This is a genomic window from Limosilactobacillus balticus, from assembly GCF_014145615.1.
GTDB lineage: Bacteria > Bacillota > Bacilli > Lactobacillales > Lactobacillaceae > Limosilactobacillus > Limosilactobacillus balticus.
On sequence record NZ_JACIVH010000069.1, the window covers coordinates 1 to 115,343 of the forward strand.

The 115,343-nt window shown below is 38.0% G+C and carries 100 protein-coding genes, 1 other RNA gene, 1 pseudogene and 1 other annotated feature (1 of these 103 running past the window's edge); of the genes and pseudogenes, 17 read left to right on the forward strand and 85 right to left on the reverse strand.

Going from position 1 to position 115,343, the window contains the following annotated elements; genetic code table 11:
* Nucleotides 1–402: 402 nt before the first annotated feature.
* Together arcC and argF are read right to left on the reverse strand one after the other, a co-directional pair.
* Entirely contained in the window at nucleotides 403–1,335 is a 933-nt protein-coding gene (arcC, locus tag H5S10_RS07035; RefSeq protein WP_153702677.1) for a carbamate kinase, read from the reverse strand.
* Between the two features lie 16 nt (nucleotides 1,336–1,351).
* Nucleotides 1,352–2,359, reverse strand: coding sequence for an ornithine carbamoyltransferase (gene argF, locus H5S10_RS07040; RefSeq protein ID WP_003670402.1), 1,008 nt, complete (start codon nucleotides 2,357–2,359; stop codon nucleotides 1,352–1,354).
* A 254-nt stretch (nucleotides 2,360–2,613) separates the two neighbouring features.
* Here argF and H5S10_RS07045 point away from each other — a divergent pair, with 254 nt between their 5' ends.
* Complete coding sequence (locus H5S10_RS07045) at nucleotides 2,614–3,453, forward strand: DNA-binding domain-containing protein (protein WP_182585978.1); 840 nt, start codon at nucleotides 2,614–2,616, stop codon at nucleotides 3,451–3,453.
* 55 nt (nucleotides 3,454–3,508) lie between these two features.
* Here H5S10_RS07045 and H5S10_RS07050 read toward each other — a convergent pair whose 3' ends face one another.
* From H5S10_RS07050 to H5S10_RS07065, 4 genes are all read right to left on the reverse strand, one after another.
* Nucleotides 3,509–5,716, reverse strand: a complete 2,208-nt coding sequence (locus tag H5S10_RS07050) for a glycoside hydrolase family 3 C-terminal domain-containing protein (protein WP_182589157.1) — start codon at nucleotides 5,714–5,716, stop codon at nucleotides 3,509–3,511.
* A 160-nt stretch (nucleotides 5,717–5,876) separates the two neighbouring features.
* On the reverse strand, nucleotides 5,877–7,043 hold the full coding sequence (locus tag H5S10_RS07055) for a glycoside hydrolase family 5 protein (RefSeq protein ID WP_182589158.1): 1,167 nt from the start codon (nucleotides 7,041–7,043) through the stop codon (nucleotides 5,877–5,879).
* A 12-nt stretch (nucleotides 7,044–7,055) separates the two neighbouring features.
* Nucleotides 7,056–8,315 (reverse strand): MFS transporter, encoded by a 1,260-nt coding sequence (locus H5S10_RS07060; RefSeq protein WP_182589159.1) that lies wholly within the window; start codon nucleotides 8,313–8,315, stop codon nucleotides 7,056–7,058.
* A gap of 45 nt (nucleotides 8,316–8,360) precedes the next feature.
* Nucleotides 8,361–10,367: a beta-galactosidase gene (locus H5S10_RS07065; protein WP_182589160.1), complete on the reverse strand. Its 2,007-nt coding sequence runs from the start codon at nucleotides 10,365–10,367 to the stop codon at nucleotides 8,361–8,363.
* 127 nt (nucleotides 10,368–10,494) lie between these two features.
* Between H5S10_RS07065 and H5S10_RS07070 the strand changes: the two genes are divergently transcribed.
* Nucleotides 10,495–11,388 carry a helix-turn-helix transcriptional regulator gene (locus H5S10_RS07070; protein WP_182589161.1) on the forward strand — a complete coding sequence of 298 codons (894 nt, stop codon included), beginning with the start codon at nucleotides 10,495–10,497 and terminating at the stop codon, nucleotides 11,386–11,388.
* Here H5S10_RS07070 and H5S10_RS07075 read toward each other — a convergent pair.
* The gene (locus H5S10_RS07075; RefSeq protein WP_182589162.1) at nucleotides 11,385–13,034 is read right to left on the reverse strand and encodes a family 43 glycosylhydrolase; all 1,650 of its coding nucleotides are present in this window, start codon (nucleotides 13,032–13,034) and stop codon (nucleotides 11,385–11,387) included. The two genes, H5S10_RS07070 and H5S10_RS07075, sit on opposite strands and share 4 nt — an antisense overlap.
* A gap of 172 nt (nucleotides 13,035–13,206) precedes the next feature.
* On the opposite strand from H5S10_RS07075, the gene H5S10_RS07080 reads away from it, so the two are divergent.
* Entirely contained in the window at nucleotides 13,207–14,034 is an 828-nt protein-coding gene (locus H5S10_RS07080) for an AraC family transcriptional regulator (RefSeq protein ID WP_182589163.1), read from the forward strand.
* Nucleotides 14,035–14,071: 37 nt separating this feature from the next.
* Here H5S10_RS07080 and xylB read toward each other — a convergent pair whose 3' ends face one another.
* The 5 genes from xylB to H5S10_RS07105 all read right to left on the reverse strand — a co-directional run bounded on the left by xylB (nucleotide 14,072) and on the right by H5S10_RS07105 (nucleotide 22,014).
* On the reverse strand, nucleotides 14,072–15,580 hold the full coding sequence (gene xylB, locus H5S10_RS07085; RefSeq protein ID WP_182589164.1) for a xylulokinase: 1,509 nt from the start codon (nucleotides 15,578–15,580) through the stop codon (nucleotides 14,072–14,074).
* Nucleotides 15,581–15,713: 133 nt separating this feature from the next.
* Nucleotides 15,714–17,063, reverse strand: coding sequence for a xylose isomerase (gene xylA, locus H5S10_RS07090; protein ID WP_086120626.1), 1,350 nt, complete (start codon nucleotides 17,061–17,063; stop codon nucleotides 15,714–15,716).
* Between the two features lie 307 nt (nucleotides 17,064–17,370).
* On the reverse strand, nucleotides 17,371–19,410 hold the full coding sequence (locus H5S10_RS07095; RefSeq protein WP_182589165.1) for a right-handed parallel beta-helix repeat-containing protein: 2,040 nt from the start codon (nucleotides 19,408–19,410) through the stop codon (nucleotides 17,371–17,373).
* Between the two features lie 19 nt (nucleotides 19,411–19,429).
* Complete coding sequence (locus tag H5S10_RS07100) at nucleotides 19,430–20,929, reverse strand: MFS transporter (RefSeq protein ID WP_182589166.1); 1,500 nt, start codon at nucleotides 20,927–20,929, stop codon at nucleotides 19,430–19,432.
* Nucleotides 20,930–21,078: 149 nt separating this feature from the next.
* Nucleotides 21,079–22,014, reverse strand: a complete 936-nt coding sequence (locus H5S10_RS07105) for an AraC family transcriptional regulator (protein ID WP_182589167.1) — start codon at nucleotides 22,012–22,014, stop codon at nucleotides 21,079–21,081.
* A gap of 260 nt (nucleotides 22,015–22,274) precedes the next feature.
* Here H5S10_RS07105 and H5S10_RS07110 point away from each other — a divergent pair, with 260 nt between their 5' ends.
* Together H5S10_RS07110 and H5S10_RS07115 are read left to right on the forward strand one after the other, a co-directional pair.
* The gene (locus H5S10_RS07110; RefSeq protein WP_182589168.1) at nucleotides 22,275–23,672 is read left to right on the forward strand and encodes a sugar porter family MFS transporter; all 1,398 of its coding nucleotides are present in this window, start codon (nucleotides 22,275–22,277) and stop codon (nucleotides 23,670–23,672) included.
* Nucleotides 23,673–23,771: 99 nt separating this feature from the next.
* Nucleotides 23,772–24,071 (forward strand): hypothetical protein, encoded by a 300-nt coding sequence (locus H5S10_RS07115; RefSeq protein WP_182589169.1) that lies wholly within the window; start codon nucleotides 23,772–23,774, stop codon nucleotides 24,069–24,071.
* A 62-nt stretch (nucleotides 24,072–24,133) separates the two neighbouring features.
* On the opposite strand, the gene H5S10_RS07120 is transcribed toward H5S10_RS07115, so the two are convergent.
* The 3 genes from H5S10_RS07120 to H5S10_RS07130 all read right to left on the reverse strand — a co-directional run bounded on the left by H5S10_RS07120 (nucleotide 24,134) and on the right by H5S10_RS07130 (nucleotide 27,059).
* Nucleotides 24,134–25,315 (reverse strand): ROK family transcriptional regulator, encoded by a 1,182-nt coding sequence (locus tag H5S10_RS07120; RefSeq protein ID WP_182589170.1) that lies wholly within the window; start codon nucleotides 25,313–25,315, stop codon nucleotides 24,134–24,136.
* A 99-nt stretch (nucleotides 25,316–25,414) separates the two neighbouring features.
* Complete coding sequence (locus H5S10_RS07125; protein ID WP_182585966.1) at nucleotides 25,415–25,624, reverse strand: hypothetical protein; 210 nt, start codon at nucleotides 25,622–25,624, stop codon at nucleotides 25,415–25,417.
* A gap of 76 nt (nucleotides 25,625–25,700) precedes the next feature.
* Complete coding sequence (locus tag H5S10_RS07130; RefSeq protein WP_065868983.1) at nucleotides 25,701–27,059, reverse strand: glucose-6-phosphate isomerase; 1,359 nt, start codon at nucleotides 27,057–27,059, stop codon at nucleotides 25,701–25,703.
* A gap of 179 nt (nucleotides 27,060–27,238) precedes the next feature.
* Here H5S10_RS07130 and H5S10_RS07135 point away from each other — a divergent pair, with 179 nt between their 5' ends.
* Nucleotides 27,239–27,853, forward strand: a complete 615-nt coding sequence (locus tag H5S10_RS07135; protein WP_182589171.1) for a sugar O-acetyltransferase — start codon at nucleotides 27,239–27,241, stop codon at nucleotides 27,851–27,853.
* Nucleotides 27,854–27,927: 74 nt separating this feature from the next.
* On the opposite strand, the gene H5S10_RS07140 is transcribed toward H5S10_RS07135, so the two are convergent.
* The 17 genes from H5S10_RS07140 to murB form a co-directional block, all read right to left on the reverse strand.
* A complete protein-coding gene (locus tag H5S10_RS07140; RefSeq protein ID WP_102816611.1) occupies nucleotides 27,928–28,788 on the reverse strand; it encodes a GRP family sugar transporter in 861 nt (286 codons plus the stop codon).
* 167 nt (nucleotides 28,789–28,955) lie between these two features.
* Nucleotides 28,956–30,443, reverse strand: a complete 1,488-nt coding sequence (locus H5S10_RS07145; protein WP_182589172.1) for a sensor histidine kinase — start codon at nucleotides 30,441–30,443, stop codon at nucleotides 28,956–28,958.
* A complete protein-coding gene (locus tag H5S10_RS07150; protein ID WP_182589173.1) occupies nucleotides 30,443–31,162 on the reverse strand; it encodes a response regulator transcription factor in 720 nt (239 codons plus the stop codon). Before H5S10_RS07150 ends, H5S10_RS07145 begins: the two co-directional genes overlap by 1 nt.
* Nucleotides 31,163–31,300: 138 nt before the next feature.
* Nucleotides 31,301–31,674, reverse strand: a transfer-messenger RNA (tmRNA) gene (gene ssrA / locus H5S10_RS07155).
* A 103-nt stretch (nucleotides 31,675–31,777) separates the two neighbouring features.
* The gene (apf, locus tag H5S10_RS07160; protein ID WP_182585961.1) at nucleotides 31,778–32,395 is read right to left on the reverse strand and encodes an aggregation-promoting factor; all 618 of its coding nucleotides are present in this window, start codon (nucleotides 32,393–32,395) and stop codon (nucleotides 31,778–31,780) included.
* A gap of 322 nt (nucleotides 32,396–32,717) precedes the next feature.
* Nucleotides 32,718–33,524, reverse strand: coding sequence for a Cof-type HAD-IIB family hydrolase (locus H5S10_RS07165; protein ID WP_182585960.1), 807 nt, complete (start codon nucleotides 33,522–33,524; stop codon nucleotides 32,718–32,720).
* A 4-nt stretch (nucleotides 33,525–33,528) separates the two neighbouring features.
* Nucleotides 33,529–33,984, reverse strand: coding sequence for a MarR family winged helix-turn-helix transcriptional regulator (locus H5S10_RS07170; protein ID WP_182585959.1), 456 nt, complete (start codon nucleotides 33,982–33,984; stop codon nucleotides 33,529–33,531).
* Between the two features lie 10 nt (nucleotides 33,985–33,994).
* Nucleotides 33,995–35,860 carry an acyltransferase family protein gene (locus H5S10_RS07175; protein ID WP_182589174.1) on the reverse strand — a complete coding sequence of 622 codons (1,866 nt, stop codon included), beginning with the start codon at nucleotides 35,858–35,860 and terminating at the stop codon, nucleotides 33,995–33,997.
* A 61-nt stretch (nucleotides 35,861–35,921) separates the two neighbouring features.
* Nucleotides 35,922–36,233 (reverse strand): hypothetical protein, encoded by a 312-nt coding sequence (locus tag H5S10_RS07180; protein WP_182589175.1) that lies wholly within the window; start codon nucleotides 36,231–36,233, stop codon nucleotides 35,922–35,924.
* 261 nt (nucleotides 36,234–36,494) lie between these two features.
* Nucleotides 36,495–38,315: a glutamine--fructose-6-phosphate transaminase (isomerizing) gene (gene glmS / locus H5S10_RS07185; protein ID WP_182585956.1), complete on the reverse strand. Its 1,821-nt coding sequence runs from the start codon at nucleotides 38,313–38,315 to the stop codon at nucleotides 36,495–36,497.
* A gap of 208 nt (nucleotides 38,316–38,523) precedes the next feature.
* Entirely contained in the window at nucleotides 38,524–39,879 is a 1,356-nt protein-coding gene (gene glmM, locus H5S10_RS07190) for a phosphoglucosamine mutase (protein WP_182589176.1), read from the reverse strand.
* Nucleotides 39,880–39,903: 24 nt separating this feature from the next.
* Nucleotides 39,904–40,800 carry a CdaR family protein gene (locus tag H5S10_RS07195; RefSeq protein WP_182585954.1) on the reverse strand — a complete coding sequence of 299 codons (897 nt, stop codon included), beginning with the start codon at nucleotides 40,798–40,800 and terminating at the stop codon, nucleotides 39,904–39,906.
* Nucleotides 40,784–41,635 carry a diadenylate cyclase CdaA gene (gene cdaA, locus H5S10_RS07200; RefSeq protein WP_085650284.1) on the reverse strand — a complete coding sequence of 284 codons (852 nt, stop codon included), beginning with the start codon at nucleotides 41,633–41,635 and terminating at the stop codon, nucleotides 40,784–40,786. Before cdaA ends, H5S10_RS07195 begins: the two co-directional genes overlap by 17 nt.
* Nucleotides 41,636–41,795: 160 nt before the next feature.
* The gene (gene fucP / locus H5S10_RS07205; protein ID WP_003667493.1) at nucleotides 41,796–43,151 is read right to left on the reverse strand and encodes an L-fucose:H+ symporter permease; all 1,356 of its coding nucleotides are present in this window, start codon (nucleotides 43,149–43,151) and stop codon (nucleotides 41,796–41,798) included.
* Nucleotides 43,152–43,170: 19 nt separating this feature from the next.
* Nucleotides 43,171–43,566 carry a D-ribose pyranase gene (rbsD, locus tag H5S10_RS07210; protein WP_182589177.1) on the reverse strand — a complete coding sequence of 132 codons (396 nt, stop codon included), beginning with the start codon at nucleotides 43,564–43,566 and terminating at the stop codon, nucleotides 43,171–43,173.
* A gap of 11 nt (nucleotides 43,567–43,577) precedes the next feature.
* Nucleotides 43,578–44,501, reverse strand: coding sequence for a ribokinase (rbsK, locus tag H5S10_RS07215; protein WP_182585951.1), 924 nt, complete (start codon nucleotides 44,499–44,501; stop codon nucleotides 43,578–43,580).
* Nucleotides 44,502–44,833: 332 nt separating this feature from the next.
* The gene (gene murB, locus H5S10_RS07220) at nucleotides 44,834–45,730 is read right to left on the reverse strand and encodes a UDP-N-acetylmuramate dehydrogenase (RefSeq protein ID WP_182589178.1); all 897 of its coding nucleotides are present in this window, start codon (nucleotides 45,728–45,730) and stop codon (nucleotides 44,834–44,836) included.
* Between the two features lie 124 nt (nucleotides 45,731–45,854).
* Here murB and H5S10_RS07225 point away from each other — a divergent pair, with 124 nt between their 5' ends.
* Together H5S10_RS07225 and H5S10_RS07230 are read left to right on the forward strand one after the other, a co-directional pair.
* Nucleotides 45,855–46,394, forward strand: coding sequence for a 3'-5' exonuclease (locus H5S10_RS07225; RefSeq protein WP_003667489.1), 540 nt, complete (start codon nucleotides 45,855–45,857; stop codon nucleotides 46,392–46,394).
* A gap of 11 nt (nucleotides 46,395–46,405) precedes the next feature.
* Nucleotides 46,406–46,828: a PAS domain-containing protein gene (locus H5S10_RS07230; RefSeq protein WP_182589179.1), complete on the forward strand. Its 423-nt coding sequence runs from the start codon at nucleotides 46,406–46,408 to the stop codon at nucleotides 46,826–46,828.
* 31 nt (nucleotides 46,829–46,859) lie between these two features.
* On the opposite strand, the gene H5S10_RS07235 is transcribed toward H5S10_RS07230, so the two are convergent.
* The 4 genes from H5S10_RS07235 to H5S10_RS07250 all read right to left on the reverse strand — a co-directional run bounded on the left by H5S10_RS07235 (nucleotide 46,860) and on the right by H5S10_RS07250 (nucleotide 49,865).
* The gene (locus H5S10_RS07235; RefSeq protein ID WP_182589180.1) at nucleotides 46,860–47,369 is read right to left on the reverse strand and encodes a GNAT family N-acetyltransferase; all 510 of its coding nucleotides are present in this window, start codon (nucleotides 47,367–47,369) and stop codon (nucleotides 46,860–46,862) included.
* Nucleotides 47,369–47,827 (reverse strand): tRNA (adenosine(37)-N6)-threonylcarbamoyltransferase complex ATPase subunit type 1 TsaE, encoded by a 459-nt coding sequence (gene tsaE / locus H5S10_RS07240; RefSeq protein ID WP_182589181.1) that lies wholly within the window; start codon nucleotides 47,825–47,827, stop codon nucleotides 47,369–47,371. The genes H5S10_RS07235 and tsaE overlap by 1 nt, the downstream gene beginning before the upstream one ends.
* Nucleotides 47,828–48,140: 313 nt before the next feature.
* Entirely contained in the window at nucleotides 48,141–49,115 is a 975-nt protein-coding gene (pta, locus tag H5S10_RS07245; RefSeq protein ID WP_182585901.1) for a phosphate acetyltransferase, read from the reverse strand.
* Between the two features lie 60 nt (nucleotides 49,116–49,175).
* Nucleotides 49,176–49,865: a uracil-DNA glycosylase gene (locus tag H5S10_RS07250; RefSeq protein ID WP_182589182.1), complete on the reverse strand. Its 690-nt coding sequence runs from the start codon at nucleotides 49,863–49,865 to the stop codon at nucleotides 49,176–49,178.
* Between the two features lie 150 nt (nucleotides 49,866–50,015).
* Between H5S10_RS07250 and H5S10_RS07255 the strand changes: the two genes are divergently transcribed.
* Nucleotides 50,016–50,600, forward strand: coding sequence for an LURP-one-related/scramblase family protein (locus tag H5S10_RS07255; RefSeq protein ID WP_182585903.1), 585 nt, complete (start codon nucleotides 50,016–50,018; stop codon nucleotides 50,598–50,600).
* 55 nt (nucleotides 50,601–50,655) lie between these two features.
* Here the strand turns inward: H5S10_RS07255 and smpB are convergent, their stop codons facing one another.
* The 25 genes and pseudogenes from smpB to trxB form a co-directional block, all read right to left on the reverse strand.
* Nucleotides 50,656–51,129: an SsrA-binding protein SmpB gene (smpB, locus tag H5S10_RS07260; RefSeq protein WP_003666449.1), complete on the reverse strand. Its 474-nt coding sequence runs from the start codon at nucleotides 51,127–51,129 to the stop codon at nucleotides 50,656–50,658.
* A 17-nt stretch (nucleotides 51,130–51,146) separates the two neighbouring features.
* The gene (gene rnr / locus H5S10_RS07265) at nucleotides 51,147–53,552 is read right to left on the reverse strand and encodes a ribonuclease R (RefSeq protein ID WP_182585904.1); all 2,406 of its coding nucleotides are present in this window, start codon (nucleotides 53,550–53,552) and stop codon (nucleotides 51,147–51,149) included.
* On the reverse strand, nucleotides 53,539–54,315 hold the full coding sequence (locus tag H5S10_RS07270; RefSeq protein WP_182585905.1) for an alpha/beta hydrolase: 777 nt from the start codon (nucleotides 54,313–54,315) through the stop codon (nucleotides 53,539–53,541). Before H5S10_RS07270 ends, rnr begins: the two co-directional genes overlap by 14 nt.
* A gap of 78 nt (nucleotides 54,316–54,393) precedes the next feature.
* On the reverse strand, nucleotides 54,394–54,633 hold the full coding sequence (gene secG, locus H5S10_RS07275; RefSeq protein WP_003667480.1) for a preprotein translocase subunit SecG: 240 nt from the start codon (nucleotides 54,631–54,633) through the stop codon (nucleotides 54,394–54,396).
* Nucleotides 54,634–54,699: 66 nt separating this feature from the next.
* Nucleotides 54,700–56,250: a ClC family H(+)/Cl(-) exchange transporter gene (locus H5S10_RS07280; RefSeq protein ID WP_182589183.1), complete on the reverse strand. Its 1,551-nt coding sequence runs from the start codon at nucleotides 56,248–56,250 to the stop codon at nucleotides 54,700–54,702.
* Between the two features lie 261 nt (nucleotides 56,251–56,511).
* Nucleotides 56,512–57,894, reverse strand: coding sequence for an amino acid permease (locus H5S10_RS07285; RefSeq protein ID WP_182585907.1), 1,383 nt, complete (start codon nucleotides 57,892–57,894; stop codon nucleotides 56,512–56,514).
* A gap of 195 nt (nucleotides 57,895–58,089) precedes the next feature.
* Nucleotides 58,090–59,412, reverse strand: coding sequence for a phosphopyruvate hydratase (gene eno / locus H5S10_RS07290; RefSeq protein ID WP_003666443.1), 1,323 nt, complete (start codon nucleotides 59,410–59,412; stop codon nucleotides 58,090–58,092).
* Between the two features lie 90 nt (nucleotides 59,413–59,502).
* On the reverse strand, nucleotides 59,503–60,252 hold the full coding sequence (gene tpiA / locus H5S10_RS07295) for a triose-phosphate isomerase (RefSeq protein WP_182589184.1): 750 nt from the start codon (nucleotides 60,250–60,252) through the stop codon (nucleotides 59,503–59,505).
* A 118-nt stretch (nucleotides 60,253–60,370) separates the two neighbouring features.
* Nucleotides 60,371–61,576, reverse strand: coding sequence for a phosphoglycerate kinase (locus H5S10_RS07300; RefSeq protein WP_003666439.1), 1,206 nt, complete (start codon nucleotides 61,574–61,576; stop codon nucleotides 60,371–60,373).
* A gap of 90 nt (nucleotides 61,577–61,666) precedes the next feature.
* Nucleotides 61,667–62,674: a type I glyceraldehyde-3-phosphate dehydrogenase gene (gene gap, locus H5S10_RS07305; RefSeq protein WP_003666436.1), complete on the reverse strand. Its 1,008-nt coding sequence runs from the start codon at nucleotides 62,672–62,674 to the stop codon at nucleotides 61,667–61,669.
* A gap of 502 nt (nucleotides 62,675–63,176) precedes the next feature.
* On the reverse strand, nucleotides 63,177–63,770 hold the full coding sequence (clpP, locus tag H5S10_RS07310; RefSeq protein WP_003666435.1) for an ATP-dependent Clp endopeptidase proteolytic subunit ClpP: 594 nt from the start codon (nucleotides 63,768–63,770) through the stop codon (nucleotides 63,177–63,179).
* A gap of 195 nt (nucleotides 63,771–63,965) precedes the next feature.
* Complete coding sequence (locus tag H5S10_RS07315) at nucleotides 63,966–65,321, reverse strand: MFS transporter (protein WP_182589185.1); 1,356 nt, start codon at nucleotides 65,319–65,321, stop codon at nucleotides 63,966–63,968.
* 297 nt (nucleotides 65,322–65,618) lie between these two features.
* Nucleotides 65,619–65,750: a hypothetical protein gene (locus H5S10_RS10440; protein WP_003666430.1), complete on the reverse strand. Its 132-nt coding sequence runs from the start codon at nucleotides 65,748–65,750 to the stop codon at nucleotides 65,619–65,621.
* A gap of 665 nt (nucleotides 65,751–66,415) precedes the next feature.
* Complete coding sequence (gene whiA / locus H5S10_RS07320; protein ID WP_182587633.1) at nucleotides 66,416–67,354, reverse strand: DNA-binding protein WhiA; 939 nt, start codon at nucleotides 67,352–67,354, stop codon at nucleotides 66,416–66,418.
* 18 nt (nucleotides 67,355–67,372) lie between these two features.
* A complete protein-coding gene (locus H5S10_RS07325) occupies nucleotides 67,373–68,359 on the reverse strand; it encodes a gluconeogenesis factor YvcK family protein (RefSeq protein WP_182587635.1) in 987 nt (328 codons plus the stop codon).
* 15 nt (nucleotides 68,360–68,374) lie between these two features.
* A complete protein-coding gene (gene rapZ / locus H5S10_RS07330) occupies nucleotides 68,375–69,247 on the reverse strand; it encodes an RNase adapter RapZ (RefSeq protein WP_288134649.1) in 873 nt (290 codons plus the stop codon).
* Nucleotides 69,248–69,354: 107 nt separating this feature from the next.
* Complete coding sequence (locus tag H5S10_RS07335) at nucleotides 69,355–70,686, reverse strand: APC family permease (protein WP_182589186.1); 1,332 nt, start codon at nucleotides 70,684–70,686, stop codon at nucleotides 69,355–69,357.
* A gap of 267 nt (nucleotides 70,687–70,953) precedes the next feature.
* Entirely contained in the window at nucleotides 70,954–73,818 is a 2,865-nt protein-coding gene (uvrA, locus tag H5S10_RS07340) for an excinuclease ABC subunit UvrA (protein WP_182589187.1), read from the reverse strand.
* 15 nt (nucleotides 73,819–73,833) lie between these two features.
* Entirely contained in the window at nucleotides 73,834–75,849 is a 2,016-nt protein-coding gene (gene uvrB, locus H5S10_RS07345) for an excinuclease ABC subunit UvrB (protein ID WP_182589188.1), read from the reverse strand.
* 221 nt (nucleotides 75,850–76,070) lie between these two features.
* Nucleotides 76,071–76,343: a hypothetical protein gene (locus H5S10_RS07350; RefSeq protein WP_003666419.1), complete on the reverse strand. Its 273-nt coding sequence runs from the start codon at nucleotides 76,341–76,343 to the stop codon at nucleotides 76,071–76,073.
* Between the two features lie 104 nt (nucleotides 76,344–76,447).
* The gene (locus H5S10_RS07355) at nucleotides 76,448–77,086 is read right to left on the reverse strand and encodes a YfbR-like 5'-deoxynucleotidase (protein ID WP_182589189.1); all 639 of its coding nucleotides are present in this window, start codon (nucleotides 77,084–77,086) and stop codon (nucleotides 76,448–76,450) included.
* Nucleotides 77,087–77,256: 170 nt separating this feature from the next.
* Entirely contained in the window at nucleotides 77,257–78,984 is a 1,728-nt protein-coding gene (locus H5S10_RS07360; protein WP_094501983.1) for a phospho-sugar mutase, read from the reverse strand.
* A gap of 89 nt (nucleotides 78,985–79,073) precedes the next feature.
* The gene (locus H5S10_RS07365) at nucleotides 79,074–79,580 is read right to left on the reverse strand and encodes an acyl-CoA thioesterase (protein WP_182589190.1); all 507 of its coding nucleotides are present in this window, start codon (nucleotides 79,578–79,580) and stop codon (nucleotides 79,074–79,076) included.
* Between the two features lie 45 nt (nucleotides 79,581–79,625).
* A pseudogene (locus tag H5S10_RS10505) lies at nucleotides 79,626–79,748 on the reverse strand (amino acid ABC transporter substrate-binding protein); the annotation flags it as partial.
* Between the two features lie 175 nt (nucleotides 79,749–79,923).
* Entirely contained in the window at nucleotides 79,924–80,856 is a 933-nt protein-coding gene (gene trxB / locus H5S10_RS07370; protein ID WP_182586190.1) for a thioredoxin-disulfide reductase, read from the reverse strand.
* A gap of 261 nt (nucleotides 80,857–81,117) precedes the next feature.
* On the opposite strand from trxB, the gene H5S10_RS07375 reads away from it, so the two are divergent.
* From H5S10_RS07375 to H5S10_RS07385, 3 genes are read left to right on the forward strand one after another with little or no spacing between them, the layout of a single operon-like run.
* The gene (locus H5S10_RS07375; RefSeq protein WP_182586191.1) at nucleotides 81,118–81,921 is read left to right on the forward strand and encodes a (Fe-S)-binding protein; all 804 of its coding nucleotides are present in this window, start codon (nucleotides 81,118–81,120) and stop codon (nucleotides 81,919–81,921) included.
* Nucleotides 81,922–83,409: a LutB/LldF family L-lactate oxidation iron-sulfur protein gene (locus H5S10_RS07380; protein WP_182589191.1), complete on the forward strand. Its 1,488-nt coding sequence runs from the start codon at nucleotides 81,922–81,924 to the stop codon at nucleotides 83,407–83,409. It begins immediately after the preceding gene.
* A complete protein-coding gene (locus tag H5S10_RS07385; protein ID WP_153705223.1) occupies nucleotides 83,402–84,136 on the forward strand; it encodes a LutC/YkgG family protein in 735 nt (244 codons plus the stop codon). Before H5S10_RS07380 ends, H5S10_RS07385 begins: the two co-directional genes overlap by 8 nt.
* Before the next feature lie 68 nt (nucleotides 84,137–84,204).
* Here H5S10_RS07385 and galU read toward each other — a convergent pair whose 3' ends face one another.
* From galU to H5S10_RS07440, 11 genes are all read right to left on the reverse strand, one after another.
* Nucleotides 84,205–85,119 carry a UTP--glucose-1-phosphate uridylyltransferase GalU gene (gene galU / locus H5S10_RS07390; protein WP_182589217.1) on the reverse strand — a complete coding sequence of 305 codons (915 nt, stop codon included), beginning with the start codon at nucleotides 85,117–85,119 and terminating at the stop codon, nucleotides 84,205–84,207.
* Nucleotides 85,120–85,183: 64 nt separating this feature from the next.
* On the reverse strand, nucleotides 85,184–86,200 hold the full coding sequence (locus H5S10_RS07395; protein WP_182589192.1) for an NAD(P)H-dependent glycerol-3-phosphate dehydrogenase: 1,017 nt from the start codon (nucleotides 86,198–86,200) through the stop codon (nucleotides 85,184–85,186).
* A gap of 25 nt (nucleotides 86,201–86,225) precedes the next feature.
* Nucleotides 86,226–87,053: a prolipoprotein diacylglyceryl transferase gene (gene lgt / locus H5S10_RS07400; RefSeq protein WP_182589193.1), complete on the reverse strand. Its 828-nt coding sequence runs from the start codon at nucleotides 87,051–87,053 to the stop codon at nucleotides 86,226–86,228.
* Complete coding sequence (hprK, locus tag H5S10_RS07405; protein WP_182586196.1) at nucleotides 87,054–88,016, reverse strand: HPr(Ser) kinase/phosphatase; 963 nt, start codon at nucleotides 88,014–88,016, stop codon at nucleotides 87,054–87,056.
* A 13-nt stretch (nucleotides 88,017–88,029) separates the two neighbouring features.
* Nucleotides 88,030–88,386, reverse strand: a complete 357-nt coding sequence (locus H5S10_RS07410; RefSeq protein WP_003670462.1) for a phage holin family protein — start codon at nucleotides 88,384–88,386, stop codon at nucleotides 88,030–88,032.
* Nucleotides 88,386–88,721 (reverse strand): PspC domain-containing protein, encoded by a 336-nt coding sequence (locus H5S10_RS07415; protein ID WP_019252145.1) that lies wholly within the window; start codon nucleotides 88,719–88,721, stop codon nucleotides 88,386–88,388. The genes H5S10_RS07410 and H5S10_RS07415 overlap by 1 nt, the downstream gene beginning before the upstream one ends.
* A 29-nt stretch (nucleotides 88,722–88,750) precedes the next feature.
* A protein-coding gene (gene prfB, locus H5S10_RS07420; protein WP_407657692.1) for a peptide chain release factor 2 occupies nucleotides 88,751–89,867 on the reverse strand; the annotation gives its coding sequence in 2 pieces (ribosomal slippage) (nucleotides 88,751–89,794 and nucleotides 89,796–89,867; 1,116 coding nt in all).
* 81 nt (nucleotides 89,868–89,948) lie between these two features.
* Nucleotides 89,949–92,312, reverse strand: coding sequence for a preprotein translocase subunit SecA (secA, locus tag H5S10_RS07425; protein WP_003666386.1), 2,364 nt, complete (start codon nucleotides 92,310–92,312; stop codon nucleotides 89,949–89,951).
* A 210-nt stretch (nucleotides 92,313–92,522) separates the two neighbouring features.
* Nucleotides 92,523–93,071, reverse strand: a complete 549-nt coding sequence (gene hpf, locus H5S10_RS07430; protein ID WP_003666382.1) for a ribosome hibernation-promoting factor, HPF/YfiA family — start codon at nucleotides 93,069–93,071, stop codon at nucleotides 92,523–92,525.
* Nucleotides 93,072–93,202: 131 nt separating this feature from the next.
* The gene (locus H5S10_RS10315; RefSeq protein ID WP_225359844.1) at nucleotides 93,203–93,613 is read right to left on the reverse strand and encodes a ComF family protein; all 411 of its coding nucleotides are present in this window, start codon (nucleotides 93,611–93,613) and stop codon (nucleotides 93,203–93,205) included.
* 247 nt (nucleotides 93,614–93,860) lie between these two features.
* Nucleotides 93,861–95,195 carry a DEAD/DEAH box helicase gene (locus H5S10_RS07440; protein ID WP_182589195.1) on the reverse strand — a complete coding sequence of 445 codons (1,335 nt, stop codon included), beginning with the start codon at nucleotides 95,193–95,195 and terminating at the stop codon, nucleotides 93,861–93,863.
* 61 nt (nucleotides 95,196–95,256) lie between these two features.
* On the opposite strand from H5S10_RS07440, the gene H5S10_RS07445 reads away from it, so the two are divergent.
* Entirely contained in the window at nucleotides 95,257–95,889 is a 633-nt protein-coding gene (locus H5S10_RS07445; protein WP_182586199.1) for a YigZ family protein, read from the forward strand.
* Between the two features lie 54 nt (nucleotides 95,890–95,943).
* On the opposite strand, the gene H5S10_RS07450 is transcribed toward H5S10_RS07445, so the two are convergent.
* The 8 genes from H5S10_RS07450 to H5S10_RS07485 all read right to left on the reverse strand — a co-directional run bounded on the left by H5S10_RS07450 (nucleotide 95,944) and on the right by H5S10_RS07485 (nucleotide 105,119).
* Complete coding sequence (locus H5S10_RS07450) at nucleotides 95,944–97,329, reverse strand: MFS transporter (protein ID WP_182589196.1); 1,386 nt, start codon at nucleotides 97,327–97,329, stop codon at nucleotides 95,944–95,946.
* A complete protein-coding gene (locus H5S10_RS07455) occupies nucleotides 97,329–97,739 on the reverse strand; it encodes a MarR family winged helix-turn-helix transcriptional regulator (protein ID WP_182589197.1) in 411 nt (136 codons plus the stop codon). Before H5S10_RS07455 ends, H5S10_RS07450 begins: the two co-directional genes overlap by 1 nt.
* Before the next feature lie 120 nt (nucleotides 97,740–97,859).
* Complete coding sequence (locus tag H5S10_RS07460) at nucleotides 97,860–98,120, reverse strand: hypothetical protein (RefSeq protein ID WP_003670480.1); 261 nt, start codon at nucleotides 98,118–98,120, stop codon at nucleotides 97,860–97,862.
* A gap of 26 nt (nucleotides 98,121–98,146) precedes the next feature.
* Entirely contained in the window at nucleotides 98,147–99,985 is a 1,839-nt protein-coding gene (locus tag H5S10_RS07465; RefSeq protein ID WP_182586201.1) for an APC family permease, read from the reverse strand.
* A gap of 84 nt (nucleotides 99,986–100,069) precedes the next feature.
* Nucleotides 100,070–101,680, reverse strand: a complete 1,611-nt coding sequence (locus tag H5S10_RS07470; RefSeq protein ID WP_182589198.1) for an APC family permease — start codon at nucleotides 101,678–101,680, stop codon at nucleotides 100,070–100,072.
* Between the two features lie 555 nt (nucleotides 101,681–102,235).
* Nucleotides 102,236–103,864, reverse strand: a complete 1,629-nt coding sequence (gene groL / locus H5S10_RS07475; protein WP_003666369.1) for a chaperonin GroEL — start codon at nucleotides 103,862–103,864, stop codon at nucleotides 102,236–102,238.
* 91 nt (nucleotides 103,865–103,955) lie between these two features.
* Nucleotides 103,956–104,240, reverse strand: coding sequence for a co-chaperone GroES (gene groES, locus H5S10_RS07480; protein ID WP_003666368.1), 285 nt, complete (start codon nucleotides 104,238–104,240; stop codon nucleotides 103,956–103,958).
* Between the two features lie 234 nt (nucleotides 104,241–104,474).
* Nucleotides 104,475–105,119: a redox-sensing transcriptional repressor Rex gene (locus H5S10_RS07485; protein ID WP_003666366.1), complete on the reverse strand. Its 645-nt coding sequence runs from the start codon at nucleotides 105,117–105,119 to the stop codon at nucleotides 104,475–104,477.
* Nucleotides 105,120–105,359: 240 nt separating this feature from the next.
* Between H5S10_RS07485 and H5S10_RS07490 the strand changes: the two genes are divergently transcribed.
* Nucleotides 105,360–107,297: an ABC-F family ATP-binding cassette domain-containing protein gene (locus tag H5S10_RS07490; protein ID WP_182589200.1), complete on the forward strand. Its 1,938-nt coding sequence runs from the start codon at nucleotides 105,360–105,362 to the stop codon at nucleotides 107,295–107,297.
* A gap of 30 nt (nucleotides 107,298–107,327) precedes the next feature.
* On the opposite strand, the gene H5S10_RS07495 is transcribed toward H5S10_RS07490, so the two are convergent.
* The 3 genes from H5S10_RS07495 to H5S10_RS07505 are packed head-to-tail and all read right to left on the reverse strand — an operon-like array spanning nucleotide 107,328 to nucleotide 110,287.
* A complete protein-coding gene (locus H5S10_RS07495; protein WP_182589201.1) occupies nucleotides 107,328–108,293 on the reverse strand; it encodes a ketopantoate reductase family protein in 966 nt (321 codons plus the stop codon).
* A gap of 13 nt (nucleotides 108,294–108,306) precedes the next feature.
* Nucleotides 108,307–109,485 (reverse strand): pyridoxal phosphate-dependent aminotransferase, encoded by a 1,179-nt coding sequence (locus tag H5S10_RS07500; RefSeq protein WP_182589202.1) that lies wholly within the window; start codon nucleotides 109,483–109,485, stop codon nucleotides 108,307–108,309.
* A gap of 16 nt (nucleotides 109,486–109,501) precedes the next feature.
* Entirely contained in the window at nucleotides 109,502–110,287 is a 786-nt protein-coding gene (locus H5S10_RS07505) for a carbon-nitrogen family hydrolase (protein WP_231795497.1), read from the reverse strand.
* Between the two features lie 38 nt (nucleotides 110,288–110,325).
* Nucleotides 110,326–110,568 (reverse strand) — a binding site (T-box leader).
* A gap of 309 nt (nucleotides 110,569–110,877) precedes the next feature.
* On the opposite strand from H5S10_RS07505, the gene proB reads away from it, so the two are divergent.
* From proB to proC, 3 genes are read left to right on the forward strand one after another with little or no spacing between them, the layout of a single operon-like run.
* The gene (proB, locus tag H5S10_RS07510; protein ID WP_182589203.1) at nucleotides 110,878–111,666 is read left to right on the forward strand and encodes a glutamate 5-kinase; all 789 of its coding nucleotides are present in this window, start codon (nucleotides 110,878–110,880) and stop codon (nucleotides 111,664–111,666) included.
* A gap of 11 nt (nucleotides 111,667–111,677) precedes the next feature.
* Nucleotides 111,678–112,922 (forward strand): glutamate-5-semialdehyde dehydrogenase, encoded by a 1,245-nt coding sequence (locus tag H5S10_RS07515; RefSeq protein ID WP_182589205.1) that lies wholly within the window; start codon nucleotides 111,678–111,680, stop codon nucleotides 112,920–112,922.
* A 17-nt stretch (nucleotides 112,923–112,939) separates the two neighbouring features.
* Nucleotides 112,940–113,713, forward strand: coding sequence for a pyrroline-5-carboxylate reductase (proC, locus tag H5S10_RS07520; protein ID WP_182589206.1), 774 nt, complete (start codon nucleotides 112,940–112,942; stop codon nucleotides 113,711–113,713).
* Nucleotides 113,714–113,825: 112 nt separating this feature from the next.
* Here proC and tsaD read toward each other — a convergent pair whose 3' ends face one another.
* Nucleotides 113,826–114,857: a tRNA (adenosine(37)-N6)-threonylcarbamoyltransferase complex transferase subunit TsaD gene (gene tsaD / locus H5S10_RS07525; RefSeq protein WP_153701272.1), complete on the reverse strand. Its 1,032-nt coding sequence runs from the start codon at nucleotides 114,855–114,857 to the stop codon at nucleotides 113,826–113,828.
* A gap of 18 nt (nucleotides 114,858–114,875) precedes the next feature.
* Nucleotides 114,876–115,343: the 3' portion of a ribosomal protein S18-alanine N-acetyltransferase gene (gene rimI / locus H5S10_RS07530; protein WP_153701273.1), read on the reverse strand. The gene runs 87 nt beyond the window's last position; 468 of the gene's 555 nt are visible here — the last part of the coding sequence; its start codon lies off the right edge, out of view; the stop codon is at nucleotides 114,876–114,878.

Below are 115,343 nucleotides of genomic sequence, written 5' to 3' on the forward strand. Positions count from 1 at the left end.
TATGAATAAAACTCTGAAATGTCTCTTATCCATGATTAAGCACCATGAAAAATACCACTATCGGTATACGGACTCTATGGTCCCTGTGAGGGCATAATCGTCTCACAAATTTAATATATCACTAATTCTCGATTTTTGAAGAAGAACCGGGTTGGTTTAGTATACTCTTCTTTTCTAAATATTTTTCTTGACTAATCGTAGGAAAGCGAGGCTGGGAGAAAACTTTTGTTTTCTCTCAGCCTCAACTACTTTTATGAACAATAGAAAGATAACGTGGAACTAGCTTCGCGTCGCCACAAGGCTCGAGTCTAAGTATGAACGATAATCAGCCCGTGCCGTGCTAATCATCGTCCTAGCTTAGCCCACCGCCTTGTCGAGGAGGTTATTTCCCACTCTCTCTTTTTAGTTATCACGAATAACTGTCCCGACTTTACCGGCAAGAGCATCATCAAGGCCATCTAATGAAGTAATTAATGCTTCTCGTTCTGGATGACCTTCAACAAATGAAAGACATGCTTCAATCTTAGGTAGCATGCTACCAGCAGCAAACTGTCCTTCTTTCATGTATTTCTGAGCTTCTGCAACGTTTAATGTCTTAAGGGCTTTTTCATCCGGCTTTCCATAGTTAACATAAACATGATCAACGGCAGTTAAAATAATCAACTTATCAGCATCAATCTTATCGGCTAACAATGCACTTGAACGATCCTTATCAATAACCGCTGGAACTCCTTCAAGTCCTTTATCAGTGATGATTACAGGTACACCACCACCACCACCAGCAATAACAAGCTTATCAGCATCAATCAATGTTTTAATGCTATCAAGTTCCATAATCTTCATTGGTAGTGGAGAAGGAACGACTTGACGATATCCACGTCCCGCATCTTCTTTAAAAGTGTAGCCCTTTTCTTTGGCAATTTCATCAGCTTGTTCTTTAGTGTAAAAGTCACCAACAGGCTTTGATGGATTTTCAAAAGCAGGATCATTAGGGTCAACTGCAATTTGCGTTACAATTGTTGCCACACTCTTATTCATCCAACGGTGGTGTAATTCATTTTCTAAACTTTGTTGCAAATGGTAGCCAATATAACCTTGACTCATTGCACCACACTCTGGGAAAGGAAAAGCAGCAGTTTTGCCGTGTTCAGCAGCAAAATTCATCCCTAAATTAATGGCACCCACTTGGGGACCATTACCGTGACTAATAACTACTTGGTTTCCTGCAGCAATTAACCCGATTAATGAGGAAGCAGTATTTTTTACTAACTTTAATTGTTCTTCAGGTGATTTGCCTAATGCATTTCCCCCTAAAGCAACGACTACTTTAGCCATGGCAAATGCCTCCTAATTAGTTTTGTTCACCTAAAGTTGCAACCATTACAGCTTTAATAGTGTGCATCCGGTTTTCAGCTTCACGGAAGACAACTGAATGTTCACTTTCGAATACTTCGTCAGTAACTTCCATTTCCTTTAAGCCAAACTTCTTTTCAATTTCCTTACCAACTTCAGTGTCGAGGTTGTGGAATGCAGGAAGACAGTGTTCAAAGAGAACATTAGGATTTTCAGTAGCCTTCATAACATCCATTGTTACTTGGTAAGGCTTAAGAAGGTTAATCCGCTTTTCCCACATGTCATCAGATTCACCCATTGATACCCAAACATCAGCATAGATTACGTCCATACCTTTGACACCTTCCTTGATGTCATTAGTAACAACAATCTTAGCACCAGTCTTGGCAGCAATTTCGTTAGCCTTATCTAACGTTTCCTTAGTTGGTTCCAATTCCTTAGGAGTAACAACGTGATATTCCATACCCATTACGGCGGCACCAAGCATCAATGCATTTGAAACATTATCTTGACCGTCACCGACAAAGGCAAACTTGATGTCCTTGTAAGGCTTCTTCAATACTTCGTGAGCGGTTAAGAAGTCAGCAAGTACTTGTGTTGGGTGATCTTCGTCAGTTAAACCATTCCAAACTGGTACACCAGAGTACTTAGCTAAAATTTCAACATTACGTTGTGAGAATCCACGATATTCGATACCATCGAACATCCCGCCAAGAACTCGTGCAGTATCCTTAACAGATTCCTTGTGACCAATATGTGAGCCTGATGGGCCAAGGTAAGTTACATGAGCACCTTCATCCTTAGCACCAACTTCAAAAGAACAACGAGTACGGGTAGAACTCTTTTCAAAAATCAAAGCAATGTTCTTACCCTCAAGATTCTTGCCTTCATAACCAGCATATTTTGCCTTCTTTAAATCTTCAGCAAGATCAAGCATGTATTCCATTTCCCGAGTGTTAAAATCTGCAAGAGTTAAGAAACTACGATTACGTAAATTAAAAGCCATTTTTTATTTCCTCCTAAGGTCTTAATACAAGTACTATAATAGGATTAAGTTTCATAATACTTCAAAAAGATTCCATAAATAACAGAAAAAATTTAGCGACTTTTTTACAACAATCTCCTTATTCACAATGATGTAAGCGGAAACACCTACACATTTGTAAAATATCAACTCTATTGTCTATTATCTTCACAAATAGTAAAATAAAATAGTGTTTCATAATACTTCAAAGAACATCAAGAAATCGGTGAAAATACATGAATTTTTATATTTTAGATAATGATAGTAAAATTATTCATTTATTATCCAATATTATTGAAAATGATTTCAACAATACTGTTGTCGGAACAACCTCTAATCCGCAACAGGCCTATGATGATGCAATGCGTCTAGGAATTGATATTATGTTTATTGATTATGCAATGCCAGCGATGGATGGAGTTCAACTCATTCAAAAAATCCAGGATAGTCATCATTATCCACACTTCATTATGACTGCTCAAGCAATTTTGCCCTCTGTAAAAACGAGTGCATATCAACATGGGATTGACTTTTTTATTGAAAAACCACTAAACATTGCAGAAGTTAAATCTGTTATTAAACTAGCAGCACAAAATATTAATATGTCTAATCGCCTTCTTCAAGTTTTAGATCTTGTGAGCGGTGCTGCTACGAACAACAATACGGTTACGATTAGTGGAAAAAACAAGAAAAAAGAAAACGCTCAATCTATCTTACGTTTCCTTGGTATTACAGCTGGAAATGGTGCTCCTGCAATTAACAAGCTTATTAATACAATGATTGAACGAGAAATTAGTTTTGACGAGGTTAATTTTGAAGAATTTTTCCAATGTGATGAGCATGGTAAAAAGATAATTTTCCAACGGATTCGGCGCGATATAAAAACCGGCCTTAATAATCTCGCCCATATGTGTATGGATTATCCAGAAAACGACATTATTCTGGAATATGCGAATAATTTATATGAATACAAAAACGTTCATAATGAAATTTCATTTCTCAAAGGAGAACGTACTAGCGGTGGCCAAGTATCGCTAAAACACTTCTTTAATGGATTAATTCAAGAAATAAATTAACAATAAAATAACGGAGAAAATAACCTTAAGACAGTTGTTTTCTCCGTTATTTACATTATCTAAGTTCTTTTAAAAAGGCTTCACGCTTCTCTTCATCTACTCCTGCAGCAGTAAGCGAGCGCAATGGCATATTCGCAGAAATCGCTACCCATGCGTCATCAGCCATCATCGGTTTTAAAGCATCATATAAGCCAGATTTTTCAAGCGCTTCTTGAATTTTAGGATTATTACTATTCCAAACTTCTCCAATGTAGGTATCTTCTGTAACTTCACCTAGTGGGTCAACCCCGATTGTCAGTTTAAAATCAGCTGTTAAGCGAACATCACGTGAAGAAGAGCCAAGCATGATCTCATATCTTCCATTATCAGCTTCCCACTGCTCATTGTTAATGTTATACCAACTAAAGGCACGGCGCGATAGTCTCATCTCAACAGTCTTGGTTTCTCCTGGCTGAAGATCAACCTTCGCAAAATTGCATAATTCTTTAACGGGCATTTCCACACGACTAACATGGTTTGCTACGTAAAGTTGAACAACTTCTTTTCCGGCAACCTCCCCTGTATTTGTTACTTGTAAGCTTACATTAACCTCGTCTGTTCCTTCTTGAACAACCAAATCGTGATATTCAAAGCTTGTGTAACTCAATCCATGACCGAATGGAAAGAGAACTGGCATCTCATGCAAGTCATAGTATCGATAACCGACAAAGATCCCTTCATGATAATCCTCTTGATCATGATCTTTGCCAAAGGTTCCATAGGTTGGATTATCCTGTAACCGAAGTGGAAATGTTTCTGATAACTTTCCAGATGGATTGACTTTCCCTGTTAAAATATCCCACGTTGCTTCACCGACTGCTTCCCCAGCTAAGTAAGTTTCAACAATCGCACCTACTTTACCTGCCCATGGCATCTCAAGGGCTGAACCATTTTGTAATACAACTGTGATATTAGGATTAACTTGAGCAACTTGTTCGATAAGGCGATTTTGATTTAATGGTAATGAGATTGATGTTTTATCAAAGCCCTCTGTCTCCATTTCTTCAGGAAAACCAGCAAATATAATAACTTTGTCGCTACTTTTAGCTAGTTGCAACGCCTCATTGAGTAAACCTTCATCTTCCTGCTCGCTATCTAATGAGTATCCTTGTGCATATTGAGCATTAGTAGGAGCTGCTTGAAGCGGAGTAACAAGATAGTGGGCATTGACATGCGAACTTCCCCCACCTTCAAACCGTGGCTTAGCTGCTAATTCACCAATAATTGCGACGGATTCACTCTTTTTTAAGGGAAGCTGTTGATTTTTATTTTGAAGTAAAATAATACTCTCATCAGCAACTTGACGGGCAAAATTATGTTGTTCTTCTTTATCATAATCTTCAGCCGTAGCGGCATCTTTCCCCCATTTTTCAACCATTCGTAATATCCGGAGTGCTGAACGGTTTAGGGTTGATTCTTGTAATCGGCCTTCTTTTACTGCTGTCACAATTTCATCAACAGAGACTTGACCTTTACCTGGCATTTCTAAATCTAAGCCTGCTTTTATGGCTGCAACATGATCGCCAACAGCGCCCCAGTCAGACATTACTAATCCTTCAAATCCCCATTCGTTACGCAAAATTTCCGTTAACAAGCGCTGATTTTGGGAATTAAGAACCCCATTCAGTCTATTATAAGAACACATTAAGGTAGCAGGCTGGGCTTCTTTAACAATCCGTTCAAATTGAGCTAAATAAATTTCCCGTAAAGCTCGCTCATCAATATTAGATGAAGATGTAAAACGCTGATCTTCACGGTTATTCGCAGCAAAATGTTTGACGCTAACACCAACATCCTTTTCTTGAACTCCCTTTACATATGCTGTCCCCATTCGACCAGCTAATAGTGGATCTTCAGAAAAATACTCAAAGTTACGTCCAGCTAAGGGACTACGCTTGATATTAACTCCAGGGCCGAGTAAAACGCCAAGATGTTCGGCATTTGCTGCTACTCCAAGATGACTTCCTAAGTTAAATAGCAAACTATCATCAAACGAACTAGCTGTTAAAGCGGATGAAGGAAAACAAACTGCATCAACAGAATCATTAATATCAGTTGGCGAAACAGATAAATCTTGTTTGCGTAATCCAGAGGGTCCATCTGACACCATCATTCGATCTACTCCAGGTACTTTAGCGGTAAACCAAAAATCTTTTCCTGAAACTAAGGCAGCTCTTTCCTCAAGCGTTAATCCCTTAACAAAATTTAAATCAATTTTTACCATTATCCTTATCCCTTCTAAGTTGTTCTTATTGTAAGCAAAAGCATAGATATGAATAATACATAACTAGCTCAATCGATTCTTTTTGTTCCTATAAGCATAAAAAGAATCAAGAACTTAACATTCCCATAGTCTGTTATCAGTTTATACTATCATAATATAACTAAATATCGCTTAATTTAACCCAGTCCTTATCAACTACTCGTTGTAATGCCCAACAATCCCAACCGTACCAGGCTGGCTCATTAACCGTGTCAATATTTAATTTATAAGTCCAGTAGATATAACCAATTCCTTGATTCCACGCATCAACTTGTGTTTTCCAAAGAATTTGATAAATTTTTTGAAGTTTTTCTTTATCCATATGGACTGCACCATCAAATTCTTGTTGAGTTGGGTTTATTCCTCCATTAGTATCAATCCCTGCTGTATAGGAGTTAAAGAGTGACCATTCACCAGTTACTACAGGTACATACTTATTAACTTCAGCAATTTTTTTACCAAAGTCAGTCATTGTCTTTTGATAAGCAGTTATCGAAAGATCATGATTGCGAATTTCGGCCATCATTAAATATTGATGAGTATCAAGAACAACATTTTCAAAATCATGCTGTTTAAAGAAGTCTTCCCACTTGTCAATATTAAAGCCGTCGTGGAACATAATTACCTTGTCTGCTGGTAAAATCGGTCGTAATAGCCGATAGCAATCTAAGTAATACTGGTACAAAAACTCAAAGGTAATAGGTGCACTACCTTTTGCCATCGCAGAATCGCGGGGTTGGTAACGACGTTGCATATCAGCAAATATTTCATTTGTTGCCGGCTCATTTAAGACTTCAATCCCATATAGACCTTCCCGGTTACCATAACGCTGAGCCAAACGTTTGATAACGTTTTTCTCAAACTTTATTTCTTCTGGCTCACTAGCCCATTTGCAAACACCAGAAATTCCACCATTATCAAAACCATTTTGACTGTCTGGTGCAGTATGGAGATCTAATAGTATCTTAATTCCATAAGCCTCAGCCCAGTTAAAGGCACGATCAACATATTCAATTTCTCCAATAAATGGTTTCCGGTCTCCGAAGATAAAATAAGGCAACGGTAAGCGAACTAGGTTAAAACCCAACTTAGCAATCCGCAGAAAATCTTCTTCTGTAATAAAGTTAGCTCGGTGCTGTTCAATTCTTGCTTGATACACATCTGCTGATAAATCATGGGCCAAATAATATTCATCATCCGCATTAGTTCCATCAAATAAATGTGGTGACATCCATTTTTCCAAGACAAGCCATCCACCTAAGTTAACTCCTTTAATCTTTTTATTCATGACTACCACTCCTCACTTTGTGCACCGAATCATTTGAATAAATACACAGGCGATAATAGCAAAGGCAATTGCAACAGGAAATACCAGTCGATAACCAGCAGCAGCAACTAAAGCACTAGTAACAATTGGCCCGGCAGTTTGTCCTAACGTTGTTGCCATGTTGATAATACCTAAATCCTTTCCGGCTTCCTTCTTCGAAGGCAAAACGTCAACATTTAAAGCTTGATCGACTGCACCATAAACAGCGTAGCCTAAACCAGCAAACCCAGCAAACATCATCATTGAACTTGGTGACTTCAAAATCCATGGTAGAAGATAACCGATTGCTAATAGAACTGAGGCCACTATAACTGGTAACTTTCGCCGACCAATTTTATCGGAAATAGCTCCAGAAGTCAGTGAACCAACTAACCCCACAACCATTGTAATAACTGACATAACAGAAATAGTCGTAGCTGCTGCTTGCTTGTCTTGACCAATGTACATTTCTAAAATGTAAAGTTGGTAGTTTAAAATCATATAATAACTAAAGATTAGCAGCGTTCGACCGACAAAGGCCAACCAAAAGTCCCTAGCACCTTTCATCGGTGGACGAAAAGATAGCATAAATTCCTTAAAACCACCTTTTACGGGTGTCATATTCTTAGAAGACTTTTCACTTGGCCATACCAAGACAGTCGCAATTCCAGAAATACCCATTAAAATACCAGCAGAAACAAAGCCAGGGATTTGAATAGTTATAAAGAAGGCACCAACCAAGGTACCAATTGAAGTACCAACAGTCGTCCCAGCAGAATAGAAAGCCGACATCGTTGCCCGTAAATCATCTGGAACTCTATCTGATAAAGTGGCAATAACTGGGGCAATAATGGCATTCAAGCCAAACATACAGATACAATACATTAGTCCCATTAACCAAACATTATCAAAAACTCCCGTTAGAAATAAGGTAATACCTCCGACGATTCCACCTCCGACAATCCATGGTGTCCGTCGACCATAGCGTGAACGTGTTCGGTCTGATAAATTACCAAATAATAAATTTGAAACTAATGAAGCAATTGCTGTAACAGCATTAATAATTCCAAATATCGTTGTCGCTTGCGCTCCACCAACAACATTCTTTAAGTGTTGTGGTAAAAGAACTGCTGAAACAATTCCTAAACCACTCATCCAAAGTAGTGAGCAGACAAAGAAAGATAGTGAGAAACGAATCCGACTAGTTTTTGAAGCGGTCGTGGTCATCGCTTGTTCGTTATTTACATTTTGCATTATACACCCTCCTGATAAAGCGCTTTCAATTAGTGTTAAAAAAATTTATTCTTGTCTTTCAATAATTTTTACATCCCAAGGGGATAATTTAATTTGATCATTCTCTTTAACTGGCTGATTAGCTCGAAGTTCAGTTCCATTCACTGGTAATTTAACTATGGTAACCTGATCACTATAGTTAAAAATAAAGTCAATTTGGTGACCAAATTCATTGATTCCCGACTTTACGATAATTGGAAAATGCACGCCATAATTTGACTGTAGATCAATTCGGTGACAAATATGTTCTACTAATCTCTCAATCACTTCAACGTTAGCCCAACAACCAAGGTACCAGGTCATCCCCTGACCAAATCGATTTTCCGTAATCGCAGCGTAATCTTTCCAGTGATTATCGTAACCAGCGAGTACCTTTGCACTATCGCTAACCAGTAGTTCGGCCCACTGATCAATTGTTGTATCAACCCTCTTAAAAATTCCTGACCGATCAGCTAACTTTTCGCCATTTGGGTCAACAAACATCTCATAATGAGCGCCAATAGCTTCACTAATGATTCCAGGCTGCTGACAAGTCCGCACCTTGACATGTTGATCAGTAACACCATTCTTAAACGTATAAAGCACATGACCACCATTTTGAACATAGGTGTTTAGCTTCCACAGGAAGGCATCATCACTAACATAGAGCATTGGGACTACGATTAGGTCATAGTGATCAAGATCAATCGTTGATGGATTTAAGATATCTGTGCGAATGTTATGACGATAAAATGCATCATAGAGTCGTCGAAAGACGTCATTATACTTATCCTTGCCAATACCAAATTCCATCCAATTACTACTAGTTGCAGTTAAGCTTTCATTGTCAACTACAAATGCTACTCGTGAATTGATCTTAAGGTTAATTAGTTTAGGTGAAAGACGTTGGAAGTCTTGGCCAACTTTTTTGGCCTCATTGTAAACTGGATTTGGAGCAAAATCATGACTTAAAAGTCCCTTCCAGTAAGTCTCAAATGAGTTATGAATTGAGTGCCAGTGCCAGTATTCAACCATGTTGGCACCAGTAGCTACATGACTAAAAGTCATTTGATACAATTGTCCTGGATATGGCGTCCAATTCTTAAAAGCCTGAGCTTGGGTTTCCATTACTAAGTAGTTTTGCATTTTAATGCTTCGAGCTTCGTCACCGGCAAATGATAACTCAGCACCAGTTAACTGGCGCTGTGCTGGGTGGTAAACATCGATTCCTACGACATCCAAGCACTTTGCTGCTGCAAAATGGTTAACATTTGGTTGAATACCATATGAAAACCCACGCCATTCAAAGTCAAAGTTGTGGGTAATAAATTGGTTTCGATGCTTATATTCATTTACGATTCGTGCTTGCCAAATAAGGTAATCCGTCACCAGTTGACGTTGGTACTTAGAAAATTCCCCAGCTAAACTACCATTAATCGTCCCGCTAACAGAAGGAAAATCTTCCCATGCATTAATCCGATTTGACCAGTAATCTAGGCCAAAATCATAGTTAAATTGGTCCAAGTCACCATTGTACTTGTTCTTAATATATTCAACAAAGCCACGTTGAACGTTTTCGCTGGAAGTGCCATAATGTTTGGTTTCATTATCAATCTGGTAGCCAATTACATTATCATACTTTGCAGTAATCGCCATCATATGGCGGATAATCCGTTCAGCATAGTAACGATAGATTGGGCTAGTGATATCCATAATCTGCCGTGCACCATATGGCTTGCGCTGTCCATCGTTTTCAACCAGTACCTCTGGATATTTCTTTGCTAACCAAGTGGGAAAAGCATAAGTTGGTGTTCCCACAATCACATTCATTCCCGCCGCCTGCATTTTATCCAAAACATAGGTAAGCTTTGAAAAATTAAACTGACCATCCTGAGGCTCATAAGTACTCCAAGTACTTTCACCGATCCGGACGACGTTTATCCCAGCTATCTGCATCATCTCAATATCCTTATTAATTCGGTCATATGGAAGATATTCAAAGTAATAAGCAACCCCATATAATAACTGTTTCATTGGTCATTTTCCTTTCAATCATTGTTTGAAATCGATTTCATTTGACTACTATTTTATTATCGTGATAATGTAAGCATATTCATAGATCATAACCTAGGTAAATTTGTCCCTTTTTGAGGTATTAATTATGAAACCATATCAATCCACGATTCTTTGTAACGCAATTCGCTTACCTGCCCTTAATTGGCAACTAAGTTTTTTTGGTGGTCATTGCCAACAGGTTAAGGCGGGATGGCACATCGGTACTGAACGTCATCTAGCCTTTGAACTGATTCAGGTTTTATCTGGTGCCGAACGGGTGAATCTAGCACAGCATGTATTTATCCTTAACGCCGGTGATATTCTCATAATTCCGCCAAATTTGGAACACGATATTACCTGTCTTAAAGAGATGGATTATTTTAACTTCCACTTTTCTTTAGATGACCAACTGTTAAGTACCCAACTGATTGAGCACGGCTTAATCTACTACCCACAATCCACCCCACAAAATAAGGAACTATTGCCAAGTCTCACCACCCTTTACCAATTAATTAGGCCTGACATGAAATATACATTCGCAACCAAACTTAATATTCAAAAGTTCTTTACTGATTTTCTTATTGTTTTGAACCAACAAACTGCTCATCATGAGAAAAATACTAGGCTTACTAAACTTAAGTATGCAGGAATGATTGCTAGTAACCTTCAACAACAGTTAAAAAATCAGATTTACAATTTCACGCAACAAGGAATTGACCCACAGACTACTAATACAATCACTATTAAGAACGTAATTGGTAAGGCCCAAATTAGTCTTAGCTATGGTACAGAAGTTTTTCGCGATGTCTATGGGATATCACCGCGAGCTTATCTATCAGAGTTAAAGCTATCAGAGGCTAAGCATCTGCTTATGATTCCAAATTTTAGTATTTCAGATATTAGTACGGTCCTTGGCTATACTGAACAATCTCACTTTACTCGGCAATTTAAGCGGTGGATGGGAATGACTCCTAATCAATTTCGGAATCATAATCTTTAAAGATGGTTAGTCACTTGATAATATTCAAATTCTCCAAAAGACTGATGTTCATAAGCATCCACTGCCCCAATAAAATTGAAAAGACCTGTAAAGCCACCAATTTCTCCTGGTTCACCATTAACTCCTTCATCTGAAAGATAAGAAAGATCAAATTGTTTAGCAAGCTGTTGCCAATTTTCAGTTTCGGCTAAGCGGTAAAAAACTGTCGCCAGCCCTAACTCATAATGCAATTTAAGTTCAACCTTCTCATTTGAAATAACTACCTCATCGTTGTAGTAATCAATTCGTTTGCCTTGTTTAGCTTGTAAAATTCTTAAAACTGTCTGCTTTTCATTATCAGATTGACAAAGACGCACATAGAACCAGTTATTCGCGTCGTAGTAAAAGCCAGCACCCGCTGTTTCAGAATAATGCTTAGGATGAAAAGTTACTTTAGTTTGAAGATCATAGTTTAATGAAGTGGCACGAGTCCCCATAATTGACGGCGATACTTGTGAAAAGAAGGAGTTTCGACCACTAATTAGTAATTTTTCATCAGTAACTTGTACCCATTCATTACTCTGCCCATGATAAGGGGTCATAAATCGTTGATCGTAGTGACCGTTGGTAAAATGGTCATCAATGTTAAAGAATTGCCAGTCTTGTTTAACTTCTGCTGGGACTTCAACTATTGACTTAGCTAAGTTGCTCCCATCAGCCATTTCTAACCATCCTTCTTCATTCCATCGCATCTTTTGTAATGATGTTTCTCGCCCTAGAGGATTTAATTTTTTTCCTGGTAACGGTCGTGACATTAGGTGAGCAAGATACCATTGACGGTCTGGAGTTTCCACTAGGGAGCCATGTCCAGACTTCTGCAATTTAGACTGTGGATTATACATTTCAAAGTGTCCAGCATCCGGATTACCAAGAGAGAACAAGTGACGTGGTGATGAAGTTACAATCGGTTCACCAGTTGGATCTGGTTCATATGGCCCAAAGATTTCTTTAGCACGCCCTACTTCAACTCCGTGAGCATAGCCAGTTCCTCCCGATGCCAATAACAGATAATAATAACCATCATGTTTATAAATTTGCGGTGCTTCAACACATCCCCGAGTAGTAAAACCTGTTGTAACTCGATGCCAATCGCCAACCTTCCCTGTTATTAAATTAACCTCAGCGATTACTATGTGACCAGGAGCTTGATAGCCCACTCGAGTTTCCCATTCCAAAACTGCGGCATAGTGTTTACCGTCACTATCATGAAATAGCGATGGATCAAAACCAATTGAAGTTAGATATTGCGGTTTTGACCACGGACCAGTAATCTGATCGGCTGACATAATATAACTTTCTGCATTGAACTCTCGGCCAGCCATGTTTTGAACATGACAATATGCTAGCCAGAACTTTTTCTGATTTGCATCATACGAAAGATGAGGTGCCCAGATTCCAGCCGGTGTATTTGTTCCTTGGAGATCCACATCTTTATCGCTTAAAGCATATGTTAATAGTCGCCAATTCACTAAATTCTTTGAGTGAAAAATTTGAATAGCCGGCTTCCAATGAAAAGTTGATGTTGCAATGTAATAATCTTCACCTACTCTCAAAATTGAGGGATCGGGTGCCATTCCAGGAATTATCGGATTCTTGATTTCATTCAATTTCTTCTCCTCCTAATTATTCTTATGGTATAGGTTCAGTAAGTTAGTTTGTTTATTGAATTAATTTACAGTAGTATAATATTATGTAAGCGAATTCATATCAATGTAATTAAATTTACAACACTAAATTTTCATCTATATAAGTAAGAAATGTAACTTTAGGAGAAAAATTATGAATAGTAGTCATCATGAAAATGTTATTGTCAATACTAAGCTCGGCATTCGTTTTTGGAAATCAGCAGTTGATTCAAATGGATATGTACCTTTTCACTGGCATAGTAGTATTGAAATCGTATGTGTTATTGATGGAAAGCTTTTGTTCACTATTAATGGAAAAACTTATAAAGTTGGGGCAAATGAGTTCATAATTGTTCCTTCTGGGGTAGTTCATGATGTTACAAATTCGCCGAACATTGCTTATGTACTTCAAATTCCACTTTCTGCTTTAGCACAATATATAGATCATCCAGAACAAGTTGATTTTCAAAATGGCGTAACCACGACGATCACTTATAAAACAATTGTTAGTCTAATTAAAGAATTAGGTAATTTGATTTGTTCTCAACCTCTTGGATTTCGTTTTGATAGTGAGATAGTTTTTTTACAACTTCTAAAACTAATTTTTACAAAACTGGTTTCTAAAACCCCACTGCAAACAAGCAATAATCGCTTAAAAGATATTATTATTTTCATTAATAAACATTATTATCAGAAACTATCCGTTAATGGTTTAGCTAAAAAATTTGGATATAATCCAAGCTATCTATCCCGACTTTTTAAGGAACAAACTGGTATATCATTAATAAATTACATTTATGAAGTAAAAATTAACCAGTTTTATCAAGATATCATTAATACAAATATCCCAATTAAAGAACTATTATTAAAGAATGGTTTAACGAATATGCGAACTGCCAGAAAAGACTTTAAAAACATGTTTGGTGTATTGCCAAATGATATTCGCCGAAAAAATATTCTTAATATACAAAAAAAGGATTAAACATCAGCATTTTCAACATAATGTTTAATCCTTTTTATTAATCCCAACTATTTCGTAATTTCATAATATCGTGACTAAGATCTTTAGTTTGGTCATAAACACGATGATATATCTTATAGAGCTCATTATATTTTACTACTATTTCTGGTTGCGGATCATAGGTCTTGCCAAAATGAACGAACTTCTTCGCACAATCTTGAAGTGAATCAAACCATCCCAGACCTACTGCAGCTAACATCGCAGCACCGAGACCTGGCCCCTGTTCATTTGTTAATGAAACTACTTTTTTATTAAAGATATTAGCTTGTAGTTGCAGCCAAAATTCACTCTTAGCTCCACCACCAATAGCGACAACCGTATCAAAATCTTGACCATGTTGATCATAAATATTTAGAATATCGCGGAAACTAAAAGTAATACCTTCAATTACTGAACGAACAAAATCATACTTGTTTTGCATACTGTCAACACCGATAAAGCTCCCCCGAACATCAGCATCAGCGTATGGCGTTCGCTCACCGACAAGGTATGGCGTAAAAATCAAACCGTTAGCTCCCAATGGCCGTTCAGATGCCCTATTAACCATTGCTGTGAAATCTTCATCTTTTGCAAAAGTATGTTTGAACCAATTTAACGAATGCCCCGCAGCTAGCGTAACCCCCATTGAATAGTAAGTATCAGGAATTGCATGACACTCATACTGTAAGGCACCGTGATAATTTACATTTGCATCGGGCTCATATTTCAAAACCACGCCTGATGTTCCAATACTGCTCATTACCATATTTGGCTTTAGAATACCTGCTCCAACGGCTCCACAAGCATTATCACCGCCACCGCCAAAAACTTTAGTGGTCGTCTTTAATCCTGAGAACATCGAATAAGAATCAGTAACCGTCCCCGCTTCATCAATTGAACGAATTAATGGGGGACACATCGACATAGAGATGCCAAATTCATCGCAGATTTCTTTACTCCAAGTATTCTTCTTGATATCAAATAGGACTGTTCCGGTGGCATCGGAATAATCTATTGCCTGTTTATCAGTCATTACATAACGAACATAATCTTTAGGCAATAAGAAACTTTTTGCTTTTGCCCAAATCTCTGGTTCATTTTCTTTAACCCACAAAAGCTTAGGTAAAGTGAATCCTTCCAAGGCACGGTTACCAGTAATCTCAATAAATTTATCGCCCAGCTTTTCTTTAATTTCTTCACATTGCTTAGTCGTCCGTGTATCATTCCATAGCATCGCTGGTCGCAATACTTGTCCATTAGCATCCAGCAAAACCAGCCCGTGCATTTGTCCTGAGAATGAGATTCCATCAATTTCTTCAGCCTTTAATCCGTCTCTTAAAATTAATCGATCAATTGCAATCGTTGTTCCATAAAGCCAATCTCGCGGGTCTTGTTCGCTGTAGCCAGGATGAGGCTGATGGAGATCATAGCCATAGCTTTGTTGCGCAACAATTTTGCCATCACGGTCCATCGCTGAAACCTTGACTGCACTTGTACCTAGGTCGACCCCAATTACATATTCGTTCATTATAATTTCATTCCCTTCTTAACCAAAAAGGGTCGGGGCAAAGTTGATTGCCTCGGCCCTTTTATTATATGACTTTTTTCCGTACTGAGTGAATGCTTGTCATGTTGTAGTTTTTTGGATTGATAGGAGATGTTTACTTAGCAAGCGTTTCAATCATGTAGTGGTTAATTGTGTCTTTAATTTCTTCAAGATGGTCTGAATGTGTGGCTGCTAACAATTCGCTTTGTGGAGTATCAATTACTTTTTCTTCAAGACTAGCAAAGTTTTCATTACCGTCTTCAATACTCTTACCTAAGCCTTCATCCCATGTGGAGTAACGTTCTTTAATAATATCATCTAAGAAACCGTCTTCCTTCATAGCAGCAGCAACCCGTAAACCAGCAGCAAAGCTATCCATACCAACAATGTGACCATAGAAGAGATCTACAGGCTTAAACGATGTCCGACGTGGTTTTGCATCAAAGTTTAATCCACCACGAGGTCCAATGCTACCGTTTTGAATAACTTCCCACATAGCAGCAGTAGTTTCATAAAGGTTAGATGGATATTCATCGATATCCCAACCAATTAACTTATCACCTTGGTTGGCATCAAGAGAACCAAGCAATCCTGCTTCACGAGCAACCCGAATTTCGTGTTGGTACGTGTGACCAGCTAAGTTAGCATGGTTACCTTCAAGGTTAAGCTTAAAGTCCTTATCAAGACCATATTCACGCATGAAGTTGATTGTTGTTGCAGCATCAAAGTCATATTGGTGAGTAGTTGGTTCCTTTGGCTTTGGTTCAAGAAGCATTTGAGCGTCAAAACCAATTTCATTAGCGTAATCTTTAGCCATGTGGAAGAACTTAGCAATATGAGATTGTTCACGCTTCATATCTGTGTTCCAAAGTGATTCATATCCTTCACGTCCACCCCAGAATACATAGTTCTCTGAACCAACGCGCTTACCAACTTCAAGACTGTGCTTTAATTGAGCAGCAGCATAAGCGTAAATTTCTGCTGAAGGAGCAGTACCAGCACCTTCTAAGAACCGTGGATTTGTAAAGAGGTTTGAAGTATTCCAAAGAACTTTCATGCCGGTAGCTTTTTGATATTCAACAATCTTATCAACTACTCGATCCAAATTCTTGTTTGTTTCGCGAAGTGTGTCACCTTCTGGAGCTAAATCACGATCGTGGAAGCAAAGGAAATCAACACCTAATTTGTTATAAAATTCGAATGCATAATCAACCTTTGCTAAAGCGCAATCCATTGGGTCACTGTATTTGTCATATGGACGTTGAGCAGTTCCATCACCGAATGGGTCAACTAACCGTTGATCGAATGTGTGCCAATATGCGACTGAGAAACGAAGCCAATCCTTCATTTTCTTACCTAAAATTACTTCATCTGGGTTGTAGTATTGGTAGAACAAACCAGACTTAATACTTTTATGTGGTCCCTCGTATTCAATTTTATCAATATCATTCCATAAATCAGCCATATTTACGGCCTCCCATCCATTTAGTTTGTATAAACAACTAACTTACAATTATTAATATATACCCTTAAAGCAATTTTGTAAACCCTTTCTTTGTGATTTTACGTATAAAATCACAAAGAAAGGGTTACATATCAATACCAAACGTCTATAGCCCATTAATTTATTCAATTAAAAAATACCCCCTACATTTTCATAGGAAGTATTTTTAGTCAACCATACCAGTTGACAGATATCCGAAAAACCGAACCACAATTAAAGAAATTATAGTTCGCTTTTTTCTTATTAGGTAAATTTTTTAATTTATTATTTAAAACAAGCTTTTTTGAATTTCTTCTGCGCCAGCAAATGGCCCTGCTGTCACTTTAATTCCTTCTCGATGAGTACCAAAGAAATCAGTGTTAAATGTAATTGGAGTACCATCAGGGTTTTCATATTTTTCTTCCGGTTCAAATGCCATCATGATTGTATCAGTAGAGATAACGCCATCTGTTTTTGCAGGCACAGCATTAAAAAGATTGGTTTTAAGAAATAGTCCCTCATCTCGTTGTTCAAGTTTTAATTGAATTTTTTTATCAGAAATAATGGCATCTTTTTCCATATTACATGGTTCTGCACCATTAAAGTAGATATTACCTGCGCTCCAAATTGGCAAATGGTTATAATAATGATCACTATTTGGTGCATAAATTCCACAATACCCATCAAATTGTTTCTTCCATTCTTCAAATGTTGGATAGTTATCAAATGGTTTTGTACCAACCGTAAAGTTATAATCATCCCAATCATCTGGTTCATCTTTCTTCATATCCGCTAGTTTTTGCATTTCTGGGCGTAACTTTTGTTGAACAAAAATATTATTGTAAAATTTGTTATCTCCATGTTGAATGGTCATAAAGCCCATTACCTTAGTACCGTGAATTTCATGATATGGTGTAAATCGATTAGACGGTAAATTAACTGAATTGTTATCAGTACCACGTCCAATTGCTGTAAAACTTCCTGCAATTAAATTATGAACAAATGCTACCCCTTGAGCTGCTAAACGAACAGATCGATCAGAAAGCAAGAGATTATTATCAATCAACGTTGGCCCATGAGAAACTTCAATCCACATATCTTCACCGAGGCCAGATAAAACATCATCTAAATTATCTTTTGTAACCTTAAAGTCATTTGGTAGACTATTATGATCAAATACATTTTGAGTTACTCGTGTTCCTTGGGCTTGCCAATCTAACCATAAACCACGAGTACAATGATGAATATGATTATGACGATATGTTACGTCAATTGCAGCGTGCATCTTAATACCACCTATTTCAGCACCTGCAAGATTCTGACGAACGTTAATGTCATGAATATCATTATCTTCAATCAAAGAAAATACCCCGCCTAAATGGCCAACGATACCGGTTTGACCACAGTCATGAATATGATTTTGATGAACAATATGAGACCCAACATGCTCTTTATCCCATCCCTCATAAGAAGCTTGACAAATGGCATCACGTTCTGTTTGTGTACCATCTTTATACTTCCATTTTGACCATTTATTATCATTATTGGGCTGAAGATACTTTCCTAATGAAATTCCTGAACACTTTGAATGGGAAATATCACATTTTTCAATAATCCATCCTTTTGACCAGTGGGGCCCAATCATCCCCTCTTGATAAGCTGTTGGTGGTGCCCATTGAGTTGCAGCTTTGGTTACACCGAATCCCGATAGTGTAATATACCCTATCCCTTCTGTTTGAGGATAGAAACAATTCTCGCGAACATTAATTTCTACATTTTCTTTATTGGGATTGTTTCCCTGGAAATTAGCATAAATAATTGTTTCGTTATTACGATCATCTTGCTCAGTAAACCATGTGTATAAAGTATCATCGGGATACCACGATTTCTCATTACGGACTGGTTTTTTCACTTCATCTAATGAATTAACTTCATATAATGCTTTATCATTCAGATACACTTCACCTGTATGAGCAATAATACGGGCATCAAACCAATCACCATAAACTTTAGTTGTGTAAGGATTATAATCTGCAAAAACACCATTAGGAATATTAACTTTCCAAACGTTGTCATCAATCTTTTCCCAACTCGTTACTCGTTCTGCTCCGGTAATCACAGCACCCAAGTTTTCTGATGACTTATACGTAATTCGTTTACTTGAAGTTCCACTATTTTGGGGATTAACATTTTCCCGATAAATTCCAGGACCTACTAAAACAGTGTCGCCAGGCTGAGCAATGTTGGCCGCTGCTTGAATTGTTTTGAATGGATGATTTTTCTGTCCATTACCATCAATAGGTACGTTTTTATCTACATAAATATTCATAGTTAGATGTCTCCTTTAATTAGTTCTTAGCAGCATTTCTCTTGGCTTCAATTTCATGATTGATTTTGTCAACTTCTGGATCACTTAAAGGATATTTACTCATAACCCACATACCAATAACTGCTAAAATAATTGGAATCCAGATCATCGAAATAGAAATACCAGTTAACGCCGAAGTAGGCTGAGTAGTCTTTGTTCCATTAAAGTGACAAAAGGCATTAATATATCCTGGAATAATTCCCCCTAAGGCTAGTCCGATCTTAAAAAATAGCCCCATAATTGAATTGATAATCCCAGCTACCCGTTTCTTAGAATGCCATTCACCGTAAGATATAACTTCAGGAACAAGTGACCACATATAACCCGTAGCAGCAGTAATTCCCCATTGCATGATAAAACGCCCAATATATCCTAAAGTAATATTGTTTTTAAATGCTGGGAAAGACCAAATCCATAAAATTAATTGTCCAATAATAAAGAATGTTAAAAATAAGTAGAAAAAGCCTTTTTTACCAATGCTTCGGCGAATAAGCGGCCAAAGGAAGACAAGGAAAATTCCTGGAATCGAACCAATTAAATTAATTGATGCCATCCATTCTGAATGACCAATATTATATTGCAAGAAAAATGGCCATACCGTATTACCAAAAAACATAAACGTAAAACTGATTAAGAAGAACCAACCCAAGACTTGAAGTGGTTTATTTTCAATTAATTCGTTCCATAAATCAGAAAACTTAACTGATTTAGTTTCTTCTTCTGTTGGTAAAACCCGTTCTTTAATTCCAAAATAAGTACATAACAACATGATAAATCCAATTATCATATAAACTATCATTACTTTGAAATAAGCATTAGCAGCATGAGGAGAAGCATAATTCCCTAAATCTAATCTGATACCAAACAAGCCAATACTTTGTAATTTCTTATCTGGAGATGCTAATTGAACAAATAGTGGTAAGAAAGTATACACTAATAGGTTCCCAATATTCGCTTCTGTCATTCGAACTGTTGTTAAAGTTGAAACTTCATCATTATCGCGTGTTAATGATGCATTTAATGATCCATATGGAATATTAACAAATGAATAAATTAATGCAGTAGCTAAATACATAAAGAATGCATAAAATATATTTCCACGAACAGCAGGAATTGGTAAGAAAAGCAGTGCACAACAAATTGTCAGTGGAATTCCAAAGTAAATTAAAAATGGCCGATACTTTCCACCATGTTTAAAGTGACTCTTGTCAACAACTGTTCCAACCCATGGGTCCCAAAAAACATTTACCCAACGTACGATTAAAAAGATTGTTGCCCCAGCGGCTGCGGAAATTCCAAATACAGTAGTGAGATAGAACAATAACATTGAACCAATTGTTCCAAAAATTAAGTTCTGTGCTAAATCCCCTGCTCCATAGCAAATTCGTTCACGCCATGAAAGTTTTGCAAATTCATTTACTTTTTCTTGGGAGATTGTTTTCTCTGTCTCACCAATTTTTCCCGTTGGTACATTCTCCATTTGATTTCACCCTTTCAGTTTATCTCATGTAAGTTAGTTGTATAAACTGACAGATATTTCCATCTGAACCAATTGTATTCGCTTTCACAAAAAGAAAATAGACCATATACTGACAAGTATTTGTCAATTTATGATCTATTTTTACTCACTTATTCAAAATATCCCGTTTGATTTTTTGACCTTACTGAGCGTTTCTTTATAACTTGTTTACGATATTCACTGGGCGAATATCCAGACCATTTCCTAAACTGTTTACTAAAGATTGAAACGTTCGCTGCTCCTACCATATAAGCTACTTCTTCAATTGAATTTCCAGAATATTCTAAGAGACGTTGAGCCTTTTTATACTTTTCACGATCAATAAAATGCAAAGGGGTTGTACCATAAACCTTCTTAAAAACTCGATGTCCATACCCACTACTAATTCCTAACTCTTTACATAAATCGCTAAAGTTAAAGGATGGCTTTTCATCATCGTTATTAACTCGGTTTTCAATCGCAATTACTAAGTCACGACTAATCTGTGCTTCCTTATTAGAAAAAGGAAGCGAGCTGTTGTGACTATATTTATCTTTAATTAATGAATTAACCTGCTTCAAATATTTTAGCAAAAGTATTTCAATTTCGACTTGAATACTAAAATCACTAGAAAGGCTTTTATTACGGCAAAGCTTAACAATTCCATTTAACATTTTTTGAGACGCTTTTGCTAACTGTGAGCTTGCTGGAATCAACTGGTTACTAATTAAACTAATAATTCGTGATCGTAGCTGAATATCTTCAAAGTCAAAATGTAAACACATATATGTCATCGGGGCAGTTTTACTTGCATTCCGATTAGTATGAAAGGTTCCCGGTGCAATAATAATGGCGTCTCCTGGGCCTAAATCCATTGGCGACTGGTCACGGATTTCAGTGAGCTGATAACCATCAACTACTACCATTACTTCAAATACCTGATGGCGCTGCTCAAAGAAAGACCATCCGCCATTAACAGTGCGTTGATGCCCTCCAAACATATATAGGCCTGACTCAATTGTTGGAATAGATATAAACTTTTGCAAAATTACTACTCCTTTCTTCATCCGTATCTCCTATATATGTATATTATCACTTATCTTCATTTTGATTGTTAGCGTTTTTTTATAACTTATTTTTGTCATTTTATGATCGATACACAATGTATAATTCAACAAATTTAAGAGGTAAATAAAAAAGCGCTTTCAAAAAATAACAATAAATGTTATACTCTTTTACGAAGGTTAGTTCTTTATTTAAACTAACCAAATACAAACAACCAACTTACACTAATTATTGCTGTCTGTATATAGTTAGGAGATTCAATATGAAACATAAATTATCAGCAAGTTGGATTTACTTCTTTGCTGCTTTAGGTGGTTTGCTTTTTGGATATGATACTGGTTCAATTTCAGGTGCTATTCTATTCATCGAAAAGCAATTATCACTGAACTCTTGGCAACAAGGATGGGTTGTTTCAGCAGTTCTTGTCGGTGCTATTATTGGGGCGATTACAATTGGCCCCTTCTCAGATCGATTTGGACGTCGTAAGTTGCTATTATTAACATCTATTCTCTTTTTCATCGGAGCTTTGGGTTCAGGATTAGCTCCAGAATTTTGGACTTTAATTTTTACACGAATTATCCTTGGTTTAGCCGTTGGAGCTGCTTCTTCGTTAATTCCTACTTATTTAGCTGAATTAGCTCCAGTTTCTAAACGTGGGATGATGTCAGGAATGTTCCAATTTATGATTATGTCTGGTTTACTTCTGGCATACATTCTTAACTATTCTCTTCAAGGAATTTATACCGGTTGGCGTTGGATGCTTGGTTTTGCGGCTCTTCCTGCAGCAATTCTATTTATCGGGGCAATTATCCTTCCTGAATCGCCACGTTACTTGGTCCGTAATGATAAAGAAAACGTTGCGCGCGGAGTTCTTATGACAATGAACAATAATGATGAAGATGTTGTTAATGGGGATATTGCAAAAATTAAGAAGCAAGCGGAAATCGTTTCTGGTGGATGGAAAGAACTATTTGGTTTGATGGTTCGTCCTGCTTTAATTGCGGCCGTTGGTTTAGCTATTTTTCAACAAGTAATGGGCTGTAATACAGTTCTTTACTATGCACCAACTATTTTTACTGATGCCGGTTTTGGTGTTCATTTTGCCTTACTTTCACATATTTGGATCAGTATCTTTAATGTTATTGTAACCTTTATCGGAATCTACCTTATGAATAAAGTTAGTCGCCGTAAAATGTTAATCGTTGGTGGATGGCTAATGGGTATTACTCTCTTTATTATGTGCTGGGGATTAATGTATTCTAGTGATTCAAAATTTGCTGCCGATATCGCTGTTATTTCAATGGTTATTTACATTGCCTCTTTCTCCGGTACTTGGGGTCCTATTATGTGGACAATGATTGGTGAGATGTTCCCACTTAACATTCGTGGTCTTGGAAATTCTTTTGCTGCTGGTGTTAATTGGACTGCTAATGCCATTGTTTCGTTAACATTCCCTCCTCTACTAAGTCTCTTCGGTAAAGGTACTCTCTTTATCGGTTATGGAATCTTTTGTCTTCTTGCTATTTGGTTCGTCCATTCCAAAGTCTTTGAAACACAAGGCAAGTCTCTGGAAGAAATTGAACAGTGGCTACGAACTCAAGCATCAAAGAAGCAAAAAGATACAGCACCAGAAGCTACTTCAATTCAAAAAGAAAATTAATAAATTTAGTCAGACTGGATAGCTGGTCTGACTTTTTATATTTATAAATAAAATTATGGTATACTGAAATTAAAATCAGCGATGGAAAGGAGAAAGTTAATGATAGCATATAAAAATTGTAGTCCAAGTGAGCTCAATTATGCTTTAGGAAAAGGCGGAAACGTCACAATCAAGGTTAATGGAAAAACCATTACTCTTACATTTAAAGATGTTCTGGCAGAAAATCCTAAATATATGAATGTTAAGATTTTTTCTGATCCTAAACATATAATGGCATCAATGGTAGTCGACGCATATCTAAAAGATGATAAGAATGATGCCGACGTTAATCAAAAAGTCAAAGAAAAATTAGCAAACTGCATTAATACAGCAGTAAGAAATCGTTTCGGCCTTATTTAAAAATTAAGAGTGTAAGTAAAAACTTCTATGGTTTAGATAATAAGTCTTTACTTACACTCTATTTAATTAATATTTTTTACTTCTTTTGGCCATCGAAAATGCAGTAGATAATCATCTAATCCTAAGGCACGATGAATTGCTAATGAACTTGCTCCCAGTAAAGAAGTCATTCGTGAACCTTTTATCATTTGAATTGGAGAAAAGATTCCTAATTCTACAAGTCGATCTCGTACCATTTCATACATTACGGGCAAATCTTCGAATAATGTTGAATTAAAATATATTTTTTCTGGTCCATAAGAAACAATCGCATTATAAGAAACTTCAGCAATCAACTGCGCCGCATGATTTAAGATCTGTTTTACTTGATCGTCTTCGCGGTAGAGTTTAACTAAGTCTTCACTAGTGATCTCTGTTAGATTTTTAGCATTCATTACTTGTCGGATAATAGAATCTTCTGAACATAGCGATTCTACCTTAACAAGTTGTCGTGACCCACTGTCTAAATCATTTGTCATTAAACTGCGGCCGATTTCGCCAGCCATCCCGCGATAACCTCGATACAGATTATGACCAGCAATAATGCCTACACCAATCCCCCGATGAATGCTAATTGTAATTAAATCATGTGTCGCTTGGTTAGTTCCAAAATCTTGTTCAAATACCGCCGATAAATTAGCTTCGTTTTCTAACACAACCGGAACATTAAACTCTTTACTAAAATACTCTTCCAAGTCTATTCCTTGTAGTGCTAAGAAAGGTGAATCTATTATTTTATTATTAAACACTATTCCATGAATTGAAAAAGCAATAGCTAATAGCCCATGTTGAGTTGAATCAACTTGCTGAAGTTTTTTTATCTCTTCTTTTATTATTTGCATAATGTTTAATATATCAAATTTTTCTATTGGTTTACGATTATATTGAATAATCTCACCATTAAGATAATTAAACATCGAGGCCATATATGATGTCCCAATATTAAAACTTGCAACATATCCATAATTACGATTTAAACAAACAAGGTGGGGCTTTCGACCACCACTACTTGTTGATTCTCCTTGCCGCACCCCTTCAATAAATCCATCTTCGTTTAATTCATCGTATATTGACGAGACAGTTGATTTATTTAAATTTAATTGGCGTGCTATTTCTGCCCGTGATGTTTCGGCATTATTAAATAACTGTTGTAATACAAGTTTTTTATTTTGTATTCGTGAAAGATTACGATGGTCATTTATCATTTTTATCCTCTGCGCATTTTATAATTTCATTTATACTAATAGTGTACATATTACAATATCTTATGAGTATATTATAACATAAAACAATTTATTGACTAATTAGCTATTAATGTGCAAAATCTTAAATTCTAAATAACACCACAAGATAATTAGTAAAATACTATAAGCCGCAGAAAGCCACACTACATATTTTAAGAACGCCAAAATATGAAAGACCGTTAATATTTGCAAACAAATTGTTAAAACAATCCATACTACTAAATGATCTTTTACCCGATCACGATGTTCAATTAATTCTTCTTTTTTCATAAAAATACTCCAGATAAAAGGAGAGAATAGCTATATCGTAACAGCTATTCCCCTTCTTGATTATATTTAATTTATCCTAATCGTTCTTATCCATCTTAGCTCGTAATTCTTTACCAATTTCTTCATATCCTGGCTTACCAAGCAATCCAAACATGTTAGTCTTATAAGCTTCAACACCCGGTTGGTTAAATGGATTAATACCGTTTAAGTAACCTGAAATTCCCATCGCAACCTCAAAAAAGTAAATAAGGTAACCTAAAGTATATTCGTCTTCTTGTGGGATATGAACAGTCATCACTGGTACTCCACCATCAGTATGCGCAGCAACTACCGCTTCATAAGCCTTGGTGTTAACGTAATCCATTGTCTTACCTTCCAAGTAGCCTAAACCATCAAGATTATCTGGTTCTGTTGGAATTTCCATGTCATAATTTGGCTTATCAAGCTTAACAACGGTTTCCATTAAGAAACGGCGACCTTCTTGGATGTATTGACCAAGGGAATGAAGGTCGGTTGTGAAGTTAGCTGAAGAAGGATATATTCCCTTTTGATCTTTTCCTTCTGATTCCCCAGCTAATTGTTTCCACCATTCAGCAAACATCCGCATGTTAGGCTCGTAGTTTTCGAGTAATTCTGTTTCATAGCCCTTACGATAAAGAATGTTCCGGTAAGCAGCGTATTGGTAGGCTTCGTTCTTGGTTAGATCAGGATCAACATAATCCTTTTCCGCTTGGGCAGCCCCTTCCATCAGCTTATCAATGTCCGCACCAGAAGCAGCAATTGGTAAAAGACCTACTGCAGAAAGAACTGAATAACGTCCTCCAACCCCATCAGGAATAACAAAGGTTTCATAGCCATGAGCATCTGCTTCAGTCTTTAAGGCACCCTTAGCCTTATCAGTAGTAGCGTAAATCCGCTTATTAGCTTCATTTTCCCCATACTTCTTAATTAAAAGGTCCTTAAAGATTCGGAAGGCAATTGATGGTTCAGTAGTTGTTCCTGACTTTGAAACAACATTAATTGAAAAGTCTTTATCACCAATTAATTGGATCAAGTCGTGAACATAGGTTGAACTCAAGGAGTTACCAGCAAAAACTACCAATGGAGCTTTCCGGTCTTTTGCCTTTTGAGCTTGATAGAAAGTATTGTGTAAGAAGTCGATCGCCATTTGGGCACCAAGGTAAGAACCACCAATTCCAATAACAACTAAGACATCTGAATCACGCTGAATCTTATCAGCGGCCTTCTTAATCCGAGCAAATTCTTCTTTATCATATTCAGTCGGTAAATGGAGCCAATCACGGAAGTCGGCGCCAGCACCGGTTCCATTCCGTAATTCATCATTAGCGGCGTTAACCATTGCTTGCATTTCGCCAAGTTCGTTTTCATGAACAAATTGCTTTAATGCGCTACTGTCAAATTTAATGTGTGTCATTCCAATAGCTTCTTTCTTTTTTATTTTTTAGACATTTAAATGATAGCGGATAATGAAGTCGGTTTCAATCAGAACTAGCAATTTTTTCGCATTAATGAAAATTGACAATTTAAGGTTAATTAGGCATACTGGAAACACACAGCGTATCCGCTTACATAAATTGAAGGGAATAATTATTCATGGATAAAAATACTGAAAATATGTTAGCTGGGAAGCCTTATCGTCCTGGAACACCGGAATTAAATAAGTTTTCTCACCTTGCTCATCGTCTTTGTCGTGACTATAATTTAACAACTGATGAAGATACTGTTGAACGAGGAATGATTATTGATCGCCTATTTCCTCAACATGCTGACGGAATATATCTTCAAGGACCTATTCATATTGATTACGGTCGTTTTACCAAAATAGGTAAGAATTTCTATGCTAATTTTAGCTTTACCATTTTAGATACATGTCCTGTTACTATTGGAGATAACGTAATGTGCGGTCCAAACGTCTCGATCATTACAGCTATGCACCCTCTTATGTATCAGCAGCGTAACATTCGTCAACAAGCAGATGGTCAGTTCGATGACGTTGAATATGGCAAACCAGTTACAATTGGTGATAACTGTTGGCTTGCAAGTAATGTAACAGTTTGTCCTGGCGTAGCAATTGGGAATGGTTGCGTTATCGGGGCAGGTACTGTCGTCACTAAAGATATTCCTGATAACTCCCTTGTTCTTGGTGTGCCAGGCAAAGTGATTCGTCTTATTACTGAAAAAGATCGCTTGGAAAATTTCCCTTATTAAATAATAATTTCGATATTAAAAGACCTTCATCAAAAATCCGATGAAGGTCTTTTTTAGTTTATTTTTAATATAATTTAAGCAAAAATAGTTAAAATACTTCCAGCAACAATAAAGATGATTCCGGCAATTGTAAATGACATTTCCCGCCGAGTCTTATGTTCATGAAGAACTAAGATACCACCAATTGTTGCAATGATAACATTCATTTGCGTGAAGACAAAGGCTGTATTAATTCCTAATGCCCGTCCAGCAAAGATATAAGCTAAGGCAGCAATTCCCCAAGAAATACCACCCCAGATATTGAGGTATTGTTCCTTTTGCTTAAAGGAGTCAATATTACCTGAACAAATAGCATAAATAACAGATCCAAGTAAAATACCAAGCATTTCTGGAAGGAAAATTCCTAAAGAACTATCATTAGCAACCATTGGCATCTTTGGGAATGCTGAGTAAACCCAGTAACCAATTGTTGTAATAAGTAAGAAGAAGAAGTTTTGAACAGTGATCTTCTTCCCAGTACTTTCATCAGAGACAGAGGTCATCAAAGCACCAACAATAACGATTGCTAAGGCGATGAAACCAACAGTAAGGGCACGTGCTCCACGCCATTCTCCAAAGATAATAACCCCGATTAAAGAGTTACCAACTAATTGAAATACTGTCGATAGTGGAATAGTGTTTGAAACACCCATCCGCTTAAATGAAACGAATTGTCCAATCTGACCAATTGTCCACAAAGCACCACACAGTACTGAGAACCAGAATCCAGTCGTTGTAACTGTTGGATGACCAATAATGAATGCAACCAACCCAACAATCGTAGCACCAGCACCAATACCAAACATTTGGTTAATCGTTGAACCACCGATTTTACCAGTGATCAGTGGCATAATCCCCCACCCAATCGCAGGGATTAAAGCAAGTAAGTAGTTCATAAAAAATTCTCTCCTATCAATCCGTAATATTATTACGAGATATAAGTGTATCATACGGTAAACGCTTCCACAAGCGCTTTCTTTAAATTTATTTAGATTACAAAAATTGGTCTAAAAAAAGAAACGCTTCATGATCACAGTTAAAGCGTTTCACTTGAATTGTTGGCTTACTTTTTATCTTTATTATTTGTAGGTTGAATATTATGAGGAGCATATTCACGATCAGGGAAAAAGATCGTAAATGTCGTCCCCTTACCATACTGACTTTTTACGTCAATTTTTCCTCCATGAAGGAGAACTAACTGCCGCACAATCGCAAGTCCTAAGCCGGATTCTCCATACTTAGTATTCATCCGTGAACGATCAGCCTTATAGTATCGTTCCCAGATATTTTCAAGCTGTTCAGCGGTCATTCCAATTCCATTATCTTGAACTTCAAATTGACTTCCTTTTTCCACACGTTTTCCCCGAATATCAATAATTCCGTCATCAGTAAATTGGATTGCGTTTTGAATAATATTAAACATAATCTGCACAAACCGGTCATAATCTGCATATACTCGTAAATTCTTTTCCACATCTAAATGCAGAGTATCTTTCTTCTCTTTTGCCTTTTTTGATAACTGCTCTCGTAAATTTTCGAGGACTGCTGATGCATCAAACATTTTCCGTTCCATCGCAATTTGATTAGTGCGAATCTTTTCATAATCTAAATTATCATTAACCAAGCGAATTAACCGCCGTGTATCGTTTTGCATTAACTGGATACTATGCTTTTTATCCTCTTCCGGAATTGCATCATATTGCAACCCTTCAAGAATTCCATTAATAGTTGTTAATGGCGTCCGCATTTCATGGGCTGCATTCGCCATAAATTGTCGTCTTCGCTCTTCCTGACGGCGAATTTCTTGCTGTGATTCACGTAATGAAGCAGTCATCTGATTAAAACTGCGTCCCAAATCGGCCACTTCATCTCGCCCATTATCATCCACTTCAACGTTATAATTTCCACGCGCAATTTGGTGAGTAGCCATCCGTAATCGGTCAATTCGTTTGGTAATTGACCGTGCCAAGAAGTAACTAACTGCAAGCGTTACAAGACTGGCCGTTAATAATGCCATTACTAAGTTAATCTTTATTTGATGCATATTTTGTTCAATTGTCGAGACAAAGGTTGCAATTGAAACTACCGCAATCATCTTTCCCTTATAGAAATATGGGCGTGAAACTTCTGTCATTCGTGGAGAAACACCTTGTGATACCCGTGAATTAATTTTAGGGGTAATTAGTTTGGTGCAAACAGTTTCGCCTTTTTTTAACCTTTTCCAATCATTTTTGCTCATACTAGGAGCAAAACCGTTACTAGCAAAGATTTTCCGTTGTGTTGTATCGTAAATAGCAAAGTGAACATTTTGACGTGTCAAAAGATTAGCATTGCTATTTAATGATTCTGTAGCAAACCCTTCAAAGCTTTGGGTTGCCATATTGTAACGAATAGAATCCTGAATTAAACTATCAGAATAACTTTTCAATTGTTGCCACGTATTGTGATACATGGTGTTGTTAGTCACATTTATAAACGAAATACTAACAATCACCATTAATGTCAAAATAATCGCAAAAAATGAAAGCATCAACCGATACATTAATTTCATTAGTCGTTACCCTCGTCATCAAATTTATAACCGACACCCCAAACAGTCTTAATTACTTGTGGTCCAATGTTTTCTAGTTTTTGCCGTAACTTTTTAATATGAGCATCAACGGTTCGTTCGTCTCCATAATATTCATAATCCCATACTAATTGTAAAAGTTGTGAACGGGTAAATACCTGACGTGGCTTCGAGGCCAGCGTCTTTAATAGGTCAAATTCCTTAGGTGTTAAGTCGGCAACAGGCTTTCCGTATAAGAACACTTCTCTTGTCTTAGTATTCATCTTAAAGTTCTTTGTTTGAATATCGAATGTATCATCACTATCAGAATCTTGAACATCCTCAAGCTTGTTTAGATGCGTTCGCCGATAGAGAGCCTTGATCCGCGCAATCAAAGTAATTGTACTAAATGGTTTAGTTACGTAATCATCTGCACCGATTTCTAATCCTAATACCTGATCACTTTCGGTATCACGAGCTGTCAGCATAATTAAAGGAACTGTTGGTGATACCCGCCGAATATCTGCCGCAACCTGCATCCCATCCTTTTTAGGAAGATTAAGGTCTAACAAAATAATGTCCCATTTATGAGGGTCAGCATTAAACTTTTCTTCTGCTTCAACACCATCATAAGCAAATTCATATTGCCATTTTTCTTTTTTGAAAAACATTGCCATCATTTCACAGACAGAATGGTTATCCTCAATCATTAATATTTCCATTTACTTCATTCCTTTATATTTTTCTGAACTCTATTTACTAATTTTCATATGAGGGATTACCCTCTTACGAAGCTCCAACAATTATGCCCAACTATTAAAAAAGACTGCCACAAACTAATGGCAGTCCTTATAGGCATATAGTGGAGATGACGGGAGTCGAACCCGTGTCCAAGCATATCGCCATTTCAATCTCTACGTTCATATCTCAACTATTTAGATTTCACTAATCAAAACGCCGTTGATCAGGGCAACCATGATTAGCTAGCTTGATTAATCTCTTCCTATTACTTCAAACGGGAGTAATAAGCGTAGTCCACTCATTATAAAACCCATTACCGCATCATGGACGAACCCGGAATGGATCTACGCGCGCTACTTGTTAGGCAGCGTATGCGTAAGAGTTTGAATTATTGTTTGCAGTTATAATTTAAAACTGAGCGTTTTTACGAAGACGCAACCTTCGAAACGCAATTGAAACTCGACCTATACCTGTCGAATCCATAAACATCCCCATAAGAGGTACATTTATTATACCACATTTATACAAAAAAGCGAGACTATGAAGATTACCTTCTTAGTCTCGTTTTGCTTTGTCTTAATAATTCAGGTTAAATTTTAGTACCAGCCGTTAGCTTGCCAGTGAGCCTGAGCATTTTGCCATGAACCGTAACGACTTGCAACGTATTGGTCAGCAACCCGTTCTTGGTTAGCTGCTGAGTAGTCACCGTTAAGGTATGATGCTGATAATTGGTACTTACCAATGTATTGACCGTTAGTAGCACCGTAGTTACCACCAGATTCACGAGCGGCAATCCAGGCTTTAGCAGCAGCTTCTGAACCTGAAGCATTTGAAGTATAGCTTTGGCTAGCTTGACTTTGAGCTTGTTGAGGTTGTGCTTGTGCAGCTTGTTGTTGAGTAGCTTGAGTATTATTGTTAGCTACATTTGCATTAGCTGCGTTTTGAGCGTTGTATTCTTGAATTTCACCATCGCTCTTGATGATTAACTTTTGACCAACGTAAATCTTGTTAATATCTTGAATATTGTTCTTCTTAGCAAGATCATTGACCATACTGTTGTCTTTTGCGAATTTGTAAGAAATACCTGAAAGTGTGTCACCACTTTGTACGGTGTAGATAGTGTCGGCATTAGCAGCAGTAGCCGTTGCACTAACACCTAAGGCCACTGCACCAAGAGTAGCAGATACTTTAGCAAAGTTTTTCTTAGAAATCATAAATTAAACAACCATCCTTTATTATTTAGCAAATTATCTTTTCCGTTTCAACACCCTATATATTACACTCTTAATATTACTAAGCTGTAACAGCACCATTTCTATTTACTACTCTCCGTTGGCTTTTTGTAATATTTTGTAATATAAGCTGTCAATTAATATGATTATAAAATTTGTAATCCCTTGTGCTAGTTAACTTTTAGGGAGTCATAACTTTTCTCAAAAAGTCATTAAATAATACATAAAAAAGAGTGTTTTTTTAGCAAAAAATTCATATTTGCGCCAAAAACACCCTTTATTTTACTTTTTATAACACTCTTTATTACAAAAGTGTTGCAAAATAACGTTCACAATACTTTGCAACCCCATCATTGTCATTTGTATCTGTGATTGCTGTTGCCACTGCTTTAACATTAGGAAGCCCGTTTTCCATCACGATTCCCTGAGCAGCCGCTTCAATCATTTCAAGATCATTATCAGCATCCCCAAATGTCATCAAATTACTAAAATCTTCCCCGAAATGATCTAGTAATGCCTTCAATCCCACCGCTTTATTTAATTTTTTAGGCAAAAATTCCATTATCATTGCCTGAGATTGGACTGCGTGATAATGTGCCTTAAGCTCAGCCGGCAGTTCTTTTATAATAGGGGATAATTTTTCAGGGGTGATTGCCATTACAGCTTTACTATAAGTTATTTCCGGCACATCACTCATTGGCAAAGATTGGAATTCAATATTCTTTAACACTGTCCGATAAACGGATCCTGGATAATCATTTAATTCGTATACTCGTTCAAAGTCTAGAATATTGAGAGGAATCTTTTTGCTCTTAGCATAAGAAAATAGAGGAAGTAAATCACTCTTTTTCATTCCTAATTCAAAAAGATGTTCGCGTGATTCATTATTAATAACTAATCCACCATTAAATGTAATTGTATAATCATCTGGATTAGTTAAACCAAGCTGTTCAATATATGGCCAAATTGCATTGATAGGACGGCCAGTACAAAGCACTACCTTAATCCCCAGTTGATGTAATTGTTTTAAGACTCGTTCATTACGTTGACTTATTTCTTTATTACTATTCAAAAGTGTATTATCCAGGTCTAAAGCAACCATTTTAATCATTTTCTTATTCCTTCTTTCGAATTTTACCCTGAATTATTTGTTGATTAAAGTCTTCAAAAAGTGTTAAAAACTGATCAGCACGATCTTCACCATAAATTTGAACCCAATTGGCAAACCGGTGATTAATCCTTTGCCAAATCTCACTTTCAGCCTCTTTACCTTTTTTTGTTGCGACCAAAAACATCCGGCGTCGATCAGCTGGGTCAGCTTTTTGTTCAACATATTCCTGCTGAAAAAGGACTCTTAATTGGCGAGAGACAGCACTTCTGGTTACTTGCCGCTGTTCAGCGATATCCATTAGTTTGATATTAGGATGGTTGATGATTTTTCGTAAAATCAAAAATTGTTCAAAAGATAAATTATATTCACTCGCCGGTTCAGAAATAAAGCTTTCGATTCCCTTTAGTCCTGTTAAGTAAATATTAATAGCTTTGTCTAATAATTGATCTTCGTGTGTCATTACTAACCTCCTATTTTTTTGTCAAGATCGCTTTGGCAATTAACCGTGCAAAATGATCATTTCCGCTTGGTCCCATATGCACATTGTCACTTGCAAACCAATCAGAATGTCCTTGGCTCGCTTTATTCCAATCAACTACATGAATATTCTTATGCTTCTTTGCTAAATCTTTAATTTCGTTATTAACTGTTTGCTGCCATGGCTTTGTTGGAACATGGGCAGTTATCCAATAAATTTGGTGCCCAGAGCCAATTGAACTTAAAATATCATCTAACGTATCCTGAGTCATCGGGCCGTTTGTTCCCAGATTTAAGACAACAATCTTACTTAAATGTCCCTCTGCCTTTAATTGTTTAATAACATCAGGCGCTGCGGATCCTTGGCGCCCAACCTGTGCATCAACATAAGCATTTGGCATTAATTTCTGAATACTATCTGCAGCATCTGCCATCACTGAATCCCCAATGGCCGTTATCTTTAACTTTTGCGCTGCCTTTATTTGTGCCGGAGTTAAATCATACTGCTTCTGAAGTTTGGAAGTATTGCCACTAGCTTCCGCAACATTATCTCCCTTTGCAATCTTCTTATTATGTTCTTCAGTAGCTTGGTGATTTTGCTCTATCCGTTGTTGAACCGCTGTCTTCTTTGGTGCACGGTTTGGCTGGCAAAAACCGATAAATGCAATAACAACAACTAAGGCACTTACCAATATTTTAGCCCCGCTTTGCCAACTAAAATGATGCGTTTCTAACACATGCTGAAGATCAGCCGGCAATTTTGACCACTGATACTGAGTAAATGGACGCTCGATTAATCGATAAGAAACTTCACTTACCACTAAAATAATAATAATTTCTACTAACGCATTGAGGAGCGGATGATTACCAACTTTAATCAATCGTTCATAAAAGACCATAACAGGATATTGATAAACATAAATCCCATAAGAACGCTGACCAACCCAATGAAAGACAGGATTTGTAAACCATTTATTCATCCCTGCACCTGGGTGGATAATAGTAGCCATTAATATCATTCCAATAAAACTATAGAGAAACATTCCTCCGCGGTAGGTAAAGGAGGACTGGCCATTCAATGAGAAAAAGCCAACAATGGTCAATACTGTTGCAATAACTCCTATAATATTAAGTAAACGGCGACTATTTACCTGTAAATTAGGGCGAAGGCGATTTAATGGCCATGCAAGCCCCAACCATGATCCAAGTAAAAGTGAAAAGGCCCGTGTATCAGTTCCATAATAAACACGGTTAATGTTTGCTGGATCATAAAGAACAGCCATTTCAATTGCTGACAATACAGCCAATAGAAAAACTACTCGTCGTACATTCCGCAGCTTTTTAAAAACTACAAACAATAACGTAATAATCAAGGGCCACAAAAGGTAAAATTGCGCTTCAACACCTAATGTCCAAAGATGGGTAAAAGGTGAAATTCCACCAAACTGATCAAAGTAGGATTGACCATGACTGATTTCCCACCAGTTATATATCCAAGTTAAATTAGTAATAATTACCGCACGGATATTGTGAAGTAACTCTCGCGCAAATAATGTAATATACGCTGTCGTTAAAATTAACATCGCAATTAATGTTGGATATAATTTCCGAAATCTCTTTAGATAAAAATGCCCTAAATTAATATGACCGCCATATTTAAGTTGTCGACTAAACTGATAAGTTACAAAATACCCAGAGACTAATAGAAAAAGCGGCACTCCTAAATAACCACCCATTAAAATATTGGGCAATAGGTGATAAATAATAACTCCTAAGACAGCTAATGTTCGTAAGCCGTCTATTCCTGTAACAAAATAGTGCGACTTCATCCCCTGTGATGGATTAAAATTTGGCTTCATTGCCTAACCTCCACATTTTTATATCCAATTTTAGTACTACCAAATAGCTCAGGTTTCTTACTTATCCAATATGATTTTCTTTTAAGATTGCTTGAACAACCTCTTCAATCTCTGGAGGACGCTTCCATTCTTCCCAATGATCCATTGCTTCAGTTTGCATCTTATAGTGAGTATTTATAAAGTGCTCATATTTAATAACATTTTTAGAATGAGGAATATTTAATTCTAAAATACGAACCTCTTTAATAAAATTCCGTTCAGCTGCTAATTCCGCACGACCATTTTGAACCATATTCCCAATTTCATAATATTTTGTGCCATCATTACGGGTAATTTCTTCAATTAATGTTAACGTTTCGTGTTGTTCTTCCACGTTGTTCTTCCCCTTTCAATCCTTATCATTATAGCGAGTTTAAATAAAAAAATCACCGTCTAAAAGACGATGATCGGCATAAGAGAGAAAGAGAATTGATTAGAAGGTAATTACTTTATACCTTGCAACTATTATGATAGCGTTTCCATAAATATAAGTCAACCCTTTTATTAAACAAATTCAAAGAAAATATCAAATTACTTTTAAAAATAAAAAGAAGTTGAAAAAGCAACTAGAGCATTTCTAACTTCTTTTATAATTTTATTGAACTGTAACAGACTTTGCGAGGTTCCGTGGCTTATCAACATCGAGTCCCTTACCAAGACTAGTGTAATAAGCCAACAATTGTGCTGGAATTACGCTAAGAAGTGGTGTCAACACTTCATCTACATCAGGAAGAATGAATGTATCATCTTCTTTTGCAAGATGCCGTGAAACAATTGTAATTGCATTGGCCCCACGAGCCTGCGTTTCTTCAAGATTGCTCCGTGTTAAACCAGCGGTCCGATCTTGAGTAATGATCCCAATCACTGGAGTCTGATTTTCAATTAAGGCAATTGTTCCATGCTTTAATTCACCAGATGCAAAACCTTCCGCTTGAACATATGAAATTTCCTTTAACTTCAAAGCAGCTTCAAGTGAAACTGACCAATCCATTCCCCGGCCAATGTAGAAAGCATTCTGCGATTTAGAGAGGTAGCGAGAAGCAATTTCTTCTACTTTCTTCTTACTGTCAGTGATTGATTGCATCCCATTAGCAACTAATCCTAATTGGTGCTTAACATCAAAGTCTTTAGCTGCTTGCTTATCCATGTAGACACCTAATGCTTGTGCAAGGATAGCTTCAACAGCAATTTGGGCAGTGTAAGCCTTTGTTGAAGCTACGGCAATTTCTGGACCAGCGTAAAGTAATTCAGTGTAAGTTGCTTCACGAGAAAGCGTTGACTTATCAACATTCGTAATTGTTAAACTTGGCCAATTATGCTTATTAACATTAACAAGCACTTCACGACTATCAGCAGTTTCCCCACTTTGACTTAAGAAGATAAAGAATGGCTTCTTAGAAAGAAGTGGTTGTTCATAAGCAAATTCTGATGAAATATGAACAGATGTAGGAATTCCACAAAGTTTTTCGAAAATGCGCGCACCTACTAAACCGGCATGATAACTTGTACCGGCACCAACGATGTAAAGGTGGTCGGCATTTGCCATATCTTTTAACATCTCTTCATTAATTTGTGCTACATCATTGTCGCCAAAGTATTCTTGAACTAACTTCCGCATAACAGCTGGTTGTTCATCAATTTCCTTTAACATGTAGTATGGGTAGGCACCTTTATCTGCGGCATTAGCATCCATATCAACCTTAAATGTTGGCCGGTCAATTTCATTACCATCAAAGTCTTTAACAGTAACGTGGTCTGGCTTAACGATTACCAATTCGTGGTCACCGATTTCCATAAAGGTATTAGTTTCTTTAATCATTGACATTGCATCTGAACCAACCATGTTGTAACCATCAGCAATCCCAACTAATAATGGACTCTTATTTTTAGCAACAAATAATGTATCTGGTTGTTCCTTATCCATCAATACAAATGCATATGAAGAATCCGGGCTGATTAAACGAAGAACCTTAAGGAGGGCTGCTTCTGTTGACATTCCAGATTCAACTACAAATTTATCAACTAATTGAACAATTACTTCTGTATCAGTTTGACTAACAAATTTAATGTCAGATAAGTATTCTTTCTTTAAATCAGCATAATTTTCAATTACACCGTTATGAACTAAGTAGAACCGTTCGTCTTGAGAGTATTGAGGGTGAGCATTGGCTTCATTGGGTTCACCGTGAGTAGCCCACCGGGTATGACCAATTCCTGCTAAACCGTGAACTTCTTCTCCAAGGGCCGCTTCTAGATTAGCAATCCGACCCGGCCGCTTTACAAGGTAATCATGTCCTTGTTGATCATTCACATAAACTCCTGCAGAGTCATATCCACGATATTCAAGACGCTTTAATCCATCAATTAGAATTGACAAACTCTTGTCAGTTCCTGTAACTCCAACAATTCCACACATAATTAAATTCCATCCTTTAAATAAAATTGGTATAGATAACTAGCGGATATCACTAAATCTAATCAACTGTATTGTATAGTACAGTTTTTAGACTATCTTGTCAATCATTTTATTCGATTGGTCTATATGCTTTAAAATTTACTAAAAGATTAAAAAGCGAGGCTGGAAGGATCCATTTTCTTCCAACCCCGTTTTTCATTCAAGCAAGTTATTCCACTTCTAGTTCCGCGCGGGCAACATCACCGATCCGTTCAACATATTCATGAACTAATTCTGGCGTAGCTGCTTCAGCCATAATTCGCAAAAGAGGTTCTGTTCCACTAGGACGAACAAGAACTCGTCCATCCCCATTCATTTCTTTTTCGACTTGTGCAATAATTTCCTTTAATTTTTGATTTTCCATTGCAGTAGTTTTATCTGCTACTTTAATATTTAATAACTCTTGTGGATAAGTTGTTACATCACTTGCTAATTCAGCAAGTGCCTTCCCAGAATCTTTAACTACAGACAAGAGTTGGAGCGCGGTTAACATTCCATCACCAGTTGTATTGTGATCTAAGAAAATAATATGTCCTGATTGTTCTCCACCAAGGTTATAACCATTTTTCAGCATTTCTTCAACAACATACCGGTCTCCAACCTTAGTCTTAACACTCTTTAAGTTATGTGCTTCTAAAGCTTTATACATTCCCAGGTTACTCATCACAGTTGTAACCACTGTATCTTTCTTAAGCAACCCTTTCTTATCCATGTACTTACCACAGATATACATGATCTTATCACCGTCAACAATATTTCCCTCATTATCAACAGCAATACAACGGTCACCATCACCATCAAATGCTACTCCAAGATCAGCATTGTTTTCTACAACCGCTTTTTGGAGACTCTCTGGGTGGGTTGATCCACAATTTAGGTTAGTATTTAAGCCATCTGGTTGATCATTAATTGGAATAAAATCAACGTTCATATCAGCAAAAAGATTAGAGATAAAGCCACTTGTTGCACCATTAGCAGCATCAACTACTACCTTTAATCCTTCAAGATCATTTGAAACAGTCTGTTCTAAGAAAGAAGTATATTTTAATGCTCCCTCATGATAATCAGCAACTGTTCCTAAGCCAGCATCAGATGGACGTGGTAATGTATCTTCTTCAGCATCAAGTAATTGTTCAATCTCATATTCTAGTTCGTCAGATAATTTAAATCCATTACCCCCAAAATATTTAATCCCGTTGTATTTAATTGGGTTATGACTAGCAGTAATCATTACTCCAGCATCAGCTTCTTGTGCACGAACAAGGTAAGCAACCCCGGGAGTAGTTACCACTCCTAATCGTAAAACTTCGATACCAACAGATAATAACCCCGCAATCAATGCATTTTCTAACATTTCACCTGAAATCCGAGTATCACGAGCAACTAATACTTGAGGCTGCTTCCGTTCTGAATGCCGAGTAAGAACATATCCTCCCGCACGACCAACACGGAATGCTAATTCTGGACTTAAATCTTGATTTGCAACACCACGAACTCCATCGGTTCCAAAATACTTTAACTTCATTTCACTTCTCCTCTATGTGTATCTTTATTGTTGACTTCTACTACTTGAACTTGAATCTTCATTACTTATGCTGCTTGAAGATTGGGATGTTTCAGATGAAGAATCTGAAGAGTCATTTTGCGTCATCGCTCTCGAACTACTCTTTGTATCTTCACTCTCTTCACTACTACTTGATGAACTATCACTCGAACTACTGCTCTGTGAACCTGCAGAAACGGGAATTGACACATTAGTAGTAGTTGGTGAAATCACAACATTAAGCGTTTGACCATTTCGATCAATTGCTTGTAGAGTTACTTGTCGTGCAATATTCTCTTTGGCATCATGAGGAATTGCTACAAACGCAACAATTCGATTTACCTTATTAACTTCATCTCGTGAACCAGTAACCTGAACAGTTTGAATATCACTATGTGGTCGTCCAAGCTTATAGCCATTATCCAAATCCTTGTTACTTAAACGAACAGTTACTTTCATTGTAATTGTCTTACGTGGTTGAATATTAACATTAATGTACTGTGGCTCAATTTTAGAAGTTAATTCTGAATTTAACCCGCTTGTTTTTAACTTTACTCGATGTTTACCAGGAGTCAAGTCAGACAAATCCGCATATACCTTAAAATTCTGAGTATTAGAGGTGGTTGTAACCAATGCAGAAGGACCGGTTACCTTAACCTTAACGTATTGAGGATACCCACTAACAATATATTTATTATTATCAATTGTTACATCAAGGGGCATTCTAAGGGTAACTGATTTATTTGACATCAATGCACTACTCTGGTTATTATTCCGAGTATTTTGACGAAGGAAGCCGCTTTTGCTTCCATTTACATACATGAATAAAAAAAGTGCCAGGATTAATGAAATAATTCTTAAAAACCATTTCCGACGAAAAAAGCCTTTAGTGTCCTTGCCCATGCCGGCCACCTCCTTTACGTTGAAACTTAGCATAAAGTTCTGTTACCAAGTTTTCGTGTTGAGGCTCATGCGTATACAACTGAGCACGCAAGAACTTTAGGTATTCATCTCGCGACATGTTTCGAATCAATTCATTATCCTTCGTAATTGAAACTTCGCCGGTTTCTTCTGAAATAACAATTGTCAATGCATCTGTCACTTCACTAATTCCAACTGCTGCCCGATGACGTGTCCCTAATTCTTTAGGAATCAATTTACTATCAGACAAAGGAAGATAGGCAGCCGCTACAGCAATTCGATTATCTTTTATGATCACTGCCCCATCATGTAAGGGCGTATTAGGAATAAAAGTATTAATAAGCAATGCACCCGAAATATCAGCATCGAGTGGAATACCAGTTTCAATATACTCTTCTAGACCAGTTTTCATTTGAATACTCATTAAAGCACCAATTCTTCGCTTTGACATGTACTGAATCGCTTGGTCTAATTGCTTAATCATATCTTCTTCTTTCTCATTTGCGGTTTGATTATGAGTAAAGAAAGTTCCTCGACCAAGGTGCTCTAATCCGCGCCGAATCTCTGGCTGGAAAATAATAACAATTGCAATAACACCCCAGTTGATAATCTGGTCCATTACCCACGAAACAGTACTTAAACCAACATACCAACTAACAATCTTGACCAAAATAATGATCAAAATTCCACGAAATAGTTGGACAGCTCTTGTACCACGAATCAACATTAATAACTCGTAGATTAAAAACCAAATTACTAAGATATCAATTAAGTGAATCAGATTCTGCCATGTTAGAAGCGAAATTATAAATTGCATCGCATTCACCATCCTCTAAATCACGTTCATATTATATCATTTCATTTCGTATTTAGCTTAATCTAGAAAAAAATTACTTTAAAGTTTTGAAAATAAATAAAGGCTCAGCTGATTAAATAAACCGCTGGGCCTTTAATATTAGATTATTTCCTGGGAAATTTTAGTGTTCTTGAACTTCATTTGGATGAGCCTTTTCCCAACGGTGCTCTGTCCAGAAGTAAATAGTGATAAGTGCGAAACAGATTGCTGGGACAATAAATGATAGTTGCATTGAACCAGTTAAGTCTGATACCCGTCCCTGAATCGTTGGAACAATTGCACCACCAATTAAGGACATAACGATAAATGCTCCACCAGTTTCGGTATACTTCTTTTCATGAATTTGATCAAGGGTATGAGCATAGATCGTTGGCCATTCTGGTCCAAAGAAGAAACTAGTTGCGATTGCTGCAATTACTGCTGTGATGTTAGGAACAGTAAAGGTAATTACCAATGAAATTGTTCCAAGTAATGAGAACCAAGTTAATACCTTAGTAATTGAGTAACGGTCAAGGAACCAGTTTGCAACTAACTTACCAAAGAACCAAGCAATGTAACTGTAAATCATGAAAGTTGAAGCAGCTGCATCAGAAATATGAGAATCAAGACGCAATGCTAACCGAATAGTGAATGACCATACAGTCGTTTGCATACCAGCATAAATAAACTGACAGAGAACCCCTTTCATATACCGCTTATTGTGGAATAAGTAGTTGAAAGTTTCGCCAAGTGATGGTTGATCTTCTTTAGTTTCAGAACCAGTTGAGAAGGCTTTAGCACGAGGCATCTTAGTAACTGCCAACACGATAAAGATAATGATTAAAACAATCAAAATATACTTATAAGGCTGCAAAGTCAATTGAAGCAAGTGTTCATTGTAAGCTTCTGCCTCAGATTTTGACATTTTAGCAACCTTATCGGCGATATTTCCACCTTCACCAAAAATAAGGTACTTACCAAGAACGATTCCCATGATATCACCAAGAGGAATCAAAACATTAGCAACGTTTAATCGCTTGTTAGCAGTTTCTTTTGGTCCAAACATCGTTGCATATGTATCACAACTAGTTTCAAGAAAACTCAAACCAATAGCAATAGCAAAAATAGCAACTAAAAACATACTATAAGTAGCAACATGTGAAGCTGGGAAAAACATTCCACAACCAATAATATAAAATAATAGCCCAATAAGAATTGCTAACTTATAAGATGTCTTCTTAATAAGAATTGATGCTGGAATCGCCATTAAGAAATAACCACCGTAAAAGGCACTTTGAACAAAGGCAGTTGCAGTATCATTTAAGGTAAAAACAGTCTTAAACTGTGTAATCAAAATATCATTAAGGCTGGCCGCTGCTCCCCATAATGGGAAGATTAAACATAAAATAACAAATTGGAACATTGGTGTCCGGCTTAAATAACCATCTGAAAGCTGAACCCAACTTTGTCCATTTTCTTTTTTTACTTCATTTTCCATAAAAAACTAACCCCTAATATTAAAATGTTACGCCTGATTCAAGAATAATGTTTGAGTATGGCGTCATTTCCCCTGTCCGAATAAAGGCATGCGTTTTGGCGAGACTCTTTTTAAGCTCGCTGTGAGGCATAAATGCAATCTCAACATCTGGCAATGCGTTTTTAATGTTTTCAAGCTGTTCTGGATTTTGGTCCTTGATTTCTTCAGCTAAATAAATTTTTTGAACCTTCATTTCCTTAAGAACATTATTCAATACATCCATAAAGCTTGGTAATTCTTTATCTACAGCCAAATCAATCTTCTTCGTACCAAATGGAACTGGCATTCCTGCATCACCAATTGATAACCAATCCATGTGTCCCATATTAGCTACGACAGCTGAAACTTCTGAATTAATAATCCCTGTTTTCTTCATAATAATGCTCCTTAATTTTCTGCTAACGCCTTTATAACTGCATCATGGTTTGGAATAGAAGGCATTGCTCCCATTTGTTGGACAGTTAAACTAGATGCTCGTTGTGCGTAGACAAGGGCCTTATCAACATTTGACAAGTCCTTTTCTAGTTGTGAACTCAATGCCCCCAGGAATGTGTCACCAGCTGCGGTAGTATCAACTGCCTTAACCTTAAATGCTGGAACAAGCCCATGTGCTGTAGGCGTAGAGTAAAACACTCCCTTTGAACCTAAAGTAACTAAAAGGTGTTTAACTCCCCGTTCACGGAAATAGTCAGCACTCTTTAACATTGATTCTTCATCTGTAATTTCAATACCTGTTAATAAGGCGCATTCACTTTCATTGGGAGTGATAACATCAGTATATTTTAATAATTCAGGTAAAATCTCATGAGCTGGTGCTGGGTTTAAAAGAGTAGTAACCCCATGTTTTTTAGCTTGCTTAAATGCAACTAAAGCAACTTCTTGTGGTGTTTCAAATTGACTAATTAAAAAGTCAGCATCTTCTAAAACATCATCAATACCTGCAAGAACATCAGTGGTCATTGCTTGATTAGCACCACCGTATACCATAATGTCATTTTGACCATTAGCATCTAAAGTAATCGCAGCACTACCAGTACCATGCAATTCATCAGTCATGATGTGATGTGTATCAATATGATCATCAGCCAATGATTCAAGCATGTAGGCCCCTTCTTTATCAGAACCAACAGCACCAATAAAGGCGGTCTTGGCACCAGAACGGGCTGCTGCAACTGCTTGATTGGCACCTTTACCACCAGGAGCAGAACTCTTGCTTACTGCTGAGATGGTTTCACCAGGTTGAGGAAAGCGATCGACGTGATAAGTGGTATCGACGTTAATACTTCCTAAAACAACTACATTATTGCTCATAAATATACTCCTTACTTTGTGAATTTTTTCAAGAATGAGACTTAAATATCCTATCATATTTTGAAAGTGATTACAAAGTTATTTTTATCAGTCAGTGAATCGATATACTTCAAAAGCCCTTGAAATCGCTTTTTATTCATAATAATAATTTTTCAATGAGCAATTTGTGAGATTTTTTCATAATTAACAAATAATAAGATGAGTTAAATTACTTTTTCCTTTTTTGATGGTATCTAACTATCAGGTTAAATTCATTCATTACTTCACTATCTTTAAAATAATAAAAGTGCAAGCTCATTAATAACCCTTTAATAAACTCACACTTTATAATATTAATCTTGGCGACCGATGATCCTTACTTCGGTTTCAAGATCAACACCAAATTTTTCTTTAACTGTCTTTTGGACATGATGGATAACATTTACGTAGTCTGATGCAGTTCCGTGGTCAATATTAACGATAAAGCCAGCATGCTTAGTTGAAACTTGAGCTCCACCTGAAGTATAGCCTTGCAAGCCAGCATCATGAATCAACTTTCCAGCGTAATATCCTTCTGGCCGTTTAAAGACACTTCCACAAGATGGAAGATCTAATGGTTGCTTAGCTTCTCGCCGTTCATTCAAATCATCCATCCTTGCTTTGATCTCATCATACTTCCCCGGTTCCAAAGTAAACGTAGCATCTAACACAACTCCATTATTATCCTGAATACTGCTGTGCCGATACCCAAAGTCTAATTCTTCATTGGTAAGATGCTTGATTGTTCCATCGGGAAGCATTATAGTTGCCTCAGAAACGACATTTTTAGTTTCACCACCGTATGCACCAGCATTCATAAAGACTGCTCCACCAATACTGCCCGGAATACCAGCAGCAAACTCTAATCCAGTCAGTTCACTGTCACGGGCTGCCTCGGTTGTTGCAATATAAGATGCCCCTGCTTGTGCCGTTACCTTATTATCATGAACTTCAATTTTATTAAGCCGCGTAAGAATAATTGTTAAATCGTCTATACCGCCATCGCCAACAATTAAATTACTAGCATTTCCTAAAACAGTTAGGCCCATTCCATGCTCACGAACATAATCAACCAGTTCTTTTACCTGGTCGATCGTTTCGGGAAAAGCCAACCAGTCAGCTGGACCTCCTGTTTTAGTGTAGGTGTAATTCATTAATGGTTCATCTTGTTTAATTTCAATATCAGGAAATTCATTCATCAAATTAGCCATTCTCTATTTCTTCCTTTTTTGTATTTACTTTCAACAGCTATTGTATCATTTTTCAAAAGTAAAAGTTTTGAAAAATGATTAGTTGATTGTAAAATAAAATTATCGACTTTTGCAAGGAGGATGTATGATGAATTTTATAGCAATGGACTTTGAAACTGCTAACGGTAAGCGTTACAGTGCATGTTCGCTTGCACTCACAATCGTTCGGAATGGACAAATTGCCGACGAATTTTACACCCTAATTAATCCTCATACTAAATTCTTTTGGCGTAATACACAGATTCATGGCATCCATGAACGTGATGTCCAAAATGCGCCTGATTTTCCAGAAGTATGGGAACATATCAACCAATTCTACACTCCTGATAAACTGGTTATTGCCCATAATAATCGGTTTGATAATAGCGTTTTAAGGAATACGTTAGAACATTACAATATCGAAGTCCCCGCCTACCAGACGCTCGATACCGTTGCTTCAAGCCGCCAGTTGATTCCAGGACTAACAAATTATAAACTTAATACTGTTTGTGACGCGTTAAATATTGACCTTCATCACCATCATAATGCTCTTGATGATGCCCAGGCTTGCGCTAACATTCTGCTTTATCAAAGCAAGCATTTTACCCCGCAACAGATTCAGCCCTTTATCAATTTAATCGGCTAAAGGAGAAAATCATGACAGATATTAATCTTAAAGGCGGAAAATTAAGCCTCGAACAACTTAATACTATTTTTGAAACGATTCCCGTAGAATTCGATTTCATTGATGAAAATGATATCATTCGCTGGTCATCAGCTAATCGCCATCGTTTATTCAAACGAACGGATGCAGACTTAGGCAAACATGTGCTTGAGGTTCATCCTGGGCATAGTCAAGGCCATGTTAAGCAAGTACTTCATGATATGCATAGCGGAGACCGTGATTCAATTAGCATTATGATCAAGCATCATGGTCAACCTGTAAATATCGCTTTTTACGCCTTACGTGATGATCAAAATAAATACCTCGGATGTGTAGAAGTAACACAAAACGTTAGTAAACAGCAAACAAAGGGAGCTTTCTGGCGAAACATTATGCAAGTACTATATAAAAAATAAACATATGTACAAAGAAAGAGGAATTAATGGCTTACTTTTCCATTGTTTCCTCTTTTTCATTATCGTATTGCATTTGCAGGACACTATGCCCCTGTTCAACCGTTTTTCCTGTTGTAACAAAGTGTAATTGCTGATAAAGCTTAATTGCCGGAATATTATCCTCAAAAACTGTCAGAACCAAATTTTCTAAACTACTATAAGTATCAAACCAATATTCTGCTTCATCGACTAATAAGCGACCGATTCCGTTTCGCCAATACTTTTTCCGTACCACGACTCCTAATTCACCGGTTGTCGGTTGATGATCTAATACCATTACAGTAACCATCCCCACAATCTCTTCGCCGAGCATCGCAAGTAAAATAACACAATCATCAAATTGATTTATTAAATCGATATTTTTTGCTTCTGTCTTTTCACTAATCTCATTTAAATGCGGAACTAATACCGCGTTACTTTCAGTTGCAGTTGTCCGTAAAAATTGCAAAACAGCTCCGGCATCCTCACTCGTTGCTAACTTTATTGAAATGTCATCTGCCATTATTTCACCACACTTTTTACAATCTGGTCAAAATGCTGGCCATGGGGTTCAAATTCCAGAATACGAGTATTATCATCATCTGTTCGTTTAAAGTGAATAGCTAAAAAATCAGCTGGCAATTCATCTTCAACAAATTCAGCCCACTCGACAACGGAAACACCATCACCATCAAAGTATTCTTCAAGTCCGAGGTCTTCTGCTCCCCCATTTTCTAGACGATATGCATCCATATGATATAACGGGAGACGACCATCTTGGTATTCATGAATAATTGTAAAAGTAGGGCTTTTAATGATATCAGGGATTTCTAACCCTGCAGCCAATCCCTTAGTAAAAGTAGTCTTACCTGCTCCTAAATCGCCATCTAAGACTAACACATCTCCAGCAACTAATTGCTGACCAATTTTCTTCCCCAGGGCAATTGTTGCATCACGATTCGTTAACGTTAAGCTCTCCATAGTACTCTCTCCAAGTTTAAAATACTAGCCCTATTGTACCCATCTCGTGTTTAAAAAGCAAAGGAGATGAAACTAAGCTGATTACTGTGTTTTGGTAGTTTACACTTTAAAATAGTAAAGAGGTTGGGAGAAAACTTTTGTTTTCTCTCAGCCTCAACTACTTTTATGAACAATAGAAAGATAACGTGGAAAATAACCACAAGGCTCGAGTCTAAGTACGAACGATAATCAGCCCGTGCCGTGCTAATCATCGTCCTAGCTTAGCCAACCGCCTTGTCGAGGAGGTTATTTCCCACTCTCTTTTCATCAATATTTATAATGCTTGCGCTGCGGTAATCATTGCAACCTTATAAGCATCATCCTCACTGCATCCCCGTGAAAGGTCTGCAATTGGGGCATTAAGTCCTTGAAGAATAGGACCAACTGCTGTAAAACCACCAAATCGTTGTGCAATCTTGTAACCAATATTACCGGCTTCTAGACTTGGAAAAATAAAGACATTGGCATGACCAGCAACTTTTGAATCAGGGGCTTTAAGTTCACCTACTGATGGGACAACAGCAGCATCAAATTGTAATTCACCATCAGCTGGTAAATCGGGATCTAATTCATGAACTAGCTTGGCAGCGTCCGCAACCTTGGTAACCATCTCACCCTTAGCAGAACCCTTAGTTGAAAAACTAAGAAGCGCAACCTTAGGATCAATTTCAAATAAGCGAGCTGTTTCTGCACTTTGAATTGCCACTTCAGCCATTGTTGGAGCATCCAATTCAATATTAATTGCACAATCAGCGAAGATATAACGTTGATCGCCTTTAATCATAAGGAAAGCTCCACTAATTCGATGGGCACCAGGCTTAGTCTTAATGATTTGTAATGCAGGCCGAACAGTTGCCCCAGTTGAATGAACAGCACCAGAAACCATTCCATCAGCCTTTCCCATGTAAACAAGCATCGTTCCAAAGTAACTCACATCTTCAAGCATCTTTTGAATTTCTTCAGGAGTATTCTTTCCCTTACGCCGTTCCATTAATGAGTCAAACATTGCTTGCTTATCGTCTTCTGGATAAGTTGCTGGATCGATAATTTGAAGGTCAGCAAGATCAAAACCATTTTTACTTGCAACTTCTTTAATCCCATCTTCATCACCAAGTAAAATTGGCTCTACTAAATTATCTTTCTTTAAGCGGACAGCAGCTCCTAAAATCCGCTTATCTTCACCTTCAGGGAAAACAATTGTCTTGTTTTGTCCCTTAATCTTTGCAGCAATCTCATCAAATAATTCCATAATGCAAGTACCTCCTTATGGTTACTAAACATTTTAAAGCTGTGACTAACAATCACATCTTTAACGATAATTTGGTTCGGCAGGCAGTTGCCAATTAATTGGCTGTTCTCCCATTGCCTGAAGTGCTTCGTTTGTTTTAGAAAATGGTCGAGATCCAAAGAATCCACGGTGAGCAGATAATGGACTCGGATGAGCTGATTCAAGAACGATATTTGTCTTTGTATTAATCAACTGTTTCTTATTTCGAGCAGCCCGTCCCCATAAGATAAACACAACTGGTTTAGGACGTTCAGATAAAGCATGAATTGCCGCATCTGTTAATTGCTCCCATCCATGTCCACGATGAGAATAAGCTTGTCCTGCTCGCACCGTTAAAACTGAATTTAATAAGAGAACACCTTGGTCAGCCCACTTCTTCAAATAGCCGTGATTTACCGGTGTACAACCTAAATCACTTTGTAATTCTTTGTAAATATTCTGTAATGAAGGCGGAACCGGCACCCCAGGCAGTACTGAAAAACTACACCCATGAGCTTGGTTGGGTCCATGATAAGGATCTTGACCAAGAATAACAACCTTAACCTTACTAAAAGGAGTCCATTCAAATGCTTCAAAAATATGATGCATTTCTGGATAAATCGTTTGATGGGTATATTCTTCTTTTAGAAAATTATGCAGTTGCGCATAATATGCACTTTCAAACTGGGGCTTTAAAACTTCCCACCAGTCGTTATGAATTAATTGTTTCACGATTATTAGCACCTCGCCTATTATTTTAGCATAATTAAACATCATCATGGGATAAATTGGAAGCGTTTTTTAACTTAGAAGTTTCTTCACCAAATTCTCTAAGAAGCTGGTAAAATAAAAGGTAGATTATCAAAGAATGGTGGTGGCAAAGTGCGACAATTATATATTCGCGATCGTTCAAGTGATTTACATGGAACGACCGTCATTCGCGATAAGAACGGTAAATCGTGCTATCTTCTTGTCGGTAAGTGGGGAATGAGGTACGATGCCCTATCATTATATGCAATTGATGGAGCCCTATTAGCTGAAGCAAAGCAATTAACTCTTGGACTATTACCAAAATTCGCATTATATGTTAATCGGCAACGTGTTGGAACAATCGGTAAGGGTCTTGGTTTTGTTCAACAAGTCATGTATATTCGCGGTATTAACTGGATCATCGTCGGATCACCATTAACAAGTCGCTACCGTGTTTTTTCCGGTAGTCACCTAGTTTTTTCAATCCAACCTGTTAAATTATCAAGCGGTTATTGCCACGAATTAAAAATAAATAAAAAAGAAGATGAACCTTTAGCAATTTTAATTGCTAGTATTCTCAACCATTGGGCCCGACGGAGTGAACAGGAACCTTTATTAGCAAGGCTAATGAAGCGTTCTCCTAATCTTAATACCAGCATGTCATTTTCAATTAGCAACCAGTTAAACTTCAACTGTAAAGAACGTAAAAACAATTGATTTTAAAGTGAAAAGCCTAGGTGAAAGTCACAAATTTTCCCCTAGGCTTTTCGTTTTAATAATGTTTCATAACTCGTTCAATTTCACGGTTTTGTTCACGACGCTTAATTGCTTCACGTTTATCGTATTGATGTTTACCTTTGGCTAATCCTAATAAGACTTTTGCGTAGCCATGTTTAATATACATTTTTAAGGGAATAAGCGTAACTCCCTTATCCTGTAAGGCTCCTACAAGCTTATTGATTTCCTTTTTGTGTAATAGCAACTTACGATTTCTTAACGGATCTTGATTGAAGTAAGTTCCATTATCATATTCACTAATATGCACATTCATTAACCAAGCTTCACCGTTACGAACTTGGGCAAAGCCATCTTTCAAATTAACCCGGTGAGCACGAACAGATTTTATCTCCGTCCCCGTTAAAACTAATCCTGCTTCAACAGTATCCGTTACAAAATAATCATGACGTGCCTTTTTATTTTGTGCAATTAAGTTATCATTATTTTCTTGATGGGATTTTTTTGCCATAATATCCCTCCCCGCTCTTAATGGTGGCGACGAACGCCTTCATGATCACGTGAATTATTGTGGTGACGAGTTTGTCCTCGATTTATTTGACGATTATTTTGGTGTCCATTTTCTTGGTGAGTTCGGCGCCATTTTCCTTGAGTATTACGGTAATGGTTGCCATTATTATTCTCACGACGAGAATTATTATTGGTACGTCCCTTGCGGCCACGACCACGTCCCCGATACTCATCATTGTGTGGAACCCGAATCTTTGTCTTTGGTGCCTCTTCAGGGTTAACAATTTCAAAGTCAACTTCACGAAGATCCTTATCTGCCCGAACTAACTTAACTTTAATTGGTTGACCCATTTGAAAAATTCGATGAGAGGTTCGTCCAATCAAAGCCATGTGTTTTTCTGAATATTCATAATAATCGTCTTTCATGACGCTAATATGAACTAACCCTTCAACTGTATTTGGCAATTCGACGAACAAACCAAACTTCATTACTGAACTTACGACAGCATCAAAGGTTTCACCAACATGATCTTCCATGTATTCGGCTTTCTTCATACTGTCGACATCACGCTCTGTATCAATCCCCCGCCGTTCGGTAACTGAAGTATGTTCAGCAATTTCGGGAAGCTTGTCACGCCAATGATCCTTAGCTGGTTCGTTTTTACCATGTTCTTCATACCACTTAATCAAACGGTGAACCGTATCATCTGGGTATCGCCGAATTGGTGAAGTAAAGTGAGTGTAGTATTTAGCTCCCAAACCAAAGTGGCCTAGCTCTTCATCCGAGTACTTAGCTTGTTGCATACTACGTAACATCATCACTTGAACCATTTGCTCTTCAGGAGTACCTGCCACATCCTTTAATACTTTTTGAAGCATCCCTGGTTTAACATTCTTAATATCCCCATGAACATCGATTCCAAATACAGCTAAAAAGTCCACAAATGACTTAATCCGGTCACTATCTGGTGTCTCATGGATCCGATAAAGGAATGGAACACGCTCTTTAAAGTAGTGCTCAGCAACCGTTTCATTCGCTGCTAACATAAAGGATTCAATCATCCGTTCAGAAAGTCCTCGATCCCGTAGCTGAATATCTGTTGGGTGACCTTTTTCATCCACAATAATCTTTGCTTCAGGAGCTTCAAAGTCAATAGCACCACGTTTTTTCCGATTCTTAAGCAATAATTTGTGAATCTCACCCATTGTTTCAAACATTGGGACGAGGTCTTCATATTGCTTCATCGTTTTAGCATCATGCGACTCCAGAATCTTATTAACTGCTTTATAAGTCATTCGGGCATGTGATTTCATAACGCTTTGGAAGATGCGGTGATTAACAATCTTCCCTTGTTCATCAATTTCCATTTCACAACTCATGGCAAGACGTTCTTCACCTGGATTTAAGGAACAAATGCCGTTAGAAAGCCGTTTAGGAAGCATTGGAACTACCCGATCAGTTAGATAAACAGATGTACCGCGCTTAAATGCTTCTTGATCAAGTGGTGTACCTGGCTTTACATAATGAGTAACATCAGCAATATGAACTCCAAGATGGTAGTGTCCATTATCCATCTTCCAAGCTACAACTGCATCGTCCAAGTCTTTTGATTCTATTGCATCAATGGTAACAAGTGGTTGGTCAGTAATATCTACCCGTCCCTTTTTTTCTTCTGGGAGAACATGAAGGGGAATCTTATTAGCTTGGTCCATCACTTCTTTAGGAAATTCATGAGGAACATCGTGAGCATAAATTACTGACATAATATCAATGCCCGGTTCATCTTTATCACCAATTACTTCAGTAACGGCTCCTGTCATTACTTCTGGTGCTTCATCACTAGGATAAGTCTCAACCGTTGCTGTTACTACTTGGCCATCAAGCGGTTTTAATCCCTTGTCCGTTACATAAAAATGATACTGTGATAATTTTTTATCTTTAAGCAAAATTTCACCAATGTAATCATCACCGACAGTCTCTTGCTTAAATTCACCAACCACATTTTCATATTTATGTTCAACAATCCTAGTTACTTGACCTTCTGGACCCTGATCACTACCTGCTTTTGCTGGTCGTAATACTTTAACTTCTACTTGGTCTCCATTTAACGCATGCAACGTATGATCGGGGTTAATATACATGTCTGGAAGATCCGGGTCATAGTCTACAAAACCAAATCCCTTATCATTACCATGGAAAGTTCCAATAAGTGGTTGCTGTTTAATAACTGCTTCGAATTCGCCACGATCAGTTACTTGAACTTTCTTCTCTCTTTCTAGTTGAGCAAGAGATTGAACGATCGGTGTAAAGTGCTCAGCATCATCCATTCCTAATTGGTGAGCAAGTTTTTCTGCTGAGTAACTCACACCTGCATTGTCTGTTAAATGTGTTAATATTTTTTCTTTTAAATTATTTGTTGTCATTAGAAGACACCTCGAATAAATTTTGTAAATATTTTTCTACATCGGCAAATAATTGACGATGTGCGGTATTAACTGTTAATAAGTGAGTAGCGGTTGGGTAGTAATGATAATCGACTGCAACCCCATTAGCTTGTAGTCTTACTTTTAATTGCAGTCCAGACGCTGGATCAATCATTTCATCTGCGCCTCCTTGTGCAATAAAGAAGGGTTGATGAATCTGATCTAACTGGTCACAAATTTGATGTGCCATTGTTTGAATTTGTACTAGTTGCTTGGGGAGTTGTTCAGTTAATTTAGCAACTTTTTCCTTAGTGATCAATGGGTTAATTTTTTGCTGACGGTAATACTTTGCCGCAATCTTAGGGAAGTATTCCGGAACATTTGATTGGCCCCAGGTGGTAATTGGGGATGCAAAAACACCACCACCTAATAATTGCGGATCATTCTCAAGAGCCTTTGTAGCAAGTAAGCCACCGAGCGATAAACCCAAAATTGCAATTTGATCAACTCCAGCATCGCGTAAACGAAAGATTGCCATCCGAGTATCATCCCACCAATCAGCTGGACCATTGCTTTCTAGTACCTTTCGTGGATCACCACCATGCCCACTTAAAAGTGGTGCAAAGACCGTATATCCTTGCCAATTAAGTTGGCGTCCTAGCATTCGAACATCATTCGTATTTCCTGTATATGCATGAAGCAAAATAACTCCACGACGTCCACTATGGGGAAAGAAAAAAGACTCACCAGTATAAGTTATCACTACATCATCCCCTATACTCCAACCGTAGCGTCAAAAAAGCCTCCTGGAATCACAATAATTTCAGGAGGCACTTTAAATTTAATGTGACGAAACGTAAATCATCGCTAATGCCAGAATAAAGAAGAGTGCTCCACAAATTGTTGTAACAATCTGCATAACAGCTTCAAATCCCCGCGCTTTACGACGTGAGAATAAGTCACCTGCACCACCTGTCAAAGCTGACATTGCATCATTATCGTTTTTTGCTGGTTGCATCATTACACAAGCAATTAATACAACGCAATCAATTAAGAATAAAGTCATTAATGTGTTATACAAGGATTTTTCCTCCTAATACTTTCACGCTTTTATCTTAATTATCATATCATATTTATTGTTCTATTGCTATCCTTGTGCATAATGCGCGGCTCGACTTATCTCATGGTAGGCTTGTCTAGTAGTCGCTGAATTAGCACGTAAAATTAATGTATCGCCAGCTTGCAGCGTTGTTTGGCCATTTGGAATAATTTTTTCTTCTCCCCGATAGACAACCATCACAATACAATCAGTTGGCCATGAAAAATCTTTAATTTTACAACCATCCAACTGGGCTCCAGCATAAATGGTGATCGACATCGTAACGTCCTCTTTATGGCGTGCCGGTTGCGGATTATTTCCAATAAAAGCGTTAAACATTGCTGTATATACTGGTTCACCGTGTAACGCATCCACAACGAGATAGGCTACCACTGCTACTAAGGCTAATGGCATTAAATGCGCAAGTGAACCAACCATTTCAGTAATTAATAAAATGGCAGTAAACGGCGCCTTACTAATACATGCAAAGTAACCAGCCATTCCATAGATAATAAAATTAGGTAAATATCGAACCGGCATTAGTCCTAAACGAACCATCAACGCACAATAGACTGCGCCTAAAATAGCACCAAGAGTTAAAATTGGTAAAAATATCCCACCTGGTAATTGCGAACCATAACTAATCATTGAAAATACAAAGCGAAGAATAAAAAGCCCAACAAAAAGCGCTAAAGAAAATGGTAAGGAACGCAAAATAATAATTAATTCATTTCCTCCACCCAATGTGATTGGAAAGTACCAGGCAATAGGAATAACCAGTAAAAACGGAATAATTGGATAAGCAATCGGGGATAATTTAGGAATCCGTGCCATCCAACCATTTAACTGCAAAATAATAATTTGATAAAAACGCCCTAAGATACCTAATAAAAGGCCGAGCACGATTAAGTGCCAATAAAGATTATTAGGAAGCATGTGATTATAAGGAACATTCAAAACCGGTCGCAAGCCAAAAAACTGCATTGAAACCATATTCGAACAAAGCGAACTCACAAATGTTGCCAACCAAATTACCGGTGAAAAATTATGATACACTTCTTCTAAAATAAAGATAGTCGCAGCGATTGGCGCATTAAAGGCTGCAGATAGTCCTGCTGCTGCTCCACTTGCGATCCCTATTTGGCGATTAAGGTGTCCTACTTTGGCCTTTTCTTCTACTCCTTGACCAATTGTTGCTCCAAGTTGAATTGATGGTCCTTCACGTCCAAGATATAATCCAGATCCAATAGCGAAAAGCCCACCGAGAAATTTCCGCCATAACACTGGCCACCATTTTTCATCAAATTGGTTAGTTAACTGTCCTTCAACTTGCGGAATCCCTGAACCCTTTATATCAGGGTAGGATTGAGCTAACCATCCTAATAGTAATGCTAAGATAATTGATCCAATCGTCCACGGTATTAACCATAACGGATGAGAATGAAAATACGCAAAACTTGTTGTTACTAATTGTAAAAAGTGTTGAATTATAAGCCTGAATACACTAACTACTAAACCAGTCAACATTCCAATAATGATCGCTCGAATTAGTTGGTTAAACTGACTATATCGATGAAATGCCTCTTTTCTACTCTCCATTGTTTTTCTCCAATTTATTAAAAGTCTACATGCCATTGTACTACATGAATTTAGCAAGACGAAATTAATTTTAAAATAAAATGGGACCGTGACATAAGTTAGGTTACTTTCAGAAAAGATAAAGAGCGCAGTACAACAATGGCCTCCAATACTCGGTAAAAACCAAATATTGGAGGCCTATTGTTGCTTGCGGGGGGCTCCCAGAGGCTAGCTTCGCATCGAAAAACGAAGTCATAAGTGACTTCTGTCTCGCTCCCTATCTTATGCTTTTTCGTTTTTAAAACCATGTCGAACAAGGTATACTGCGACTGCTAGAATCAACACTGCAGCCCCAACAATAACTGAAACCCGTGTGTCAGGATTAATGAACATAAAGATAACAATCACAATCAACATGAGAAATGCAAAGTAATTTGAAAATGGATATAGTGGTAATTTAAATGGGTGATCAACCATTAAGTCTTTATTATTTCGGCGGAAACGTAATTCTGCTAGTAAAATTACAAACCACGGAATCATTCCAGGTAAAACAGAAGAACTGAAGACAACCACGAACATATCAGCAGTTGAATGGTTATAAGTTGCCGAAATCATATCGATAATAAAACCAATCAAAATACCACCGGAAATACCAAGGATGGCAGCATCGGGAACAACCCGTTTTGAAAGACGGCCAAAAATCTTGGGAGCATCCCCTTCATGAGATAACTTAAACAGCATCCGACTTGAACTATAAATTCCTGAATTAGCACCTGATAATGCAGCGGTTAAAACCACAAAGTTAATAATTGATGCTGCAGCTGTAATTCCGACCTTAGCAAACGTAGATACAAATGGTGATCCAACACTACTTAATTCATTCCAAGGATAAATTGTTACAATTACAAAAATTGCTCCAACGTAGAAAATCAAAATTCGGAATAAAACAGACTTAACAGATTTAACAATTGCTTTTTGCGGATTTGCTACTTCACCGGCAGAAATTCCTAGCAATTCGATTCCTTCATAGGATCCAACAATAATTGACATCGAGAAGAAGAAACCACTCCAGCCACCAGTGAAAAATCCACCATGAGACCAAAGATTACTAAAACCAGTTGGATGACCACCATTACCAAAACCAAAGAAAATAATCATAAATCCAAGTAAGATCATGAAGATAATAGTAATAACTTTGATCATCGCAAACCAAAATTCAAGTGACCCATATGCTTTTGCACTTGCTAAATTAGCAAGTACCAAGAAAATAATAATAACAACTCCAGCTACCCAAGTATGAAGGTGCGGCCACCAATATTTAAGATATTCAGTTGCCGCTACTACTTCGGACATTCCTACAACAATATACTCAAATACGTTAGCCCATTTAGCGAGGTATCCAGCTACAGGATGAACATATTCAGTTGCATAATCCGCAAAAGAACCAGTTCCAGGATTAATGTAAATCATCTCTCCTAACGCTCTCATAACAATATATAAAATTAAGCCAACAAACGCATATGCGAGAATAACAGATGGCCCTGTCCACTTGATTGTAGATGTTGATCCCATAAACAGTCCAACACCAATCGCTCCACCAAGGGAAATCATTTCCATCTGACCAGCAGTCATCGAACGATTAAGTTCTGGTGCCGATTTTTTCATGTGTATCATTATCCTTTCATTGTATTTAACTCTTAAAGATTATATTATATTTCATACTAAATTCCAACGCTTCTTTCTCATTATTTTTTAATATAAATAATGTAATCGTTTTCGATCTTAATTAAATAATCTGTAACTAAAAAGGACTATGGAATTTCATCCATAGTCCTTTTGATTTTTAACTAATGCTTAAAATTAACGATTTTCGATGTCTTGACGAGCTTGTTGACTCAAGTTGTAGAATGAGTGAATACCCTTGTATTGAGCAACATCACCAAGTTGATCTTCAATCCGCATTAATTGGTTGTACTTAGCAAGACGGTCAGTCCGGCTCATAGAACCAGTCTTGATTTGTCCAGCGTTTGTAGCAACAACCAAGTCAGCGATGGTAGTATCTTCAGTTTCACCAGAACGGTGTGAAACGATGGCAGTGTAACCAGCTTCCTTAGCCATTTCGATAGCTTCAACAGTTTCAGTTAAAGTACCAATTTGGTTAAGCTTGATTAAGATTGAGTTAGCAGCACCCATTTGGATACCCTTCTTCAAGTAATCAGTGTTAGTTACAAAGAAGTCATCACCAACAAGTTGAACCTTCTTACCTAACTTATCAGTAATAGTTACCCAATCATCCCAGTTGTTTTCATCAATTGGGTCTTCAACAGATACTACTGGGTACTTTTCAATAATACCGGATAAGTAGTTGATCCATTCTTCAGTGGTGTATTCTTCACCAGTTGACCAACGAAGCTTGTACTTCTTGTCTTCGTCGTTCCACAATTCTGAAGCAGCAACGTCAAAGGCAATAGCAATGTCCTTACCTGGCTTGTAACCAGCATCTTCAATAGCCTTAATTAAGTATTCGAATGGTTCTTCGTTGTTAGCAAAGTCAGGAGCAAATCCACCTTCGTCACCAACAGAGGTTACTTTACCAGCAGCTTCCAATTCCTTCTTCAAGGCGTGGAAAGTTTCTGAACCCCAACGAATAGCTTCACGTACAGTTGGTGCACCAACTGGCATAATCATGAATTCTTGGAAGTCAACCTTGTTATCTGAGTGAGCACCACCGTTAATAACGTTCATCATTGGTGTTGGCAATACATGAGCGTTGAAACCACCAAGGTAGTTGTAAAGAGGTACTTGTAATTCGTCAGCAGCAGCCCGAGCAGCAGCTAATGAAACAGCTAAAATAGCGTTAGCACCTAACTTACCCTTGTTTGGAGTACCGTCTAACTTAATCATTGCCTTATCGATAGCGATTTGGTCAGTAACTTCCATCCCTACGATTTCCTTAGCAATAATGTTGTTTACATTTGAAACAGCCTTTAAAACACCCTTACCGCCAAAACGGTTCTTGTCGCCGTCACGTAATTCAACCGCTTCGTGTTCACCAGTTGAAGCACCTGAAGGAACGATACCACGGCCTACACCACCGGCTTCTGTGTAAACTTCTGCTTCAACTGTTGGGTTACCACGTGAATCAAGGACTTCACGTGCATAAATATCTGTAATGAGTGACATTTGATGAATCTCTCCTCTGTCATTTATTTGGAAAGCAATTCCACTTAACATTGTATTATTTTACACAATTAAAAACAAGCATTTAACCGCCTAATGGTGAACTAATTGTAAAAATGTTTCTGGATTTAGGCTAGCTGCTCCAACTAAGACACCATCAATATCATTTTTTGCCATTAGTGCATTGATATTAGAAGTTGTCACACTTCCTCCATATAGAATTCGAACATTATTTGCAACTTCATCCCCATACATATCACTAATTGTTTGCCTAATTAGGTAGCAACCTTCTGCTGCCTGGTCTGGATCCGCACTCTCACCCGTACCAATCGCCCAACTAGGTTCATAAGCGATCGTAACATGACAAATTTCATCATTGGTCAAGCCGTGAAGATCGGCAAGGATTCGGCTCACTACCCAATGAACTTTCTTTCCAGCAACACGTCGACGCATGGTGTCATCACAGCAAACAATCGGACATAACCCATTTGCTAATGCCGCCTTCACCTTTTTATTAATTAATTCATCAGTTTCATTAAAGTAAGTTCGGCGCTCAGAATGGCCTAAGATCACATGATGAATTCCTGCTTGGTATAAAGCATATGGACTTGTTTCGCCAGTATAGGCTCCTTCATTTTTATAGTAGCAGTTTTCTGCCATTATTTTTAACGGGGATTCTTCAGCTGCTTTAACCATTGGTACTAAACAAAGAGTAGGAGCAGCAATTGCTGTTTCAAGTTGGTCGGCAGGTGGAAGTTGATTTTTTACTTCTTCGATAAAAGAGACAGCTTCTTGTACATCCTTATGCATTTTCCAATTGCCAGCAATAATCGGTACTCTCATTATTTGACCCTCCCATCTACTATTTTATTGTTAATACCAAGATACGGTAAGAGGCTGAGAAAAGCAAAAGTTTTCTCAGCCCCTTATATAGGATTTATAAATAGTAGTTAAACATTAATTATTTGTCAGAAATTGCGGCAATTCCAGGTAATTCGTTACCTTCAAGGTAAGTTAATGATGCACCACCACCAGTTGAGATATGGGTAAGCTTATCAGCAACACCCAATTCCTTAACAGCAGCAGTTGAGTCCCCCCCACCAACGATTGTCGTAGCATCTGTTAATGTACCAAGGAATTTACCAATTTCAAGCGTACCCTTAGCAAAGTTTGGCATTTCAAATACACCCATTGGTCCATTCCAAACAACAGTTTTGGCATCCTTTAATACGTTCTTAAACTCTTCAACAGACTTAGGACCAATATCAAGGGCCATCCAACCGTCGTCAATATCGCCTTCAACGACCTTTGTATCAGCATCATTGTTGAACTTATCAGCTACTACATTATCAATTGGCAATACAAGCTTGTCGCCAGCTTTGTCTAAGATTTGCTTAGCAACGTCAATCTTGTCTTTTTCAACAAGTGAGTTACCAACTTTGATTCCCTTAGCAGCGTAGAATGTATAAGCCATTCCACCACCGATAATAATCTTGTCTGCTTTGTCAAGAAGGTTATCAATAACACCAATCTTATCAGAAACTTTTGCACCACCAAGGATGGCAACAAATGGACGTTCAGGATTATCCACTGCATCACCTAAGAACTTGATTTCCTTTTCCATCAAGTAACCAGCTGCTGCCTTACCTGGCATGTTAGTAGCAATACCAACATTAGAAGCGTGCTTACGGTGAGCTGTACCAAAGGCATCATTTACAAATACATCACCAAGAGATGCCCAGTACTTACCTAATTCAGGATCATTACCAGATTCACGCTTTACATATTCGCCATCCTTAACATCTTCATAACGGGTGTTTTGAACGAGCAAAACATCACCATTCTTCATGTTATCGATAGCATCTTCTAATTGCTTACCTTCAGTAACTGGAACAAACGTTACTGGCTTATTCAGTAAGTTAGAAAGGCGTTCTGCAACTGGACGAAGTGAAAGTCCAGGCTTATCTTCTTCTTTTTTAATTCGGCCAAGGTGTGAGAATAAGATTGCCCGACCACCGTGGTCAATAACATATTTGATTGTTGGCAAAGCAGCAACAATTCGATTATCGTCACCAACAACGCCGTCTTTAATTGGAACATTAAAGTCAACACGCATTAATACTTTCTTGCCTTCTAAAGGAAGGTCTTCAACAGTTAATTTAGCCATTGTATTATGTCTCCTCTTCTCTTGGTAAAAAAAGGCGGGCGGAGTAGTCCTCCTCCCACCTTAATCAAATTAGTTTAATTTTACTTCAAATTAAAGAGTAGCAAAGTGAAGTAAAGTCCGGATCATGTTGCTAGTGAAACCGTATTCGTTGTCATACCAAGCAACAGTCTTAACTAATTGTGAGCCATCGTCACCTTCCATAATTTCAGTTTGGGAAGGATCAAATACTGAACCGTATGTTGAACCGATAATATCAGTTGAAACAATTTCATCTTCAGTGTAACCGAATGCTGGGTTAGTAGCCTTCTTCATAGCATCGTTGATTTGGTCAACAGTAACCTTCTTGTCTAAGATTGAAACAAGTTCAGTTAATGAACCATCAACAACACCAACACGTTGTGCGTGACCTGAAAGCTTACCGTTTAATTCAGGAATAACTAAACCAATAGCCTTAGCAGCACCACTTGAGTGAGGAATAGTGTTTACACTTGCAGTACGGTTGTTACGCATCTTCTTACCACGAGGACCATCAAGGATAGCTTGAGTAGAAGTAAATGCGTGGATAGTAGTCATAGTACCAACCTTAACACCAAATTCGTCATTTAAGACCTTAGCCATTGGTGCCAAGCAACTAGTAGTACATGAACCAGCTGATACGATAATGTCATCCTTAGTCAAAGTGTCAAGGTTAACACCAGGAACAACAGTTGGGATGTTACCAGCAGGTGCTGAAATCAATACACGCTTTGCACCAGCGTCAATGTGTGCTTGTGACTTTTCAGCAGAAGTGTAGAAACCAGTACATTCAAGAACAAAGTCAACGCCATCGTTCTTTACCCAAGGAATGTTACGAGCATCGCGTTCAGCGTATACAGGGTATTCCTTACCATCAACAACAATACCAGTATCAGTAGATGTAACTTCACCTGGGAACTTACCATGAGTTGAGTCATACTTAAGTAAGTAAGCCAACATAGAAGGAGTAGTCAAATCGTTGATTGCAACAACTTCAATATCATTTGTGTTAAGTTCGTGAATCCGACGAAATGCTAAACGACCAATACGGCCAAAACCGTTAATACCAATTTTTACAGTCATACTGCAAATTCCTCCTTTAGGAAAAAACATAATTAGTGTACTTGCTTAGTTTATCACATTACATCAGCATCGCAACTCTCAACCATTGTAAGTGACGTAGTGGTAAGGTCTAAGCAATAATACAACTTCTACGATACTTATGATACCATCTTCAAAAAAATTGTCTATTCAATCACAACATTTTTCTGATGTAAGCGTTATTTTAATTAAAATTTTCAAATAATACTTGCAATTCATATTAACTTAAGATAATATAATATCTGTTGACGCGCCCTTAGTGTAATGGATCGCACGTGAGATTCCGGTTCTCGAGATCCGAGTTCGACTCTCGGGGGGCGCATTTTTTATAAGGCTGTTGAATTTTTTCGACAGCCTTTTTTCATTTTTAAGATATTACAGTCGCCACAAGGCTGTTTATTTCTACTCACCTTTTCGATAATTCAAAAAAGATCTCCATAATTCGAAATCGATCGAATAATTGGAGATCTTTTTATTTATCACTTTACTTTAATTTGGAATTATTTTCCATTACACCATCAAGTAAGCCGTAATCTACTGCTTCTTGTGCTGTCAAGTAATGATCACGTTCAGTATCAGCCTGAATCTTCTCGATAGGTTGACCAGAATTCTTAGCAAGGATACCGTTAAGCATCTTCCGTGTTTTCAAAATTTCAGTAGCAGCAATTTCAATTTCAGTCTGTTGACCTTGAGCCCCACCAGATGGTTGGTGAATCAAAACTTGTGAGTGTGGTAATCCAAAACGCTTACCCTTAGCACCAGATGATACTAATACACTAGCCATAGAAGCAGCCATTCCGATTACAATAGTTTGAACATCAGCCTTAATAAAGTTCATAGTGTCATAAATTGCCATTCCTGAGGTAACAACTCCACCAGGTGAATTAATGTATAAGTAAATATCTTTAGTTGAGTCTTGCGCATCAAGGAATAAAAGTTGCGCAACAATTGAATTTGCCATTTCGTCTTCAATTGGACCAGAGAGCATAATAATACGGTCCTTCAGAAGCCGTGAGTAGATGTCATAAGCACGTTCACCACGAGATGATTGCTCAATGACAGTAGGTACTAAATTCATAATATGGCCTCCTTAGTAAATTAGCACTCGTTAGTCTTATATGCTAACGGATAATAATACTATACTCGATTGGTCAAAAAAGGTCAAATGTTTTAACTATTATTTAATATTTTTTTGCAAAATATTCTTGATTATTATAATAAAATCACAAAAAACAAGGCTAAAAGTTCTTCAAAGCCTTGTTTTAGTGAAAATTTAATTCTTTTTGTCAGCATCGGCTATCTTTTCAGCACGACGCTCAGCAATAAAAATATAAACTAATAATAGAAATGCTAGTGCTGAAGCAGTATACAAAACCATATTACTTGCAAGCCAGCCATATTTCGCTACTAAAATACCAATTAAAGCAGTTGCTAATGTTTCACCAAAAATGTATTGGAAAAAGCCCATAAATCCAGTTGATGAACCTACTGCAAATTTAGGAACTGCTTCATTAACCATTAATCCAACCAATGTTAATGGAGCATAAATTAAAGTTCCCATAATAAAAAGAACACTTACGATCAAAACGTGATTGGTACTAAAGAAATACGTTGTCAAACAAATAAATAAACCAATTACACATAAAATACAAACAATAGCTCGACGTCCTTTTAATGCATCGGAAATTGCTCCCATAATAATTACTCCAGGAACCGCCGCAAGTTCAAAAATTCCCACTAACCATTTTGCAAAATTAGTCGTAAAGCCTTTTGATTCTACAAGATAGCTTGGAATCCAACTCATAATCCCATAACGAACCAAATACAAGGACATTGATGTTAGAGTAATGGCCCACACAACTTTATTCGTCAAAATATATTTAACAAAAATTTGTGGTAAAGTCAGACTTGTTTCTTCTGAATCAGATTCAGTTCCGTTTTCTAAAACAACTTCATCTCCAGTATATTCAGAAATACTTGGTAACCCAACACTAACAGGTCGGTCAGCGCCAACTAATAATACAAAAGCCGCAATAATCAGCGAAACTACTGAGGAAGTATAAAAGACAGCAGAAATGGAACCTGAAAACATGAACGTTGCTAATTGTACAACGGCAACACAAGCAAAGGCCCCCGCATTATGAGCGGAAGACCAAATCGAGTAAATTGCTCCCCGGTGTTTCTTCCCCCACCATAATTGAACAGAACGTTGACATGCTGCGGCCCCCATCCCTTGAGCAATCGACATAATCAGCATTAGAAACATCATCATATATAGACTACGGGTAGAACCTAAGCCGAAGTTAAGCAGTGCAGAAATAATCAATCCTGTTGCTAAATAACGGTTAGTATTACTTTTATCACTTAATGCTCCCATAAACAATTTTGAAATCCCATAACCAATCCCAAAACATGAAAGCACCATTCCGATATCAGCCGTGGTAAAACCATACTGTTTCATAATTTCATTTTGCTCGGTCGTAAAAATTAAACGAATAATATAATAGCCAATATAACCGATGCAAATTGCAAGTAATACTCCTAACTGATGCCAATGATACGAACTTTCAACCTTATTAGTAGGAACTTTTTGCTTTGCCACTGGCGCTGGTTTTAAAAATTCAAACATACTATCACCTCTTTTGTAAATGACGCTTTCTGTAAGCGCTTACTTAATTAGTAGGAACTTTTTGCTTTGCCACTGGCGCTGGTTTTAAAAATTCAAACATACTATCACCTCTTTTGTAAATGACGCTTCCTGTAAGCGCTTACTTATATTTTAACATACAAAATATAGCATTGGTGTGTAAAATATTAAAACGTTATTTTTAAAAGAGACATCTTATTAATTAATGCTTCAGTTTTTTCTTTTTATTAAAAAAGAAAAGCCATGCACTGGATTGCATAGCTTTTTTTATAGAATAAATTACTTTTCTTCAGCTGGCTTTTCTTTAGCCCACTTACGAATAGCTTCGATCTTCTTTTCTTTTAATGCTCGCTTGTACTTTGAAGCGATTGGGCGACGGCCTTGTACGCCGTATGGGTGTGCTTTACGCATGTTACTTTGCCTCCTTTAATATTAAACGTAAATTAATTAACGTTCCAATTATACCGGTCATTGTTTTAAAAAGCAAGTCTCCCTTAATCCAAAACAACTATCCCGTGAATGCCATTTTCAAAATTTAACAATTTATCCAAATTTGATAAACGATTATCTTTACTATTACATTAACCATCCCCGAAATTAGCCTATACCAATTAAGATAAATTTTATAAAAAGCGCGTACTTATAGCGATTGACTTTTAGACCAATTGCGATATGATACAAGGTGTAGATGAGAAAAGAAAGGTATAAGGTCAAGGAGGATTTTATAATGTCATTAAACAAATTAAACGTTTTTAACGTTACCACCAACTGGAATGAATTAGATCAAGAATGTGCAGCAACCGAATTGGCACTAATTAGCGAAAGTATCAATAAGAAATAAATTTCAATTAAAAAGATAAAATAAAACCTTTGAGAGGCTGGGAGAAAACTTTTGTTTCCTCTCAGCCTCAACTACTTTTATGAACAATAGAAAGATAACGTGGAACTAGCTTCGCGTCGCCACAAGGCTCAAGTCTAAGTACGAACGATAATCAGCCCGTACCGTGCTAATCATCGTCCTAGCTTAGCCAACCGCCTTGTCGAGGAGGTTATTTCCCACTCTCCAAAGGTTTTTATTATTTAACCTGCGATGCACGCAACTCATCAGCATAAGCATTCAATTTGCGTAAGCGATGGTTAACACCAGACTTGGAAATCGGACCGCCAGGAACTAATTCCCCTAATTCTTTTAGACTAACTTCTTGATGAGCTAGGCGTGTTTCTGCAATTTCACGCAACTTATCGGGTAAGCTGCTAAGACCTACTCGTGAATCAATAAATTCAATATTTTCGATTTGGCGTGTTGAGGCATTCGCAATCTTATTCAGATTAGCATTTTCACAATTTACTAATCGATTAACTGAATTCCGCATATCCCGTACAATTCGAACATTCTCAAACTGAAGCATTGAGTTAGTCGCACCAATTAACGACATAAAATTAGCAATTTTTTCGGCTTCTTTTAAGTAAACAATAAAACCACTACGACGAGCAGTTGTTTGGGCATTTAGACCAAACTTGTTCATCATCTGAGCAATAATCTCATTATGTTCCTCGTAAAGAGAGTATATTTCCAAGTGATAACGAGAAGTTTCAGGATTATTTACTGATCCCCCCGCCAAAAAGGCGCCTCTTAGATATGAACGAACCATCCATTCATCCTTGAGCAATTCTACGGGTACTTGTTCTTTAATTTGATAATTTTGTAAAATACCAAGATCGTCTAAGACGTGTTGTGCATGATAGCGTAAACGAACTATATATTGGTTGTTCTTTTTTAACTTCATTTTACGACGAACCACGATTTCACTTTCTACCCCGTAAAACTGTTTTAAAAGTGAATAGATTCGCCGTGCAATTGCCGGGTTTTCGGTCTGAACGTTCAGTACCAACTGGTGATCAGCAATCCCAATCGACCCGTTCATCCGAATAAGGGCCATCAATTCTGCCTTTGCATTATCCCGATGAACAGTAATTCCCGTTAATTCCTTCTTTACTTCGCTTGCATATGACATCTGGCATCAGTCTCCTAACTACTCATGAACTTGGTGAAGGCGATTCATTAATTCTGCCACAACTTTATCGCGATCATGAAAGGCACCATTGTCTTTTAGCCTTAGAAAGTTCGAACTAATTACGCGACAATTCTGTGCTCGTAGTCCTTGGAAATCATGCTTAACTGGTTGAGAAATTTCATTCCATTCCTGAAAATCAAGGTAATTTTCTGGAACAGGTTGAATATTGACTAAGACCGTATTAATAAACTTCTTACCAAGGTGCTGGTTTAATACCCGAACATGATCAGCATCTGTAAAGTTATCCGTTTCACCTTTTTGCGTCATAATATTGCAAATATAGACAACTTCAGCCTTACTTTCGCAAACGGCTTGCCCTACTTCAGAAATCATTAAATTCGGCAGGATACTAGTAAATAAGCTTCCAGGACCAAGAACGATTTGATCTGCATTCTTTATTGCTGTTATAACCTCTGCTACAGGACGAGCAGGATGTCCATCATTATCTTTAGAAGGTGTTACCCAGACTCGCTTAATTTGCTTATGGGCGGCTGTAATTTCTGATTCCCCGCTTAACTTTGTCCCATCTGTAAATTCAGCATTTAAAGTCAACGGTTCATTGGCAACCGGATAAATATGGCCATTAATTTTCATCATTTCTGATAGTTCTTGAACAGCGGTAAAAATACCACCCTTCATTTCAGACAAAGCAGAGATAATCAAATTACCAATCGCATGACCAGCAAAGAACTGATCACTAGTCTTAAAACGATATTGAAAAATATCAAGTTCGAGATCAGGTAATTCTGATAACGCAACTAAACCATTTCTAATATCACCAGGTGGAACCACGTTAATATAGTTTCGTAAAATCCCTGAAGAACCACCATCATCAGCTACTGTTACTACCGCCGTAACATCAACATTTTGATCGCGCAATCCACGAAGAACAACTGGTAGACCAGTTCCTCCACCAATCACTACAATCTTTGGTTTATGCAACATAATTAAAACTCCTCTTTACTTTGCCTTCTCAATATCGCGATGGTAAGTATTTACTTTATATCCCTTTTCTTTTAAATCAGCAGATAATTTGTTAGCAATAGTTACTGACCGATGTTGACCGCCCGTACACCCAATTGCAATTGTCAAACTGCTCTTACCTTCCTTAATGTAACCCGGAAGAGCAATTTCTAAGAGAGAACGTAAATGCTGGTAGAATTCCTTAGCCAACGGACTCTGCATAACATAATTTTGAACAGCTGGATCATTTCCCGTTAAGTGCTTTAATTCTGGAATATAGAATGGATTAGGGAGGAAACGAACATCCATTACGATATCCGCATCAAGTGGCAACCCATATTTAAACCCAAATGACATTACTTCAACATAAAAGTTATTACCTTCACCATGTCCGAATAATTTATTGAGCCTTAACTTTAGATTTCGGGGCGTTACGTTAGTGGTATCAATTACTATATCTGCTTGACTCTTAAGATCAGTTGAAAGCTTCCGTTCTAATTCTACTCCATCAAGTATCCGACCTTGTGGAGATAAGGGATGAGAACGTCTTGTTTCCTTATAACGTGAAATTAACGTGACGTCATTAGCATCTAAGAAGAGTAATTTCACATCTAAATCATCCCGCTTTTTCAATTTTTCAAAGTTTGGTAAAACCGCATCGTAAAATCCGCGTGAACGCATATCCATTACCATAGCGATTTTATCAAACTCTCCCGAATCTTCTATCACATCAACAAAACGTTCTGCTAATCCAGGAAGCATGTTATCAATTACGAAATATCCTAAATCTTCTAAGCTATGAACGGCAACGGTTTTCCCCGCACCACTCATCCCTGTAATAATTACTACTTTTAATTTTTTATCTACCATCACTAGTTCCTCTTTTCGCATACAGCTACCCAATTATTTTATCACATCGAGCCGGGCGTGTCTTATTTAAGTAACAAAAAAGGCCAAGTCAAACTTAGCCTCAAAAATTAATGCATCCGTCGTTGATCCATTCGTTTAACAATATATAAGATTGGCAATCCTACGATGACAATTCCGATAAAAAGAATCACACCAGCTGGATCATTCATAACTTCACTTACGAGGACAAAGATTCCACCAGCAATCGCAATAATTGGTACTAAGGGATAAAGTGGCGTGCTGAATGGGCGTGGTCCCTTATTTCTGTGTCGTAAAATAAAGATCCCAAAGAATGCTAAAAGGTAGAAACAATAAACAGTAAACACACATAAATCTGACAAGTGATCAGGGTCAAAGAAAAACATCATGATCGTTGCAAGAACAATAATAAACATTGTTGCGACTACTGGTGACTTACCCTTTGGCGTGATATATGCAAGATAGCGCGAGAATGGCAAATCATGACGACGCGCCATTGCATATACAATCCGTGGAAAAGTAATCATTTTTCCGTTCAAAGTTCCCATCATCGAAATAATAATTCCGGCTGACAGTAATTTTCCTCCAATTGCGCCAAAGGCTTTCACTGCTAAATATGCAGTTGCATTTTCCCCTAGCCGATGAATAGTATTAACCGGAAGGAACTTAAGAATTCCAACAGTAATTAAAGTGTAAATAATAAGAACAGCAGTAATCCCTAAAATAATAGCTCGTGGCAATAATTTTTGGGGATTTTTCATTTCTCCCCCAAGGTTTGCGATTAAAATCCAACCATCATAACCAAATAAGGTTGCTAAAACTGCTACCCCAAAGCCACCAGTTGATTGATGAATTTCGGTAACTGTTTGACCAAAAGCATCTTGATGTCCCCAGAACAAACCAAAGATAATAATTGCCGCAATTGGAATCATTTTTCCAGCAGTTGTAATAATCGAAAAAATTGCACCAACTTTATTTTCAAAAAGGTTCATTACTCCAATTGCAATCACAGTAATCACTGCTAAAGGTATCCGCCACTGTGGCCCTAAGCCAAAGAAGTTTGCCATTAAAATACTCATAAATCCGGCAACCGAAGCAATAATTGCTGGTCCATAAACAATTACTTGCATCCACCCGGCCAAAAATCCTAAAAGGCGACCATACAAGTTTTCAATATAAACATATAGTCCCCCGGTATATGGCATCTGAGCACCGATTTCCGCCACTGTTAATCCACCAGTTAAAGTAATAATTCCACCAAATACCCAAGCGGCAATTGCAAGCGTAGATGTACCAGCACTATCAAGAACAGATCCTTGTTTAAAGAATATCCCCGATCCAATAATTGTCCCAACAACAATCGAAATAGCGGACCAAAATCCAAGCGACCTTTTTAGTTCATCTGTTGGTTGTTGATTCATCATCATTCCTCCATTCTTAATATTAGGCAAAATAAAAACCCGGGTACCATCTATTAATGCAATTTGGTCATGCCAAATGATTAGTAGAGAACCCGAGTCTATATAAACCTATTGATTGGGTACACCAAAATCACTCAGCCTTAATAGAGTTAGAGGCTGAGGAGGAAGAAAATTGTTGGTTTTGATTATTAAAAAATAACATTTCTTTTCCCTCGTTTCGTGTACTTTGATTTTTATTAGAATACCATTAGAAGAATTAGATTGCAACTACTTTTTTTGCTTAGCTTCTCGTTCTTCTGCCCATTTTTGATCACGTTCGAGCATCTCTTTTAAATATTTACCAGTGTAGCTTCCCTTTACTTCTGCTACTTGCTCTGGAGTACCAGTAGCTACAACATTACCTCCACCAGCTCCTCCTTCAGGGCCGAGATCAATTAACCAGTCCGCTGATTTTACAACGTCTAAATCATGTTCAATTACTAAAACAGTATTTCCAGCATCGACTAATCGTTGAAGGACTGCTAATAAGCGTTTGATATCGTCCATGTGCAATCCCGTAGTCGGCTCATCCAAAATATAAAAACTCTTCCCGTGAGATTGCCGGTGAAGTTCAGCTGCTAATTTCATTCGTTGAGCTTCTCCACCTGACAGAGTAGTGGCTGGTTGGCCAAGGTGAACATAGCCAAGCCCAACATCTTCAATAGTTTGCAATTTGCGCTTAATTTTCGGAATCGCACTAAAGAAGTCAAGCGCCTCCGAAACAGTCATATTAAGAACTTCAGCAATATTCTTGCCTTTGTATTCAACTTCAAGCGTTTCAGAATTATAACGTGTCCCATGACAAACTTCACATGGTACATAAACATCTGGCAAAAAGTTCATTTCAATTTTAATAATTCCGTCCCCACGGCAGGCTTCACAGCGTCCTCCCTTAACATTAAAACTAAAACGCCCCTTAGTATAGCCGCGCATTTTAGCTTGGTTGGTTTGGGCAAATAATTCACGGATGTCATCAAAGACCCCCGTATAAGTTGCAGGATTACTTCGTGGAGTACGACCAATTGGCGATTGATCAATATTGATAACTTTCTCAATATTTCCAACTCCACTAATCGACTTGTACTTACCGGGTTTTGCTGAATTATTATTCAATTTTTGTGCCAAGACCCGTTTTAGGATCATATTAACAAGGGTTGACTTTCCTGAACCAGAAACCCCCGTTACGCAAATAAACTCACCAAGTGGAAAATCAACTGTAATATCCTTTAAGTTATTTTCCGCTGCTCCTGTAATAGTAATTTTCTTACCGTTACCTACTCGACGCTCTTGAGGCACTGGAATAAATTTTTTCCCTGATAAGTATTGGCCAGTTAACGACTTCCGTGATCGCATAATTTGCTTAGGAGTTCCGGCAGCCATCACTTGGCCTCCATTTTCACCAGCTCCAGGACCAATATCGACAATGTAATCAGCCGCACGCATGGTATCTTCATCATGTTCTACAACAACAAGTGTATTGCCAAGATCACGCATGGCCTTTAATGATTCAATCAAACGGTCATTATCACGTTGATGAAGGCCAATTGACGGTTCATCAAGAACATACATTACTCCTGATAAATTAGAACCAATTTGGGTTGCTAACCGAATCCGCTGAGCTTCTCCTCCTGAAAGAGTTCGAGCTGAACGACTTAAAGTTAAGTATTCAACTCCAACGTTTTTCATAAAGGTTAATCGATCAATGATTTCTTTTAAAATTGGCTTAGCAATTTCATTTTTTTGTGCAGAAAGTTTGATGTTCTTGAAGAATTCAAGAGAATCACTAATTGGTAAAGCAGAAACTTCACCGATATTTCGCCCATCAATCTTTACTGCTAAGGCCCGCTGATTTAACCGATAACCATGACAAACCGGACATGGAAGCTCAGTCATATACTTTCTCATTTGTTCCCTTGTAAAATCTGAGTTAGTCTCCCGGTATCGTCGACTGATATTATTGATGACACCTTCAAATGGCACATCGACATCCCGAATGCCACCAAAGTCATTTTCATAATGGAAGTGGAATGGTGTTTCACCATTACCGTACAAAATCTGTTGCTGTTGCTTTTTTGACAACTTATTGAAAGGAGTATCCATATCAATGCCAACCGACTTGCAGAATTGTTCCAACATTTGTGGATAGTATTGCGATGAGATTGGATTCCAAGGAACAATTGCACCTTCTTTTAAGGTTTTTGTTTGGTCAGGAACCACTAAATCAATATCTACTTCAAGTTTTAGTCCTAAGCCTTCACACTCTGGACAAGCACCAGTAGGAGCATTGAAGGAGAATAAACGTGGCTCTAATTCACCAACTGTAAAACCACAAATGGGACAAGCATATTGTTCAGAAAATGGAATTGGTTCTCCCCCAATCACATCAGCAATCGCATAACCATCGCTTAAGCGGAGAGCCGATTCAAAGGAGTCAAATAGCCGCGACCTAATCCCCTCTTTAATGATGATTCGATCAATCACAACATTGACTGTATGTTTTTTATTTTTATCTAGCTCTGGGACTGAATCTAGGTCATAGGTTTCGCCATCTACTTGAACGCGGACAAATCCTTCACGTTTAATCGTTTCAAAGACTTTCTTTTGTGTTCCCTTTTTGTCACGAACAACCGGCGAAAGAATTTGAAGACGTGTCCGTTCAGGCAATTGTAGTACCCGATCCACCATTTGTTCTGGTGACTGACTAGTAATTGGAATATTATCATTCGGACAAATCGGCGTCCCAACCCGTGCCCATAGCAAACGTAGAAAATCGTTAATTTCAGTCACTGTTCCGACCGTTGAGCGCGGATTATGGGAAGTCGTTTTTTGATCAATTGAAATTGCGGGGGAGAGACCGTCAATTGAGTCCACATCTGGCTTATCCATCTGGCCTAAAAATTGTCGTGCATAAGCTGATAAACTTTCCACATAACGCCGCTGCCCTTCTGCATATAAGGTGTCAAAAGCTAAAGAACTCTTTCCCGAACCTGACAGACCAGTTACAACAACTAACTTGTTTTTCGGAATAGTAATATCAATATTTTTTAGGTTATGAGCCCGTGCCCCATGAATTATGATCTTATCATTTGCCACGAAATAACTCCTCCTCTATTTTTTTACTTTTGTCTTTAGTTCCATTATCGTATCACGAAGCGTAGCAGCCTGTTCAAAGTCAAGCCGTTTAGCGGCAGAGCGCATTTGCTCTGTTAATTCATCTAGCATCTTTGCTTGAGCCTCTTTATCCAGTTTTGCAAAATCTTTGTCAGTAAATTCAGCACTATTATCTGCTTCAGTTTCGTCCGTTGCTTTCTTAGTAACAGTAATTGCTTCTTGAATTGGCTTAATGATTGTGTGCGGTGTAATGTGATGTTCTTCATTGTATTTCATCTGAATCGTCCGCCGCCGCTTTGTTTCATCCATTGCTTTTTGCATTGAGTCAGTGACAGTATCAGCATACATAATTACTGCTCCGTTTTCATTCCGAGCCGCCCGACCAATCGTCTGGATAAGTGAACGTTCATTACGTAAAAAGCCTTCCTTATCGGCATCAAGAATGGCGACTAAGGATACTTCTGGAACATCCAATCCTTCCCGCAAGAGATTAATTCCAACAAGAACATCAAACTTGCCAAGACGAAGATCCCGAATTATTTGTGTTCGTTCTAGGGTCTTAATATCACTATGAAGATATTTGACCTTTAACCCCATATCCTTTAGATAATCAGTAAGGTCTTCGGACATCTTCTTCGTCAGGGTCGTAACAAAAACACGTTCATTTTTCTCAATGCGTTTGTTAATTTCACCAACTAGGTCATCAATCTGTCCCATTACTGGGCGCACTTCAACTGTTGGGTCAAGTAACCCGGTCGGCCGAATAATTTGCTGAGCAACGTGGTCCGTTTGTTCCATTTCATATGGGCCAGGGGTTGCAGACATGTATACAACTTGATTAACGTGTTTTTCAAATTCTGGTAGTTTTAATGGTCGATTATCAAGCGCACTTGGTAATCGAAATCCATAATCAATTAACATTTGTTTCCGTGCACGGTCCCCATTGTACATTCCTCGTACTTGCGGCATGGTTTGGTGAGACTCATCAACAACTAATAAGAAATCTTTAGGGAAGAAGTCTAATAAGGTATAAGGAGGTTCACCAGGCTTTCGGCCATCCATATAACGCGAATAATTTTCAATTCCATTGGTGTAACCCATCTCTCGCATCATTTCAATATCATAAGTTGTTCGTTGCTGAATCCGCTCTGCTTCAAGAAGCTTTCCCTCATCAGTAAACTTCTTTACCTGTTTCTTCATGTCAGCTTCTATTTGTGGCAACGCCCGATCCATGACTTCTTCATTAGTCATAAAGTGCGTAGCTGGAAAGATAGATACATGATCCCGGTCGCCAATCACCTCGCCTGTCAACGCATCAACTTCACGAATCCGATCAATTTCATCCCCAAAGAATTCAATCCGCAATGCCCGTTCATCACGTGATGCAGGAAAGATTTCAACTACATCACCACGAACACGGAAACGTCCCCGTTGAAAATCAATGTCATTGCGATCAAATTGAATATTAACAAGGTCTGTCAACAATCGATCACGTTCAATTTCTTGACCAACGCGCAAAGAAAGAACACTATTTTGGTATTCACGAGGATCCCCTAATCCAAAAATACTAGAAACCGAGGCAACTACAATTACATCATTTCGTTCCAGTAAGGAAGTGGTGGCAGAGTGCCGAAGCTTATCAATTTCATCATTAATTGACGCATCTTTTTCAATATAGGTATCACTAGACGGAACATATGCTTCTGGTTGATAGTAGTCATAGTAGGAAACAAAATATTCAACCGCGTTATGAGGGAAGAATTTTTTCATTTCACCATAGAGTTGCCCAGCTAAAGTCTTATTATGTGAAAGAATCAAGGTTGGCTTATTAACGTTGGCAATCACATTTGAGATCGTAAATGTTTTTCCAGTTCCGGTTGCTCCTAATAAGATTTGAGCTTTTTCACCATCTTTAATCCCCTTTGTCAATTGATTAATTGCTTGGGGCTGATCGCCGGTTGGTTTGTATTCTGACACTAGTTCAAATTTTTTATCTGGTTGCCGGTAAATCAAAAGAAATTCCTCCCTTACGTCGCAGTTAAATAAAATAAAGTGGAATCGCAACTTCATAAATTACCGCATCCCACTTATCACTAACTATTTATTATTTACTGTTATTAGTTTATCACCCAAACATGTATTCGTCTATAAATTTACAGTAAAAAAGTGAGTAGAAAATAATCTCTTCAGCGAAACTATTTTCACCCACTTCTTCAAATAATTTTATTTATCATTTAACTATGCCGAAAGTAACCAAAGTAAAATTGTAAGCCCGCGGCAACAACATTAATCCAATTTAAACAAATAAACCATGGAACAAGATTAGCATTATCAAAATGGGTTACTCCATAAAATACGGAAAAACCACCAATAATCGCAATAAGATTAAGCCAGGCACAGAGACGGCGCATTACAATGTCTCTCGGTCGACTCAATTCCCAGATAATATCAACGATTAACCATAATACTAAAATTGCAAATGTTCCTGCAAATAAACTTGGTGTCATCCTTGCCGCCTCCCTTTACCTTGTTAGTTTTTACCTTCTACTTCTATTATAAGAAAGCGTTTGCAAAAATCAACTATTTGATAAAAGGACGCCTAAAATATAAATTATTGTTGAATAATTTGTGTAGTAATAATTGCTAATTGGTTTTTCGCATTACCATCTGCATTATCTTTTAATAATTCTGGCAAAATCTTCTTAAGGAAATACTGGACACTGGCCATATCACGAAAATCCATAATAGCTGTCAAGCTCGACTTATAAATATCCATATAAACCGGTTCAGGATTACCCTTTTGTATTTCACCAAATGATTCATACATAAGATCAATCTTGTCAGCAACTGCGAGAATTTTACCTTCTAAAGTATCATCTTTTCCTTCTGCAAATCGTTGTTCATAAGCTGCCCGGAACTCAGCCGGAATTTCAGATTGAATAAAGTTTTCTGTTAATGATTTATCAACCCGTGCCAGCATTGAGCGTAATTCCGGGGTAGCATACTTTACCGGCGTTTTGATGTCACCAATAAAACGTTCTGTATAGTCATGATTAAGGGCTTTTTCATATAAAGAACGCCAATCGATTTCATTTCCGGCTTGTTCTTCAATATCACCAAGCATTTGTGCTGCTTGCGTTACTTTAAAGGAATGGGCAGCTACATTGTGTTCTTCAAATTTAAAATATCCTGGAGCACGGTTGATCATTTCGAGGTCACTTAAACTTTTCAGATATTCATGCATTCCCATGATGAATTCCTCCCAAAAATAATTAATTTGTACAATCATACAATTTTTTGGCGAAATTTCAAGAAAGGTGAGTGAATTAATCTCATTGACAAGGTAAAGATAGCTCCACGATATCGTATATAAAAACAGAGACTGTTGAAAAAAAGCAAGTTTTTCAACAGTCTCTATTTTTATTCCTCAGCAAATTCTTGTAAAGCCTTTTCGAAATTAGCTAATTTTTCATTTGCTTTATCTAAGGTATCGGCACTTGTACCAATGTAGAATTTAAGCTTTGGTTCAGTTCCAGATGGACGAATAGCAATCCAAGTATCATCATCAAGAATGTAACGCAATACATTTGATTCTGGGATACCTAATTCACTTACTTTACCATCAGCTGTAGTTTTAGTCCCATTAGCGAAGTCTTCTGTAACTACTACTTGGTGACCAGCAAAATGAGTTGGCGCTTCTTCCCTGAACTTCTTCATTAAAGCCTTAATCTTAGCTGGACCATCAACACCAGCATAAGTATTAGCAATTGTCTTTTCGCGGAAGTAACCATACTTCTTAAACAATTCTTGTAAGCCATCGTAAAGGGTCATATTACGACTACGGTAATAAGCGGCAACCTCAGCAAGTAACGTTAAGGATTGGATAGCATCCTTGTCCCGAACAAATGGCTTAATAAGGTAACCATAACTTTCTTCAAAGCCGAACATAAAGGTATGATCAGCTTTTCCAGTCTCATATTGATGAATTTGGTCAGCAATCCACTTGAAACCAGTTAAAACATTGATCATATCAACGCCGTAACTTTCTGCAATCTTAGCAGCGAAGTTAGTAGAAACAATTGATTTTACCGCAGCAGCATTCTTTGGTAAGGTTCCAGCTTGTTTATGTGCCTCGAGAATATAGGCAAGCATGATGGAAGCAATTTGATTACCAGTTAGCAATTGATATTCACCATCTGGTTGACGAACTGCACATCCAAGCCGGTCAGCATCAGGGTCCGTGGCGATCAATACGTCTGCACCAACCTTTTTACCAAGAGCAATCGAACGAACAAAAGCCTCTGGGAATTCTGGATTAGGATGTTCCAAGCCAGGGAAGTCACCATTTGGTTGTGCTTCGGTTGGTTCCATTTCATAATTTGTAAAACCAGCTTGGCGTAATGCACGTTCACCAAGCATTCGGCCAGTTCCGCATAATGGGGTAAAGACAAACTTCATATCCTTACCGTATTCCTTAGCTAATTCGGGATTAACAGTTACACCCTTGGCATTAGCAAGGTATGCAGCATCGACATCTTCACCCATGATTGTTTCTAAACCATTGTCCAGCATCTCTTGTTCATCAGCTAAAGCAATATCAAAAATATCATCAATCTTACGGATGTAACCTGTCATCATGTCAGATTCTTTAGGTGGCATCTGTCCACCATCTTCACCGTAAATCTTGTAACCATTATATTCCTTAGGGTTATGACTAGCGGTAATCATGATCCCCGCATAAGTTCCCATGTGACGAACTGCAAATGACAATTCAGGCGTTGGGCGTAAATTATCATAGATGTAAACCTTAATCCCATGAGCCCCCAATACACGAGCAGCATCATGAGCAAATTTACGGGAGTTGTGACGAGAATCGTAACCAATAGCAACTCCTCGTTTTTTAATATCGTCTCCCAATGAATCCATTAAAGTTGCCAAGCCTTCAGTTGCTTGACGGACAGTGTAAACATTCATCCGGTTAATTCCTGGTCCCATCAGTCCTCGCATTCCTGCAGTTCCGAATGATAGCGGACCATAAAAAGCATCTTCAATTTCTTTATCGTCGTTCATTGCAGCTAATTCTTGCTTTAAGTCTGGTTCAAGATCTGTTCGTTCTTGCCAAACCTTATAAGTATCTTTCCAGCTCACAATAATGTCTCCTTTATGTCATACTCTGCTTTTTAGTATACCGCATAAAATCTTATCTGTCGCTTTTTACTTAAAAGTTTACTAAAGTTTTACCATGGTTTGGTAATTGAAATATGGGGCAGAAATTCTTGCTGTTTTTGCCGCTGGATTTGGCGTTGCTTTACACGTTGAGAATATGTTGCCATTAACGTCTTTTGTTCTTCAGTTTCCGGAATTAATTTATTAAATGCTGTTTGCTTTTCAGGATCAAGAATTACAAAAATCATAAAACAATAAAAACCGAGGAATCGTTCACCGGTCATTAAGTGCTCACCAATTACTTTTGTGAACACTTCAATAGATCGTTTACCAAAGCCTGTCACATAAGCTTCCATACACATCGAATCTTGAAGGTCAAATGGTCGTAAAAATTGAATATCATCCATTGCTACTGTTGCAACCGTTGTCCGAGCTACCCGCATTGCTGCTACCGAAGCTTGACCATCAATTAATTCCAAAGTTCGACCGCCATATACTGTTCCATGCTCGTTTAAGTCAGAATTGCGTACCCGATGAATTGCTACTGCTAATGTATCATTACATTTGATTGCATCCATTAAAAAACCTCCTTAGTCCTTATTACATTAAATTTTAGCAAATCATTAACGATTATTGTTGGATTTTTGAAATTCATTAACCGGGCCAAGATAAGCGCTATCAATCCCTAACCATTTTTTATTAATCTGTCGTAAGGTACCATCTTTTTGTAGAACCCCAAAATAAAAAAAGAGAGGCTGAAAAAAATAATCCAACCTCTTTACTAATTTTAAAGCGTAAACTGTCAAAACACAGTAGCTAGTCGGATTCTGAACGTTGATCAGTCAACGTCCAGAATGCCTCGCTATCCTTGCAGGGGTGGGACTAAAAACTCGCAAGCGAGTTTTGTCCCACTCCTTTTTATTAATCCATCGATTTAATATATTGATAAACTTGCTGTCCAGCAATTGCACCATCACCAACAGCAGTTGCAACCTGTCGTAACGGTGTTTCACGAACATCCCCAATGGCAAAAATGCCTGGTACTGCTGTCCGCATTCGCTCATCAGTCTTTACCCAGCCTTGACCATCAAGAATATCTAAGTTTTTAAAAGCAGTTGTCATTGGGAAATTACCAACATAAATAAAGACACCATCAGCGGTCATTTCACCATCTTCACCTGTCTTATTATTATGGGTTTTAACACCTGTCACTTTAATATCATCCCCAAGAATTTCAGTCACACTAGTGTTAAAAACAAACTCAATCTTGTCATTATTCATTGCTTCTGCTTGAATAATTGGTTCAGCCCGGAGCTCATCACGACGAACAAGAACTGTTACTTTAGAAGCTAATTGCGTTAAGTATACTCCCTCTTCAACAGCCGCATCACCACCGCCAACGACGATAAGATGCTTTTCTTTAAAGAAGGCTCCATCACAAACCGCACAGTATGAAACACCACGGCCACCAAATTCTTCTTCTCCTGGAACATTGAGGTGACGTTGGTCAGACCCAGTAGCGATAACAACCGCCTTTGCAGTATATATTTCATCCATGTCAGTAGTTATCTTCTTCAAATCACCATCAAGTTCTACTTTAGTTACTGTACCATAAGCGTATTCTGCGCCAAATTGAGTTGCACCTTCATACATTTGTTGGGCAAGTTCAGGACCCTTAACACTTTTGAATCCTGTGTAGTTTTCAATTTCAGCAGTATTATTCAAGTTTCCGCCGTAAATTCCACGATCAAGCATCAAGACAGACAGGTTTGCACGTGAGGCATACATTGCTGCGGTCATTCCACCAGGACCGGCACCAATGATTACAACATCATATTGCTTACTTTCAGCCATTTCTCTCTTCCTCCTCGAATAATTTTTTACTATCCATATCATACCGACTTTGGATCTTTTTGTCTATCGTTTAGCTTACTTTTTATCAGTAATATTCTTTATCGAACTATAACTAATATTATAATTTTGTATAGAGAATTTAAACAATTAAATCGTTTCTAATCCTAATGTTATCATATTTGAGTTATACTTATTATGATAAGTAATTATATTTTTTCATTTTTTAAGGAGGCGAAGTGCATCCAACTAATGCACGCATGTATGAAAGTCTGTATTTTTTCTACTTGTATTGTTGATTTGCTTTATCCAGATGTTGGGAAAGCAACGGTTGAACTTCTCCAACGTTTTGGTTGCGAAACAGTTTTCCCCGATAAACAAATCTGTTGCGGACAACCAACTTATAATAGTGGTTATGATCGCGAAACAATCGCTACATTTAAAAATCAACTCGATGCCCTTTTAAGTATCGATGCTGATTATATTGTTGGCCCATCTGGATCGTGTGTCGCCATGCTTCACGAATATAAAAACATTTTCAAAGATGATCCAGAATATGCGAAGAAAGCACAAATTCTTTATGATAAATCTTTTGAACTAACGCAATTTATTTACCGGGTTCTCGGTATTCTTGATTGCGGTGCAGAACTGGATGATACAGCAACCTTTCACCGTTCTTGTCACATGACTCGTCTTCTTGGGGAACGTACGGCACCAATTGTTCTTCTAGAACATGTTAAGGGACTCGAACTTATTCCCCTTCATAACATTCAATTATGTTGTGGCTTTGGTGGAACATTCTCTGCTAAAGAACCCCTTCTCTCTGAAGCGATGGTTGATGATAAAGCAAATAATGTTTTGAAGACGAAAGCACATATTCTTATCGCTTGTGAGCAAACATGTTTAATGAACATCGGTGGACGAATTAACCGTCGCCATGATGGCTCTCATATTACGATTATGCATATTGCTGAGGTTCTTAATCATAACGTTGACACTAGCCGGATCACTTATGTCAAAGATACGGATCATGTAATGGTACCAGCAAACGGAAACGGGGTGTTTTAGATGGGTATAGCCACTAGCGATAAGCCTTTTACGGAACGAATTAAGGAAGCAGAAGCCGATAAATTTATGCGGGCATCTGTTGCTAAAGCACAAGATGCTCAATTCCAAAAGCGAACAGAAGCGCGCCGCCAGTTAGGTCATTGGGAAGGTTGGCGTGATCTCTCTGCCGAAATTCGTCAACATGTTATTAAGCACCTTCCGGATTACTTGGAAGAATTCAGTGACAACGTTCAAAAAAATGGTGGTCATGTTTTCTTTGCCAAGGATGGTGACGAAGCAAGTACCTTTATTAAACAATTAGCAAGCAAAAAGCAAGCTCATCACGTTGTTAAATCAAAATCAATGGTCACTACAGAAATTGACCTTGATAAAGAACTATTAACGATCCCTGGTCTCTCATTAATGGAAACTGATTTAGCCGAGTTTATTTTACAAGAAGATAACTGGGATGAACCGACTCATATCGTTTTCCCTACACTACATAAAAACCGCAACCAGATTCAAAAAATTTTTGAAAAACTCGGTTATGATGGCGATAATGATCCTGAACACATGGCAAGATTTGTCCGCCACTATCTCCGTAATTACTTTATGCAAGCTGATTTCGGCATTACTGGCTGTAACTTTGCGATTGCTGATAACGGAATGATTAACCTGGTCACAAATGAAGGAAATGCTGATATTAGCATGGCGATTCCCCAAACCCAAGTAGTAGTCATGGGGATGGAGCGTATTGTCCCAAGCCTGAAAGAAGCCGAAGTATTAGATAATGTTCTTTGTCGGAGTGCAGTTGGTCAAAAATTAACGAGCTACTGTACTTTTTCCAAAGGTAAGGAAGCAAGTGAAGCCGATGGACCAGATGACTTCTATGTTGTCATTGTTGATAATGGTCGTTCTAAGATGCTGAACTCTGATTTTGAACCGATGCTCCAATGTATCCGTTGTGGTTCTTGCTTAAATGTTTGCCCCGTTTACCGGCAAGTCGGTGGAAAGGGCTATGGATCGATTTATCCAGGACCAATGGGTGAAGTTCTTTCCCCAATTTTAGGCGGTTATCAAGAATTCAAGGAATTGCCCTATGCATGTAGTCTATGTGCTGCTTGTACAGAAACCTGTCCTGTTAAAATTCCCCTTCATGAGTTGATTCGCCATCACCGTTATGTAGAAATGGATGAGCTTCATCTAGATCATAGTCCTTCGAATGCCCTTCTAAAGGCAGTTGGTAAAGGAACCAGCTCCCCTACGCTTTTTAATGACGCAATGCGATTTGCTCATATTGCTCTTGAGCCCTTTGGCAAGAAGACAACTCCTGAAGACATTAAAAACCTTTATCCAGATGGTAAAATCAACCACCTTCCCGCAATTGCTCCTAAACTAGCGCATGGCTGGGTAGACGTTCGTGATCTCGCTGTTCCGCCGAAGTATCATCAAAATTTCCGTCATTGGTACCACCACTATGAAGAAGAGGAGGAACAGGGAAATGACTAATTACTTACAAGAAGCAAACACTACTAAGAACCAAGAAGACTTCTTAAATCGAATTGCAAAGGCTGCCAACCGCCCTCGTCATACGCTTGCTGAAGATCCATTTGTTCCAGTTAATGACCTTCCAGAAACTACCCTTGCCGGAAAAAGTCAAGACGAACTTCTTGAGCTTGCGCGTAAAAATAGCGAAGAAGTTCATGTTGATTTTCATGTTGTTAAATCAGCCGATCTCGGCCACACTCTTAATGATTTTATCCAAGAAAAAGAGATTAAAAGTTTAATGCTGCCCTCCTTTGATGAAGAGAAATGGCAAAACTATTCATTGGGAAAATGGCAAGATAATTTACGAGTAGATCCTATTTACTATTGGGAGCCTGAATTTAGGCGGCAAAATATTGTAAATGCAAATAACAGTGATGGAGCAATTGGTTTTGCGGACTTTCTATTAGCTGAATCAGGGACCGTAACCGTTGCAACCTACCCACAACAAGGACGGATGTTCCATTTCCTTCCAACCCATTACCTAGCTATTGTGCCAAAAAGCAAAATTCTACCACGTTCACGTCAAGCAATGGATTATTATCAAAAAGCAATTCAGGATGGTAGTTTACAAACGTCAAACATTAACTTTATTACTGGTCCATCAAATTCTGGTGATATTGAAATGGTATTAATCGTTGGTGTTCACGGTCCACTTGATATGGAATATGTAGTTGTTGAAGATATGTAAAAAATAAACCTTCAAGATCCCTATAACGAATCTTGAAGGTTTATTTTGTTAAAAGGCTAATGCTAGTCTTACTTCTTAGAATTATTTTGCTTATCTTCAGCAGCAAGCTTTGCACCTAATTCCTTAATGTATTCACGCAATTCTTCTTTAACTTGTGGGTGTTCCAAACCATATTCAATGTTTGTCTTAACCCAGCCAAACTTATTACCAACATCGTAACGGTCACCCTTATATTCACGAGCGAATACCCGTTGAGTTTGGTTCAAAGTATCAATTGCATCAGTTAATTGAATTTCGCCGCCCTTGCCTGGCTTAGTCTTTGCTAATACATCAAAGATTTCTGGAGTAAAGACATACCGACCAATGATTGCTAAATCACTTGGTGCGTCTTTAGGAGCCGGCTTTTCAACAAAGCTAGTTACGTTATAAAGGCCTGACGTAACTTCCTTGCTAGGGTTAATTACACCATACTTTGCAGTATCTTCATGTGGAACCCGCATAACCGCAAGAGTAGACGCACCAGTTTGGTTATAACTTTCAATTAATTGCTTCGTTAAAGCTTCATTCTTGTTGTTAATGTTATTAAGGTCATCCCCAAGCATAACAACAAATGGTTCATCCCCGATAAAATCACGAGCAGTTAAAACAGCGTCCCCTAAACCACGAGGATGAGATTGACGAATGAAGTAAATATTAACATCAGTTGTTTCTTCAACCATCTTTAACATCTCATCCTTGTGTTTTGAACGAAGATTATCTTCCAACTCTGGATTAGAGTCAAAATGGTCTTCAATCGACCGCTTATTCTTTCCATCAACAACAACAATATCTTCAATTCCTGATTTGCGCGCTTCTTCAACGATAAATTGAATTGTTGGCTTATCAACAATTGGTAACATTTCCTTTGCCAATGCCTTAGTTGCAGGAAGAAAACGAGTTCCTAAACCAGCAGCAGGAATAATGGCTTTTCTAACACGTTTCATACTCATAAAACCCTTTCCATGTTTCAATTTCTCTCAATATCCATCCTCTAGCATTTTACCATATTTATTCGTTTTCTGAAGTAAGATCTCGGTCCATTAATTGAGAAATTGCAGTTTTAATATCTTCGCCTTCATACAAAACACGGTAAAGAGCTTCGGTAATTGGCATCTGTACTTGTCGTTTACGACTCAATTCATAAGCGGCTTTGGTAGTATAGACACCTTCGATAACCATTCCCATATTATCAATTACATCTTGAAGCTTTTTTCCTTGTCCCAATTGATAACCAGCACGCCAATTTCGAGAATTTTTACTGGTAGCAGTAACAACAAGGTCACCAACCCCAGAAAGACCAATAAAAGTCATCGGGTTGGCACCAAAAGCAACCCCCAATCGACGAATTTCTGCAAGTCCACGAGTAATTAATGCTGCCCGTGCATTATCATGATAACCCAGTCCCTGAATAGCTCCGGCACCAATTGCAATAATGTTCTTTAAGGCTGCGCCAAATTCGGCACCAATTACATCGTCGTTAGTGTAAACACGGAAATAAGAATTACTAAATAACTTCTGCGCCTTTTTAGCACTGGCCAGGTCCTCACAAGCTGCGGTTACAGCTGTCATATCTTTAATCGCCACATCTTCAGCATGACTTGGACCTGATAAAACAACAATTGCCTGACGGTTTTCAGAAGGAATATCTTCGCTAAGCATTTCCGATGGTCGCTTATAAGTATTTTGTTCTAAGCCTTTCGTTGCGTGAATAATTAACGGTTTTTGATGTAATTCAGTCAAAATTGCATTTAATTGCTTAGCAACTTCACGAAGACCCTTTGTTGGAATTACAATCAGGACCACACTGGAATCCTTAACAGCTTCTTTCATATCCGTTGTTGCTGTTAATTTAGTAGAATAAACAAAATCTTTCATGTAGCGAGGATTTGTATGTTCAGTATTTAATTGCTTAACTTGTTCCTCATTACGAGACCATAATGTTACATCGTGGCCATTTTCTGTAAGCATGTTTGCTAAGACACTGCCCCACGAACCAGCACCTAAAACAGCAATTTTTTCTGCCATAATTTTTTCTCCTTCTCCAATTCAATTAATTTTTGTTTATTCCGTTATAATACCACGGAATATTTTTATGACGTCGAATTATTAGTATTACTAATGCACTAACAAAAAATACTACAGAAAGTAACTGTGAAATGCGAATATTTCCAATCATTAAACTATCAGTTCGCATACCTTCAATAAAGAACCGGCCAAACGCATACCACATTACATAGGTTAAGAAAATTTCCCCGCGACGAAATAAGTGTTCGCGATGACGAAGTAACATTAATAATGCAAAACCAGTTAAATCCCATAATGACTCATATAAGAACGTTGGAATTCGATAGTGACCGCCAATATACATTTGGTTTATTATCCAATTCGGGATATGCTGAGCCATTAAATGCGCCCGTGTCGTTATATCACCAAATGCCTCTTGGTTCATAAAGTTACCCCATCGGCCAATTCCTTGAGCCATGATAAGGGTTGGGGCAATAATGTCCATCATCAACCAACTAGATAGGTGACGATAATGGCAAAAGACAAGTAAAACAATAAAGCCCCCTAAAATCGCTCCATATATTGCAATCCCACCATCCCAGATAGCAATAATCTCACTTGGATGCTGGGAATAATAGCTCCACTGAAATACGACATAGTAAATCCGCGCGCAAATTATCGCAATCGGAAGCGCCCATAGAAGATAATCATAAAAATCATCTTCAAAAATTCCCAGCCTCTTTCCTTCACGAACAGCTAATAAAAGAGCCAAAACTACCCCACTAGCAATAATTACGCCATACCAATGGATAGTAAACGGACCACCTTGGAACGCAATTGGGTTTAAGGCAGCTTTTATTCCTTGATTAATCATCTAGTTTGCCGACCCCTTATTATTCTTACTATCACGTTCCGAATTCTGCTTAATTAACTGGTTAAGGTTTCGATCAAATGTTTCGGTAGCATCATAGCCCATTGTCTCGGCCCGATAATTCATTGCGGCTGATTCAATAATAATCGCTAAATTACGACCAGTTTTAACTGGGACAGAAACTTTAGGCACAATAACACCTTGAATTGTTTGGGTATCTCCACGATCACCAAGACGATCAAATTGTACATCAGGAGTCCACGTTTCGAGATGTACAATTAAACTGATTTGATCAGAAGGCATAATTGCCCCTGTTCCATAAAGAGTAGAAACATCAATGATTCCAATTCCACGAATTTCCATTAAATGTTTTAAAATTTGCGGAGCAGTCCCTACCAAAGTCTGTTCGTCACGGGCGTAAACTTCTACCCGATCATCAGCAATCAGTCGGTGTCCACGACGCACAAGTTCCAACGCGGTTTCACTCTTACCAACTCCCGAATCACCAGTAATGAGCACTCCAACCCCACTTATATCAACTAATACACCATGGAGAGATTTTCGTGGTGCCAAACGTTCCAGTAAGTAAGAAGTCATGTTACTTAATATTTGAGAAGAGGTTAAGTGCGTTCCCAAAATTGGAATTTTTGCATCTTCAGCCGCCTTCTTTAGCTCCTTAGGAATCGGCAAATTAGTTGAGATAACAAAACATGGTGTTTGTGGCATACACATTTTTGTCATGTATTCCTCACGTTGCTCATGAGTTAAATCTTTAGCAAATGAGGTTTCGGTAATTCCTAACAATTGAATCCGTACTGCGGGATAATGCTTGAAATATCCTGCAAATTCAAGAGCTGGCCGTGAAATATCACTAGTTGTTATCTTGCGTTGGAGGTAATCTTCTCCTTGTAAGACTTTTAACCGGACCTTATCAACTAATTCTTGCACCGTTACATTGTTTGGCATTTTTTCCACTCCTTTACAATCTATCCTCGTGGCTTGTGATAACTGCATTGAAGATTGCCATGATAATTGCAATCAACATTGCAGAACCAAATGACGAAAAATGAAAGTTTGCCGACCCGACAAGCATCGATGTTAGTTGTAGCATAATTCCATTAATTACAACACTAAAAAGGCCCAGAGTCAAAATATTAATCGGCAACGATAAAATTACTAAAATTGGCTTAATAGCAACGTTCAAAATTGCTAAAACAAAGCTTGCCAATGGTGCAATCCAAGCACTTGTGATATAAAACATCCCTGTTCCGGCAAATAAACCAGCAAGGGCAATAAAAAGGATTGTATCAATCAATACTCGTTTCCAAAATTCCATCATGATCTTCCATTTCTTTTAATGTCTTTTTCCTCGACATTCGTTAAAGTCCGCCGAGAACGTTGGTGAGGCTGCTGAGAGGTTTTTTGTGATTCACTGAAGGACTTTAGGAATCCTAGTAAATCGGGCTTTTGCGGATCAGCAGGCATCATTATTATCAAAATAATATAGATAATAATGCCCGGAACAAAACCGGTAAAAATAGTCAGTAAGACATATAAAATACGTAAAATATTTGGCTGAATCTTAAAGTACTGGCCAATTCCGCCAAATACACCAGCTATCATTCGATCTGATCCTGAGCGAGTTAATCTTTTATGTTGACTTTCGCGCACTTTACTCACTTCCTTCCAAGCTAAATAAATTATTGAGGATTCTTTTGACTAAGTTTCCATTGTAAGAAAGCATCAATAAATGGATCAAGTTCCCCGTCCATTACAGCTTGTCCATTATGTGTTTCATAGCCAGTTCGGTTATCCTTGACTAGGGTATATGGGTGAAAAACATATGAACGGATTTGAGAACCCCAACCGATATCAAGTTGTTCGCCCTCAATTTCTGCCCGCTTTTTAGCTTTCTTTTCTTCTTCCAGTTCATACAACTTTGATTTTAACATATTCATTGCAGTCACTCGGTTTTGGAGTTGAGATCGTTCGGCTTGAGAAGAGGTTACAATCCCGGTTGGAATATGCGTAATTCGAACAGCAGATTCTGTTTTATTAATATGCTGACCACCAGCACCACTAGACCGGAAAGTATCAACTCGTAAATCTGACGGATCAATATCAACTTCAAAACTATCATCCAACTCTGGCATTACATCAACCGAAGCAAATGATGTATGACGCCGACCGGCCGCATCAAATGGGGAAATTCGAACAAGCCGATGGACTCCCTTTTCACTACGAAGATAACCAAATGCATTATGTCCTTTAATTAGCAGCGTAACACTCTTGATACCAGCTTCATCACCGGCCTCATAACTCGCTGTTTCAACAGAGAAACCATGCTGCTCACCCCAACGAACATACATCCGCAGAAGCATTTCACCCCAATCTTGGGCTTCGGTACCACCTGCTCCCGGATGAATTTCTAAGATAGCATTTTTAGCGTCATACTCCCCATCAAGAAGTTGCGTCAATCGATACTGTTCTAAAGCCTTTTGTGTTTTTGTAAATGATGCTTCAAAATCTCTTTGTAAATCATCGTCCGGTTCAACCGTGAGTAATTCAATCGATGTTTCAAGATCACCAATCTGATCACGTAAATTCACAAAGGTATCCCGCTTTTCTTTTAAAATATTATTTTCCGCAATGACCTTTTGTGCCTGTTCATTGTCATTCCAAAAGTCTGGCTGAGCCATTTCTTGTTCAATTTCCGCAATGCGTTCATCTAGTGCATCAAGGTCAAAGAGACCTCCCGAAGTGCGTAACTTCTTTTTGCATTGATTCTACTTGTTTTTTTGCTTCGCTTAATTCCACAATCAAACCTCCGTTATACAACAATACGGCAGCGGTACCGCCATGGGTTACCTTACTGCCGTACCTAGTAGTAATTAACAATTAACGTGTTACATTTTGCCGAATTTCTGACTTCATGAAGAGTCGGGTAGTTTCATACTCAATATCAGCAATCATTTGTTCAAACATATGATAACCAGCTGTTTGGTATTCAACTAATGGATTTAATTGTCCATATCCACGTAACCCAACTGACTGCCGGAATTGGTCCATGATATCAATGTGATCAGTCCAATGTGAGTCAACCACCCGCAAAATAACAACCTTTTCAAATTCAAGCATTTGTGCTGGATCATAAAGTTGCTTTTGCTTTTCCTTATAGACTCCCTGGGCAAATGTCATCAAGTAATCCACCATTTCTTGAGGTGATTTACCTTCCAGATCTTTAACTGTGATGGTATCAGGTTTGATTAAGACTTCTTCTGCAAAGTCAACAATTCCTTGTAAATCCCAATCCTTCTTGTCACCAAGGGTATGTTGATCAACTTCACGCTGGATTGTTCTTCTAAACATTGGCATAAGGACCCACTTCAACGACTTATCTTCAGTGATAATTTGTTGCCGCTCCTTATAGATAATTTCACGCTGTTCACGCATAACATCATCATATTGAAGAACGTTCTTCCGTGAATCATAGTTGTTACCTTCAACCCGCTTTTGAGCTGATTCAACCTGGTGAGTTAAGAAACGACTTTTAATGACAGCATCTTCATCATTAACCTTCATCCGTTCTAAGAAGGCTTTGATCCGGTCCCCACCAAATCGCTTCATCAAATCATCTTCAAGCGATAGGTAGAATTGTGATAAACCAGGATCACCTTGCCGTCCAGAACGTCCACGAAGCTGATTATCAATCCGCCGTGATTCATGTCGTTCAGTACCAATAACTGCAAGTCCACCAATTTCACGTACTCCAGGGCCTAATTTAATATCTGTACCCCGTCCAGCCATGTTGGTAGCAATAGTTACTGCACCTTTTTGACCAGCATTTTTAACAATTTCCGCTTCCTTAGCGTGATTCTTAGCGTTTAAAACAACATGCGGAATGTTCTCTTTATCAAGAAGTTGAGATAGGTATTCAGAAGTTTCAACAGCAACTGTCCCAACTAAAATTGGTTGCCCTTTAGCATGAAGTTTCTTAATCCGATCGACAACAGCTGCAAACTTACTTTGTAATGTTGGATAAAGCAAGTCAGGCTCGTCTTTCCGCTGAACGGGACGGTTAGTTGGAATAGTAATAGTTTCCATGTTGTAAATTTCACGGAATTCTTCTTGTTCAGTTTTAGCAGTACCAGTCATCCCCGCCAGTTTGTTATACATCCGGAATAAGTTCTGGTATGTAATGTTAGCCATTGTCTTATTTTCTTCTTGAATTTCTACGCCTTCTTTGGCTTCAATAGCTTGGTGCAGGCCATCAGAGAAACGCCGACCTTCCATTACACGTCCAGTAAAGGAGTCAACAATTAATACTTCACCATCTTGAACCACATAGTCCTTATCCAAAAGCATGATATAGTTAGCACGCAAAGCCTGATCCAAGTGGTGGGTCAACGCAGTATTTTCTGGATCATATAGGTTCTTTAAGTTGAAGTATTTTTCAGCTTTTTTAATTCCTTCATCAGTTAATGAAACCGTCTTTGATTCAAGATCAATCTTGTAATCAACATCTTTCTTTAACTGCTTAACAAACCGATCAGTCTGTTTGTATAACTTAGAAGTTCCCGTTCCTGGTCCTGAAATGATTAACGGTGTTCGCGCTTCATCAATTAAAATTGAATCCACCTCATCAACTAAAGCATAGTTTAACCCACGTTGGACTTGGTCTTCTTTGTAAACAGCCATGTTATCACGAAGATAATCAAATCCAATTTCACTATTAGTGGAATACATGATATCAGCTTTATATGCTTCTCGTTTTTGGTCAGGGCTCATCTCTGAGTTGTTAATACCAACAGAACACCCAAGCCAATTATAAAGCTGTCCCATTTCGGTAGCATCACGCTTTGACAAGTATTCATTAACAGTAATAACATGAACACCTTTTCCCGAGATCGCATTAAGGTAAACCGGCATTGTGGCAGTTAATGTCTTACCTTCCCCAGTCCGCATTTCTGCGATATTACCTTCGTGAAGAACAATTCCTCCCATAATTTGAACATGGAATGGATAGAGTCCAAGAACCCGTTTAGCACCTTCACGAGAAACCGCGAATGCTTCTGGCAACATATGATCCAAGGATTCACCTTTTTTATAACGTTCCCGAAATTCATCAGTTTTTGCCTGAAGTTGTTCATCAGTCAATTCAGACATCTGTTTAGCATAACTTTCTACTTTATTTGCTATTTTATTAATTCGCCGTAATTCACGACGATCGCTTTCAATCCATTTTTTTAGAATATTGGCCATAAAAGCGTCCTTCCTACTTTCTGGCTTAAGTCCAAAATCAATAAAAAAGTACTACTCAAGCCAATTATATTTTTTACTCTAACCATAATATTTTACCACGTTCATGGTATAAATAAAAATTATTAGTATGGATATTACAAGGTGGCTATAAGTTATAAGATATAAAAAGCGCCAATGATTTCTCATCCGCGCTCTTCATATTGGCATTGACTATTCAGCTTCAATCAAGCCATAACGACCATCATTACGACGGTAAACAATGCTTGTACCATTAGTTTCAGCATCTTGGAAGATAAAGAAATTGTGTCCAAGCATATCCATTTGAAGGACAGCTTCTTCAGGATCCATTGGCTTTAATGAAACTTGCTTCGTCCGTACAATCTTTAATTCATCATCTTGTTCATCTGCTCCATCATTATCAGATGAGATGAATTCAAGGTTCTTTAAGCCCTTTTCACGTGACTTACGGTTAACCTTCGTCTTGTACTTCCGGATTTGCCGTTCAAGCTTATCTGTAACTAAGTCAATACTTCCATACATATCATTAGAAGTCTCTTCTGCCCGCAACGTTAGGTATGGAAGTGGAATTGTTACTTCAACCTTGTACGTCCGGTTTGGATAAACTTTTAAGTTCACGTGGGCGGTAGCTTCAACACTATCTTCAAAGAACTTTTGAAGCTTGCTGATTCGCTTTACAACGTAATCACGAATTGACTCAGTAACTTCGACATTTTCACCACGAATATTGAACTTTAACATTGTACTTCTCTCCTTTCAGCCAAGCAATTGCTTGATCTGATATCAGAAGGACCACTCTTCTCATATCCTATTTTTATTATAGATTAGTTTGTGTTAATTAACAAACTTTATTAATGCATCTTAAGAAGAATTTAACGTGCCAGTGAAACGCTACCAATCTCTTTACAGCCAGCTTGTTTAAAAAGTACCGCTGCATGGTATAACGTCCTACCCGTCGTATAGACATCATCAACCAAAAGGATTCGTTTATTAATTACTTTTTCTGGAGATTCAAGAATAAATGGTTGCTTAGTTGTAAGTCGTTCTTCTTTAGTCTTACTTGATTGCGCTACTTTTGAACTTGCTTTAGTTCGTAAGATCGGTTGGTAAGATACTTCTCGTAATAGACCAATAACTTGATTAAAGCCGCGCGTTTGCATCGTTGTAGACGTTACTGGAATTGGGACAATTAAATCCGTTTTTTGTTCATTAACTACTTTACTAAATTCGCGCTGAAACACCATTCGCAAACGGTAATCGCCATTAAATTTATAACGTTGCATATACTCTTTCATCGCCTCGTTATACCGATATAATCCTCGATGATGCAAGTTCCAGCCGTAAATTTTCCCCCAAGTTTGACAGTCTGAGCATAAGAAATCATTTTTATTAACATTTTCTTTACCGCATCCTGTACATCCTCGATCACCCCAGCATACAAATCTTTCCTTACATTGAGTACAAACTACTGGCGTGATAATTTCGCGAAAGCTAAAAATCTCTTTCAAAGTTAGCTGGAAAGTTATTTTTTTATTGCATAAGAGACAATTCATCTATCAACCTTTGACCTTTCTGATTCAAATACTTCACCTGGGAAACAGCTTGGTTAATTTGGCGGCAATTACAATTAATCCAAAAAACAACTCGTCCAGTTGGTCGACTTTGTGCACGGCCAGCGCGACCAGCAATTTGTACTAATGCTGATGAAGAAAAGACTGGATCATCAGCACCCAAAACATAGACATCAATTTCTGGAAAAGTAACCCCTCGTTCAAGAATAGAAGTCGTGACTAAAAAGTCATAATCACCATCACGCATTTTTTGTACCTTTTCTAACCGCTGCGGATCACTTGCATGAACAGTAGCAAAGTGGAAAGTTGTAAAAGAATGCTGTAATGCAGCTTTGACTAATGCTAAATCAGCAATATGAGGAACAAATAACAAAAAGCGGTGGCCTTCTTTTAGCGTTTTCTGCAACTGTTGAATAACTTGCGGGGGTAATTGCTGGCGTTCTAATCGTCGCCGCCATCCAAAAGCTAGTCTAACTTTTATTTCTGGAAGTAAATGCCCATGATAGCGAAGAGGTAAATAATTAACAATCAATCGTTTACTTTTGATTTCTCGGAGCAAAGTATCTCCTGGGGTTGCGGTTAAATATAGACATCCTCCATTCTTTTTTATTGCTTGCTTTGTTGCATATAATAACGAAGCATTAGCAGCATACGGAAAGGCATCTACTTCATCAATAATTAAATTATCAAAAGCATGATAGAAACGAAGTAATTGATGAGTTGTACAAATAGTCAATTGGGCATAATGATAAGGTAATTCCTGTCGACCATGCAAAAGAGCAATATCACAATTAGCAAAAGCAGCTTTTAAACGAGGAAATAATTCTAAACAGACATCTACTCGTGGAGAAGCTATTCCAATTCTTTCACCACGTTTAATTGCGGCAGCGATACCCGCAAACATCATCTCAGTCTTTCCGGCACCCGTAACTGCCCATAACAATTGCTGAACATGATCAGCCATTCCCTGGGAAATTTTTTCTGAGGCTTGTTGCTGAAGAGACGATAATTTTCCTTTCCATGTCAACACCGGTTCGGTAACCGTAAATTGATTTGGCTCTGGAACATGATAAAATTTATTTAACGTTGAAACACGACCAAGATTAATGCAATGTGGACAATAAAACTCACCTCGTGGCAAAGCACCCAGCGATTTTTCTGTGACATAATTGCAGCGATAACATCTAATATTCGCAGTATCGATTCTAATTGTTGGTAGTTCTTGAATTCCTGATTGTATCAACTCATGACGCGGAACTAAGACTCGTCGCCCATAATAATTGTCTAAATCCATTATTCACCTCCTACTTTATATATACGTAAATTAATCAAAATAGCACGAAGGAAGTTTAAAAATGACAGAACCATATTTAACAATTGCTAAAAATACCACTTATGAGCAAACAATTAAAAAATCACGGTTTATTTGCTCTATTGCTCGTGTCTCCTCAGAAGAAGAAGCTCAACAATTTATCGCCAGCATCCAAGCAGCTAACAAAAAAGCTACTCATAATTGCTTTGCATATATGATTGGTGACAATGACCAAATTCAACGAGAAAGTGATAATGGCGAGCCAAGTGGAACTGCGGGAATTCCGATTCTTGAATCACTTAAACTAGCAAAGATCCATAATGTCGTAGCAGTGGTCACCCGTTATTTCGGTGGAATTAAGCTGGGCGCAGGTGGTCTCATCCGGGCATATAGCAATACGACTACTGAAGCAATCCACCAAGCTGGTCTTGTCCAGCGGATTAAGCAAGCAATTCTAAAAATCACTGTTACCTATGCTCTTCATGATCCGCTTCTTTACTATCTCAAGGAAAATAATCTTGAGGTCGCCGGTGAAGAGTATGGAGTTAATGTTGAAACCAGTATTTATGTAAACGAAACGGACTTAAAAAACGTCAAAGAGAAGCTCATTAATCGTTTTAACGACCAACTTCAAATAACTAAAGGCGATCAGCGTTTTAACGAAATTCCATACTAAAAATTCAGGTTAGAATTTTCTAGCCTGAATTTTCTAGCCTGAATTTTTAGTATTTTATTTTTTCACACTCCGATAGTAACTTATCCAAATTATAATACAAAAAATTGTTAACATTCCAAATGCTTCTTGGGTCCCAACTGCAGTAGAAATGCTTCTAGTCGTGTGAAGATGACTCTGATTGGCCGCAACAATCATCGCTACCAATGAAGTACCAATTGCCCCTGCAAATTGCTGAAGGGTATTAAGAATTGCATTTCCTTGTGATTGCTTTTCTTTACCAACAACAGTTATTGCACTTGTCATTACGCAGCCCATGCACATCCCCATTCCACCCATATAGAGAATATAAACTAGCGCAATAAATATATTTGTTAAATATCGTCCAGAAATCGTAAAAGCAATAAGCGCAAGTAAACACAACGAAGTACCAATCAAAATAGGCTTACGAGCGCCAAACTTATCTAAAATTCGTCCTCCTAATGGTGCAAATATCGCTCCAACAAAACCAGCTGGGAGGACAATCAAGCCAGCTGTCATTGCACTATTACCATTTACCAATTGAATATAGTTTGGTAAAAGGAACGCAAACCCTAAAGAAATAAGTTGGGTTAAAAAGAAACCAAGAACATGCCCAGAAAAGTTTTTATTTCTAAACAATCGCAATTGTAAAATTGGTTCTTCTAGGATTAACGAACGCCAAGCAAAAAGGCCCATTCCTAAGATCCCAATTAACAATGCGCCACCAACTGAAAAGGTCATGAAAGCTTGACTTCCCAGGTTACTAAACCCTGTTACAAAACCACAGAACATGAAGATAATCATTAACATACTAAAGATATCAATCTGTTGTTTTTTAATCGGTGATTTTTGGTTAATACCCCATTCACCAAGCACAAATGAAATAATTAACAGCGGAATTAATGAATAAAATACCCACCGCCAATTAAGCTTGCTGGCAACGATTCCACCGAAAGTAGGACCGATCGCTGGAGCAACTCCAGTAATAAGGTTACCAATTCCCATCATAAAACCAATTTTGCTTGTTGGAACTTGCTCCATAATAATATTAAACATCAATGGTAATGCAATCCCAGTTCCAATCCCCTGAATTGCCCGCCCAACTAAAAGCAACCCAAACGACGGCGCCAGCGCATCGATCATTATCCCACCAATAAAAAGCAAGTTTGCAACCGTAAAAAGCATCCTTGTTCGGTAGGAGCTTTTCAAAATTGCCGATAGGGGAACAATAATTGCGACTAAAAGTAAATAAATGGAAGTCATCCACTGAACCTGATTAGTAGTAATTGAAAATTCACGCATTAGGATCGGAAAAGTTACATTCATTGAAGTTTCAACTATCACCCCACAAAATGACATCAATCCAGTTGCCACAATTGCTGCAACAACTTTTGCAGGAATTTTTTCAGTATTCGTACTCATTATTTCTCCTCTATCATCGTTGATAAGAATCGTTTTATTTTCGAAATGTCCTGTTCACTAAAATCTGCTTTTAATTTCTCTTCGTATTGTGTAATATACGCACTTACATCTGAGGATAATTTTTGTCCTTCTGCAGTAAGCATAACGATTTTTTGACGGCGATCTTCTAGTGACGGATAACGTTCAATCAAATTTTTCTTTGCCATTCGTTGAAGCAATACAGTAGTGGTTGATCTCTTTATTCCAAATTCATTTTCAATCTGGTGTTGATCACAACTATTTCCCGGGAAATGTGTTAAAAAATCAATAATCGACATTTGCGTCCCTGTCAATCCATACTGCTGCGCAAATGCATTCATTTCTTGATTTATTGCATTGTTAGCTTGTTTTACTAGACGACCTATTAGCAATTTTCATCTCTCCTTTTTGTTAGTCGGCTAACAAAAAGGATAATATAATTTAGCTTATTAGTCAATTAAAAAAAGAGACTAGGCTTATGTCACCTAATCTCTTCAATAAGCTTTATTTAATTATCCTAAAATCATTTCAGCAATATCAAGGACAATGATAATCCCTAAAATACTGCTTAAAAGCACCAAAATTTTTCTCGTATGCTGATCTTTTGATTGCAGTTTTTCCCAATTCATCCCTGCATACGCAATTAAGATCAAAGCACAGCCAATGATACCGTATATTCCAGAATGAAAGCCACGATTATCAATGGTATAACTTGCTGCCATAAAAAGGCCAACTGCAAACAAAAGTCCCCATAATAGTTGCTTTTTATTCACTAAATCAATACTTTCTCTCTAATAAACTATTCTTGAAGGTGGTAGTTATAACTAGCAACAATAATGTTCTCGCGGGAATTCAATAACGCCCGCAAACGAACACTAGTCTGATTATGCAAGGCCAATTGCCATGGATGTTTAGGAATAAATTGAGGAACAAGAACAGTCGTCGAATAATTTCTTGCTTCCGCCCGCTTGGCAATCACATCAACGAAACGTAATGTTGGTTTAGCAATTGAACGGTACGAAGAGTGAATATCAACGAAACGAACATCTGGATATTCAGCTTTAAATTCATTTGCTGTTTTATGCTCTTTTCCGGGATTTTCATCAAATGAAACATGCATAGCAATAACATAATCACCAATCGACCGAGCGTAATTAATTGCACCACGAGTTACCCGTGTTACATTACCAACTAAAACGATCACCGTTGCGCCATCGTAGTCATGTAATTGGACTTTTGTCTTTTCAGCAACCCGCAATTGAGCAGCTACTTTTACATAGTGCCGGTGAATCGAATGGAACATCCATAAAAGCAACGGCATAATAATTAAATATGGCCAAACATTTGCAAAGTGTTGCCAGAACAAACAAATAACAAGGATAAATGAAATCAAGGCCCCTACTAGGTTAATAAAGGCTTTCCCTAACCAGAAACCTTCCCGTTCTCTAAACCAGTGAATAATCATCCCAGACTGCGATAAAGTAAATGGAACAAATACCCCTACCGCATAAAGTGGAATTAACATATTAGTCTGACCATGGAAGATCAAGATTAAAATAATTGCTCCAATTGCCAACGAAATAATTCCGTTGGAGTAGCCTAACCGATCACCACGATCCATGAATGCGTGAGGCATATATTTATCCTTTGCCATATTAAAAGCAAGAATTGGAAAGGCTGAGAAACCAGTATTAGCAGCGACTGCTAAAATCATTGCAGTTGAAAGTTGCAATAGGTAAAAACCTAGCCCATGTCCGCCAAAGATTTGCGCGGCCATTTGGGAGAGAATTGTTGTCCGTGAATTAGGAACTACCCCTAGATAAAAGCTAAAGAAGATAACTGCAATAAAGAAGAACGCCAAGATAGCACTCATAATTGCCAAGGTAGTCGAAGCATTCTTTTCCTTAGGCTTATTAAAGTTAGGAACAGCATTACTTACGGCTTCCACCCCAGTTAAGGATGACGAACCAGCTGAGAATGCGCGAATAAGTAAAACAAATGACATTCCTGATACCGGTGTTCCATAATCGACAATTGCCCGGTAATGAATATGACCAGTGGCAATATTATAGCCACCCCACACTACCATCACAATCATCATAATAACAAAGAAATATACCGGAATTGTGAGGAAGTTTGCACTTTCACTCATTCCCCGTAAATTCATAAACATGATTAAAAGAACAATAATGATCCCGATTGGAATTGAAAATTTATATAGAGCGGGGACTGCCGAAGTAATCGCTTCGACTCCAGATGTCGTTGAAACAGCCACTGTTAACATATAGTCAACAAGTAATGATCCTCCAGCAAATAATCCCCCATTACTTCCCCAGTTCCGTGTGGCAACAACATAAGCACCACCACCACTAGGATAGGCATGAATGATTTGTTGGTATGATAACGTGATAGCTAACAAAAGGACCAACACAACGGCCGCAATCGGGATTGAATACCAGATTGCTGCTGCAGATAAAGTTACCAGAACAGTTGTAATTTGCTCTGGTCCATATGCTACTGACGATATTGCGTCAGAAGAAAGCATCGCTAATGCTTTAAATTTAGTTAAGTGTGTTTGCCCTTCATCAAGGGTTTTTAACGGTTTCCCGATTAAAACACGTTTCAAATAGCGCCACATACTATTTCTCCTTTAATTTTTACACTTTTTAAGTAGGTGACAATACTACAATTTATTCTTTAATTTTGCAACCTACAAATATATCTATTGATCTTTTTCTGGCATCTTTACTTTGGCATTAACCCTTTCTGCTGCGGGATCGATTTCTTTCATTCGACTAGCCACAGCCCATCGGTAAAACCCTAGCGAGCAGATGATAATAACAACAAAATCCCACGGGTACTTCAACCAGTCCTTGCCGCCAAATCCTTCACTCCCAATATAAGAAATTATTGAGATAAATACAAGATAAGCCAACATCCAATAACTATTGCGTAAATCACGTAGTCCTGATGCGTGACGATACTTAATTTCATAATAAAGATAAATTGGTAAGCCTAATAAAATAACCCCAATCACCTGAACAGTTGTCGGCCACATTGTCCAATAAATTGAAAGGCTCGTCAAGACAAATGCAAATGGGGCCAACCAGGACATAAAACGTGGATGGAATGGTCGCTTCAAATTAGCATTCATTTTACGAAGCGACATTACGGTAACTGGTCCAGTAAGATAAGCAATTAAAGTTGAACCGGTAATTACAGTTGCTAACAAGCTCCAATTTCTAAAGAGACTAACCATTACCACCGCTAAAATTAGATCCACAACCATTGCAAACCGTGGAATCATGTAGTGCCGTTCTAGTCGTCCTAACCATTGAGGCAAATGCCCAGTATGAGTCATGGCTGCTAATGCTCGTGAAGCAGTCGCCACAAATGCAACCCCCGTCCCAAATGGCGAAACGAAAGCATCCATATATAGTAAAATTGCTAGCCAGTTCATTCCAAGCAAGATCGCAATGTCAGCAAATGGAGACGTATAGTTAATCCCATGCCATCCTTTTTGCGCTAATAAGTTCGGATCAATTGCGCCTATAAAGGCAACTTGTAACATGATATAGATCACAGCGGTAATAATCATTGAAATCAATACGCCTCGCACAATATTTTTATGAGGATTAATCATTTCTCCTCCCATGTTGATTACCGTTTGAAAGGCATCATAAGACATAATAATTCCAGAAATAGCAGCTGCCTCAAAGATTGATCGACTGCCATATGGCATAAAAGTAGTTACACTATGACCAAAATTACTAGGATGAAAACCAGCCACAATAAGCATCACAATTGTTAATGTTGGTAATAAAATCTTAAAAATTGATATTAAATTAGTAAAACGAGTCATCAATTTTACCGACCAGAAATTGATTAGGGTAAAAACCAGCATAAAGGCAAATACAACCAACAATCCAGGAGTTGTAATATTACCATTTTTCATAAAGTGGTGGGTCCAGTTTGCCCATGCCCACGGCCACGAACTCATATATTGAACTGAGGCCACGGCTTCCATTGGGACTAAAGTGATTAATGAAATCCAATTTGCCCATGCAGCGATAAATCCCAAAAACGGACCGTGGCTATACTGAGCATAACGACTCATTCCTCCACTTTCTGGAAACATTGCTCCTAATTCAACATAAGTAAGGGCAATGCTAATAATGATTATTGCTCCTAAAATCCATGACAAAATAGCAGCTGGTCCCGCAACCTTTGCAGCAGTTCCGGCACCAAACAACCACCCTGAACCAATTAAGGAATTTAAGGCAAGCATTACACCAGAAAATAGCGTTATCTTCTGGAACTTCATTTTTTCCATTTCTTAGTTCCTTTCAGTTATAGTTTGGTTAAAAATTAATACTAATTTACTTTACCACAATTTAAGATTTTTAGATTAACTTTATAGTTGAACCACCTTAACTGGATTACCATTCTGCTTTATTATTTGAAGCAAATCTTTTATTTCTAAAATTACAGTGGCAGTATTATTGTTTGGATGACAACCTATTAATTTTTCATTTTTAATGAATATCAGCATCAATAATAAAGGTAACTTGATGAGGCTTATCATTAAACAAGTTAATCGATGAGACAGCTTACTCGCTATTCCTAACTTCATAGCTAATTCTTCTAGGCGCGCAAATGAAAATCGACTAGTCGATAAATTTCCTTTCAATTTTCTATATTGTGACGCTTATTTTCTAAGATCGTAACTAAATAATAGCCAGCTTTATTTTTTCGACATTTAACTATTCATAGACACTGGTCGCATTTTTCGTCATTGATTTTCCACCAATAAAAAAAGACCCTAACATTTGAAAAACAAACATTAGAATCTTTTCTGCCCACAAAATTAAATTTTAGTCAGATGATATTACATCATACCGCCCATGCCGCCTTGTGGAGCAGCAGGAGCTTGGTTATTAGCATTTGGATCTGGCTTATCAGCAACAACCGCTTCAGTAGTAAGAAGCAATGCTGATACAGAAGCAGCATTTTGAAGAGCAGACCGGGTAACCATTGTTGGGTCAACAATACCAGCCTTGATCATATCTTCAAACTTGCCATCTGCAGCGTTGTAACCAATACCTTCTTTTTCGTTCTTTAATTCATTAACAATAACGGAGCCTTCAACACCAGCGTTTTCAGCAATTTGACGAACTGGTGCTTCAAGGGCAGCCTTAACAATGTTGATACCAGTTAATTCATCACCATCAGCATTAATCTTGTCAAGAGCAGGAATTACGTTAATCAAAGCAGTTCCACCACCAGGAACAAATCCTTCTTGAACAGCAGCACGAGTAGCGTTCAAGGCGTCTTCAATCCGGTACTTCTTTTCCTTCAATTCAGTTTCAGTTGCGGCACCAACCTTAACAACGGCAACCCCACCTGAAAGCTTTGCAAGACGTTCTTGAAGCTTTTCCTTGTCGAAGTCAGAAGTTGACTTAGCAATTTCTTGCTTAATTTGGTCAACACGTTCTTGGATAGCTTCCTTTGAACCAGCACCATCAACGATAGTAGTAGTATCTTTTGTAACTGTAACCTTGTTAGCTTGACCTAATTGATCAACAGTAGCGTCCTTAAGACTCATCCCAAGGTCGTCAGAAATAACAGTTCCGCCAGTCAAAACAGCAATATCTTGAAGTTGAGCCTTACGACGGTCACCGAAGCCTGGAGCCTTAACAGCAACAACATTAAAGGTACCACGAATCTTGTTTAATACAAGAGTTGGTAATGCTTCACCAGTAATGTCATCAGCAATGATCAAGAGAGCACGGCCTTCTTGAACAACTGATTGAAGTAATGGCAAAATATCTTGGATATTACTAATCTTCTTGTCAGTAATCAAAATATATGGATTGTCAAGGTCAGCTTCCATCTTGTCGTTATCAGTTACCATGTATTGTGACATGTAACCACGGTCAAAGCTCATTCCTTCAACAACGTCAACGCTAGTGTCAACACCACGAGAATCTTCGATAGTAATTACACCATCATGACCAACCTTTTCCATTGCATCAGCAATTAACTTACCAACTTCTGGATTAGCAGCTGAAATAGAAGCAATTTGTTCGATATCATCCTTTGTCTTTACATCGTGTGACATCTTCTTCAAAGCTTCAACAGCAACTTCAGTAGCCTTATCAATACCACGACGAATACCAACTGGATTTGCACCAGAAGTAACGTTCTTCATACCAGCATTAACAATTGCTTGAGTTAAAACAGTAGCAGTTGTAGTACCATCACCGGCAATATCGTTAGTCTTTGAAGCAACTTCGGCTACTAACTTTGCACCCATATTTTCAAATTGGTTTTCAAGTTCAATGCTCTTAGCAATAGTTACACCATCATTAGTAATAGTTGGTGTGCCATAGCTTTGTTCCAAAACAACATTCCGACCCTTTGGACCCATCGTTGTCTTAACAGTATCAGCTAATTTATCAACACCACTGAGCATAGCGCTCCGTGCATCTTCAGAAAACTTAATTTCTTTTGCCATTTATGTCACCTCAAAATTAAATTCATTATTTAAAAGAGACGGTGAAGGAATTTTATTCTTTCTGTCTCCTGCTCTTAATTCGCTTATTTAACTATTCAACAATTGCTACTAAGTCTTTAGCATGAACAACTAAGAACTTTTCACCGTTGTATTCTACTTCGTTGCCTGCGTACTTATCGAATAATACGCGATCGCCTTCCTTAACAGCTGGAGCAAGCTTTTGTCCGTTTTCTAAAGTACGACCTTCTCCAACGGCAATAACCTTTCCAGTAGTTGGCTTTTCCTTCACATTAGAAGCAAGGACAATTCCACCAACTGTCTTTTCTTCTTCAGTTTCAGCTTTTAGAACAACGCGATCTCCTAATGGTTTTAACACGTTAATCCCTCCATCTTGTTAATAAATTTTATTTTTAGCACTCAAACTCTTCAAGTGCTAACCACATGTTTAAATATAACATGTTCTCTTTAAAATGCAACAAAAACACTTTGACTTTTTTTGACCATTTTTTAAAACTTAAAAGATCATCCATATAATCGATGGCTTTTATTAAAAATTTAGTAAACAAAAAGCATTGGCTTAACGTTTTCATTAAGCCAATGCTCTCCTAATTTATTCAATTGAATCTTCAGTATAATTTTTAATGAAGTAAATTAATGTTTGAAGTTCGTTTGTTAAGTCAATATTTTGAACTTGAACATTTTTAGGCACAGATAAACGAACAGGAGTAAAGTTAAGAATTCCCTTTACACCAGCTTCAACTAATTGATCCGCAACATGTTGTGCCTTGATTCCAGGAACAGTTAGAATAACAACATCAATCTGCTGCTCCTTTAACTGCTTTACCATATCCTCGGATGGGTAAATTGGAATACCGCTTTTGACTGTATTGGCGTATTCTGGCTTAGTATCAAATGCTGCACTAATCCGTAAATTGGTGTCTTGATGGAAATTAAAGTTTAACAAGGCACTCCCTAAACTACCAACCCCGACTAAGGCAACACTAACTAATGAGTCTTGGTGCAAGATTCCCTTAAAAAACTTTAATAGACTTTCAACGTCATAACCGTATCCCCGCTTACCTAATTCACCAAAATATGAAAAGTCACGCCGAATCGTTGCCGAATCAACTTGCACAGCCTCCGAAAGTTCAGTTGATGATACCCGTTGCTTGTTTGCGTCTTTCAATACATTTAAATAACGGAAATATATTGGCAACCGTTTCGCAGTCGCGCGTGGAATCTTTTTATTAGCCATTCTACTTTTGTTCCTCCTAAAACAAGCCCTTCTCAACCTAGTTTGCCAACTAATTACTAAGTTTTTGACAAGGATAATGTTACTAATTTTTACTTTGTGAAATTTAAGTCTGTGTATATTCTAGCAATTAAACCCTTTTTTGTGAACTAAAATACAAAAATATTTTCAACTTTTTATTTAAAATTAAAAATCTGCTAAAATAAAACCATATTAAATCAACGAAATAAATGAGGTTTCAATATGTTACTTTTACAGACAAATGACGTTGTGCGTCGATTTGGCGCGGACGTTTTATTTCACAATATGAACATGCAAATCCAAGAGCATGGCCGTACTGCGCTTGTTGGGCGTAATGGTGCTGGCAAAACGACCTTGTTAAAAATGATCGCTGGAATCACCGAACCAGATGAAGGAACAATTACGAAGGTTAAAGATTTGACAATTGGTTACTTGGCTCAAGATCAAGGACTCGATAGTCAAAATAGCATTTGGACCGAGTTAGATACTGTTTTTACTCCTCTCCATAAAATGGAAGCACAAATTCATGATCTTGAACAGCAACTTGCTGATCTTGACAGTACCGATAGTAATTATCAACAAATTCTTTCAACATATGATAGTTTACAAACTGCCTTTAAGAAACAGGGTGGTTTTGAATACGAATCACGTATGCGGGGAATTTTACATGGGTTTGGCTTTGGTGAAGACAGCTATGATACACCAATTAATTCTCTTTCAGGAGGGCAAAAAACTAAACTCGCCTTAGCAAAGATTCTTCTGCAAGCACCTGGACTTTTGATTCTAGATGAACCGACTAACCACCTTGACATGAACGTTCTTTCGTGGCTAGAAGATTACCTTAAAAGTTATCAAGGCGCGTTGCTTATCGTCTCTCACGATCGTTACTTCTTAGACCGTGTTGTTAGCGACGTTTATGATCTCGATAATAAAACGCTCACCCACTATACCGGTAACTACACGCAATTTGTTAAACACAAGCAAGAACGGTTACAAGCAGAGTGGAAACATTATGACCAACAACAAAAAAAGATTGCCAAGTTAGAAGACTTTGTTAATCGAAATATTGTTCGCGCCTCAACAACTAAACGTGCCCAGGCGCGGCGAAAGCAATTAGAAAAAATGGAGCGGCTTGAGCGTCCAGAAACTGATGATAAATCAATTCATTTCCAATTCCATTCTGAAAAAGATAGTGGAAATGAAGTTCTTGATGTGGAGCAGGCAAAAGTTGGTTACGATGAACAGATTCTTGCCGGGCCACTTTCATTTAATGTCCGTAAGCCACAGCGTGTTGGGATTATCGGGCCAAATGGAATCGGAAAGTCAACTTTACTAAAATCTATCCTCCATAAAATTCCGTTAATTAGCGGATCGATTAAACTCGGTGCTAACCTCGATATTGGTTACTATGATCAGGAACAACAGCAATTGCACCCAAACAAAACGGTTCTGGAAGAAGTATGGGATGACCACCCAGAAGTGCCTGAAAAAGATATTCGTTCATTATTAGGTAGTTTCTTATTCGTTGGTGATGATGTTTATAAAGTCGTTCATGACCTATCTGGTGGTGAAAAAGCACGACTAGAGTTAACTAAACTCTCATTTAAACCGATTAATTTTCTTATCCTTGATGAACCCACTAACCACTTAGATATCGATAGTCGAGAAGTGCTTGAAAACGCAATTAACGAATTTAGCGGAACTGTTCTCTTTATTTCTCACGACCGTTACTTTATTAATCAGGTTGCAACGGATATCCTAGCAATGGAACATGATGGAATTAAACATTATGAAGGGAATTATGATGACTATCTAGTTGCTAAGGAAAAAGAAAGTTCACCTAAAGCTACTTCGCATAACTCCAACACGATCGCTAAAGCACCAGCTGGTAAGCAGTCTTATCAGCAAAGTAAAGAACAACAGCGCGCTCGCCGAAAAATTCAGCGACAAGTCGATGAACTAGAACAACAGATGGCGGAATTGGAAGAAAAGCAAACTGCAATTCAAGAACAAATGAGCCAACCAGAGATTGCTACGGATATTGGAAAATTAACCGATCTCCAAAAAGAACTTGATGAGTTATCAGCTAAATCTGAAGAAGTTGAACTTGCATGGACAGAAGCAGCAGAAAAACTGGAAGAATTTGATCAAGAAAACTAAAAGAAGAAGCGGGAAGATCCGCTTCTTCTTTTAGTTTTGCCGAAATTTGCGAGTATTTTCTGCAAGGTGAACTAAATTACGCAAGAAGTCGTGAGTTGATGCCTCATAGTTATACTTCTTACCCAGGTCATAAATGTACCCATTAATGTAGTCGACTTCCGTTGGCCGATTCTTACTCATATCTTGGTACATCGATGGATAATGAAGCGGGTTGGTGACTTCACTTACATATTTAATCGTTTGCCACTCCTCTTCACGGGTACTTAAGAGCTGGATACCAGCCCGTTCTGCAACATCAAATGCTTCATTAATTAGCTGTTTACCAAGCTTTTCTGCACCATCATAATCGATAAATTGTCCCATTTGAATCTCAAAAAGCGTGCAGATTGTATTAATGACAGAATTGAAAACTACTTTTGTTAGTAGGGTACCATAAAAATTATCATTAAGATGGGGATTAATATTCGCCGTGGTAAAGTCCTCAACAATTTGTTTTACTCGCTCATCTAGCTCGCCGACTTGAGGCGCTAAGTTGATCGAACCAGCACCAGGTTTACCAATAAAGTCCACATCTCCCGCCTTATTAAGGACTGTGCCGATTAAACAGGTACCGGCAACGACATGTTCTTTAGGAAAATAGTAGTTAATTTTTTCAATATGTCCCATGCCATTCATCCCCGAAAAGACATATTGATGGTCAGGACGGAAGAAATGAGCACTGCGTTGTAATAAATCACTGAGCGTCATCTGCTTGGCAAAAACGATAAATACATCTGGATCGCCCTCATATTCTTCTGGGGAGTAAATATTAATTGGTACAAGGTGACGATTCTCATGGTCCCGAGAAACATAAACCCCACCCTGCTGTTTAATAGTTTCAACTTGAGGAGCCCAGTTATCAACAAAATCAACCTTCGCACCTGCCAGTTCTTGAAGCAATACGCCAAATCGTAGACCCATTGCACCTGCACCTAAAACCGTATATTTCAAAGCCATAATCTTTTCCTCCCTAATTAAATAAATTCAATTTAGCAATCCGCTCAACGGCTTCCGTTAATCGCACTGGTTCAATCAAAAGGCCAATCCGCACATAACCTTCACCGTGTTTACCAAAGCCATTGCCTGGTGCTACTGCCACACCAGCTTTGTCCAATAACAAATCTGCAAAGCTTTCACTAGTATAACCCTTTGGAACCGGCATCCAAGCATAGAAAGTACCCTGGGGAGTGAATGCGTGCCAGCCAATTTTTTCGGCCGCATTAATAAAGGCATTCCGTCTTTCTTCATAACGGCCAATAATTTCGGCAATTGCCGCATCACGTTGTGGCAGCGTTAAGGCATCAATAGCCGTTTCCTGTAAGGCAGGAAAAAGGCTAACAAATAGGTGGTCTTGAATTAAATTGATTGCTTCGATAATATCCGCATTACCAACCGCAAATGCGATTCGCCAGCCTGCCATGTTGAACGTCTTAGAAAAGGTATAAAATTCAATTCCCACATCTTTAGCACCTGGTGTTTCCATAAAACTAACTGGAGCTTGACCGTCAAAGCCAATTGCGCCATAGGCAAAGTCACTAACAATGCCCACATGGTACTTTTGGGCCCACGCAACTAATTTTCGATAAAACTCGGAAGTAGCTACAGCGCCAGTGGGATTATTAGGATAGTTAAGGTAGAAGAATTTAGCACGTTGAGCCACCTCTTCAGGAATTGCCTCTAAATCTGGTAAGAAATTATTTTTTGCTAATAATGGCACTGTTTCAAAATTAACTTCTCCTAATGCCGCTCCGGATAAGTAATCTGGATAGCCTGGATCAGGAAGCAGGAAAGTGTCGCCGGGATTCATCAATGCCCATGGCAATTCTACAAGCCCAATCTTGGAACCGCCCAAAATTGCAACTTCTTTTTCTGGATCAAAATCAGCTCCATATTTTTCAGAATAAAATTTTGCCGCCGCTTCTTTAAATGCTGGCAATCCCCGAAATAGTGAATACTTATGAGTTTGCGGATCCGTCACCCATTTTTGCGTGCTCTTAACAATATAATCTGGCGTTGGCTTATCAGGATTTCCTTGGCCAAGATTAATAACATCGACCCCTTCACTTATTTTTTTATTAACCTTGGCAACTAAATTGGCAAAAAATTGTTTCGGTAAAGTGTCTAATAATTTAGATTGTTCAAAATTCATCTTTTCCATCTCCTTCTTAATGATAAAGACTTGGTCGACGATCCTTAAACACCGGAATCGGTCCCCGAACCTGTGCTAACTGTGCTAGGTCAATTACTGCATAACTTACTTGTTCAACTTCTCCTGCATCATGGATAATACGGCCAAGCGGATCAATTACTAATGAATGGCCATTAAAACTATTCTCTAAATCTGTCCCAACACGATTGGCCGCAACTACAAAGGCTTGATTTTCAATTGCCCGTGATTGAAGCATTATTTGCCATTGTTTAATCCGGTTGCTTGGCCATTCTGCTGGAAAATATAAGATGTCAGTTCCATAACGAGCAACTGTTCTAATCCATTCAGGAAAACGTAAATCATAACAAATAAAGCTTGCACTCGGAACTCCAGCTAATTTAAAATAATTTTCTTTGTGCCCAGCTTCTAGATATTGGTCTTCATTCATCAATCCAAATAAATGCACCTTATCGTAACTGCTAATTAGGTTTCCCTTTTGATCATAAACATAAGTAGTATTAAAAAAAGAATGTCCACGTCTCACCGCTACTGAACCGCCAACAATGTTAATTTGATTTTTTAGCGCTAACTCACTAAGGAATTGTTGCGTTTTTTGACCATTTTCATCTGCCACTTCTGATAATTGATCTAAGGCATAGCCAGTATTCCACATCTCTGGCAAGACAACGATATCTGTATGATGATTAGCAGCTTCTTCAATTGCTTGTTTAGCTTTTTGATAATTTTCAGCAGGATTTCCTAATTGAATATTAAGTTGAGCTAATGCAATTTTTCGTCTCATCACTTTCACCTCCATAAAAAATACCCGTCCTTAACTTAAGTAAGGACGAGTATTTTCGTGGTGCCACCTTAATTTACTATCCACTCACATGAATAGCCTCAGGAAGTTCATAATAAACTTCGATACTTGATAACGGATACCAGCCGACAAGCGCTTAGTTTTCCCTCACGCTTGTTGTATTTTTTAAGACCATCTTCAAAGCAACTTGTAATTTTCTTCCACCACCCGAAAACTCTCTTAATGCTAAATTACTTTTACTCTTCTTAAACGACTAATATTTAATTGTTGTCCGTATTCTAATTTATTTCTAATCTTTTGTCAATCTATTTTTAATTAAGATTCAAAAATAATTAGTCTTGACAAAAGCTTAGTATTCCAATTAAAATTTTAATTGTAGATAAAAGTAGGTCAGCCCAGGAACGATAGTCGTCGACTGCAAGCTATCGCCAGTACCGAAGCCCTGCTACAACTTTAATATATTCTAATAATAAAATAATTTAAAAGTGTAAAGTGCGTCTTTAAACGAGAATGGTACCGCCATAATTGGTGTCTCGGTTAAAGGCGCTTTTTATTTTTTGAAAGGATTCTCTATGACTCATAAAATACAAAAAGTGGTTGTTAAGATTGGGACGAGTAGCCTTGTTCTCCCTAATGGAAAAATTAATTTACGAACAATCGACCAACTCTCATTTGTCCTTGCGACATTAAATAATCAAGGATACCAACTTATTCTTGTTTCCTCGGGAGCAATTGGCGTTGGTCTTGCAAGTTTAGGATTAACAGATCGCCCTGCCGAAATCGAACAACAGCAAGCCTTAGCATCTATCGGCCAGGCTGCTTTAATGCGAATCTATTCGCAACGATTTTTAGATTATCAAACGCACGTTGCCCAACTTCTCCTTACCCGTGATGTGCTCACTTACCCTGTTAGTCGGCAACATACGCTTAATACAATTAATACTTTACTTCAGCAAAATGTAATTCCGATCGTTAATGAAAATGACCCAGTGTCAGTTGATGAGCTTGACCATTACACTACTTTCAGTGACAATGATGAACTCTCTTCCCAAGTCGCTATTGCCATTGACGCAGATGAACTAATCATTCTTTCGGATATCGATGCCCTTTATGACAAAGACCCTCATAAATTTCCTGATGCGCAAATAATTAAAGAAGTACCAGTCCTAACGCCAGAAATAGAGAACGCCGCAAGCGGTAGTAGTACCAGGTTTGGAACAGGCGGAATGGTAACTAAATTACGGGCGGCTGCCACAATGATGCAAGCAGGCAAACAAATGATTTTATGCAATGGTCGTGATCCTAAAATTCTTTTTGATATTTTTAATGGTCATACTATTGGTACTCATTTTGGAAAATAGGAGTGATGATAATGAACCAAGAATTAATCGCAATTGGAAAAAGAGCTCAAATTGCTGCGAACAAACTAGCTTTAATGAATACTGCCACCAAAAACAAGGCCTTGCTTCAATTGGCAAATGACCTAATTAAAAATAAAAAACAAATTATCACTGCCAACCAACAAGATTTGGCAGCTGCTACCCAAATGCCAACTAAATTTACGGATCGGTTAATGGTCAATTCCCAACGCATTGAGGACATGGCTAACGGTCTCCGGACAATCGCTGACTTGCCCGATCCCACTTCCCAAATCGATAAGGGGTGGATTACCAAAGATGGGTTGCAAATTCTTCAACGGCGCGTACCATTAGGGGTAATTGGCATTATCTTTGAAGCACGACCAAACGTAACTGTAGACGCGACCGGCCTCACATTTAAGAGTGGCAATGCGGTTATTCTACGGGGCGGAAAGGAAGCTATCCAGACTAATACTGCCCTAGTAAAAATTCTTCGCGAATCATTACAAAAACAACATTTACCAATCGATGCGGTTCAACTTATTACCGACACTAGTCATGCAATTGCTGATGAAATGATGAATCTCACTGACTACATTAATGTCTTGATTCCACGAGGCGGCCGAGCCCTTATTCAGCGGGTTGTAACAACAGCCACGGTCCCTGTTATTGAAACCGGTGCAGGTAATTGCCACGTTTATATTGATAAGGATGCCGACCTAATAATGGCGACTAATATTGCTGTAAATGCAAAAGTACAACGACCTTCTGTATGCAATGCCGCCGAAAAACTACTTATCCACCGCGATATTGCCACTGAATTCCTTCCTGTCATCGCCAAAGCTTTAATGGCACATGGAGTCCAATTACGCGGTGACGAAATGGCTTGCCAACTAGTATCAACTATCCGCCCCGTTACTGATGAAGACTGGAAGACAGAATATAATGATCTAATTATGGCCGTAAAAATTGTTGATTCCCTCGATGATGCAATTAACCATATTAATCACTACAGTACTCATCATTCAGAATCAATTATTACAAAGAACATTACCCGGGGACGCTATTTCCAACAAGCTATTAATTCTGCTTGTGTTTACGTTAATGCCTCCACGCGATTTACTGACGGAGGAGAATTTGGCTTTGGCGCTGAAATTGGTATCAGTACTCAAAAGCTTCACGCCCGGGGACCAATGGGATTACAACAATTAACAACAATCAAGTATGCAATTACCGGTGATGGGCAAGTCCGGAAATAATTTAGGAGGTTTTTTAGATGAAAGTTACAATTATTGGTGTTGGAAATATGGGGACCGCAATTATGAAGGGATTAAACCATACGCAGAATTTTACCCTCAGCGCGATGAATCCTGTTAATCCACGTGTTACTAGCCTCGCTGAGAAGCTCGAATTTAAACTCGTTAATACAAATAGTGAAGTAGTTAACCTTACACCCGAGATCGTAATTTTGACTACCCCGGCCCCTATTACAACCGCGGTCGCGGAAGAATTAGCCGTCCTTAACAACCACACTATTTTTATCTCTGCCGCTGCTGGAATTACTCATGCAGACTTAGCAAAAGTTCTTCCGAATAAAGAAATTGTTAATATCATTCCCAATACACCAGTTGAAGTTAATGCCGGCACAATTGGTCTTGCCTTACCAACCGGAATTTCTGCTGAAGCAATTTCAAAAGTAATGACTGTTTTAAATAGTCTTGGTGATGTCATTGAAGTTCCAGAACGCCAACTAGATATAATTGGTGTTATCGGCGGCTGTGGCCCTGCATTTGTTGATGTGATGATGGACGCAATGAGCGATGCCGCCGTCAAGCATGGTCTCGATCGCCAAACCGCCTATGAAGTTATTGCTAGTATGGTAAAAGGTACGGGAACACTAGCCTATGATAGCAAGCTTGCCCCGGCATTATTACGCGATCAAGTAACGTCACCAGCGGGTACAACAATCAAGGGCGTGGAAGCATTGGAAAAAAATGGTTTCCGATACGCCTTGATGGATGCCGTTGACAAAGCAAATGGCGAATCATAAAACGCAAAAAAACTGCAGTTACGTTCATAAGAGACGAAGAGCGCAGTATAACAATGGCCTCCAGTGTTCGGAAACACGAACACTAGAGGCCATGACTGTTTGGTTATGGTTATTATTTATTCTGAATTCGATCAAACATCAATCCTGGTACTGCATTCAAGTCTAAGCCTGCTCGATCGCCATGTTTGTAGTTAACATAACCAGCGGCCCCAATCATTGCAGCATTGTCGCCACATAATTTCAATGGTGCTTGCAACATAGGGACATCAGGATGAAATTCCTTCATGTCATGATCTAAACGAGTACGGAGACCATGATTTGCAGCGACCCCACCAGCTAAAATCAGTTGTTTCACTGGGTAATCATCTAACGCCCGCATTGTTTTTTCAGCAAGCACGTCAATGACACTTTGTTGGAAACTGGCCGCAAGATCATATTTATCTAATTTTTCCCCACGTTGGTCTGCGTTATGAACAGTATTGATGAAGGCACTCTTCAACCCACTAAAGCTAAAGTCATAATTATCTTCTTTTTCCATTGCTCGTGGAAAATTAAAAGTATCTTTGCCTTTAGCTGCCCATTCATCAATCGTTTTTCCTGCTGGGTAATTAACTCCCAACACACGACCAATCTTATCATAGGCTTCACCGGCAGCATCATCACGTGTTTCACCAATAATTTGGTATTCATGTTCTGATGGCATATAGACTAATTCTGTATGTCCACCGGAAACTAATAATGCCATTTGTGGATATTTAAACTCTCCAACATAGCGTGCGGCATAGATATGACCAGCCATATGATTAACCGGAACTAACGGAAGATTATGAGCCCATGCGATCGTCTTCGCTGCTGTTACTCCAATTAATAATGATCCGACTAATCCTGGACCATATGTTACCGCAACAGCATCTAGGTCATTATAGTCTACCTCTGCTTGCTCTAACGCTTCATTTGTACACTTGGTAATTTGTTCAATATGATGGCGACTAGCTACTTCTGGTACTACTCCACCAAAACGCTGATGACTATCGATTTGCGTTGCAACGATATTGGAAAGGATTTTAGTTCCATTTTCAATTACGGCAACACTTGTTTCATCACAGCTTGATTCAAACGCTAAAATTAATGTGCGTTCTGTCATAATAAAATACTTTCACCTCTACCTAAGTAAGTTTGCTTGCATATCAACGGCATCTTCATGATTGTCTAAGTAATAACGTGGTTTAATATGCTGGTTACGAAAGCCTAAACTCTCATATAAGCGACGAGCTGATACATTATGCACTCGTACTTCTAAACTCATCGAATGTAATTTTAAATGCCGGGCATAGTTTTTGGCAGTTGAAATAAGATACGTTCCAATCCCTTTATTTTGGTAACTTGGGGTAATCCCAATATTCGTAATATGCAAATCATAATGATACCAATCAATAGCCGTTCCCATAAACCCAACAATCTGCTGGTCATCCTCAATAACTAAATATAGTCGATCACATGGCCGCTGTAGTTCAATGCGGAAAGCAGCATAACTCCATGGTGCTTTCCCATAGATTCTTTCTTCAATTTCGACTAAAGTTTGAATATCTTGCTCTTTTGCCATCCGAACCACATACTGATGGCCGGATAT

What these genes read in the sequence shown, in the direction of transcription:
- arcC (WP_153702677.1), bottom strand. Translation starts at nt 1,335, where the DNA reads ATGGCTAAAGTAGTCGTTGCTTTAGGGGGAAATGCATTAGGCAAATCA.
- argF (WP_003670402.1), bottom strand. Translation starts at nt 2,359, where the DNA reads ATGGCTTTTAATTTACGTAATCGTAGTTTCTTAACTCTTGCAGATTTT.
- H5S10_RS07045 (WP_182585978.1), top strand. Translation starts at nt 2,614, where the DNA reads ATGAATTTTTATATTTTAGATAATGATAGTAAAATTATTCATTTATTA.
- H5S10_RS07050 (WP_182589157.1), bottom strand. Translation starts at nt 5,716, where the DNA reads ATGGTAAAAATTGATTTAAATTTTGTTAAGGGATTAACGCTTGAGGAA.
- H5S10_RS07055 (WP_182589158.1), bottom strand. Translation starts at nt 7,043, where the DNA reads ATGAATAAAAAGATTAAAGGAGTTAACTTAGGTGGATGGCTTGTCTTG.
- H5S10_RS07060 (WP_182589159.1), bottom strand. Translation starts at nt 8,315, where the DNA reads ATGCAAAATGTAAATAACGAACAAGCGATGACCACGACCGCTTCAAAA.
- H5S10_RS07065 (WP_182589160.1), bottom strand. Translation starts at nt 10,367, where the DNA reads ATGAAACAGTTATTATATGGGGTTGCTTATTACTTTGAATATCTTCCA.
- H5S10_RS07070 (WP_182589161.1), top strand. Translation starts at nt 10,495, where the DNA reads ATGAAACCATATCAATCCACGATTCTTTGTAACGCAATTCGCTTACCT.
- H5S10_RS07080 (WP_182589163.1), top strand. Translation starts at nt 13,207, where the DNA reads ATGAATAGTAGTCATCATGAAAATGTTATTGTCAATACTAAGCTCGGC.
- xylB (WP_182589164.1), bottom strand. Translation starts at nt 15,580, where the DNA reads ATGAACGAATATGTAATTGGGGTCGACCTAGGTACAAGTGCAGTCAAG.
- xylA (WP_086120626.1), bottom strand. Translation starts at nt 17,063, where the DNA reads ATGGCTGATTTATGGAATGATATTGATAAAATTGAATACGAGGGACCA.
- H5S10_RS07095 (WP_182589165.1), bottom strand. Translation starts at nt 19,410, where the DNA reads ATGAATATTTATGTAGATAAAAACGTACCTATTGATGGTAATGGACAG.
- H5S10_RS07100 (WP_182589166.1), bottom strand. Translation starts at nt 20,929, where the DNA reads ATGGAGAATGTACCAACGGGAAAAATTGGTGAGACAGAGAAAACAATC.
- H5S10_RS07105 (WP_182589167.1), bottom strand. Translation starts at nt 22,014, where the DNA reads ATGAAGAAAGGAGTAGTAATTTTGCAAAAGTTTATATCTATTCCAACA.
- H5S10_RS07110 (WP_182589168.1), top strand. Translation starts at nt 22,275, where the DNA reads ATGAAACATAAATTATCAGCAAGTTGGATTTACTTCTTTGCTGCTTTA.
- H5S10_RS07115 (WP_182589169.1), top strand. Translation starts at nt 23,772, where the DNA reads ATGATAGCATATAAAAATTGTAGTCCAAGTGAGCTCAATTATGCTTTA.
- H5S10_RS07120 (WP_182589170.1), bottom strand. Translation starts at nt 25,315, where the DNA reads ATGATAAATGACCATCGTAATCTTTCACGAATACAAAATAAAAAACTT.
- H5S10_RS07125 (WP_182585966.1), bottom strand. Translation starts at nt 25,624, where the DNA reads ATGAAAAAAGAAGAATTAATTGAACATCGTGATCGGGTAAAAGATCAT.
- H5S10_RS07130 (WP_065868983.1), bottom strand. Translation starts at nt 27,059, where the DNA reads ATGACACACATTAAATTTGACAGTAGCGCATTAAAGCAATTTGTTCAT.
- H5S10_RS07135 (WP_182589171.1), top strand. Translation starts at nt 27,239, where the DNA reads ATGGATAAAAATACTGAAAATATGTTAGCTGGGAAGCCTTATCGTCCT.
- H5S10_RS07140 (WP_102816611.1), bottom strand. Translation starts at nt 28,788, where the DNA reads ATGAACTACTTACTTGCTTTAATCCCTGCGATTGGGTGGGGGATTATG.
- H5S10_RS07145 (WP_182589172.1), bottom strand. Translation starts at nt 30,443, where the DNA reads ATGAAATTAATGTATCGGTTGATGCTTTCATTTTTTGCGATTATTTTG.
- H5S10_RS07150 (WP_182589173.1), bottom strand. Translation starts at nt 31,162, where the DNA reads ATGGAAATATTAATGATTGAGGATAACCATTCTGTCTGTGAAATGATG.
- apf (WP_182585961.1), bottom strand. Translation starts at nt 32,395, where the DNA reads ATGATTTCTAAGAAAAACTTTGCTAAAGTATCTGCTACTCTTGGTGCA.
- H5S10_RS07165 (WP_182585960.1), bottom strand. Translation starts at nt 33,524, where the DNA reads ATGATTAAAATGGTTGCTTTAGACCTGGATAATACACTTTTGAATAGT.
- H5S10_RS07170 (WP_182585959.1), bottom strand. Translation starts at nt 33,984, where the DNA reads ATGACACACGAAGATCAATTATTAGACAAAGCTATTAATATTTACTTA.
- H5S10_RS07175 (WP_182589174.1), bottom strand. Translation starts at nt 35,860, where the DNA reads ATGAAGCCAAATTTTAATCCATCACAGGGGATGAAGTCGCACTATTTT.
- glmS (WP_182585956.1), bottom strand. Translation starts at nt 38,315, where the DNA reads ATGTGTGGAATTGTTGGAGTTACAGGAACTGACAAGAGTTTGTCAATT.
- glmM (WP_182589176.1), bottom strand. Translation starts at nt 39,879, where the DNA reads ATGAAGTTAAAGTATTTTGGAACCGATGGAGTTCGTGGTGTTGCAAAT.
- H5S10_RS07195 (WP_182585954.1), bottom strand. Translation starts at nt 40,800, where the DNA reads ATGGGCAAGGACACTAAAGGCTTTTTTCGTCGGAAATGGTTTTTAAGA.
- cdaA (WP_085650284.1), bottom strand. Translation starts at nt 41,635, where the DNA reads ATGCAATTTATAATTTCGCTTCTAACATGGCAGAATCTGATTCACTTA.
- fucP (WP_003667493.1), bottom strand. Translation starts at nt 43,151, where the DNA reads ATGGAAAATGAAGTAAAAAAAGAAAATGGACAAAGTTGGGTTCAGCTT.
- rbsD (WP_182589177.1), bottom strand. Translation starts at nt 43,566, where the DNA reads ATGAAGAAAACAGGGATTATTAATTCAGAAGTTTCAGCTGTCGTAGCT.
- rbsK (WP_182585951.1), bottom strand. Translation starts at nt 44,501, where the DNA reads ATGAGCAATAATGTAGTTGTTTTAGGAAGTATTAACGTCGATACCACT.
- murB (WP_182589178.1), bottom strand. Translation starts at nt 45,730, where the DNA reads ATGGCTAATTTGATGAATGAATTTCCTGATATTGAAATTAAACAAGAT.
- H5S10_RS07225 (WP_003667489.1), top strand. Translation starts at nt 45,855, where the DNA reads ATGATGAATTTTATAGCAATGGACTTTGAAACTGCTAACGGTAAGCGT.
- H5S10_RS07230 (WP_182589179.1), top strand. Translation starts at nt 46,406, where the DNA reads ATGACAGATATTAATCTTAAAGGCGGAAAATTAAGCCTCGAACAACTT.
- H5S10_RS07235 (WP_182589180.1), bottom strand. Translation starts at nt 47,369, where the DNA reads ATGGCAGATGACATTTCAATAAAGTTAGCAACGAGTGAGGATGCCGGA.
- tsaE (WP_182589181.1), bottom strand. Translation starts at nt 47,827, where the DNA reads ATGGAGAGCTTAACGTTAACGAATCGTGATGCAACAATTGCCCTGGGG.
- pta (WP_182585901.1), bottom strand. Translation starts at nt 49,115, where the DNA reads ATGGAATTATTTGATGAGATTGCTGCAAAGATTAAGGGACAAAACAAG.
- smpB (WP_003666449.1), bottom strand. Translation starts at nt 51,129, where the DNA reads ATGGCAAAAAAATCCCATCAAGAAAATAATGATAACTTAATTGCACAA.
- rnr (WP_182585904.1), bottom strand. Translation starts at nt 53,552, where the DNA reads ATGACAACAAATAATTTAAAAGAAAAAATATTAACACATTTAACAGAC.
- H5S10_RS07280 (WP_182589183.1), bottom strand. Translation starts at nt 56,250, where the DNA reads ATGGAGAGTAGAAAAGAGGCATTTCATCGATATAGTCAGTTTAACCAA.
- H5S10_RS07285 (WP_182585907.1), bottom strand. Translation starts at nt 57,894, where the DNA reads ATGAAAAAATCGGCACCAGAACTTAATCGTTCGATGACTGCTGGTCAG.
- eno (WP_003666443.1), bottom strand. Translation starts at nt 59,412, where the DNA reads ATGTCACTCATTACAGATATTTATGCACGTGAAGTCCTTGATTCACGT.
- tpiA (WP_182589184.1), bottom strand. Translation starts at nt 60,252, where the DNA reads ATGAGAGTACCGATTATTGCTGGCAATTGGAAAATGCATAAGGATGTA.
- H5S10_RS07300 (WP_003666439.1), bottom strand. Translation starts at nt 61,576, where the DNA reads ATGGCTAAATTAACTGTTGAAGACCTTCCTTTAGAAGGCAAGAAAGTA.
- gap (WP_003666436.1), bottom strand. Translation starts at nt 62,674, where the DNA reads ATGACTGTAAAAATTGGTATTAACGGTTTTGGCCGTATTGGTCGTTTA.
- clpP (WP_003666435.1), bottom strand. Translation starts at nt 63,770, where the DNA reads ATGAATTTAGTACCTACTGTCATTGAGCAATCATCTCGTGGTGAACGT.
- H5S10_RS07315 (WP_182589185.1), bottom strand. Translation starts at nt 65,321, where the DNA reads ATGTTTGAATTTTTAAAACCAGCGCCAGTGGCAAAGCAAAAAGTTCCT.
- H5S10_RS10440 (WP_003666430.1), bottom strand. Translation starts at nt 65,750, where the DNA reads ATGCGTAAAGCACACCCATACGGCGTACAAGGCCGTCGCCCAATCGCT.
- whiA (WP_182587633.1), bottom strand. Translation starts at nt 67,354, where the DNA reads ATGTCATATGCAAGCGAAGTAAAGAAGGAATTAACGGGAATTACTGTT.
- H5S10_RS07325 (WP_182587635.1), bottom strand. Translation starts at nt 68,359, where the DNA reads ATGTTGCATAAACCAAAGATTGTAGTGATTGGTGGAGGAACTGGTCTA.
- rapZ (WP_288134649.1), bottom strand. Translation starts at nt 69,247, where the DNA reads ATGGTAGATAAAAAATTAAAAGTAGTAATTATTACAGGGATGAGTGGT.
- H5S10_RS07335 (WP_182589186.1), bottom strand. Translation starts at nt 70,686, where the DNA reads ATGAATCAACAACCAACAGATGAACTAAAAAGGTCGCTTGGATTTTGG.
- H5S10_RS07350 (WP_003666419.1), bottom strand. Translation starts at nt 76,343, where the DNA reads ATGACACCAAGTTTATTTGCAGGAACATTTGCAATTTTAGTATTATGG.
- H5S10_RS07355 (WP_182589189.1), bottom strand. Translation starts at nt 77,086, where the DNA reads ATGGGAATGCATGAATATCTGAAAAGTTTAAGTGACCTCGAAATGATC.
- H5S10_RS07365 (WP_182589190.1), bottom strand. Translation starts at nt 79,580, where the DNA reads ATGGATGCAATCAAATGTAATGATACATTAGCAGTAGCAATTCATCGG.
- trxB (WP_182586190.1), bottom strand. Translation starts at nt 80,856, where the DNA reads ATGGCTGAAAGTAAGCAATATGATGTTGTAATCATTGGTGCCGGTCCT.
- H5S10_RS07375 (WP_182586191.1), top strand. Translation starts at nt 81,118, where the DNA reads ATGAAAGTCTGTATTTTTTCTACTTGTATTGTTGATTTGCTTTATCCA.
- H5S10_RS07380 (WP_182589191.1), top strand. Translation starts at nt 81,922, where the DNA reads ATGGGTATAGCCACTAGCGATAAGCCTTTTACGGAACGAATTAAGGAA.
- H5S10_RS07385 (WP_153705223.1), top strand. Translation starts at nt 83,402, where the DNA reads ATGACTAATTACTTACAAGAAGCAAACACTACTAAGAACCAAGAAGAC.
- galU (WP_182589217.1), bottom strand. Translation starts at nt 85,119, where the DNA reads ATGAAACGTGTTAGAAAAGCCATTATTCCTGCTGCTGGTTTAGGAACT.
- H5S10_RS07395 (WP_182589192.1), bottom strand. Translation starts at nt 86,200, where the DNA reads ATGGCAGAAAAAATTGCTGTTTTAGGTGCTGGTTCGTGGGGCAGTGTC.
- lgt (WP_182589193.1), bottom strand. Translation starts at nt 87,053, where the DNA reads ATGATTAATCAAGGAATAAAAGCTGCCTTAAACCCAATTGCGTTCCAA.
- hprK (WP_182586196.1), bottom strand. Translation starts at nt 88,016, where the DNA reads ATGCCAAACAATGTAACGGTGCAAGAATTAGTTGATAAGGTCCGGTTA.
- H5S10_RS07410 (WP_003670462.1), bottom strand. Translation starts at nt 88,386, where the DNA reads ATGGAATTTTGGAAACGAGTATTGATTGATACAATCCTTTTTATTGCC.
- secA (WP_003666386.1), bottom strand. Translation starts at nt 92,312, where the DNA reads ATGGCCAATATTCTAAAAAAATGGATTGAAAGCGATCGTCGTGAATTA.
- hpf (WP_003666382.1), bottom strand. Translation starts at nt 93,071, where the DNA reads ATGTTAAAGTTCAATATTCGTGGTGAAAATGTCGAAGTTACTGAGTCA.
- H5S10_RS10315 (WP_225359844.1), bottom strand. Translation starts at nt 93,613, where the DNA reads ATGCAACGTTATAAATTTAATGGCGATTACCGTTTGCGAATGGTGTTT.
- H5S10_RS07440 (WP_182589195.1), bottom strand. Translation starts at nt 95,195, where the DNA reads ATGGATTTAGACAATTATTATGGGCGACGAGTCTTAGTTCCGCGTCAT.
- H5S10_RS07445 (WP_182586199.1), top strand. Translation starts at nt 95,257, where the DNA reads ATGACAGAACCATATTTAACAATTGCTAAAAATACCACTTATGAGCAA.
- H5S10_RS07450 (WP_182589196.1), bottom strand. Translation starts at nt 97,329, where the DNA reads ATGAGTACGAATACTGAAAAAATTCCTGCAAAAGTTGTTGCAGCAATT.
- H5S10_RS07465 (WP_182586201.1), bottom strand. Translation starts at nt 99,985, where the DNA reads ATGTGGCGCTATTTGAAACGTGTTTTAATCGGGAAACCGTTAAAAACC.
- H5S10_RS07470 (WP_182589198.1), bottom strand. Translation starts at nt 101,680, where the DNA reads ATGGAAAAAATGAAGTTCCAGAAGATAACGCTATTTTCTGGTGTAATG.
- groL (WP_003666369.1), bottom strand. Translation starts at nt 103,864, where the DNA reads ATGGCAAAAGAAATTAAGTTTTCTGAAGATGCACGGAGCGCTATGCTC.
- H5S10_RS07485 (WP_003666366.1), bottom strand. Translation starts at nt 105,119, where the DNA reads ATGGCTAATAAAAAGATTCCACGCGCGACTGCGAAACGGTTGCCAATA.
- H5S10_RS07490 (WP_182589200.1), top strand. Translation starts at nt 105,360, where the DNA reads ATGTTACTTTTACAGACAAATGACGTTGTGCGTCGATTTGGCGCGGAC.
- H5S10_RS07495 (WP_182589201.1), bottom strand. Translation starts at nt 108,293, where the DNA reads ATGGCTTTGAAATATACGGTTTTAGGTGCAGGTGCAATGGGTCTACGA.
- H5S10_RS07500 (WP_182589202.1), bottom strand. Translation starts at nt 109,485, where the DNA reads ATGAATTTTGAACAATCTAAATTATTAGACACTTTACCGAAACAATTT.
- H5S10_RS07505 (WP_231795497.1), bottom strand. Translation starts at nt 110,287, where the DNA reads ATGAGACGAAAAATTGCATTAGCTCAACTTAATATTCAATTAGGAAAT.
- proB (WP_182589203.1), top strand. Translation starts at nt 110,878, where the DNA reads ATGACTCATAAAATACAAAAAGTGGTTGTTAAGATTGGGACGAGTAGC.
- H5S10_RS07515 (WP_182589205.1), top strand. Translation starts at nt 111,678, where the DNA reads ATGAACCAAGAATTAATCGCAATTGGAAAAAGAGCTCAAATTGCTGCG.
- proC (WP_182589206.1), top strand. Translation starts at nt 112,940, where the DNA reads ATGAAAGTTACAATTATTGGTGTTGGAAATATGGGGACCGCAATTATG.
- tsaD (WP_153701272.1), bottom strand. Translation starts at nt 114,857, where the DNA reads ATGACAGAACGCACATTAATTTTAGCGTTTGAATCAAGCTGTGATGAA.